The organism is Pseudomonas sp. GW456-12-1-14-TSB6, from assembly GCF_059424205.1.
Window position 1 is genome coordinate 1 of sequence record NZ_JBWKZE010000023.1, and the last position, 105,432, is coordinate 105,432.

At 60.4% G+C, this 105,432-nt stretch carries 90 protein-coding genes; 31 read left to right on the forward strand and 59 right to left on the reverse strand.

What is annotated here, in order from left to right:
* The first annotated feature begins 78 nt into the window (after positions 1 to 78).
* Both dusA and AC07Y2_RS20265 read left to right on the forward strand, forming a co-directional pair.
* Entirely contained in the window at positions 79 to 1,074 is a 996-nt protein-coding gene (gene dusA / locus AC07Y2_RS20260; RefSeq protein WP_103386755.1) for a tRNA dihydrouridine(20/20a) synthase DusA, read from the forward strand.
* Between the two features lie 84 nt (positions 1,075 to 1,158).
* The gene (locus AC07Y2_RS20265; RefSeq protein ID WP_103386754.1) at positions 1,159 to 1,530 is read left to right on the forward strand and encodes a DUF2388 domain-containing protein; all 372 of its coding nucleotides are present in this window, start codon (positions 1,159 to 1,161) and stop codon (positions 1,528 to 1,530) included.
* On the opposite strand, the gene AC07Y2_RS20270 is transcribed toward AC07Y2_RS20265, so the two are convergent.
* Complete coding sequence (locus tag AC07Y2_RS20270; protein WP_103386753.1) at positions 1,531 to 2,364, reverse strand: undecaprenyl-diphosphate phosphatase; 834 nt, start codon at positions 2,362 to 2,364, stop codon at positions 1,531 to 1,533.
* Positions 2,365 to 2,870: 506 nt separating this feature from the next.
* Between AC07Y2_RS20270 and AC07Y2_RS20275 the strand changes: the two genes are divergently transcribed.
* The 3 genes from AC07Y2_RS20275 to AC07Y2_RS20285 all read left to right on the forward strand — a co-directional run bounded on the left by AC07Y2_RS20275 (position 2,871) and on the right by AC07Y2_RS20285 (position 6,338).
* Positions 2,871 to 3,611: a winged helix-turn-helix domain-containing protein gene (locus AC07Y2_RS20275; protein ID WP_039772760.1), complete on the forward strand. Its 741-nt coding sequence runs from the start codon at positions 2,871 to 2,873 to the stop codon at positions 3,609 to 3,611.
* Positions 3,612 to 3,901: 290 nt separating this feature from the next.
* Positions 3,902 to 4,561 (forward strand): winged helix-turn-helix domain-containing protein, encoded by a 660-nt coding sequence (locus AC07Y2_RS20280; RefSeq protein ID WP_039772761.1) that lies wholly within the window; start codon positions 3,902 to 3,904, stop codon positions 4,559 to 4,561.
* Between the two features lie 382 nt (positions 4,562 to 4,943).
* Entirely contained in the window at positions 4,944 to 6,338 is a 1,395-nt protein-coding gene (locus tag AC07Y2_RS20285; protein WP_064598067.1) for an undecaprenyl-phosphate glucose phosphotransferase, read from the forward strand.
* Between the two features lie 373 nt (positions 6,339 to 6,711).
* Here the strand turns inward: AC07Y2_RS20285 and AC07Y2_RS20290 are convergent, their stop codons facing one another.
* From AC07Y2_RS20290 to galE, 6 genes are all read right to left on the reverse strand, one after another.
* Positions 6,712 to 8,790 carry a YjbH domain-containing protein gene (locus AC07Y2_RS20290; protein WP_103386752.1) on the reverse strand — a complete coding sequence of 693 codons (2,079 nt, stop codon included), beginning with the start codon at positions 8,788 to 8,790 and terminating at the stop codon, positions 6,712 to 6,714.
* Positions 8,787 to 9,551 (reverse strand): capsule biosynthesis GfcC family protein, encoded by a 765-nt coding sequence (locus tag AC07Y2_RS20295; protein WP_371855520.1) that lies wholly within the window; start codon positions 9,549 to 9,551, stop codon positions 8,787 to 8,789. Before AC07Y2_RS20295 ends, AC07Y2_RS20290 begins: the two co-directional genes overlap by 4 nt.
* Positions 9,548 to 10,213: a YjbF family lipoprotein gene (locus AC07Y2_RS20300; RefSeq protein WP_080770671.1), complete on the reverse strand. Its 666-nt coding sequence runs from the start codon at positions 10,211 to 10,213 to the stop codon at positions 9,548 to 9,550. The genes AC07Y2_RS20295 and AC07Y2_RS20300 overlap by 4 nt, the downstream gene beginning before the upstream one ends.
* Before the next feature lie 11 nt (positions 10,214 to 10,224).
* Positions 10,225 to 11,340, reverse strand: a complete 1,116-nt coding sequence (locus AC07Y2_RS20305; RefSeq protein WP_172829496.1) for a polysaccharide biosynthesis/export family protein — start codon at positions 11,338 to 11,340, stop codon at positions 10,225 to 10,227.
* Between the two features lie 90 nt (positions 11,341 to 11,430).
* Positions 11,431 to 11,667 carry a hypothetical protein gene (locus AC07Y2_RS20310; protein ID WP_003226528.1) on the reverse strand — a complete coding sequence of 79 codons (237 nt, stop codon included), beginning with the start codon at positions 11,665 to 11,667 and terminating at the stop codon, positions 11,431 to 11,433.
* A 227-nt stretch (positions 11,668 to 11,894) separates the two neighbouring features.
* Complete coding sequence (gene galE, locus AC07Y2_RS20315) at positions 11,895 to 12,911, reverse strand: UDP-glucose 4-epimerase GalE (protein ID WP_103386751.1); 1,017 nt, start codon at positions 12,909 to 12,911, stop codon at positions 11,895 to 11,897.
* Between the two features lie 379 nt (positions 12,912 to 13,290).
* Here galE and galU point away from each other — a divergent pair, with 379 nt between their 5' ends.
* Positions 13,291 to 14,124, forward strand: a complete 834-nt coding sequence (gene galU, locus AC07Y2_RS20320; RefSeq protein ID WP_007951629.1) for a UTP--glucose-1-phosphate uridylyltransferase GalU — start codon at positions 13,291 to 13,293, stop codon at positions 14,122 to 14,124.
* A 47-nt stretch (positions 14,125 to 14,171) separates the two neighbouring features.
* Entirely contained in the window at positions 14,172 to 14,579 is a 408-nt protein-coding gene (locus AC07Y2_RS20325; protein ID WP_039772767.1) for a phosphohexomutase domain-containing protein, read from the forward strand.
* 3 nt (positions 14,580 to 14,582) lie between these two features.
* On the opposite strand, the gene AC07Y2_RS20330 is transcribed toward AC07Y2_RS20325, so the two are convergent.
* The 8 genes from AC07Y2_RS20330 to AC07Y2_RS20365 are packed head-to-tail and all read right to left on the reverse strand — an operon-like array spanning position 14,583 to position 24,069.
* A complete protein-coding gene (locus AC07Y2_RS20330; protein ID WP_103386750.1) occupies positions 14,583 to 15,731 on the reverse strand; it encodes an SGNH/GDSL hydrolase family protein in 1,149 nt (382 codons plus the stop codon).
* A gap of 12 nt (positions 15,732 to 15,743) precedes the next feature.
* Positions 15,744 to 16,787, reverse strand: a complete 1,044-nt coding sequence (locus tag AC07Y2_RS20335; protein WP_103386749.1) for an acyltransferase family protein — start codon at positions 16,785 to 16,787, stop codon at positions 15,744 to 15,746.
* A gap of 12 nt (positions 16,788 to 16,799) precedes the next feature.
* Positions 16,800 to 17,903, reverse strand: coding sequence for a hypothetical protein (locus AC07Y2_RS20340; protein WP_039772770.1), 1,104 nt, complete (start codon positions 17,901 to 17,903; stop codon positions 16,800 to 16,802).
* Positions 17,894 to 19,126, reverse strand: a complete 1,233-nt coding sequence (locus AC07Y2_RS20345; protein ID WP_103386748.1) for an MATE family efflux transporter — start codon at positions 19,124 to 19,126, stop codon at positions 17,894 to 17,896. The genes AC07Y2_RS20340 and AC07Y2_RS20345 overlap by 10 nt, the downstream gene beginning before the upstream one ends.
* Complete coding sequence (locus AC07Y2_RS20350; protein ID WP_039772772.1) at positions 19,123 to 20,235, reverse strand: polysaccharide pyruvyl transferase family protein; 1,113 nt, start codon at positions 20,233 to 20,235, stop codon at positions 19,123 to 19,125. The genes AC07Y2_RS20345 and AC07Y2_RS20350 overlap by 4 nt, the downstream gene beginning before the upstream one ends.
* A gap of 14 nt (positions 20,236 to 20,249) precedes the next feature.
* Positions 20,250 to 21,326 (reverse strand): glycosyltransferase, encoded by a 1,077-nt coding sequence (locus tag AC07Y2_RS20355; RefSeq protein ID WP_103386747.1) that lies wholly within the window; start codon positions 21,324 to 21,326, stop codon positions 20,250 to 20,252.
* Positions 21,327 to 21,367: 41 nt separating this feature from the next.
* On the reverse strand, positions 21,368 to 23,590 hold the full coding sequence (locus AC07Y2_RS20360) for a polysaccharide biosynthesis tyrosine autokinase (protein ID WP_103386746.1): 2,223 nt from the start codon (positions 23,588 to 23,590) through the stop codon (positions 21,368 to 21,370).
* A gap of 38 nt (positions 23,591 to 23,628) precedes the next feature.
* The gene (locus tag AC07Y2_RS20365) at positions 23,629 to 24,069 is read right to left on the reverse strand and encodes a low molecular weight protein-tyrosine-phosphatase (RefSeq protein ID WP_039772775.1); all 441 of its coding nucleotides are present in this window, start codon (positions 24,067 to 24,069) and stop codon (positions 23,629 to 23,631) included.
* Between the two features lie 290 nt (positions 24,070 to 24,359).
* On the opposite strand from AC07Y2_RS20365, the gene AC07Y2_RS20370 reads away from it, so the two are divergent.
* Both AC07Y2_RS20370 and tal read left to right on the forward strand, forming a co-directional pair.
* A complete protein-coding gene (locus AC07Y2_RS20370) occupies positions 24,360 to 25,301 on the forward strand; it encodes a glycosyl hydrolase family 5 (protein ID WP_103386745.1) in 942 nt (313 codons plus the stop codon).
* A gap of 188 nt (positions 25,302 to 25,489) precedes the next feature.
* On the forward strand, positions 25,490 to 26,416 hold the full coding sequence (tal, locus tag AC07Y2_RS20375) for a transaldolase (RefSeq protein WP_039772777.1): 927 nt from the start codon (positions 25,490 to 25,492) through the stop codon (positions 26,414 to 26,416).
* A 73-nt stretch (positions 26,417 to 26,489) separates the two neighbouring features.
* Here the strand turns inward: tal and rssC are convergent, their stop codons facing one another.
* The 3 genes from rssC to AC07Y2_RS20390 all read right to left on the reverse strand — a co-directional run bounded on the left by rssC (position 26,490) and on the right by AC07Y2_RS20390 (position 29,165).
* Complete coding sequence (rssC, locus tag AC07Y2_RS20380; protein WP_003226553.1) at positions 26,490 to 26,972, reverse strand: anti-sigma factor antagonist RssC; 483 nt, start codon at positions 26,970 to 26,972, stop codon at positions 26,490 to 26,492.
* On the reverse strand, positions 26,972 to 28,153 hold the full coding sequence (gene rssB, locus AC07Y2_RS20385) for a two-component system response regulator RssB (RefSeq protein ID WP_041475374.1): 1,182 nt from the start codon (positions 28,151 to 28,153) through the stop codon (positions 26,972 to 26,974). Before rssB ends, rssC begins: the two co-directional genes overlap by 1 nt.
* Before the next feature lie 322 nt (positions 28,154 to 28,475).
* Complete coding sequence (locus AC07Y2_RS20390) at positions 28,476 to 29,165, reverse strand: MlaA family lipoprotein (protein ID WP_011335174.1); 690 nt, start codon at positions 29,163 to 29,165, stop codon at positions 28,476 to 28,478.
* A 185-nt stretch (positions 29,166 to 29,350) separates the two neighbouring features.
* Here AC07Y2_RS20390 and pcrP point away from each other — a divergent pair, with 185 nt between their 5' ends.
* Positions 29,351 to 29,971: an HAD superfamily inactivated hydrolase PcrP gene (gene pcrP / locus AC07Y2_RS20395; protein WP_103386744.1), complete on the forward strand. Its 621-nt coding sequence runs from the start codon at positions 29,351 to 29,353 to the stop codon at positions 29,969 to 29,971.
* Positions 29,972 to 30,079: 108 nt separating this feature from the next.
* A complete protein-coding gene (locus AC07Y2_RS20400; RefSeq protein WP_039772780.1) occupies positions 30,080 to 30,343 on the forward strand; it encodes a DUF4404 family protein in 264 nt (87 codons plus the stop codon).
* A 63-nt stretch (positions 30,344 to 30,406) separates the two neighbouring features.
* On the opposite strand, the gene queF is transcribed toward AC07Y2_RS20400, so the two are convergent.
* Together queF and copI are read right to left on the reverse strand one after the other, a co-directional pair.
* Entirely contained in the window at positions 30,407 to 31,237 is an 831-nt protein-coding gene (queF, locus tag AC07Y2_RS20405; protein ID WP_085608218.1) for an NADPH-dependent 7-cyano-7-deazaguanine reductase QueF, read from the reverse strand.
* A gap of 61 nt (positions 31,238 to 31,298) precedes the next feature.
* Positions 31,299 to 31,832, reverse strand: coding sequence for a copper-resistant cuproprotein CopI (copI, locus tag AC07Y2_RS20410; protein ID WP_103386743.1), 534 nt, complete (start codon positions 31,830 to 31,832; stop codon positions 31,299 to 31,301).
* Positions 31,833 to 31,986: 154 nt separating this feature from the next.
* On the opposite strand from copI, the gene AC07Y2_RS20415 reads away from it, so the two are divergent.
* Positions 31,987 to 32,667 (forward strand): heavy metal response regulator transcription factor, encoded by a 681-nt coding sequence (locus AC07Y2_RS20415; protein ID WP_007951608.1) that lies wholly within the window; start codon positions 31,987 to 31,989, stop codon positions 32,665 to 32,667.
* Complete coding sequence (locus AC07Y2_RS20420; protein ID WP_103386742.1) at positions 32,667 to 34,004, forward strand: heavy metal sensor histidine kinase; 1,338 nt, start codon at positions 32,667 to 32,669, stop codon at positions 34,002 to 34,004. Before AC07Y2_RS20415 ends, AC07Y2_RS20420 begins: the two co-directional genes overlap by 1 nt.
* A gap of 117 nt (positions 34,005 to 34,121) precedes the next feature.
* Here AC07Y2_RS20420 and AC07Y2_RS20425 read toward each other — a convergent pair whose 3' ends face one another.
* The 3 genes from AC07Y2_RS20425 to AC07Y2_RS20435 all read right to left on the reverse strand — a co-directional run bounded on the left by AC07Y2_RS20425 (position 34,122) and on the right by AC07Y2_RS20435 (position 37,371).
* Entirely contained in the window at positions 34,122 to 35,366 is a 1,245-nt protein-coding gene (locus tag AC07Y2_RS20425; protein WP_103386741.1) for a lipoprotein-releasing ABC transporter permease subunit, read from the reverse strand.
* Between the two features lie 63 nt (positions 35,367 to 35,429).
* Positions 35,430 to 36,113 (reverse strand): lipoprotein-releasing ABC transporter ATP-binding protein LolD, encoded by a 684-nt coding sequence (lolD, locus tag AC07Y2_RS20430; protein WP_162831788.1) that lies wholly within the window; start codon positions 36,111 to 36,113, stop codon positions 35,430 to 35,432.
* Positions 36,114 to 36,120: 7 nt separating this feature from the next.
* Positions 36,121 to 37,371 (reverse strand): lipoprotein-releasing ABC transporter permease subunit, encoded by a 1,251-nt coding sequence (locus AC07Y2_RS20435; RefSeq protein ID WP_039772786.1) that lies wholly within the window; start codon positions 37,369 to 37,371, stop codon positions 36,121 to 36,123.
* Between the two features lie 94 nt (positions 37,372 to 37,465).
* Here AC07Y2_RS20435 and AC07Y2_RS20440 point away from each other — a divergent pair, with 94 nt between their 5' ends.
* Positions 37,466 to 38,047, forward strand: a complete 582-nt coding sequence (locus AC07Y2_RS20440) for a PilZ domain-containing protein (RefSeq protein WP_039772787.1) — start codon at positions 37,466 to 37,468, stop codon at positions 38,045 to 38,047.
* Between the two features lie 14 nt (positions 38,048 to 38,061).
* Positions 38,062 to 38,784 (forward strand): glycerophosphodiester phosphodiesterase, encoded by a 723-nt coding sequence (locus AC07Y2_RS20445; protein ID WP_039772788.1) that lies wholly within the window; start codon positions 38,062 to 38,064, stop codon positions 38,782 to 38,784.
* A 42-nt stretch (positions 38,785 to 38,826) separates the two neighbouring features.
* Here the strand turns inward: AC07Y2_RS20445 and sthA are convergent, their stop codons facing one another.
* Together sthA and AC07Y2_RS20455 are read right to left on the reverse strand one after the other, a co-directional pair.
* Entirely contained in the window at positions 38,827 to 40,221 is a 1,395-nt protein-coding gene (sthA, locus tag AC07Y2_RS20450) for a Si-specific NAD(P)(+) transhydrogenase (protein WP_039772789.1), read from the reverse strand.
* A 197-nt stretch (positions 40,222 to 40,418) separates the two neighbouring features.
* Positions 40,419 to 41,468: an FAD:protein FMN transferase gene (locus AC07Y2_RS20455; protein WP_178082868.1), complete on the reverse strand. Its 1,050-nt coding sequence runs from the start codon at positions 41,466 to 41,468 to the stop codon at positions 40,419 to 40,421.
* Positions 41,469 to 41,521: 53 nt separating this feature from the next.
* On the opposite strand from AC07Y2_RS20455, the gene AC07Y2_RS20460 reads away from it, so the two are divergent.
* Positions 41,522 to 42,814: an MFS transporter gene (locus AC07Y2_RS20460; protein WP_085667453.1), complete on the forward strand. Its 1,293-nt coding sequence runs from the start codon at positions 41,522 to 41,524 to the stop codon at positions 42,812 to 42,814.
* Between the two features lie 65 nt (positions 42,815 to 42,879).
* On the opposite strand, the gene AC07Y2_RS20465 is transcribed toward AC07Y2_RS20460, so the two are convergent.
* On the reverse strand, positions 42,880 to 44,343 hold the full coding sequence (locus tag AC07Y2_RS20465) for a glyceraldehyde-3-phosphate dehydrogenase (RefSeq protein ID WP_039772791.1): 1,464 nt from the start codon (positions 44,341 to 44,343) through the stop codon (positions 42,880 to 42,882).
* A gap of 354 nt (positions 44,344 to 44,697) precedes the next feature.
* Here AC07Y2_RS20465 and mfd point away from each other — a divergent pair, with 354 nt between their 5' ends.
* From mfd to AC07Y2_RS20480, 3 genes are read left to right on the forward strand one after another with little or no spacing between them, the layout of a single operon-like run.
* On the forward strand, positions 44,698 to 48,147 hold the full coding sequence (gene mfd, locus AC07Y2_RS20470; RefSeq protein ID WP_074689241.1) for a transcription-repair coupling factor: 3,450 nt from the start codon (positions 44,698 to 44,700) through the stop codon (positions 48,145 to 48,147).
* A gap of 10 nt (positions 48,148 to 48,157) precedes the next feature.
* Entirely contained in the window at positions 48,158 to 48,724 is a 567-nt protein-coding gene (locus AC07Y2_RS20475; RefSeq protein WP_074689243.1) for a CsiV family protein, read from the forward strand.
* Between the two features lie 11 nt (positions 48,725 to 48,735).
* Positions 48,736 to 51,426 carry a DEAD/DEAH box helicase gene (locus AC07Y2_RS20480; RefSeq protein ID WP_103386740.1) on the forward strand — a complete coding sequence of 897 codons (2,691 nt, stop codon included), beginning with the start codon at positions 48,736 to 48,738 and terminating at the stop codon, positions 51,424 to 51,426.
* 114 nt (positions 51,427 to 51,540) lie between these two features.
* Here AC07Y2_RS20480 and AC07Y2_RS20485 read toward each other — a convergent pair whose 3' ends face one another.
* The 3 genes from AC07Y2_RS20485 to AC07Y2_RS20495 form a co-directional block, all read right to left on the reverse strand.
* Entirely contained in the window at positions 51,541 to 52,278 is a 738-nt protein-coding gene (locus tag AC07Y2_RS20485; RefSeq protein ID WP_007953033.1) for an S-methyl-5'-thioinosine phosphorylase, read from the reverse strand.
* Positions 52,279 to 52,291: 13 nt separating this feature from the next.
* Positions 52,292 to 53,302 (reverse strand): beta-N-acetylhexosaminidase, encoded by a 1,011-nt coding sequence (gene nagZ, locus AC07Y2_RS20490; protein ID WP_103386739.1) that lies wholly within the window; start codon positions 53,300 to 53,302, stop codon positions 52,292 to 52,294.
* 158 nt (positions 53,303 to 53,460) lie between these two features.
* The gene (locus tag AC07Y2_RS20495; protein ID WP_103386738.1) at positions 53,461 to 54,168 is read right to left on the reverse strand and encodes a TetR/AcrR family transcriptional regulator; all 708 of its coding nucleotides are present in this window, start codon (positions 54,166 to 54,168) and stop codon (positions 53,461 to 53,463) included.
* A 230-nt stretch (positions 54,169 to 54,398) separates the two neighbouring features.
* On the opposite strand from AC07Y2_RS20495, the gene lexA reads away from it, so the two are divergent.
* Positions 54,399 to 55,007, forward strand: coding sequence for a transcriptional repressor LexA (gene lexA, locus AC07Y2_RS20500; protein ID WP_007953044.1), 609 nt, complete (start codon positions 54,399 to 54,401; stop codon positions 55,005 to 55,007).
* A 10-nt stretch (positions 55,008 to 55,017) separates the two neighbouring features.
* Positions 55,018 to 55,491, forward strand: coding sequence for an SOS-induced cell division inhibitor SulA (sulA, locus tag AC07Y2_RS20505; RefSeq protein ID WP_039772796.1), 474 nt, complete (start codon positions 55,018 to 55,020; stop codon positions 55,489 to 55,491).
* A gap of 86 nt (positions 55,492 to 55,577) precedes the next feature.
* Here the strand turns inward: sulA and AC07Y2_RS20510 are convergent, their stop codons facing one another.
* The 7 genes from AC07Y2_RS20510 to AC07Y2_RS20540 all read right to left on the reverse strand — a co-directional run bounded on the left by AC07Y2_RS20510 (position 55,578) and on the right by AC07Y2_RS20540 (position 64,026).
* The gene (locus AC07Y2_RS20510) at positions 55,578 to 55,811 is read right to left on the reverse strand and encodes a hypothetical protein (RefSeq protein ID WP_007953047.1); all 234 of its coding nucleotides are present in this window, start codon (positions 55,809 to 55,811) and stop codon (positions 55,578 to 55,580) included.
* Positions 55,812 to 55,917: 106 nt separating this feature from the next.
* A complete protein-coding gene (locus AC07Y2_RS20515; protein WP_039772797.1) occupies positions 55,918 to 56,442 on the reverse strand; it encodes a DUF6586 family protein in 525 nt (174 codons plus the stop codon).
* 174 nt (positions 56,443 to 56,616) lie between these two features.
* Positions 56,617 to 59,247 carry a type I DNA topoisomerase gene (topA, locus tag AC07Y2_RS20520; RefSeq protein ID WP_074689247.1) on the reverse strand — a complete coding sequence of 877 codons (2,631 nt, stop codon included), beginning with the start codon at positions 59,245 to 59,247 and terminating at the stop codon, positions 56,617 to 56,619.
* A gap of 114 nt (positions 59,248 to 59,361) precedes the next feature.
* On the reverse strand, positions 59,362 to 59,598 hold the full coding sequence (locus tag AC07Y2_RS20525) for a DUF1653 domain-containing protein (RefSeq protein ID WP_007953059.1): 237 nt from the start codon (positions 59,596 to 59,598) through the stop codon (positions 59,362 to 59,364).
* Positions 59,599 to 59,696: 98 nt separating this feature from the next.
* Positions 59,697 to 60,872: an acetyl-CoA C-acyltransferase FadA gene (gene fadA, locus AC07Y2_RS20530; protein WP_007953060.1), complete on the reverse strand. Its 1,176-nt coding sequence runs from the start codon at positions 60,870 to 60,872 to the stop codon at positions 59,697 to 59,699.
* A gap of 29 nt (positions 60,873 to 60,901) precedes the next feature.
* Complete coding sequence (fadB, locus tag AC07Y2_RS20535; protein ID WP_074689251.1) at positions 60,902 to 63,049, reverse strand: fatty acid oxidation complex subunit alpha FadB; 2,148 nt, start codon at positions 63,047 to 63,049, stop codon at positions 60,902 to 60,904.
* Between the two features lie 539 nt (positions 63,050 to 63,588).
* Entirely contained in the window at positions 63,589 to 64,026 is a 438-nt protein-coding gene (locus AC07Y2_RS20540) for a hypothetical protein (protein ID WP_039772800.1), read from the reverse strand.
* Positions 64,027 to 64,129: 103 nt separating this feature from the next.
* Here AC07Y2_RS20540 and AC07Y2_RS20545 point away from each other — a divergent pair, with 103 nt between their 5' ends.
* Entirely contained in the window at positions 64,130 to 64,567 is a 438-nt protein-coding gene (locus AC07Y2_RS20545; RefSeq protein ID WP_011335197.1) for a universal stress protein, read from the forward strand.
* A gap of 75 nt (positions 64,568 to 64,642) precedes the next feature.
* Here the strand turns inward: AC07Y2_RS20545 and AC07Y2_RS20550 are convergent, their stop codons facing one another.
* Positions 64,643 to 66,565 carry an ATP-binding cassette domain-containing protein gene (locus AC07Y2_RS20550; RefSeq protein ID WP_103386737.1) on the reverse strand — a complete coding sequence of 641 codons (1,923 nt, stop codon included), beginning with the start codon at positions 66,563 to 66,565 and terminating at the stop codon, positions 64,643 to 64,645.
* Positions 66,566 to 66,779: 214 nt separating this feature from the next.
* Between AC07Y2_RS20550 and AC07Y2_RS20555 the strand changes: the two genes are divergently transcribed.
* Positions 66,780 to 68,708, forward strand: a complete 1,929-nt coding sequence (locus AC07Y2_RS20555; protein WP_103386736.1) for a transglycosylase SLT domain-containing protein — start codon at positions 66,780 to 66,782, stop codon at positions 68,706 to 68,708.
* Positions 68,709 to 68,801: 93 nt separating this feature from the next.
* On the opposite strand, the gene AC07Y2_RS20560 is transcribed toward AC07Y2_RS20555, so the two are convergent.
* On the reverse strand, positions 68,802 to 70,595 hold the full coding sequence (locus AC07Y2_RS20560; RefSeq protein ID WP_178082867.1) for an ABC transporter transmembrane domain-containing protein: 1,794 nt from the start codon (positions 70,593 to 70,595) through the stop codon (positions 68,802 to 68,804).
* A 259-nt stretch (positions 70,596 to 70,854) separates the two neighbouring features.
* Here AC07Y2_RS20560 and AC07Y2_RS20565 point away from each other — a divergent pair, with 259 nt between their 5' ends.
* Positions 70,855 to 71,034, forward strand: a complete 180-nt coding sequence (locus tag AC07Y2_RS20565; RefSeq protein WP_064598133.1) for a PA1571 family protein — start codon at positions 70,855 to 70,857, stop codon at positions 71,032 to 71,034.
* 57 nt (positions 71,035 to 71,091) lie between these two features.
* Here AC07Y2_RS20565 and pdxB read toward each other — a convergent pair whose 3' ends face one another.
* The gene (gene pdxB, locus AC07Y2_RS20570; RefSeq protein WP_103386735.1) at positions 71,092 to 72,234 is read right to left on the reverse strand and encodes a 4-phosphoerythronate dehydrogenase PdxB; all 1,143 of its coding nucleotides are present in this window, start codon (positions 72,232 to 72,234) and stop codon (positions 71,092 to 71,094) included.
* Positions 72,235 to 72,413: 179 nt separating this feature from the next.
* Here pdxB and AC07Y2_RS20575 point away from each other — a divergent pair, with 179 nt between their 5' ends.
* The gene (locus AC07Y2_RS20575) at positions 72,414 to 73,823 is read left to right on the forward strand and encodes an MATE family efflux transporter (RefSeq protein WP_041475594.1); all 1,410 of its coding nucleotides are present in this window, start codon (positions 72,414 to 72,416) and stop codon (positions 73,821 to 73,823) included.
* A gap of 49 nt (positions 73,824 to 73,872) precedes the next feature.
* Here AC07Y2_RS20575 and tusA read toward each other — a convergent pair whose 3' ends face one another.
* Both tusA and rlmM read right to left on the reverse strand, forming a co-directional pair.
* Positions 73,873 to 74,124, reverse strand: coding sequence for a sulfurtransferase TusA (gene tusA / locus AC07Y2_RS20580; protein WP_007953079.1), 252 nt, complete (start codon positions 74,122 to 74,124; stop codon positions 73,873 to 73,875).
* Positions 74,125 to 74,189: 65 nt separating this feature from the next.
* Complete coding sequence (rlmM, locus tag AC07Y2_RS20585; protein ID WP_103386734.1) at positions 74,190 to 75,263, reverse strand: 23S rRNA (cytidine(2498)-2'-O)-methyltransferase RlmM; 1,074 nt, start codon at positions 75,261 to 75,263, stop codon at positions 74,190 to 74,192.
* Between the two features lie 221 nt (positions 75,264 to 75,484).
* Here rlmM and acnA point away from each other — a divergent pair, with 221 nt between their 5' ends.
* Complete coding sequence (gene acnA / locus AC07Y2_RS20590; RefSeq protein WP_103386733.1) at positions 75,485 to 78,226, forward strand: aconitate hydratase AcnA; 2,742 nt, start codon at positions 75,485 to 75,487, stop codon at positions 78,224 to 78,226.
* Positions 78,227 to 78,516: 290 nt separating this feature from the next.
* On the opposite strand, the gene AC07Y2_RS20595 is transcribed toward acnA, so the two are convergent.
* Both AC07Y2_RS20595 and AC07Y2_RS20600 read right to left on the reverse strand, forming a co-directional pair.
* Positions 78,517 to 79,332, reverse strand: a complete 816-nt coding sequence (locus AC07Y2_RS20595) for an aminoglycoside phosphotransferase family protein (RefSeq protein ID WP_103386756.1) — start codon at positions 79,330 to 79,332, stop codon at positions 78,517 to 78,519.
* Positions 79,325 to 79,813 (reverse strand): SRPBCC family protein, encoded by a 489-nt coding sequence (locus tag AC07Y2_RS20600; RefSeq protein WP_039772808.1) that lies wholly within the window; start codon positions 79,811 to 79,813, stop codon positions 79,325 to 79,327. Before AC07Y2_RS20600 ends, AC07Y2_RS20595 begins: the two co-directional genes overlap by 8 nt.
* A 196-nt stretch (positions 79,814 to 80,009) precedes the next feature.
* On the opposite strand from AC07Y2_RS20600, the gene AC07Y2_RS20605 reads away from it, so the two are divergent.
* Both AC07Y2_RS20605 and AC07Y2_RS20610 read left to right on the forward strand, forming a co-directional pair.
* Entirely contained in the window at positions 80,010 to 80,930 is a 921-nt protein-coding gene (locus tag AC07Y2_RS20605; protein ID WP_103386732.1) for an ADP-ribosylglycohydrolase family protein, read from the forward strand.
* A 55-nt stretch (positions 80,931 to 80,985) separates the two neighbouring features.
* Positions 80,986 to 81,390 (forward strand): lysozyme inhibitor LprI family protein, encoded by a 405-nt coding sequence (locus tag AC07Y2_RS20610; RefSeq protein WP_103386731.1) that lies wholly within the window; start codon positions 80,986 to 80,988, stop codon positions 81,388 to 81,390.
* Positions 81,391 to 81,457: 67 nt separating this feature from the next.
* Here AC07Y2_RS20610 and peaD read toward each other — a convergent pair whose 3' ends face one another.
* From peaD to AC07Y2_RS20635, 5 genes are all read right to left on the reverse strand, one after another.
* On the reverse strand, positions 81,458 to 82,576 hold the full coding sequence (peaD, locus tag AC07Y2_RS20615) for a quinohemoprotein amine dehydrogenase subunit beta (protein ID WP_103386730.1): 1,119 nt from the start codon (positions 82,574 to 82,576) through the stop codon (positions 81,458 to 81,460).
* Positions 82,577 to 82,599: 23 nt separating this feature from the next.
* Complete coding sequence (qhpC, locus tag AC07Y2_RS20620) at positions 82,600 to 82,923, reverse strand: quinohemoprotein amine dehydrogenase subunit gamma (protein ID WP_008016081.1); 324 nt, start codon at positions 82,921 to 82,923, stop codon at positions 82,600 to 82,602.
* 1 nt (position 82,924) lies between these two features.
* Positions 82,925 to 84,355 (reverse strand): quinohemoprotein amine dehydrogenase maturation protein, encoded by a 1,431-nt coding sequence (gene peaB, locus AC07Y2_RS20625; RefSeq protein WP_039772812.1) that lies wholly within the window; start codon positions 84,353 to 84,355, stop codon positions 82,925 to 82,927.
* Between the two features lie 82 nt (positions 84,356 to 84,437).
* The gene (peaA, locus tag AC07Y2_RS20630) at positions 84,438 to 86,018 is read right to left on the reverse strand and encodes a quinohemoprotein amine dehydrogenase subunit alpha (RefSeq protein WP_039772813.1); all 1,581 of its coding nucleotides are present in this window, start codon (positions 86,016 to 86,018) and stop codon (positions 84,438 to 84,440) included.
* A gap of 604 nt (positions 86,019 to 86,622) precedes the next feature.
* On the reverse strand, positions 86,623 to 86,820 hold the full coding sequence (locus tag AC07Y2_RS20635; protein WP_007953098.1) for a hypothetical protein: 198 nt from the start codon (positions 86,818 to 86,820) through the stop codon (positions 86,623 to 86,625).
* Between the two features lie 356 nt (positions 86,821 to 87,176).
* Here AC07Y2_RS20635 and AC07Y2_RS20640 point away from each other — a divergent pair, with 356 nt between their 5' ends.
* Positions 87,177 to 88,667, forward strand: a complete 1,491-nt coding sequence (locus tag AC07Y2_RS20640; RefSeq protein ID WP_103386729.1) for an aldehyde dehydrogenase family protein — start codon at positions 87,177 to 87,179, stop codon at positions 88,665 to 88,667.
* A 16-nt stretch (positions 88,668 to 88,683) separates the two neighbouring features.
* On the opposite strand, the gene qhpG is transcribed toward AC07Y2_RS20640, so the two are convergent.
* The 7 genes from qhpG to AC07Y2_RS20675 form a co-directional block, all read right to left on the reverse strand.
* Positions 88,684 to 89,979: a flavin-dependent monooxygenase QhpG gene (gene qhpG / locus AC07Y2_RS20645; protein ID WP_103386728.1), complete on the reverse strand. Its 1,296-nt coding sequence runs from the start codon at positions 89,977 to 89,979 to the stop codon at positions 88,684 to 88,686.
* Complete coding sequence (gene qhpE / locus AC07Y2_RS20650; RefSeq protein WP_039772819.1) at positions 89,976 to 90,653, reverse strand: subtilisin-like serine protease QhpE; 678 nt, start codon at positions 90,651 to 90,653, stop codon at positions 89,976 to 89,978. The genes qhpG and qhpE overlap by 4 nt, the downstream gene beginning before the upstream one ends.
* On the reverse strand, positions 90,643 to 92,361 hold the full coding sequence (locus AC07Y2_RS20655) for an ABC transporter ATP-binding protein (protein ID WP_039772820.1): 1,719 nt from the start codon (positions 92,359 to 92,361) through the stop codon (positions 90,643 to 90,645). The genes qhpE and AC07Y2_RS20655 overlap by 11 nt, the downstream gene beginning before the upstream one ends.
* Positions 92,361 to 94,265 (reverse strand): sigma-54-dependent Fis family transcriptional regulator, encoded by a 1,905-nt coding sequence (locus AC07Y2_RS20660; RefSeq protein ID WP_103386727.1) that lies wholly within the window; start codon positions 94,263 to 94,265, stop codon positions 92,361 to 92,363. The genes AC07Y2_RS20655 and AC07Y2_RS20660 overlap by 1 nt, the downstream gene beginning before the upstream one ends.
* A 245-nt stretch (positions 94,266 to 94,510) precedes the next feature.
* Positions 94,511 to 95,536, reverse strand: a complete 1,026-nt coding sequence (locus AC07Y2_RS20665) for a histone deacetylase family protein (RefSeq protein WP_039772823.1) — start codon at positions 95,534 to 95,536, stop codon at positions 94,511 to 94,513.
* A gap of 3 nt (positions 95,537 to 95,539) precedes the next feature.
* Positions 95,540 to 96,778 (reverse strand): Zn-dependent hydrolase, encoded by a 1,239-nt coding sequence (locus AC07Y2_RS20670; RefSeq protein WP_039772825.1) that lies wholly within the window; start codon positions 96,776 to 96,778, stop codon positions 95,540 to 95,542.
* A gap of 22 nt (positions 96,779 to 96,800) precedes the next feature.
* Positions 96,801 to 98,111: an MFS transporter gene (locus AC07Y2_RS20675; RefSeq protein WP_039772827.1), complete on the reverse strand. Its 1,311-nt coding sequence runs from the start codon at positions 98,109 to 98,111 to the stop codon at positions 96,801 to 96,803.
* Positions 98,112 to 98,273: 162 nt separating this feature from the next.
* On the opposite strand from AC07Y2_RS20675, the gene AC07Y2_RS20680 reads away from it, so the two are divergent.
* Positions 98,274 to 99,209 (forward strand): LysR family transcriptional regulator, encoded by a 936-nt coding sequence (locus tag AC07Y2_RS20680; RefSeq protein ID WP_103386726.1) that lies wholly within the window; start codon positions 98,274 to 98,276, stop codon positions 99,207 to 99,209.
* Here the strand turns inward: AC07Y2_RS20680 and AC07Y2_RS20685 are convergent.
* The 3 genes from AC07Y2_RS20685 to AC07Y2_RS20695 are packed head-to-tail and all read right to left on the reverse strand — an operon-like array spanning position 99,203 to position 102,182.
* Positions 99,203 to 100,132, reverse strand: coding sequence for a 2-hydroxyacid dehydrogenase (locus AC07Y2_RS20685; RefSeq protein ID WP_103386725.1), 930 nt, complete (start codon positions 100,130 to 100,132; stop codon positions 99,203 to 99,205). The genes AC07Y2_RS20680 and AC07Y2_RS20685 overlap by 7 nt on opposite strands.
* Entirely contained in the window at positions 100,129 to 100,884 is a 756-nt protein-coding gene (locus AC07Y2_RS20690; RefSeq protein ID WP_039772830.1) for a class II aldolase/adducin family protein, read from the reverse strand. Before AC07Y2_RS20690 ends, AC07Y2_RS20685 begins: the two co-directional genes overlap by 4 nt.
* Positions 100,881 to 102,182, reverse strand: coding sequence for an MFS transporter (locus AC07Y2_RS20695; RefSeq protein WP_074689282.1), 1,302 nt, complete (start codon positions 102,180 to 102,182; stop codon positions 100,881 to 100,883). Before AC07Y2_RS20695 ends, AC07Y2_RS20690 begins: the two co-directional genes overlap by 4 nt.
* A gap of 144 nt (positions 102,183 to 102,326) precedes the next feature.
* Here AC07Y2_RS20695 and AC07Y2_RS20700 point away from each other — a divergent pair, with 144 nt between their 5' ends.
* Positions 102,327 to 103,286, forward strand: a complete 960-nt coding sequence (locus tag AC07Y2_RS20700; protein ID WP_064381145.1) for a LysR family transcriptional regulator — start codon at positions 102,327 to 102,329, stop codon at positions 103,284 to 103,286.
* Between the two features lie 12 nt (positions 103,287 to 103,298).
* Here AC07Y2_RS20700 and mrdA read toward each other — a convergent pair whose 3' ends face one another.
* Complete coding sequence (mrdA, locus tag AC07Y2_RS20705; RefSeq protein ID WP_103386724.1) at positions 103,299 to 105,191, reverse strand: penicillin-binding protein 2; 1,893 nt, start codon at positions 105,189 to 105,191, stop codon at positions 103,299 to 103,301.
* Positions 105,192 to 105,432: the final 241 nt, after the last annotated feature.

Consider the following 105,432-nt stretch of genomic DNA (forward strand, 5'->3'; position numbering starts at 1 on the left):
CCACTCAGATACCCCTTAAGCCCCTCCCATTCCTGATAAACTCCCCCACCTCCCAGCCACACCGATTCCGTACCCCCAATGCCCCCAATCACCGCTACACCCGCCACACTCTCCCGCCGTTTCTCCGTCGCGCCGATGATGGATTGGACTGACCGTCACTGCCGGTACTTCCTACGCATCCTGTCGAAAAACGCCCTGCTCTACACCGAAATGGTCACCACCGGCGCTCTGCTCAACGGCGATCACGAGCGTTTCCTCCGTCACAACGAAGCCGAGCATCCGCTGGCGTTGCAGTTGGGCGGTAGCGTTCCGTTGGACCTGGCCGCTTGCGCTCGTATGGCGCAGGAGCACGGTTACGACGAGGTGAATCTGAACGTTGGCTGCCCGAGTGATCGGGTGCAGAACAATATGATCGGTGCGTGCCTGATGGGGCATCCGCAGTTGGTGGCGGATTGTGTGAAGGCGATGCGTGATGCGGTGTCGATTCCGGTGACGGTGAAGCATCGGATCGGGATCAATGGGCGGGACAGTTATGAGCAGCTGTGCGATTTCGTTGGCACGGTGCGGGATGCCGGGTGCACCAGTTTTACGGTGCATGCGCGGATTGCGATTCTGGAGGGGTTGTCGCCGAAGGAGAACCGTGACATTCCGCCGTTGCGTTATGACGTGGCGGCGCGGTTGAAGGCGGATTTTCCGGAGCTGGAGTTCATTCTCAACGGCGGGATCAAGACGATGGAGGCCTGCCATGAGCATTTGCAGACCTTTGACGGCGTGATGCTGGGGCGCGAGGCATATCACAATCCTTATCTGCTGGCCGAAGTGGATCAGCAGTTGTTCGGCAGTGCCGCGCCGGTGATCAGCCGGGCCGAGGCGCTGGCGCAGTTGCGGCCTTATATAGCCGAGCATTTGCTGGCCGGCGGCGCGATGCATCACATCACCCGGCATGTGCTGGGCCTGGGCACCGGGTTCCCGGGGGCGCGCAAGTTTCGTCAGTTGTTGTCGGTGGATATCCACAAGGCCAAGGATCCGCTGGCGTTGCTGGATCAGGCGGCGGAGTTGCTGGCGGGTCGTTGATCGATGCGTTGAATGTGCGGGCAACGAATGACTGTTGCCCGCTGATGTAATTCTTTTGATGTACTGACAGGATGTCTTTTGTTTATGCCCGCGTTGAATTTCTCTGGTTTCAAGCGTTGCACCCTCCTTGCCTTGTTTTGCGCCACGTCTAATGCCCAGGCCCACTGCGACGGGCTTTGTCTGGGTAACACGGATACTCCATGGGAGGTGACCAAGTTGTCTGGTTTCTCGCTTGCTTCCCTGCTGCTCACGCCTTTTACGGCCTCGCAAGAAACCACCGACAGCCATAAACGCGTTTACTCCGCCGAGGAGCTGGAAGACGCGCGGCTTTATCTAGCCAGCGACGGCATGCTGAAGGCTGCGTATTTCACGTCAGCCTTGCAGCGGTTTCGTCATGAATCGCCCGATACCGAGTTAAGCGACCTCGCCGTCGCTGCGCTGCTCAGCAGTCAGTAATCAGCTTGCCGCCGCAGCCGTCCAGTTGACCCAGCCAAATTGCCAGGTGGCAAGGATCAGCAAGCCGAAGGCAATGCGGTACCAGGCGAAGGTGGCGTAGCTGTGGTTCGCAATGAACTTCAGCAGGCCGCGCACGGCGATCATCGCGAAGATGAACGCGACGACGAAGCCCAGGGCGAAGACCGGCAGGTCGCTGCTCTGGAACAGTTCGCGGTATTTGTAGCCGGAATACACCGCGGCACCGACCATGGTCGGCATCGCCAGGAAGAACGAGAACTCCGTGGCGGCCTTGCGTGACAGGCCGAACAGCAGACCGCCGATGATGGTGGAACCGGAGCGCGACGTGCCCGGAATCATCGCCAGGCACTGTACGCAACCGATCTTCAGGGCGTCGGCCCACTTCATGTCGTCCACATGGTCGACGCTCACTACATGATCGCGCTGCTCGGCCCACAACATCACGATGCCGCCCACCACCAATGCAACCGCTACGGTGATCGGGTTGAACAGGTATTCATGAATCGTGTCGGCGAATAACACGCCGAGAATGACTGCCGGGAAAAAGGCGATCAGCAGATTACGGGTAAAACGCTGGGCATTGCTTTGGGTCGGCAGGCCTTTGACGATCTCGAAGATCTTCGGGCGAAACTCCCAGACCACCGCCAGAATGGCGCCCAGTTGAATAATGATGTTGAACGCCATGGCGCGTTCACCGCCGAATTCCAGCAAGTCGGCAACAATAATCTGGTGGCCCGTACTGGAAATGGGCAGGAACTCGGTCAGGCCTTCTACCGCCCCAAGAATCAGCACCTTGAACAAGGTCAGTAAATCCATTAATCCTCCGTCAGAGCGCTCTTTGCGGGCGCCCTGTTAAATGCATTCAGGCATTGAGTATCTGAAGTAAAACAATTGGCAGATGTACACCCATTGCCCGACTCGGGGACGGAGAATATGTCTTATCAAAAGCCACACTCAAGGCATGTTAATAAACGTCCGTGTGTGAACTTGTCGACGTTATAGCCAAAACACAGGCCTCCCCATAAAATGTGACCCACCTCACAGTGCTCTGATACGTATGCAGTTGAGTGATGGCCAAGGGACATAAAAACAGCTCGCGATAATTACAAAATAGTGGCACCATTCCATATTGCCACCATCTAACGACCTCAATTCCGTTAGTTCACAGCCCCGAAAAAATCAACTAAAAGCTTGAATCGCTTAATTATTGTTAGAAAACTCGGGAGCCACGTCTAAAATTCGTCCAAATGTTACCAATTGTCAGTCACAGATGAGAACCGGTGCTTTAACATCCCGATGTCAGCACCTTTTCGAGTCAATGCATGATGCTCACAGGTAACTTAGCGACTAGAAGCCCGCGCCGCACAAGCGACGAACCAGGTGTTCTCACCCTGGGTCGTACCCGTGGCGTGGCTGAACACTTTAGCGCGCTAATCGCAAAGCATGTGCAGAGCGGTGTGGCTGTTGAAGCCGACGCCTACATTAGTTCATATCAGCACAACGAATATCACGGCCTGTATCGGGCGATCTTCATTATCATCGACAGCCCTCAGGCACTCGAAGATAACCTTGCGCTGGTGGAAAACCTGCGCAACGACAACTTGAAGCCGATTATTTGTGCAGTGATCACGGGTCGCGGCGCCCACAACAAGATCAAGTACTTTCTGGCCGGTGCCGACTTCTGTATCAAACTCAATACCTTGTCCGATGAAAGCGCGGAACTGCTGGGTGAGTTCTTCGACAGCGAAGAATGGCAGCGGGATATCAGCCTGGTGCTGGACCCCACCCGCATCTGCCTCTCGGACACCAGCAAGAAACTGGATATCTCCTTTGCCGAAATGAAGATCCTGCAAGCCTTTGCGCAGACCGGCAATCACATTCTCAGCCACGATGAAATCGCCAGCATCATGGGGCTGAACACCCAATTCTACGACCCTCGGGCGCTGGAAAAATCCATCAGCCGCTTGCGTGGGAAAATCAAGGACGTGTACGGTACGAACGCCATACAGAGCATTCGCGGGTATGGCTATCGTCTGATGAGGGGGTTGATCTCAACCCCCTGATTCAGGGAAACACTCTTTTGCAGCATACGAGGGAACGTCTGATGCAACGCTTCAAACATCCGCTTTCTCATAGTTTTAACCGCGTCACATATCTAATAAAAAGCTGTCAATTGCATGAGCGCTGCAACACTTAAACATAACAATAAACCATTACTCTAACGCAGACCGAGTGGAACTTATCGAGGCCATCTTTGGGCCCAGACCCTGCCTGATCGATTAATTCCGAGGAAAACATTGCTCGCCTGCCATTATTTTTTCGCCAAATTTGGTGTGTACTTTAGGAGAGAGACATGGAAACCAGCACGACCCTCCCAAGAAAATATTTTGTTGTCGTGACTAACAGCTCAGCGTCGCAACGCGAACTCGAGAGCATTCTCTCCAGTGAGCGTTTCAATTCGTTTGGCACGTCTCAGGCACAAATGTTTATTGAAGGTGTTGCTTCGCCCTCTTCCACTCCGATGCTGATGGAGTTCACTTACCCACGCGGCACAAGGAAGCACGTCGCACGTAGCATCGAACATGATACCCAGCGCATATTGGCCACCCTCGAATCGGAATGGCTGGCAGCACAATCGGCGCATTCATTCCACAATTCCACGGCCATGTCCGAAAACCCCGCTGATACTTCCCGAACGATCGAATCCGACGCGCCCTGCACCCAAGCCTGGCATCTGGACAATGATCAGGGTGCATTGACGAAAGAAGGCGTCGAGATCAGTCTCACCGGGCTTGAAACCGCACTGGTCCGCAAGATGCTGCACCATGAAGATCGTGTTGTCAGTCGCGACGATCTGATTCTCAGCATCGGCCGCGAGCCGGAGCAATACCGGGGACTGGAAATGTGCCTGAGCCGTCTTCAAGACAAATTCAAGAACGCCAGCAACGGTGAACGATTGTTTCGTGCCGTGCGCAATCGCGGTTATTGCCTGATCCAGGAAGTTGTTGCCTAAACAACATCCCCCACTACAAGACAAACAGATACAAGTGCGATTACAAAAATAAAAAAGCACTCTGTTTGGTTTCATCCCTCCCTGGTTATACCCGCCTCCTGACCCCACCTACGATAGCAAACACAATATTGATTATTCACCCCCTGCCTTTCGACCTTTTCTAACGTTTGCATATTGGAAATTTAAATAAGTTGGCACTGTGCCATCTTGTTAGAACTCGTCAGACAGCATCCCCGGCAATAACTTAGTCTATTGACTGACGACAGTTCCGCATTCCGGCGTTGTTACCTCAGGACACTGACTCAAACAACAATAACAAGTCTGCTTAACAACTCGGTTTTCTACTGTCGAAACCTGAACGGACGTCTTTTGGGGATATCGTATGGATCTTTCTCTTCGTATCAATCGAAACACCGGCCTCAAGGGACTGACCTTTTGGGGCCAATGGGCGCTGGCACAGAGTTTCATTGTTTCCCTGTTGTTCATACTGGCCGAACAGCACACGGGCACCGTCGAGTTCTACTATCGGATGTGCACGATTCTGGCCGTACTGGCCTCGGTGCCGGCTTATACCTTCAGCGGCGCGTATCGAAAGCGAGACAATTACCTGACCGGGCTGGGTCGACTGTTCATGGGCTGGTTCATGACCATGGCCGGGCTGGCGTTCATCGCTTTCATCTGCAAGGCCGATGCGCTGTTCTCACGCCAGGTCATCCTTGAGTGGGCGGTGTACGGTTTCCTCGGTCAGGCGCTGCTGTACGCACCGCTGCATGCGTTCTCGAAGTTCTACCAGCGGTCGCGCAAAAGCGAACACAAGACCCTGATCGTCGGCACCGGCGAACTGGCTCTGGGCCTGGCGAAGAAGCTGAGCCAGCATGAAAACCTGCCGCTGGTCGGCCTCGTCAGCAACGGCGATACCCCGTCGCTGGAAGCGGACGCCCCGCGCGTTGTCGGCGCTCAGGACGAACTGCTTGAGCTGATCCAGAACCACGACATCCGCCGCCTGTACATCACGCTGCCGCTGTCGGAAGCCGCCAAGATCGAGGCGATGTATGTGGACTTGCTGGATGCCAACGTTGACGTGGTCTGGGTGCCGGACCTGAACAGCCTGACGCTGCTCAATCACTCGGTGAAAGTCGTGGACGGTCTGCCGGCGATCTACCTCAACGAAAGCCCGCTGACCAGCCGCCCGACCGCTGCGCTGAGCAAGAGCCTGGTGGAGAAAGCCGTCGCCCTGCTGGCGATCATTCTGTTGAGCCCGGTGCTGCTGGCCGTGGCCCTGGCGGTGAAACTCAACTCGCCGGGCCCGGTGTTCTTCAAGCAGGATCGCCATGGCTGGAACGGCAAGGTGATCAAGGTCTGGAAATTCCGCTCGATGCGCGTTCACGATGACCGTGACGTCAAGCAGGCCAGCCGCAACGATTCGCGCATTACCGCGGTCGGTCGCTTTATCCGTCGCACTTCGCTGGATGAGCTGCCGCAACTGTTCAACGTGCTGCAAGGGCACATGGCACTGGTCGGTCCACGTCCGCACGCCGTGGCGCACAACAACTACTACTCGGGCAAGATCCTCGCCTACATGGCCCGCCACCGAATCAAACCGGGCATCACTGGCCTGGCGCAGATCAGCGGTTGCAGGGGTGAGACAGACACCCTCGACAAGATGGAAAAGCGTGTTGAGATCGACCTGAAGTACATCAACAACTGGTCGCTGTGGCTGGATCTGAAAATTCTGGTGAAGACGCCGTTCACCCTGTTGTCGAAGGATATTTACTGAGACGCAGCGCTTGAGAAGGCAACACCGCAAGGGGACGAAAGTCCCCTTTTTTGTGGGCGGGGTTTGGGGTTGGTCGGGGTTCTGAAACCGAGGAGTGACAGATGCTCTGATGTCGGCTGAGCGGACGCCTTCGCGGGCAAGCCCCGCTCCCACAGGTTTTTGGGTGATGCCGTAATCTTCAGCATTCCCCGATCCTTGTGGGAGTGGGCTTGCCCGCGAAAGCGCCGGATCATTCAACACCAGATTTGAACCTGCCAACCACCCGCAACACACCAGCTCCCACAGCAATCACGGCTGCATCAAGATCCCCCTTCACCACAAACAAAAACGGGAGCCATCAGGCTCCCGCTTTAATTCTCCGCTCCCCCCAAACTTACTCGGTAATCTTCCCGAAGTTGCGGTAGAACATGTCCCCTTCACGGCTGTCCGTCATCGAATGCAGCTGGAAGCTGCGGTTGAGCCGCGCGCCACCGTCACGGGTCAGCGGTGCCCACACCAGGTTGGCGCGGCGCATGGTCGACATGCTCATCATTTCGTCGAACGGGATCGACAGGTACAGCCCCTTGTCGAAACTACCCTCGCCATACTCGGCGCTGCCGGCGGTGGTGATGGTCGCCCAGGCGCCAAAGCGCACGCCGTTGAAGAACTCGCGGGAGATGTCCACCGTGCCGCCAAAGTCGCCCGCCAGGTAACGCCCGACGCTGACTGCGGCCAGCGTGTCGAACGGCAGGTCGGTGTAGCCGGTGATGTGGCCGGTCCAGACCGAGTAATCCTGCAGGCCGAAACCCTGGTCGAACTCACGCTGACGCACGTAGTTCAGGTCCGCACCAATCGACCAGCGCTTGCCGGTCGGACGAAACAGCACCTCACCCCCGACCCCGGCGAACATCGATTCCAGATAACCGCCGTAGACCATGCCGTACAAATCCTTGTCCAGTTGCTCGGCGTGGCTGACCTGAAACAGCGGCATGGTGGTGTCGGAAGTGGTCAGGTACTGACGCAAGTCGGTGCGCACACGCGGCAGGCCGCTGGGCGCGTCGTAGGTGAACTTGTCGAAGTTGTTGATCAGGTTCTGACTGAGCAGACCGTTCCACCAGGTGTTGCGGTTGAAGCGGTACTCGGCATCCAGATCCGCCGTGAACTGATAGAGCAAACCATCGGGGCCGCCGACGTTCTGTTTGAAGCCCAGGCCGACGCCGTAATTGAAGTGCTGCGGCGCTTCGGTGTAGAGGGTTTTCTCGTTGCGCGGCATTGCCGGATTGATCTCGGTGGTGCGGTGCAGCGATTCCAGCGGTTCTTCGTTGTTGATCACTTCGCGGAAGGTCTGCCGGGGCACGCTGGTTTCTTCCAGCGGCAGGTCGTAGCGCTTGTTGACCACGGTGAACCAGTCGATGTCGTCGTTGACGCTGTTGTCGAGAATCCGGCTCGCGCGGCCGACGGCCTTGGGCGAATGGAAATAGCGCTGCTGCTCGCCATACACGATCAGTTCGGAATCGCGCTGGGTGATGCGCTCGACCTTGTAGCCGGCGTTCTGTTGCAAACGGCGCGACACGTCGGCCCAGTTGACCTCTTCCATGGTCGCGGTTGGCGCCTTCGCCGGCAGCGGTTCGGCCGGTGGGTCGAAGGTCTTGGCCGGGGCCTTGCGACTGACGAAATTGGTGTGGAACGTGATGCCGAACATCGCCGTGTTGCCGCGCTCCCAGGCCGCACTCAGATCGACGGAATCGGTCACCTTGAACACCGCGCCGAGGTTGATCGGCGAGTCCTGCTTGATGATGTTGTCCTTGGGCTCGTGCTTGTAGTCGTTGCCTTCGTATTCGAGTTTCAGGCTGAGGCGGTCCCAGGGCGTCTGGTAACTCACGCCGCCGAAAAACGACGGCTTGCCGCGGAAGTACGAGCCGGCGTTGACGTCACCGGTGCCTTCCAGATCCGGGCGGGTGTTGAAGCGGTCACTGATCGAACCCAACGGGTTGTCGACATCGCCGCGATTACCGATGTAACCCCAGGCGATGCCGGCGCTGAAATCGAAATTGTCCCAGCGCTTGTTGGCCACGAAGAATTCACTGGCAAACAGACCGGTACCGCCGATGTCTCGAAAGCCCAGCGCCACTTCCGGCGCCCAGTGGCTTTCCTGCCACAGCCGGACCTTGGCGTCGACCGCCTTGTCCTTATAGCTCTGGCTGCCGCTCAGCGCTTCGGAACCGTACGGACGGTTGGTGATGGCGGTGTAGCGAAACGAACCTTCCAGCCAGTCGAGCGGCTGCAACGAAACGCTGTATCGGCTGTACGGTTCGGTGCGGTTGGCGTTGACGCTCAACTCACCGGCGGGCGACATGCGCGCGGTCGGGGTCTGCAACAGACCGACGCCGCCGAAGTCATTCTGGGTAATCCGTGGCTCGGCATGCACCAGGCCACACGGCAATAACAACACAGCTGCAAAACGCAAATTCAACGAACCACCTCAGCCAACTGCGTGGCAATCAATTCGGCCAACTGCTGATTCAGTTCAGGGACAGGCGGATCCAGATCATCGTTTTTCACCGGCACCAGAATCTTGCTGCCGGCCACGGGCATCTGCCCGCTCTCGCGGTTCCAGTGGGCGATGCCGACCCGCCGCGATTCGCCGTTGGGCTGGATCAGCCACAGGTAATCGGCATCGGCGTCCGCCGTCAGCAACGTGCAGCCCTGCAGGTATTCGCGGGCTTCCTGCAACGGCTGATAAGGCAAACGGCACGGCTCGGCGACCGCGCCCAGCACTTCGACCTCGTCGACCCGTTTCGGGTAGATCAGTTGATCACCATCGTCGAGGCGGATGTTGCGGGCGAAACCGACTTCCACCGCCACCGGATCGAGATCGGCGATCTGCCGCCCGGTCACCGGCATCTGCCGGACCTGCTCGGCCAGGCGCTGTGCCAGCGCCGCTCGACTCGGTTTGTCAAAGAGCATCGCCATGCGCTGCAGCACATCCAGATCGAACAGCACGCCGACCTTGAGCCGCGTCTGTTCTTCCAGCAATGACTGACGCAACAGGACGCCCGCCAGCCAGTAGCCTTCGGCATTCGGCACGGCCTCACCGATCACATCGCGCAAACGTCCGCCCGCCGGCAATTCGATCGGGCCGGGGTTGGCGACATCACCGCTGACGATGACTGCTGCCTCGCTGGCACCGGCAAGCAACATCAGGCACGCCGACAGCGCTCTGAGCCGCTTCACGGGACATGCCTGCGGTCAGGGGTCAGCTGCACGATCCTGACCCGCAACTGCGAGGTCAGTTGCTGTTCACTCTGCACAATGAAACCGTCCACCGGATCGACCCAGTAACGGTTGGTTGCGCGCAGGCCGATGGCCGGCGCGTCAATCTGCTCATCGACGCGCAGCACGGAGTATTCCTTGTCGAGAATGTCGAGGGTTTCCAGGGATTTTCGGGAGAAGCGGCTGTTGACGATGATCCCGACTTCCTGGCCCTTGTAGAGGTCGATCCAGCGGCGGCTGGTGTAGCCGTCGGTGATGCGATGCAGGCCCTGTTTGAACGGCGAGTCATCAGACAGGCGCGTGCCGTCCAGATCGCCCTCCACGCCCAGGCCCACAGTGCGCATGGCCAGGCCGTCGCGCATCAGCAGCACCTGCTTGCCGGAGGCGACCCAGAACTGCAGGTCCTCGCGCTCGCGCACCAGCGCCAGCACCCCGGAGCCGGACGGCGTGGTCAGTTTGAGTTGGGGATACTTGACCCCCGCGACCTGCTCCGCCGACACGTCCAGTTCATCCGGCCCGATGACGGCGGATTTGAGGTTGTTCAACGAAGCGCTCATCAGCGGATTGCAGCCACTGAGCAACACGGCCGCCATCAGGCACACGCCCACTTTCAACGTTTTCACAGTCGGCGGCCTTATTTGCTGTTGTTACTGTATTCGCTCCAGTTCTTCGCAGCGGAAGCCCCTGTCCCGACAATCGATGCCGACGGCACCAACTGGCTGATCAGGCGATTCCAGCGAGTCACGTTGGCAGGCCCGACATAGACCACGTCCTGGGGCCGCACTTCGAAGTGCGAAGCGAGCGCCATGGCGGTCGGCGACTCGGCTTCCAGCTGATAGATTTTCGCCGGCTCGACGTCGAGGTTTTCCACCCCGCGAATCACATACACGGCGTTGCCGTTGGAGGTGGTCTGGCTCAAGCCGCCGACCGATCCGAGCACGTCGGACAGGTTCATGGTGGCGGTCTTGAAGCTCAGCGCACGGGGCTGGTTGACCTCGCCCATCACGTAGATGCGCTTGTTGTCGTTGTACGGCAGATACAGCTGATCGCCTCCCTTGAGGTAGACGTTCTGCAATTCGGAATCCTGCTGATTGAGGGCATCGAGATTGAGCGGATAGACCCGCCCGTTGCGCGTCAGCATCAGCCCCGACAAGTCGGCATTGTTGGTATCGACACCGGCCGAACCGAGGGCCTCGACCACGCTCAGCGGGTTGGTCGAAATCGCCTGGGGGCCGGCCTTGGTGACGGCGCCCGAGACCACGACTTTCTGGCTGGCGAAACGCAGCACCGCGACATCCACTTGCGGCTCGGCAATGAACGCCGAGAGGCGTTGCTCGATGTCCGAACGCAGTTGCTGGATGGTTTTGCCGGCGGCCTGGACTTCTTTGATGTACGGGTAATACAACGTGCCGTCGGAACGCACCAGACGGCCGTTGGCGTCGATCTGCTGTTGCGCACCCGAAGGGGCGGTCAGCTCGGGGTGATCCCAGACCGTGATGTACAGCACATCGTTGCTGCCGATGCGGTATTCGGCCGGGGTCGCCAACAACTCCGCCGGCACCGACTCACGCTTGTACGTGGCGCGGTTCATGGCGATGAGTTTGGGGGTGATCGGAATGAGCTCGACCCGGCTGCTTTCGCTGGCGCCCTGGCGCGTGATGCTACTGGTGCTCAGGTACTGGCCGGGGGAGAACATGCAACCTTGCAAAGCGATACTTGCCAACAATAAAAGAGAAAAACGACGGGTCATAATGGCACTACGCTATTCAAGGGCGAATCCAAAAACAAAGTCACCCGACTTTCGTCGGGCGACCCTGTACTGCACCAACAGATACTTCAGTTAGTTGTGCGTGCCGGTTGTACCCGTGGTACCGGTGGTACCCGTTGTACCGCCGTTGGCACTTCCACCACTGTTGGACGCCGCTACAGCACTGGCGACCATGGCAGTACTGGCAGCAGGCGCTGTAGAAGCCGCAACACTGCCAGATACATTGGTCACTGCTGTAAGCGGCGCTTCAGCTGCGGAGGCCCAGTTGCTCAACATCGTCAACAGGGCGATCGCCATCACTTTCTTCATATCAACTCCTTTCTAACATCGCACCTGAACATCGGGTGTTGGTTAGAGGTGGTAGAGTTCAAGTCGCAAAAAGCGCGAACAAGATCCGTTGTTCTTTCACAGTCTTACGCAACTGATAAAAGTCGAACGGCAGGTTTATATCTACGGACTTGCAAAAGGCATTGCCAGTCTAATTTCCCGACGATATCTAACAACCTGACTGAAACTAACATTGCACTAAAACGCCATCATCCCTGATAACCCCGGGGATGATTCGATTGCCAGCGCCAGGTGTCGGTGACCATGTCCTGCAAGTTGCGTGTGGCTTTCCAGCCGAGTTCCTTCGCCGCCTTGGAGGCGTCGGCCCAGCTCTCGGCAATATCCCCGGAACGCCGTGGCATTACCCGGTAAGGCACCGGCTGCCCGCAGGCCTGCTCGAAGGCCCGCAGCACCTGCAACACGCTGTAGCCGTCGCCGGTGCCGAGGTTCCAGGTATGAATACCGGTACGGTCGGCGATGGTTTGCAGGGCTTTCAAGTGCCCGTCCGCCAGATCCACCACATGGATGTAGTCGCGCACGCCGGTGCCGTCGACCGTCGGGTAATCGTCGCCGAAGATCGACAATTCCTTGAGGCTGCCGACCGCCACCTGGCTGATGTAAGGCACCAGATTGTTGGGAATGCCGTTGGGATCTTCGCCCATCTGGCCGCTGTGATGCGCGCCGATCGGGTTGAAGTAGCGCAGCAGCGCGATGCTCCAGCGCGGTTCGGACTGGCACAGGTCGCGCAGCACGTTCTCGACGATCAGCTTGGACTGGCCGTAGGGATTGGTCGGAGTGCCGGTCGGGAAATCCTCGCGGATCGGCATCTGCGCCGGCTCGCCGTAGACCGTGGCGGACGAGCTGAACACCAGCCGGAACACCCCCGCCGCTGCCATCGCCTGGCACAGCGTGATGCTGCCGCTGACGTTGGTTTCGTAGTATTCGAGCGGCTTGCGCACGCTCTCGCCGACAGCCTTGAGCCCGGCGAAGTGCAGCACGGCATCGATGGTGTGCTGCTGGAAAATCCGGTCCAGCAGGGCCCGATCGCAGACATCTCCACGAATCATCAGCGCACTTTTGCCGCAAATGGCTTCTACCGCGTGCAAGGCGGCGTCGCTGCTGTTGCAAAGATTATCCAGAACTACAACTTCATAACCTGCTTCAAGTAGTGCAAGTGTGGTGTGCGAGCCGATATAGCCGGCGCCACCCGTTACCAGAATCTTCATAGCGCGGTCCATAAGTGGGAAAAGTGCCAACTCGCGTGTCAAGCGCTGTTTGTTTAATGTGTGTCTTGATTCACACAAACCGCGCGACAACAACCAGAAACAAAAACAGTTCAATCACTGGCTATAAATATTTTTACAAGCCAAACTGTATTGCCTGGTACTTATTAGCACTCCCGCGCATTCATCACTATCAACGGATGCCGACTAAAAATAACCAATAACTGTCAAACTGACATCTCATAACATTGTCGTGTTTTACACTCATTGCTATTTGCCACTCATCTCCCGAGTCAGGTATTAAAGTACAGCTTCAATAACTTGCAACCTTCGTTATTGCAATAAACGATGGCAGTGCGCCATGAATGACCAGGAAACTTTTATGATCCGTAAATGTTTGTTCCCCGCTGCCGGTTATGGCACGCGTTTCTTGCCGGCCACCAAAGCCATGCCCAAGGAAATGCTGCCGATCGTCAACAAGCCGTTGATCGAATACGCCGTTGAAGAAGCACGGGACGCCGGCCTGCAACACATGGCCATCGTCACCGGCCGGGGCAAGCGCGCACTGGAAGACCACTTCGACATCAGCTACGAACTCGAACACCAGATTCGCGGCACCGAGAAAGAGAAGTTTCTGGCCGGCACTCGCGAGCTGATCGACACCTGCACCTTCTCCTACACCCGCCAAGTGGAAATGAAAGGCCTGGGTCACGCGATTCTCAGCGGTCGCCCGTTGATCGGCGACGAGCCCTTCGCTGTGGTTCTCGCGGACGACCTGTGCCTGAACCTGGAAGGCGACGGCGTGCTCACGCAGATGATCGAGCTGTACAAAAAATTCCGCTGCTCGATCGTCGCCATCCAGGAAGTGCCGCGTGACCAGACCCACAAGTACGGCGTGATCGCCGGCGAAGCGATTTCCGAGGGCATCTACCGGGTCAACCACATGGTGGAAAAACCGGCCCCGCAAGACGCACCGTCGAACCTGGCGATCATTGGCCGCTACATCCTCACGCCGGACATCTTCGACCTGATCGCCGACACCGAGCCGGGCAAGGGCGGCGAAATCCAGATCACCGACGCCCTGATGAAGCAGGCGCAGAACGGTTGCGTGCTGGCCTACAAATTCAAGGGGCTGCGCTTCGACTGCGGCGACGCCGAGGGTTACCTGCAGGCGACCAACTTCTGCTACGACAACGTTTACCTGAAGGGCCGCTGAGCGGCCCCCACTGATTCATTGCAGCACGCACATCCAACGAGGCAACCATGAACATTGCACAACATTCCGCAGAGATTGAACGTGAGGTGGACAACCTCGGGGTGATGAGCTGGTTATCCCGCCATCAGCCATTGCCCAGCGCCAATGGCCCGTGGCTGGGCACCCTGCTGCTGGTCGACCGTCTCGGCGTGTTTCCCTCGTCCGGGGACATACGCCGACCGATGCGCGATCCCTATCCTCTGCTCGCCCACCTGAAACGGATTTACGGCGAGCAGGCGCTGGAGGTCGATGACCGCGACGGCCTGAAGATGATCTTCAGCGACTGGCGTTTCCGCGTGCGGATCTGCTGCAACGACCCGGCGATCATCGTCAATGTGGAAACCCGTTGCGTGACGCAGTTGATGCCGCAGAAAACCGCAGAGCTGCTGAGCCATCTGGATCTGTTCGACAACTGACGGCTACTTCGAAGTCTCGCCACAGCTATCCTGTGGCGAGACTTTTTGCTGTCCGCCCACGACCCAACGATAGAAGTAATCGGCAATCACCCGCCCGCCCGTGGCCGGCACCGGATGAATCTTGTCCGGCCCGATCATGGCCGCTGCGTAGCGTTTGACGTCGGTGCCGAACGCACATTGCAGATTTGCATAACCCAGACGCTGCTCACGGGCCCAGGGCTCGATGACCTGCGCATAAGCCGACATCGGATAGGCGCTGGAGCGGGTGGTGTCCTGACGCAGGATCAGGTTGATGCTAGCCGCCGGCTGAATCTCGCGGAGCATGCCGACCAGCCCCTGAACGTTATGCAGATACTGCTCGGGCTTCACGCCGAAACCCTGATCGTTGCCACCGAGCATGATCAGGTAAATGTCTGCGGGAATCTTCGATACAACGGCTTTCCACTGCGCCTGCCAGCGAGCATCGTCGTGATAGAAATCAGCGGACGCCGCGCCGGACGCCGCCAGTTTCGATACCCGAACCCCGTTCTGATCGTTGCTCAGCCACAGACCGAACAGGGTCGGCGCGCCTTTTACCACTTCAAGCCTGAAGGCCCAATCGGTCGCGGCCGACGTACCGGGCAGCGGGACTTCCTGTACGCCCTCGTCCGCGAGTTTCAACGGCTGCCAGTCGGCGGAGGGTGACCAGCGATAACGCAACTCACTGGACTCACCGTTGCCGAGGTAGAGCAGTTTCGCCTGAGTGACGGCGGTGTTGATGGCAGGCGTCGGGCTGGCCTCGACTTGCAGCCAGGCGCCGGGGTGGCCGGTCACCGTGCGGCTATCGGGGCTGGCCTGGCCGAGGCCGGAGACCTGCCAGTCGCCGCCGAAGTATTTTTCGCTGCTGCGGGTGTACTTGAAATGCGTGCCGCCCAGCGCTGCGCCGTGGTTGAACCCGACATACCCCGGCCCGGCAAACCCGACCTCTCCGGCCACGCGCTGCACCAGTTTGTTCAGGTAGAAATCCTGCCCGGCGCTGTAGCTGTCGCCGATCACCGAGATCGACAACACCTTGCCGGCCTTGCCTTCACGCCATTGGCCAAACCGCTCGCGAGCGTCGCCGACCTGCACCACCGACGCCGCTACCGGCGGCACATCATCAACAGCCAGCATGAATCGCTTCCTTCATCGGGTCTGCGCCACCGGTGCGATGGTCGCCGCCGGTTTCTTTTTGGTCGCGGCACGTTCGCCGAGGAACAGCACGGAGGTGAAGTTGAACCGACTGAAAATCATCGACAACACCACAGGCCCGAGCAAGCCACACGTCAAACCGCAGAACACCAACACGCTTTCGTCCTTCACACCCAGGCGGCCGAGGATCGAACGCGACGTAGCGGCGAACAATACGTGAAAGAGGAAAATCGCGTAGGAGTAACCGCCAAGCCAGGTCAGCGTCTTCGAGCGCATGTCACTCGACAGTAACGCGATGCAGGATACGCAGCCCACGGTCAGGCCGATCAGGCTGCGGCGGTCGACGATCAGCTCGCGGTCCACCGCCGCCACGTACAGCAGCGTCAGCGAGATCAGCACAAACACCAGCGGGCCAATCACCTTGAACGTCTGCTTCAGCTCGCTGACTTTCTCCTGGCCGATCATGCCCGCCACGAAGAACGGCAGCAGATAAATCGCCCCGTTGATGCCGAACGCATCCACGGGAAACGGCGGCAACAGGAACACCGCCGCCGCGAAGGCGAACAACAGGTACTGGCGCGTCGGTGTACGCAACAAACCGCGCCACTCCAGCAGGCCGACGAACATGAAAATGATGAACACCGCCTGCAGAAACCAGAAGTGGTTGATCGGAACGTAGAACGACAACAGCGCATCCATCACGCTGACGTCCTTGTTCACGCCCGGCCCCACCGCCTGCAACACCGAGAACGGCACACCGACGCAAAACAGCGGCACGATCAGGCGCCGCACCTTGCCGCTGAAGAACGCGGAAAAGTCATTACCGCGAATCTTGTAGAGGGAATAGATGTAGCCGGAGATGAAGGTGAACAGCGGCATCCGCACGTACACCATCGAATCGGCGATCACCCGGAACGGCGAGCCGATGTCGATTTTCAAACCACCGCCCAACGGCCCGATCACGTGATAGAGCACCAGCAACAGGCACGCCAGGCCACGCAGGGTTTCGATCTCCAGGGACTTTTTCTTGCTCGACATAAAGCACCCGCCTCAATTCAGAATTCTTGATTCAACCTTCGCCGGTTTGTTCGCCCGCAGCATCAACCCCAGGCCCACGAACAGCACCGGCACCACCATCGAAAAGTGCCGGGCGAACGAACCGAAGTCCGGCTCGAACAAGCCTTGAACCAGAAGGAACGCCAGCGGAATCGCGATCAGTTCCTTGGGTTTGGTCTGGATCGGTGCGCCCTTGTAATCGGTCGAGGTGATGACTTTGAACAGCAGCAGCGCGGTCATGATCATCAACGCCACGAAGATCACCTGGCCCGGCCCCGACAGCAGGATCAGCTCAACGGGAAACGACAAGCGGAAGAAAATGATCATCGAGTCCAGGGCCTGCGAGACGAAGTCGCTGCCGCTAAGCCAGGAGACGATCAGCGATTTGGAACCCTCCTCGCCCGCCGTGCGCAGTTCGTTGTTGCTGGCGCGAATCGACGACACCGGAAAGCCCAGCGCCAGCTGGATCGCCATTGCTACTGCGAGATAGAACAGGAACAGCATCAGGAAGAAGGTGGTGCGCGAGACGTATTTCTTCATCACGCAGACGCCGACCCAGGACAGCGAAAACAAAATCCAGTAGGGCCGGATCAGCACGCCGTAGATCACCGCCGAAAGGAAAAATCCGCCGCGATATTTGCGCGTCAGCGAGCTGAACAGAATGCTCAACACCGCCACCGACACGATGATTTCCTTGGTCAGGTTTTCCAGAAAAAACGAACGCACGATGCCCCACAGGCACAGGGTGCCGAAGATGGTCAGCGGCATGCGCCGGAACACCACCACGGGAATCGCCGTGAGGAAAAAGTTGCAGAACATCCCGTAGGCCCAGGCGTTGGTCAGGTTGATCCCGGTGGGCCGCAGCAGGAATGCCGAACACTCGTAGGACGAGCGATCCGGCGAGAACGGGTTCCAGAAATTACAGTTGTCGGCCCGGGCATAGGACGACCACAGGGTCATCGCGTCCGGGCCCGGATCGCGCGGCACCAAGAGCGGCATCGCCACCGACAGAAACAGCCCGGTGAACAGGATCAGGAACGACAGCGACGAATCGAGACGGCGCCCACGAAACTCGATGCACGGCAGTTTCAGGCCCATGACACGACAGCCTTTTTCGCCCGCGTGGCGCGAGTCAGCAGCGCAATCACGGCGAGCTGCACGATGATCGCGAAGACGTTGCCCCAGGCCGCGCCGTAGATCGAATAATGCTTGATCAGCAGGTAACTGACCGGCACTGAAACCAACAGACAAATGGCCGCACTGGCGAGGGACACCCGGCTGTTTTTCGAGGCGATCAACCCGCCCCAGACGATGTCACCAATGGCGCGCAGGGCGAAGGAGAAAATCAGCACGCCGAGGATGCCGTTGTCCGGACGCGGAACGCTGGTGGCGACGTAATCGAGCACCACGTTGAAGAACAGATAAATGCCCACCGCCACCGCCGCCGACACCGCCAGCGAACGCGCGACCCACTTGTTCACGAACAACTGCCGGACCGTGAACGGTTGCTGATCGGCCTGATAACGCTTGGCGAGCAGCGGAATGCCGACCACCGCCACCACCGCGTAAGACAAAGCCTGCAAGGTGTTGGCCGCCGACCACGCGTACACGTATTTACCGAGGCTGGCGTAAGGTTCGAGGTCGATGATCAGAAAGCGTTCGGCGTACTGACTCAGGGCGATCAGGCCAGTGCCGAGATAAAACGGCAACCCGGCTTTCCACACTGCGGCAGTGGCCAGCGTCCCCTCTTCCCGACCCCGATGAACATTCACCACGATCAGGTAACCGGCGACGATCACCAGCACGTTGGCGATGACCCACAGCCACAGCACGCTGGCGATTGCGGACACCCAGCCGAGTGCCATGCCGCCCACGGCCAGCAGCGCCCAGAGCCCGGTCTTGATGAAGAACAGCAGCGCACCCGCCGTGGCTTTCTGTGCAGAAAACACGAACGAGTTGATCTCGAACGACAGGTGTTCGGTGAGCAGCACCAGCGTCACGCAGGCGATCAGCGCAGCCGTCGCTTCCACCGACTGGAACAGCGAATAAATCACCACCGTCAGCACCGACAACGCCAGGCCCACGGCCAGGTACAGCAGCAGCACTTTGTCCACGACCCGGCGCGAACTGCCGCCCACGCTGATCAGCCGATTGATTTCGGAACTGAAACCGACGCTGTAGAACTTCGACGCGATCAACGACGCCGCGACCACCACGCCGTAAAAACCCAGCGCCTCGTAACCGAGGTAATGGGTGATGGCGAGCACCAGCAAGAACTTCGCGCCCAGTGCTCCGCCGCGCAGCAACAGCCGGAATATCATCGAATGACGCCCTTGATGATGTCGTCCATGGCCACGGTTTTCGCCTCGATCTCGCGGCAGGTGTCGGTCAGGCGTTTGCCGAAATTCGACAGCGCGTCAGGGGCGTAAACCGTGTCGATGATAGTGTCGACATTGATGTCGCCGCCGTTGATGACCCAGTCCTCGACGCCCATGTCCTGATAGGCGCCGAAGCCTTTGCGCTCGTAGCTGATGTGATACGCCGGCACACCCGAGAGCAGTGATTCGATCGCGCCGTGCAGGCGCACGGAAATCACCAGGTCCGGTTGGTATTTGGCCAGCGTTGCCTTCAACGGCAGCAAGTCTTCGGTGATGCCCAGTTCGCGATAGAACGCGCCGTCATCATTACCGCGCACCGCACTCTGTACGGCGCAGACCACTTTGCTTTTGTTCTTCAAACGCTGCAGCAGCACCTTCAGGTTGGCCACGTAGGCCAGCTTCTTTTCCTTGCTCCATGCCGGCGGTTTACGCAGCACCACGCACACCGTGGCCGGCGTCGAAGCGCAGCGGGTGAACTTGGGTTGCTGGAGGATCTTGCCGGCCAGAGCCTGCACCGCGAGGTCCGGCGCGCGGTAGACATTTTCACAGGCATCGAACAATGCCGAGGAGCGGTTATCGCGCACGAACACCGCGTCGGCGCTGGCGTAGTGGCCGACGATCTTGTCGCTGTCGCCGTGGAACGGCCCGATGCTTTGCGGCAGGTACACCGACGGCACTTTGCTGAGGATCGCGGTTTCCAGCTGCTTGGCGTGGCCGAGTTTCAGCTTGATGTGCTCGAAGGCACTTTTCGAGCGCATGTAGCCGCCGCCAACGCCGACGATCAGATCGGTTTTCTTCAACAGATCCGCCAGCCCCGCGTAGGACTGATTGAGGAACACCGCCTGCTTGACCCGGCCCAGGCCCTTGGCCGCCATCACCGGCGCGTCGAAGCGCGGGTGCGGCAGGTACTTGAAAGAGTCCGGATCGGAAGCCACCACACTGATCGCGGTGTCTTCGCCAAAGTTGCGCTGCACCAGCGCAATGGCCAGATCGACCAGCAGACCATCGCCGGAGTTGGAGGCACTGTAGCCATGCAAAATCGTTACGTTCATGAGCGGAGTTCTACTTAATAAGAGGGAGCGGAATACACGTCGTAGGTCTGGCGGATCATCAACGCGGCGCTGAAACGCTCGCGGACGATGCGCCGACCTTCGATGCCGAGGGCCGACAACGCAGGCTTCTGGATTTTCTTCAGCCGATCGGCCAGCGCCTGGTGATCACCGGCGGGGAACACGTAACCGGACACACCATGGGTGACCAGTTCGGGCAACGACGTGCAGTCGCTGGCGATCACCGGCAGGCCCAGCGCCATGCCTTCCAGCGGCACCATGGCAAAGCCTTCCCAGCGGCTCGGCACGATCAGCGCATCGGCTTTCTGATACAGCGCGTGAACCTCGGTTGGCGTCACCCAGGGCAGGTATTCCACCCCGTCCAGCGGCGGACACTCGACGACGTCCTCATTCACCGCACTGCCCACCACCGTCAGCTTCAGGTCGCTGCGTTTTGCTTCGGTGTAGGCCTTGAGCAACACGTCGAAGCCTTTCTGGTAGTCGAGGCGACCGACGAACAGCAGATGAATTGGTGCCGGATCGTGGGCCTTGCGTTCTTCATGCTTGTGATCGATGCCGTTGTAGATCAGCGTCATGCGCTTGCGCTCGATGCCAAACTTCGCGGCCTTGTCCAGCTCGAACTGGCTGACGCAGATGATCGTGTCCGTGACCTTCTGCAGCACCCGTTCGATCCCCGCATAGACTTTCTGCTTGATCGGCGAGCTTTCCATCAGGAACGAGAACGCATGGGGGCAGTAGACGATTTTCGGCTTGCGCCACGGCCGCAGGAGCACGCACACGCAACGGCCGATCACCCCGGAAAAGGTGCTGTGCAGATGCACCACATCGGGTTTTTCCTTGCGCAGGACTCGCGCCAGTTGCCAGGCAAAGCGCAGCAGCGACGGCACGTTCCGCCCGCTTCGGGCGAAGGTGCGGATCTGCTGTGGATCGATGCCGTGCAGCTCTTTTTTCTGGTCGAGCGGGACCAGATACACCAGCTCATAGCGCCCGTCTTCGGGAGCCGCCGAAATCGTGCGGATGACCGTCGCCACCCCACCTTTGATCGTTTCCGCCACGTGCAGTATTTTTTTCACAACTCACCCACTTTCATGCCTGTAAGGACCGTCGCTGAATTTCAGGACTGGTCGGACGCGTATTCGTAGTTGTAATAGCTGCCGTTGCCGTAATAGCTGGCCGCGCGCTTCTCGACGCCGTTGAACACCGCGCCTTTCAACTCGATACCGTTCTGGGCGAAACGCCGGATCGTCATTTCGATTTCCTTGGCCGGGTTCACCCCGAACCGCGCGACGATCAGACTGATGCCGGCCTCGCGACCGACAATCGCCGCATCGGTCACGGCCAGCAGCGGTGGCGTGTCGATGATCACCACGTCATAGCGCTCGCTGAGTTGCGCCAGCAGGTCGCGGAAATTGGCGTGCATCAACAGTTCGGAAGGGTTGGGCGGGACCTGCCCACGGCTGATGAAGTGCAGGTTGTCGACTTCGACCTTGTTGATCGCCTGTTCAAGGGTGCAGCGCTTGACCAGCAGATCGGACAAGCCGTTGGTGATCGGCGTGTTCAGCGTTTTGTGCAGATGCCCCTTGCGCATGTCGGCGTCGATCAGCACCACGCGCTGCCCGCTTTGCGCCATGACCGCTGCGAGGTTGGAAGAGACGAAGGTCTTGCCGACCTGCGGGCTCGGGCCGGAAATCATGATGCGGTTGTTGGTCGAATCCAGTGCGGCGAAGTGCAGGCAGGTGCGCAGGCTACGGATCGATTCGATGGACAGGTCCGTAGGGTTGCGCAGGGCCAGCAGGTACGCCGGCGTGTCCGCCGCGACTTTGGCCCGGACTTTTTTGCTGTCCTCTTCCTGTTGCAGAGCGCTGTAGGGAATCGACGCGTAGACCGGCAAGCCGAGCTGCTCGATGGCTTCCGGCCCTTCCAGGCCCTTGCTCAGGGATTTGCGCAACAGCACCAGCGCCACGCCGACGAAGGCGCCGAGGAAAGTGGCGATCAACACGATCAGGGCTTTTTTCGGTTTGACCGGGCTGGTCAGGTCGACGTCCGCCGTATCCACCAGACGCACGTTACCCACTGTACCGGCGCGGATGATGTCCAGCTCCTGGGATTTGTTCAGCAACTGGGTGTAGATCTGCGAGGCGACTTCGACATCGCGGGTCAGGTTGAGCAGTTCCTGCTGCGTGGCTGGCAGGTCCTGAACCTTGCCTTCCAGCGAGCGCTGTTGCTGGGTCAATTCGCCAATCTGGGTCATCAGCGCGCGGTAGGCCGGGTGCTGTTTGGTGAACTTGCGATCCATCTCCGCCTGTTGCAGTTTCAGCTCGGAAATCCGCGTTTCGAGCGCCACGGACTGGCCAAGCACCGATTGGGTTTCCAGCGAGATGTTCACGGTCTTGCCGTGGGTCTGATAGGCGTTGAGCGCATCGCTGGCCTTGGCCAGATCGCGTTTGACCTGCGGCAACTGGCTTTGCAGGAAGGCCAGGCTCTGCGCCGCTTCGGCCGAGGTGCGGCGCACGTTCTGATCGACGTACAGCGAAGCGATCTTGTTGAGGATCTTCACCGCTTCGGCGGCGTCGCTGCTGGCCAGGGCCAGACGGATGATGCCGGACTCCTTGCCTTGCTCGGAGATGTCCAGCGCGTCCTGATAACCCTGGATGGTCACGATTCGTGGGTTGCGCACCACTTCGAAACGGGTTCCGGGATTGGCCAACAGTTGCGCGACCTGCCCTTCTACGCCGTCCTGCGAGAAGGCTTCGCCCGCCACGCCTTCTACCAACAGGTTGTCGTTGTCGTCCAACAGCTGAAAGCGATGTTGTTCGCCGGCAATCAGGGTGAGTTTCTTGCCCAGCAGTTCCTTGGGCAGATTGAGATTGGCAAACTCCAGGCGCTCACCGCCCCAGGCGTAGCTGCTCAGGCCGAAACGCGGCGGCGCGACGCTGAGCTCGGTCTCACCGCGATAACGCCGAGAAAGAAAGCCACCGATCAGCGGAAAGGTGTTGGGGGTGACGTCGATGTCCAGGCGCAGATCGTCGACCGTTTTGCCGATTACCGCGCGGGACTTGATGATGCCGATTTCGGTCACCGACGGCGATTGCCCGCCGAGCATGCTGTTGAGGTCGGAAAAACCGAGCATGTCGTTCTTTTTCGGTTCGACCTGCACCAGGGCGTTGGCCAGATACACCGGCGTGGCCAAAATCGCATAGGCCACACCGGTCATCATGAACGCGCCGGTGAACGCACCGATCAACCATTTCTGATCGATCAGGCTGCCGAAGATGCCGAGAAGATCAATACTGTCTTGATCGTTGTCGCGGGTGCCGATTACTGACGGTAACTGCATAAGTCTTTCTTACCATTCACTGAACTGAAGAATATTCATCAACGCGCCAGGCGTTGCGCCCATGAGCTAACAGCATCTTCAATCAATGCATGGGCATGAATAAAAGCGGCCTGCCCCTGACGATACGGGTCCTGTATTTCTCGTTCGCTCTGCCACTTGCCCAGCAGAAACACTTTGCCCCTGGCGTGAGAGGCAATCTTCAGTACTTGATTAACATGTTGTTTTTCCATCACCAGAATCAGGTCTGATTCATTGACGATGTCTGCTGTCAGTTGCCGCGCCTTGAACCCTTCGGCACTGTGCCCGCGGTCTTCCAGCACCTGGCGCGCGGTCGACTCCATGCCTTCGCCGACCCGTGCAGACAGGCCTGCGGAGGTCACGCTGATCGCCGAGGGTGTCAGTGCATTGCGCAACAGAAGTTCCGCTGTCGGACTTCGGCAGATATTGCCTACGCAAACGACAAGAATCTTTTTGAACAAGGTTTACTTTCCCGTGTAATGTCAATCGGCCAACATGCCTTGCAAATTCGAATGAACCCGCAAGACCTTCCTTCACTCGGAAATAGATTCACCCTTAATACCGATGCATTAAGTACCACGGCCTCTAAAAGTCCCCCAACCAGAATTACCGGACTAAAAATAACTGTGATTTTCAGGCGAAAGTTTTCCGACAAAAAATAACATTCGTGCACTTAGCATCCTTATTGCCCTCGAAACCTGTGTAACGAGATACCCCTTCGCTAGATGTCATTCTCATCAGGAGAGCCGACATGAAATCAGCACATCTCAAACATCTTGGTGCCACCCTGTTGATGCTCAGTGCTACTGCACAGGTTCACGCCAGTACGCTGTTCCCGTCATTGCCCACCCGAACCATTGGCGTTCAGGTCAAGATCCAGAACTTCACCCCGGCGGACGCCGAGCAGATCAAAGCGGCCGGATTCAGCTTTGTGCGCTTCGGCGTCTGGAGCGACAGCCTCGGCGGTAAGGCCTACCAGAAACAGATCAGCGATGCGTTTGCGACGGCGCGGTCCGCCGGGTTGCCGGTCTTGATGACCGTTCGCGCCACCAAACCGTTGACCGGTGACCTGACCACCGCCGGTGAAGCCTTTGCCAACGCGGTGAGCGGGCTTGAGCAAGCCTGGAGCGCGCAACTGGTGGGAATCGAGATCTGGAATGAGCCGGACCTCGACACCTACTGGCCCACTGGAGACTTCAAAAACACCTTCGTGCCGTTCATGACGGCCATGTGCAAGACGCTGCAGGGCAAACCGCAATCGACGCCTTTGGTGGGCTTCGGTTTTGCCCGTCCACCGACGGCCGGCTCCGCCTCGACCGTGGCCCTCAACAGCATCCTCGGCACTTATCCTGAGTGCCTGGATGCCATTTCCTATCACCCTTACGGCATGACCGCGACCCAGATCAGTAACGCGCAGACCTTCATCCAGCAAAACTTCCGTCTGCCGGGCGTTATCAGTGAATGGGGCGTCTCGGCGCTCGCCTCCAACGGCGGGCCGGAAGGGCAAGCCAGTAAAATCTCTGCGTTTATCGCCGATGTTAAAAAACTCAACATTCCGCTGACGTCGATTTACGAATGGAAGAACAGCGAGTCGGGCAGTAACGACCGAGAGAAGAATTTTGGTCTGCTGACCTCCGACGGCCAGCCGAAACCGGCACAGACGGCGGTCTCGACGCATTTGAACGCCGATTAAGCCGTACAGCGGGTCAGTTGCTTTGAACCTGTGGTTCTTTTTGGCATCGTATTGATCGATAACGCGCCCCGCCTTTCAAACAGCCGTTTTCAGGTTGTTGCCGCCGGGGCGCTCGATACGCCGACATGCCCTTGAGTGGCTGTCGACGCTCGGGTAATGTCACCAGACCCATAGGACAGAGCACGCTCATGACTTCCAAGCTGGAACAACTCAAACAGTTCACCACCGTCGTGGCCGACACCGGCGACTTCGAAGCGATTGCCCGGGTCAAACCGGTCGACGCCACCACCAACCCTTCCCTGCTGCTCAAGGCAGCGGCCATCCCGGCCTACGCCGAACTGCTGAACGCCAGCGTCGGCGACTGCAAGGGCGATGTCGGCCTGGCCAGCGACCGTTTCGGCGTCGCGGTCGGTCAGGAAATCCTCAAGGTCATTCCGGGCCGTATTTCCACTGAAGTGGATGCACGCCTGTCGTTCGACAAGGACGCAGTGCTCAAACGGGCCCACCGCTTGATCGAGCTGTACGACAAGGCCGGCGTTGGCCGTGACCGCGTACTGATCAAGATCGCCTCGACCTGGGAAGGCATCCGCGCTGCCGAGATCCTCGAGAAGGAAGGCATCCAGACCAACCTGACCCTGCTGTTCTCCTTCGCTCAGGCCGCTGCCTGCGCCGATGCCGGTGTGTTCCTGATCTCGCCGTTCGTGGGCCGCATCTACGACTGGTACAAGAAGGCCAACGGCAACGACTACACCGGTGCCGACGATCCGGGCGTGCAGTCCGTGACGCGCATCTACAACTACTACAAGGCCAATGACTACAAGACCGTGGTCATGGGCGCGAGCTTCCGCAATCTGAGTCAGATCGAGCAACTGGCCGGCTGCGACCGCCTGACCATCAGTCCGGACCTGATCGAGAAACTGGCGGCCGACACCGGCAAGCTGGAACGCAAACTCGCTCCGGGCCACGCTGGCGAGGCGCGTCTGAGCCTCAACGAAGCGCAATTCCGCTGGCTGTCCAACGAAGACGCGATGGCCACCGAAAAACTGGCCGAAGGCATCCGTCAGTTTGCCCGCGACCAGGAAAAACTCGAGGCGCTGCTGCAAGCCAAGCTGTAATCGGCCAAGCGCAAACGCAAAAAGGGCGAACCCTCACAGGTTCGCCCTTTTTTGTGCCTCGCGGCCTGGCTGATCAGTGCCGTTCGAGGGCATTCACCAGGTCATGGAAGGCTTCGCGGTTGGAGTCGTTCAGGCCCATGAGGATCTTGTGCGCTTCGAGCACCTTGATCCGCACCACCTCTTCCGACTGGTCCTGATCCGGCAGGTCATCAAGGCATTCCGGGCACGGCACGGGATGGTTGACGATATTGAACACCTGCTCGAAACCCATCGACTGCAGCAGACGGGTGATGTCCTCGTGGGTGGTGACCACGGTCGGCAGCAGGCCGACCTTCTGCCGCGACAGGATCGACAGTTTGGCCAGCAGGCCCAACGTGGTGCTGTCGATGCTGCGGGTTTCGGTCAAATCGATCACGATCGCGTTGAAATTCAGCGCGGTGAAGATTTTTTCAATAGTCGCATCCAACGCCGAACACAGGGTCAGGCGAACTTCACCGACGAACTTCAGGACGAAGGTGCCGTCCTGCTCGGCGAACTGGATTCTACCGGTACTCATCAAAGATTCCTGCTCAACACCAACAGGGCGATATCATCCGGCATCTCCCCTAGCGTGGCCAATCCAAAAACCTGCCGCAGACCATCCAGGCTGCCGCCCGCCGACTTCACCTTTTGCGGTAAAGCGGCTTCTTTCTCTTTGAGTGTGGGCTCTGGCAAAAGATCCAGAATGCCATCAGACATCAGCGTCAGGCTGAACGTCGGTGGCAGCTCGAGCACGTGGTCTTCGTAGGTGGCCTCATTGAAAAGCCCCACCGGCAGACCGCGCCCCTCGAGATAGCGAACACTGTCAGGCGTGTACAACACAGGCAACGGCAGATGGCCGCCGATGCTATAGGTCAACAAACCGGTCTCCTCGTCGATGACTCCACCGACCATTGTGACGTGTTTACCCAGCTTACAACTGATCAGCCCCCGGTTGATATGACCGAGGACTTCCGAAGGCTTGAATTCCGGCAGCGTGCCGTTGCGCTTGGATTCGAACAGCAGGCGCGTGGTCATGAACTTCAACAGCACGGTGACGAACGCCGAAGAGGCGCCATGACCGGACACGTCCGCCAGATAGAACGCCACCCGGCGCTCGTCGACCCGGAAGTAATCGACAAAATCACCCGACAGGTACAGCGACGGGATGATCTGGTGCGCGAACCTGAATTCGTCGATGGCCCACGGACTTTCCGGCAGCATGTTCATCTGCACCTGGCGACCGGCGTTCTGGTCTTCCTGGAGCAGGTTCAGGCTGGCTTCGAGTTCGCGGTTGGCCTTTTCCAGTTTTTCGCGGTAGCGCTGGTTTTCCAGCAGCAGACGCGCACGATCCAGGGCCCGGCGCACGGAGTGCTCAAGCACGGCCAGATCTTCGAGAGGCTTGATCAGATAATCCGCCGCGCCCAGGCGCAGGGCCTCGACCGCGTCGTTCATCACGCCGGCGCCCGAGACCACGATTACCGGTGTCTGCGGTGACCGCTCAGTGACCTGACGGATGAGTTCGAGACCGCCCATCTGCGGCATGCGCAGATCGCAGATGACCAAGTCGGGCGTGTCTTGCTCGAATACCTGAAGACCCTGCTGGCCGTTACTGGCCTGCAAGACGCTGAAACCACTGTCTTCCAAATAGGCCGCGAGGCTCGCGCGCACTACTTCGTCATCATCGATTATCAGCAGCGTGGCACTGGTTTTTGGCATGTGGGCAAACGGCGCCAGAATTAGGTTGGCGTAGCAGGCGGGGCAACGGCCCGGCGCAGACTACTGGATTCGCTTTCTAGCCTCTCTGCTGCACCGCTTCGGAGCGTTTGCCCCGCACACGGTTGCACCAGAGGTGCCCTTCTAAGGCGCAGACGGTACTCCCATCCTTCGAGCGTTTCAAGCATGCGCCGATGGTCGCTTGGAGACTTTGTTTGTCAAATCACTCGCAGTTATAAGAACGGCTTCAACCGTAACCCAATCATTGGACGCACCCACAAAAAAGGCGACCTCGCGGTCGCCCTTTCATACCGATCAATCGAGATCAGAAATCGTCTTCAACCTGCCCGTCCTTGACCTTGAACTCGCGGTTCTGCAGGTAGGCGTTGCGGATGAAGGTGTACTTGTCGCCGCTGATCAGCTTCTCGCTGGACAACAGGCTGGCGCGGGTGTCGACGATGTTCAGGCCGAAAATCGAGTTACGCACCGGCACGTCGTTGATGTAGCGATACGGGCCGGTGAAGCTGTCGACGTACTTGGACGGCGCGTCACGCAGGGTGCTCGGGCCCATCAGCGGCAGCATCACGTAAGGACCGCTGCCGACGCCCCAGTAGCCGAGGGTCTGGCCGAAGTCTTCGTCGCTGCGGTTCAGGCCCATTTTGGTGCCGACGTCGAAGAATCCGAGCAGGCCGAACGTGGTGTTGAAGATCAGGCGCGCGGTGTCGACGCCAGCGGCGGCCGGTTTGGCCTGAAGAATGTTGTTCGCCAGGTTGGTGACATCACCGACGTTGCGGAACATGTTGTGGATGCCGTCTTCCAGGAATTGCGGAGTAACAAATTCGTAACCCTGCGCCAGCGGCTTCAGCGCATAGGTATCAACGAAATCGTTGAACTGGAAAATCGGACGGTTGACGCTTTCCCAAGGATCTTCTTCCGTTGCGGCCTGAGCGGCGAACGGCACCAGCATTACGCTGGCACATACACAAAGCTGAGCAAGAGGATGGCTCCAGCGCATAGAAAACTCCTTGGATAGTACGGACGCAGCACCTGGGCCGCGGCGATTAGTGCGTCAGTATAAGACGGAAACGGCGCTTTAGGCAGTTCCCCGGTGAAACCCTCTGTAGGACGCTTCGTCATTCACCTGTCACGTAACTGTCACCGCTGACGCTTAGCCTGATCGCTATTTCAGGGACGTTTTCCATGCCTCAAGCCGAAGCCTTGCCCCTCGCGGCACCGACGCTGACCGCCGTGCTGTTCGGACTCAGCGGCTGTCTGGTGGACTTCGGCGCCCGCGCCCGTCATCAAACCAGCGTCGGCCCGGAACACGCCGACGTCACACCCGGCGCCCTCGACAGCCTGCGCAGCCTGCAGCGCCAGCAAATTCCCTGCGCCTGGCTCGATGAGTTGTCCATCGTGAGCACTCAGGTGCTGGCATCGGCGCTGCCAGACTGGATCAAACCATCGCAATATTCGGCAACAATCAATCCTTGGCCGGCGCCCAACGCCTGCTGGCAAGCGTTGATGGGCTTGAATGTCGATCGCCTCGACGGTTGCGTACTGGTCAGCGGCGAACCGCGCCTGCTGCAATCGGGCCTCAATGCCGGGTTGTGGACCATTGGCCTGGCGTCCTGCGGTTCACTGTGCGGCCTGGCGCCGAGCGAATGGCAGGCCCTGAGCCAGAAGGAACGCGAACAACTGCGCGGCAAGGCGACCGTGCAACTGTTCAGCCTCGGCGTGCACTCGGTGATCGATCATCTGGGCGACCTCGACACTTGCCTCGCGGACATCAACCTGCGTCGCCTCAAAGGCGAAAAGCCCTGACCGGGATCATGCAGGTTGGCCAAGAGTGGATTAGTCTTAAGGAGAGCCATAGACCTTTGGCGCACAGCTGCGGTCTATGCCAGTGCCTCTCGATAAAAGGAAACAACCATGCCCGCTCAAGAACTGCAGAAACAGCTCAATGCCCTGCGCGAGCAACTGGATCAAAATCCTCCGCTGACCGAAGCCGAGCGCGCTGATCTACATGCACTGATGGAACAGATCGAACTGGAACTTGAACTGGAAACCAAAACCAAGGACTCCAACATTGCCGATGGCGTGAACCTGGCCGTTGAGCGTTTTGAAGTTGATCACCCCACCATCGCCGGCACACTGCGCAACATCATGAATTCTCTGGTCAGCATGGGCATCTGAAACCCGCGAATGCAAAAAAGCCCTGCCATCACTGGCAGGGCTTTTTCATGTCCGCGAGGCGGGTTACTGACGAACCAGACGATGGTTCGGCAGTTGCACGCTTTCAGTGCTGCGGTACGGATTGATGTCCAGCCCGCCCCGGCGCACATAACGCGCAAACACCGTGAGTTTTTCCGGTTTCAGCAGGCGCTGCAGGTCAAGGAAGATCCGCTCCACACATTGCTCGTGGAAGTCCGAGTGCTGACGGAAGCTGACGATGTATTCCAGCAGGCTGGCGTGATCCAGCGCCGCGCCACGGTATTCCACCACCACGCTGCCCCAGTCCGGCTGGCTGGTCACCGGGCAGTTGGATTTGAGCAGATGACTGTGCACGCTCTCCTCCACCACGCGCGAATCGTCGCAGCGCAGCAGTTCAGGACGCGGGTGTTCGTAGTTGCTGACGCTGATATCCAGATCGTCGATGCACACGCCCGGCAGCGCGACGACGCCTTCGGCTTCGACGTCTTTCAGGCTGCGAACCCGCACGCCCACCGGTTTGCCGGCAGCAGCGGACAGATCCTTGACCAGCGTTGCTTCGAGACTCGCGATATCAGCGAACGGCGTCTGGTTCAGCGAGTTCAGGTACAGCTTGAACGACTTGGATTCAATGATGTTCGGCGAATCCGCCGGAATGCTGAACTCACCGATCGCCACCACCGGTTTGCCCGACGGCAGCAGCCACGACAGCTCGAAGCAGTTCCAGAAATCCACGCCTTTATACGGCAGGGTTTCGGCGGTCAGGCCCAGCTCGGCCCATTTCGCGGTGCGCGGAATCGGGAACAGCAGGGACGGTGTGTACGTGGCGATGTATTCGCTGGATTTGCCCAGCGGCGAATGTTCGGCTGCGGGATGCATGGCGGAAACCTGACTGAAGAATCAGCGGATTCTACCAGCCTTTGCTCCCGCCTTTGAGTGCTTACTGACTGACAGTCAGTTTGCCGACCATTCCGGCCTGGTAATGCCCGGGAATGTTGCAGGCAAATTCCAGGTTCACCGCTTTGCTGAAGGTCCAGGTCAGCTCGGCGGTCTTGCCCGGCTCCACCAGCACGCTGTTGGGGTCGTCGTGCTTCATGCCATGCCCCATCGAGCCGTGATCCATGCCCGCCATGTCGTGGGACATTTCCTTCATGCCAGTCGGCGTAAGCATGCCGCTTTGCTGCATCTGCAACATTTCCTGCTGATGTTTTGCATGCATCGTCGCGTCGCCGAGGTTGAATTCATGCAGCAACTGGCCTTTATTCACCAGCACAAAACGAACGGTCTCACCGGCCTTGATCTCGATCGCCTTCGGATCGAAGCTCATGTCGCCCATCACCACTTCGATGCTGCGGGTGGCCTTGGCCGCCGGGGCCGGTTGGCCGAAGTCATAAGTGTGCGCCGGCGATGCCCACAGCGGCGAACTCAGCGCCAGCAGACACGCGGCAAGGGCCAGACGATTGCGCAAAAACATAGTCGTACTCCAACAAATCAAGGTTCAGCCTGTGGGAAACTCTAGCCCGCCTGCGCTGGCAGCGACCTGACAGGCAGATTACAACTTTGTCAGGTTGGCGCTCACCGCGTTTGCCCACGGTATAACGTCCTCGTTCCCGCTACCCGAGTCGCCCATGAAACTGCTGATCGTCGAAGACCAACCCAAAACCGGCCAGTACCTGCGCCAGGGCCTGACCGAGGCCGGTTTCAACACCGAACTGGTGGCCGACGGCACCACCGGCCAGCAATTGGCGTTGAGTGGCGATTATGCGCTGCTGATCCTCGACGTGATGCTGCCCGGACGCAATGGCTGGCAAATCCTGCAAGCGGTGCGCAGCGCCGGTCTGGAAACGCCGATCCTGTTTTTGACCGCCAAGGACACCGTGGAAGACCGGGTTCACGGCCTCGAACTGGGCGCCGACGATTATCTGGTCAAACCGTTCGCCTTCTCCGAATTACTGGCCCGGGTGCGCAGCCTATTGCGCCGCGGCAGTTCCACACCTCAGGAAACCAGCCTGCGCCTGGCCGATTTGAGCCTGGACCTGATCCGCCGCCGGGTCGAACGCAGCGGTCAACGCATCGACCTTACGGCCAAAGAGTTCGCTCTGCTGGAGATGCTCCTGCGCCGCCAGGGCGAAGTGCTGCCCAAGTCGCTGATCGCCTCGCAGGTCTGGGACATGAACTTCGACAGCGACACCAATGTGATCGAAGTGGCGATTCGTCGACTGCGCCTGAAGATCGATGACGACTTCCCCCACAAGCTGATTCACACGGTGCGCGGCATGGGTTACGTCCTTGAAGAGCGTGCCGACTGATGCGCCGACTGTCCTTGAGCGGTCGGCTGGCGCTGCTGTTCGCCGGCTGCACCGCCGTGGTTTCGCTGGTCGCCGGGGTCGTTTTCAATCGGGCCAGCGAAGGCCACTTCATCGAGCTCGACCAGCAACTGCTCGAAGGAAAACTGCTCAGCGTACGTCAGACGCTGCTGAGTGGCAGCGACGCCGCGCACATCACCGATGAGTTGAGCCAACAGGGCGATATCACGTTGCGCGTCAGCGGCCCTGAGGGCCAGCGCTGGTTTGGGCGCTCGTTGCACGCCCCGGCAAACCTGCCGCAGCAACCCGGTCTGGCCACCATCAACGACAACGGCACGGACTATCGCCTGCTCAAAGCCGCGCTTGAACCGGGAAAACCCGATTCACCGCAGTTGACCTTGCTGCTGGACATCACCCACCACCAGCACTTCCTGCAACGCATGCAGCATCTGATCTGGCTGACCGTCGGCCTCTCGGCGCTGGCCACCGCGCTGCTCGGCGCCTGGGCCGCCCGCAGCGGTCTTCGCCCGTTACGGCGCATGAGTGCCGTGGCCCGTGGGATTTCGGCGCAATCGCTGAATGCCCGATTGCCGGAAGCGCGGATGCCTGCAGAACTCGCGGAATTGGCCCACAGCTTCAACGCCATGCTCGGACGCCTCGACGATTCTTTTCAGCGGCTGTCAGCGTTCTCTGCCGACATCGCCCATGAGCTACGCACACCACTTTCCAATCTGCTGACCCACACCCAGGTCACCCTGACCCGCCCTCGCCCCCTCGAAGACTATCGCGAGGCATTGCACAGCAACCTTGAAGAGCTGCAATGGATGGCGCAACTGGTCAACGACATGCTTTATCTGGCCAAGGCTGACCACGGTTTGCTGGTGCCCAAGCGTGAACCGCTGGAGCTGGCGGAAGAAGCCGATGCGTTGCTGGAGTTTTTTGCGCCGCTGGCCGAAGACGCTCAGGTCAGCCTCAGCCGTGACGGTGCGGGGCGGTTCGAGGGTGATCGCGCGATGTTGCGCCGGGCGCTGTCGAATCTGCTGGATAACGCGTTGCGATTTACCCCTGCTAACGGCGAGGTACGCGTTCGGGTGACCGAGCAGGCGAAATCCTTGAGGGTAACCGTGGAGAACAGTGGCGAAGGGATTTCTGCGGACTTGTTGCCGCGTTTGTTTGACCGTTTCTACCGGGCGGACCCGGCGCGCCAGGAAGGCAGCAGCGAGCATGCGGGATTGGGGCTGGCGATTACTCAGTCGATCATCCGCGCTCATGGCGGGCAGATTCATTGCGAATCGGCTCAGGGCTGGACGCGGTTTGTGATTGAGTTGCCTCGAAGCTGATCGTTCCCACGCTCTGCGTGGGAATGCAGCCCGGGGCGCTCTGCGCCCTAAAGAGCCGAACGCGGAGCGTCCGTTGATGCATTCCCACGCGGAGCGTGGGAACGAGCATCAGGATGCTTAGGAATAACGCAACGCGTGCGCCGGTTCGATCTTCGCCGCTCGCCACGCCGGGTAAACGGTGGCCAGGAAGCTGAGGATGAAGCCCGCCGAACAGATCAGCAGCACGTCGCCGCCCTGCAATTCCGATGGCAGGTTGCTGACGAAATACACGTCCGAACTGAAGATGTGCTGCCCGGTCACCCGCTCGACCCAGCTCACCATCTCACTGACGTTCAGCGCCGCAATCACACCCAGCACGCCACCAATGATGGTGCCGACGATGCCGATCACCGTGCCCTGCACCATGAATATCGCCATGATCTGCCGGGGTGTGGCGCCGATGGTGCGCAGGATCGCGATGTCCGCGCCTTTGTCGTTCACCACCATGATCAGGGTCGCGATGATGTTGAACGCCGCCACCGCGACGATCATCAGCAGCAACAGGCCGATCATGGTTTTTTCCATCTTCATCGCGCTGAACAGGCTGCCCTGGGTGTGGGTCCAGTCGTCAGCCTTGAAATCGGCGCCGAGGCCGCTGGCAATGTCCGAGGAAACCTTCGGCGCGGCGTACAGATCCTTCACCGCCAGACGCACGCTCTGCACCTGATTCGGCTCCCAGTGCTGCATGGTCGCGGCGTCGGAGACGTGGATCAGGCCCATGGAACCGTCGAGTTCGGCACCGACCTTGAACACGCCGACCACGTTCAAGCGCTGCATGCGCGGAGTGATGCCGCCCGGTGCGGTGCTGACTTCCGGCACGATCAGAGTGATCTTGTCGCCGACGTTGAGGCGAAAACGCCGAGCGGTGATTTCGCCCAGCACTACGCCGAATTCACCCGGTTTCAAGGCATCGAGACGGCCCTGAACAATGTGCTGGGCAACGATCGACACCTTGCCTTCCTGGGCCGGATCGACGCCGCTGATCTGGATCGGCTGCATCATGCCTTTGTAGGACAGCATGCCTTCCATCTCGGTGAACGGCACGGCGGCGGTCACTTGCGGGTTCTTCATCGCGGCGGCGGCCACTGGCTGCCAGTCGTCGATCGGCTTGACGCCGACGATGGTCGCGTGGGGCACCATGCCGAGGATGCGCGAGCTCATTTCGCGCTGGAAGCCGTTCATCACCGACAGCACCACGATCATCGCCAGCACGCCGAGGGCGAGGCCGATCATCGAGGTCATCGAAATGAACGAAACAAAGCGATTGCGGCGCTTGGCGCGGGTATAGCGCGTGCCGATAAAGATCGATAACGGTCTGAACATTCGCTGGGGCACCGTATAAAAATAAAAGACCCGATGCCTTTTCAGGCACCGGGTTTCAAGCCGTCAGATGGGGGTCAGGCAACCTTCCTGCAGTTGCAGGACGCGGTCCATCTGGCGAGCCAGGTTCATGTCGTGAGTCACCACCAGAAACGCCGTGCGCATCGAAGTGCTGAGTTCCAGCATCAGATCCTGAATGCCTTCGGCGGTGTGGGAGTCGAGGTTGCCGGTCGGCTCGTCGAGCATCACCAGCCCTGGATTGTTCACCAGCGCACGGGCGATGGCCACGCGCTGGCGTTCGCCACCGGACAGCTCCGCCGGTTTGTGTTCCAGGCGATGACCCAGGCCGACCCGTTCCAGCAACGCCGTGGCACGCTGACGTGCTTCCGGGATCGCGGTCTTGCCGATCAGCAGCGGCATGCAGACGTTTTCCAGCGCGGTGAATTCCGGCAGCAGGTGGTGGAACTGGTACACGAACCCGAGGGCGCGGTTACGCAGCAGGCCACGCTTCTTCTCGCTCAGCGCCGACAGTTCTTCACCGTCGAGCCAGACACCGCCCTTGGTCGGCGTGTCGAGACCGCCCAGCAGGTTGAGCAAGGTACTTTTGCCCGAACCGGATTTGCCGACGATCGCCACCCGCTCACCCGGATGCAGTTCCAGTTGCAGGTTGGCCAGCACTTCCACCGACTCCGGGCCTTCCTCGTAGGATTTGCCCAGGTTGCGGCAGCTCAAGATTGCTTTTTCACTCATGCCCGACTCACTCATAACGTAGCGCCTCCGCCGGCTGGGTGCGCGCGGCACGCCAGGCTGGATACAGGGTGGCGAGGAAACTCAGGACCAACGCAGCGGCGCAGACCATGACCACGTCCTGGCTCTGCACCTGCGACGGCAGGTAATCGATGAAATACACGTCGGCGTTGAGGAATTTGTGTCCGATCACGCCTTCGAGGGCCGAAATCGCAGCGCTGACGTTGAGCGCGGCGAAGATCCCGACCACGGCGCCGATGGCCGTGCCGACCACGCCGATCACCGTGCCCTGCACCATGAACGTGCGCATGATCGTGCCCGGTGTGGCGCCCAGTGTGCGCAGAATGGCGATATCGCCCTTCTTGTCATTGACCACCATCACCAGCGTGGAAATGATGTTGAACGCGGCCACGGCGACGATCAGCAGCAACAGCAGGCCGATCATGGCTTTTTCCATGCGGATCGCCTGATACAGGTTGCCGTGGGTACGGGTCCAGTCGCGGGCGTAGTAACGGTCTTCGCCGAGGCGCTGGGCGATGTTCCACGCCTCACGCGGGGCCTGGAACAGATCGTCGAACTTCAGGCGCAGGCCCTGCACCTGATCAGGCTTCCAGCGGTGCATCTTCGCCAGATCCTGCAGGTTGGTCACGCCCAGATAGCCGTCCAGTTCACCGGCGCCGACATGGAAGATGCCGACCACGGTGAAGCGCTTCATGCGCGGGAACATCCCGGCCGGGGTCACGCTGACCTCCGGTGCGACGAAGGTGATCTTGTCACCGAGGCCCACGCCGAGCTTGGTCGCGGCCTTGTCGCCGATCACGATGCCGAAGCTGCCCGGCGTCAGATCGTCGAGTTTGCCCTGCTTCATGAAGTTGTCGATGATCGAGACGTTGCGCTCCAGCGCCGGGTCGATGGCATTGAGCAACACCTTGGACACCTGGCCGTTGTTGGTCAGCAACCCCTGCATCTGGGTGAACGGCGCAACGGCCGCCACCTGCGGGTTCTGCTTGACCTTGGCGGCCAGGCTCGGCCAGTCATTGATGGCTTCACCGGACTCGATGGTCGCGTGGGGCACCATGCCCAGCACGCGAGTGCGCATCTCATGATCGAAGCCGTTCATCACCGACAACACCACGATCATCACGACCACGCCAAGGGCGAGCCCGATCATCGAAGTCAGGGAAATGAATGACACAAAATGATTGCGACGCTTTGCACGGGTATAACGCGTGCCGATAAATACGAAGAGAGGTCTGAACATGTCGGGGCTTGTTCGGAGGGAAAAGGAACGTCCTTGTGGCGGGGGTCGATAACCAGCTTTACACTCAGACCACCGCCGCTACCATGGGTTCGCCATGTCGACATTAGATGAAGAAGATCGCCGCGAATACTACCGTATCGAGGACACGATCGCACTGGAAATTCGGCCCCTGTCCGCTCCCGAAGCCGCAGGCCAGGAAGTGTTGCAGGATGCTTCTCCACTGTTCAACCTGCTCAGCGAACTGCACCTGAGCGAATTCGAGTCGCAGCACCTGCTGCGCCAGATCAGTGAACGCGACCGCGCCATCGCGGCGTTCCTGAAATCCCAGAACAAACGCATCGACCTGCTCAGCCAGGTGGTCGCCCTGACCGTGCTTGGCCATATCGGCGAGCCGCAACCGGTGATCATCTCCGAGGGCGGCATCGACTTTCAGCACCCTACCCCGATCGCCACCGGCGCGCACCTGTCGGTGAAACTGGTGCTGATGCCCCAGGCCCTCGGCCTGTTGCTGCGCGCCCGCGTGACCCATTGCGACCGCAAGGGCGACGGCTACGACGTCGGTACCGAGTTCGAACACCTGACCGACGCCCAGCGCCAGTTGCTCGCCCGCTATATTTTGCAGAAGCAGGCCCAGGAACGACGTCTGGCCCGCGAACAGAACGAATCAGGCATCTAAATTAAGGAAGAACCGTGACCCTTATCTACGGCCACCGCGGCGCCAAGGGCGAAGCACCGGAAAACACCCTGAGCAGTTTTCAGGAATGTCTCAAGCACGGCGTTCGCCGTTGCGAGCTGGACCTGCACCTGTCCAAGGACGGCGAGCTGATGGTCATCCACGACCCGACCCTCAAGCGCACCACCGACCGGCGCGGCAAGGTGGTCGAGCACACCGCCGCCGAGCTGGTGACCTACGACGCGCGCAAGGGCGGTCCGGGCTGGATCAAGCCATGCCCGATTCCAACGCTGGAAGAACTGTTCGAAAAGTGTGATTTCGAGCACTGGCAGCTGGAAGTCAAAAGCGCTTCTCGCACCCGCGCCGCGACCACCGTGCTGGCGATCCGTGAAATGGCAGTCAGACACGGGCTGCTCGACAAGGTGACAATCACCTCGAGTTCGCGGGAAGTCTTGAAGGCTGCACTGGATCTGGTGCCCGACGTATCGCGCGGCCTGGTGGCCGAATACGCCTGGCTCGACCCGCTGAAGGTCGCACAAAGTTACGGTTGCGAGATTCTGGCGTTGAACTGGACGCTGTGTACGCCGGAACGCCTGCAGAAGGCGCAGCGTCAAGGGCTGCATGTGTCGGTGTGGACCGTCAACGAGCCTGCGCTGATGCGCAGACTCGCTGACTTCGGCGTTGACAGCCTGATTACAGACTTTCCCGGTTTGGCCACTGCCACCCTCGGGAATTGCTGAAATCGGTCTCCCCGGCCGGCTCAGGCCACCGGCCGGAGCCCGTCAAAAAAGCCGGTTGAGGCCGTCGTACGCCGCTACCCGATAGGCTTCGGCCATGGTCGGGTAGTTGAACGTCGTGTTGACGAAGTACTTCAGGGTATTCAGTTCGCCCGGCTGGTTCATGATCGCCTGACCGATGTGCACGATCTCCGACGCCTGATAACCGAAGCAGTGAACGCCCAGCACTTCGAGGGTTTCACGGTGGAACAGGATCTTCAGCATGCCTTGCGGCTCGCCGGCGATCTGTGCACGCGCCATGCTCTTGAAGAACGCCTTGCCCACTTCGTACGGCACCTTGGCCTGGGTCAGTTCCTGCTCGTTCTTTCCGATCGAGCTGATCTCCGGAATGGTGTAGATACCGGTCGGCACGTCATTCACGAAACGCCAGCTGCCATTGTCGACGATGCTGCCAGCGGCCGAGCGGCCCTGGTCGTGGGCGGCACTGGCCAGGCTCGGCCAGCCGATCACGTCACCGGCGCCATAGATGTTCTGCACGCAGGTGCGGTAGTTCTCGTCGACTTCGATCTGGCCACGGCTGTTGACCTTGACCCCGATGTTTTCCAGACCCAACTGGTCGGTGTTGCCGGTACGACCGTTGCACCAGAGCAAGGCGTCGGCCTTGATCTTCTTGCCGGACTTCAGGTGCAGGACCACGCCGTTGTCCACGCCTTCGACGCGGTCATATTCTTCGTTGTGACGCACGGTGATGTTGTTGTTGCTGAAGTGGTAGCTCAACGCCTGGGAGATTTCCGAGTCGAGGAAGCTCAGCAACTGACCGCGGTTGTCCACCAGTTCGACCAGCACGCCCAGACCGCTGAAGATCGAAGCGTATTCGCAACCGATCACGCCGGCGCCGTAAACGATCAGTTTGCGCGGGGTGTGGCCGAGGCTGAGGATGGTGTCGCTATCGTAGATACGCGGGTGGTGGAAATCGATGTCCGCCGGGCGATAAGGACGCGAACCGGTGGCGATGATGATGTGCTTGGCCACCAGTTTCTCGACCACGCCGTTGGCGCAGACCACTTCGATGGTTTGCTCGTCGGCGAAGCTGCCGGTGCCGAAAAACACGTCGACGCGGTTACGGGCGTAGTAGCCGGTACGCGAAGCGACTTGTTTGGAAATGACTTTCTCGGCGCTTTTCAACACATCCGGGAAGGAGAACCAGCGCGGCTCGCCGATCGCACGGAACATCGGATTGGTGTTGAACTGCATGATCTGCCGCACCGAGTGACGCAGGGCCTTGGACGGGATGGTGCCCAGGTGGGTGCAGTTGCCGCCGACCTGACGACGGCTGTCGACCATCGCCACCTTGCGCCCTGCTTTGGCGGCGTTCATTGCCGCGCCTTCTCCCGCCGGGCCGGAACCCAGCACCACCACGTCGTAGTTGTAGACAGCCATGCGTACTCCTCAGAACAGGCCGCGGTGCCAGCAGCACCGGCGGCTAAATCACGCCGAACGACGGCGCGAAGGAACAATTGGGGGCCAGTAGAAAACCCGGACACAGTCTATAGAAGCGTCAACGCCGCGCACATTAACCCTTGGTCGCGTCGTAGGCTACTTTTGCCTGCACTACAACGCCAGCTTTCGTACTGTTCTCAGTCAACTTTTGCGCCATTGAGCCGTTCGAACGCGTGACTGGTGCGTGTGACGAAACCTGTATCGGCACGAATCACAAAGAATGCACCAATGTCGTGTTTTTCGGCATAGTCCCAAGCCCTTTCAGGCCCGAGAATCAGCAACAGCGTCGATAGTCCATCGGCCATCAGCGCTGAAGGATGAATCACCGTGACCGACGCCAAGTCATGTAGGACCGGCGCACCGGTCCGGGCATCGAAGGTGTGGGAATAACGCCGGCCATCCTGTTGAAAATAGTTGCGGTAGTCGCCCGAAGTGGAGAGACCGAAGCCATCGACATTGATGACGCGCTCTGCAACCTGCTGATCGTCGCGCGGCTCTTCCAGTGCGATACGCCATGGCGAACCGTCGGGCTTCCTGCCGGACGCCTTGAGTTCGCCAGTGGCTTCGGCAAGGTAATCATGTATGCCCAGAGCCTGGAGCCGCGCAGCAATGGTGTCGACCGCGTAACCGGCTGCGATGCTGTTGAAATCCACCTCGACCGCCGCGTCCTTGCACAACTGGTCACCGTCGATGCGCAGGTGCTGATGACCGACCCGCTGTCGCACCTCGGCCAGCGCTGCCGTATCCGGGACTTTTTCTTCACGTCCCTGCGGGCCGAACCCCCACAGATTCATCAGCGGTTCGACGGTGAGGTCGTAGGAGCCTTCGCTTTGTCGCGACAGCTGCTCGCCCACGCGGACCAATTCAAGGATCGGCGCGGGCATGACCTGACAGCGATCAGCCGGCAATGCATTGAAGCGCGAGATGTCGGAGTCTGCGCGGTAAGTCGACATCTGCCGGTCGACGCCCGCGAGGATTTTTTCCACTTCGACACGCACCTCCTGCGGCGCAGGCAGATCGGCGTGGCGCACATACTTGATCGAATAGGTGCTGCCCATCGTCGGGCCACCGAAAGTCTCCAGGGAATCACCGTTGCCGCAGCCGGACAAAAAACCGGTCAGCAGCACGAGAACCACCCAGCGTCCAGTTAACAATTCTTCATCTCCCCGCAAAACCGCGCCGGCCATTATGGGCTACGAGCGCAACGCTTTCTTACAAGATTTAGAGCGAGTACCTACCCATGTCTTCCACGACCGGCAAAGGCAAGGCGATTTTTCGCGTTGTCAGCGGCAACTTTCTCGAGATGTTCGACTTTATGGTCTACGGCTTCTATGCCACGGCCATTGCCAAGACCTTCTTTCCCACCGACAGCGCCTTCGCGTCCCTGATGCTTTCCTTGGCCACGTTTGGCGCCGGCTTCCTGATGCGCCCGCTGGGGGCGATTTTTCTCGGCGCCTACATCGACCGACATGGCCGGCGCCAGGGCCTGATCATCACGCTGGCCATGATGGCGGCCGGCACCGTGCTGATTGCCTGCGTGCCGGGCTACGCCACCCTTGGGGTTGCCGCGCCGCTGATCGTGCTGTTCGGCCGATTGCTGCAAGGTTTCTCGGCCGGCGTGGAACTGGGCGGGGTGTCGGTGTATCTGGCGGAAATCGCCACGCCGGGCCGCAAGGGCTTTTTCGTCAGCTGGCAGTCCGCCAGCCAGCAAGCGGCGGTGGTATTCGCCGGCCTGCTCGGTGTCGGTCTCAACCATTGGCTGAGCCCGGAACAGATGGGCGACTGGGGCTGGCGCGTGCCGTTCCTGATCGGCTGCATGATCGTCCCGGTGATTTTTGTCATCCGCCGCTCGCTGGAGGAAACCCCGGAGTTCCAGGCGCGCAAACATCGCCCTACTCTGCAGGAAATCATCCGTTCGATCGGTCAGAACTTTGGCATCGTCATCGCTGGCATGGCGCTGGTGGTCATGACAACGGTGTCGTTCTACCTGATCACTGCCTACACACCGACCTTCGGCAAGGCGGAATTGCACCTATCGGACTTCGATGCGTTGCTGGTGACCGTGTGCATCGGCCTGTCGAACTTCTTCTGGTTGCCGGTGATGGGCGCGGTGTCTGACAAGGTAGGTCGTAAACCCCTACTGCTGGCGGCGACGATTCTGGCGATCCTGACCGCTTACCCGGCACTGTCCTGGCTGGTGGCGAACCCGAGCTTCAGCCATTTGCTGATCGTCGAGTTGTGGCTGTCGTTCCTGTACGGCTCGTACAACGGGGCAATGGTAGTGGCACTCACCGAAATCATGCCGGTAGAAGTTCGTACCACCGGTTTCTCGTTGGCCTACAGCTTGGCGACCGCAACCTTCGGCGGATTTACGCCGGCGGCCTGCACTTATCTGATCCATATACTGGACAACAAGGCGGCGCCGGGGATCTGGCTCAGCGGCGCAGCCGTATTGGGCCTGATCGCCACGCTGGTGCTGTTCCGTGGCAACAGGCACGAACTGCGCACGGCCCAAGCCGCCATCCCCCGCTGAAGCAAATCGCGCGCAAACAAAAACGCCCCGACCAGAGTCGGGGCGTTTTCATTTGCAGCTAAGGCTTAGCGCGGGAACGCTGGCGGGTTTACACCGGCCATGTCTTCCATCACGCGAACCACCTGGCAGCTGTAGCCGAACTCGTTGTCGTACCAGACGTACAGAACAACGCGGTTGTCCTGAACGATGGTCGCTTCAGCATCGACCACACCGGCGTGACGCGAGCCCACGAAGTCGGTCGAAACCACTTCCTGCGAGTTGACGAAGTCGATTTGCTTGTGCAGATCGGAGTGCAGCGCCATGTAGCGCAGGTACTCGTTCATCTCTTCACGGGAGGCGGCTTTCTCAAGGTTCAGGTTGAGAATGGCCATGGACACGTTCGGCGTCGGAACGCGGATCGCGTTACCGGTCAGCTTGCCGGCCAGCTCAGGCAGGGCCTTGGCAGCAGCGGTGGCGGCACCGGTCTCGGTGATGACCATGTTCAGCGCGGCGCTACGGCCACGGCGATCGCCCTTGTGGAAGTTGTCGATCAGGTTCTGGTCGTTGGTGTACGAGTGAACGGTTTCGACGTGACCGTTGATGATGCCGAACTTGTCATTCACGGCTTTCAGCACCGGCACGATGGCGTTGGTGGTGCAGGAAGCGGCGGACACGATCTTGTCGTCAGCCGTGATTTCGTTGTGGTTGATACCGTGAACGATGTTCTTCAGCTTGCCCTTGCCAGGCGCGGTCAGAACAACGCGGTCGATACCCGGGCACGCCAGGTGCTGACCCAGACCATCGGCGTCACGCCATACACCGGTGTTGTCCACCAGCAGCGCATCTTTGATGCCGTACTGGGTGTAATCCACTTCGGTAGGATTCTTCGCGTAGATAACCTGGATCAGGTTGCCGTTGGCGGTGATGGTGTTGTTTTCTTCGTCGATGGTGATGGTGCCGTTGAACGAACCGTGTACCGAATCGCGACGCAGCAGGCTGGCGCGTTTGGTCAGGTCGTTTTCGGCGCCCTTGCGCACCACGATGGCACGCAGACGCAGGCCGTCGCCGCCACCGGTTTTCTCGATCAGGATACGCGCCAGCAGACGGCCGATACGACCGAAGCCGTACAGCACAACGTCGGTGCCTTTGCGGGCCGAAGCGTTTTGCTGGCCAACCACGTCAGCCATTTCTTCACGCACGAACTGCTCGGCGGTGCGGCCGTTGCCTTCGTTGCGGAATTTGTACGCCAGCTTGCCCAGATCTACCGAGGCCGCGCCGAGCTTGAGCTCGCTCATGGCCTTGAGCAGTGGGAATGTTTCGTGGACGGAGAGTTCGCTGTCGTCGGCAGAACGGTGGCGAGCAAAGCGGTGAGCTTTGAGAATCGCGATGACAGACTGGTTGATCAGGCTGCGGCCATAGATCGAGCTCACCACGTTGTTGTTGCGGTAGAGCTGACCGATAAGCGGAATCATCGCTTCTGCGAGTGCTTCACGGTCGATCCATTCACCAAGACACTGGTCGGGCTTCTGAGTCACGGTAACCTTCCACATGTAGGGGCAGAAAAAAGGGGCTACATTATGCCGCCGAGAACCTCTTGTAGCAATGCGCGCCTGTCGCGCAATCGGTAACAAAAATCCGTTCAAAAAAATAACGCCCTCCGCCAGCCCAGTAAATACGGGGCTTCCAGCGCAGTCAGTTTTTCGACGACTGTTAGACGATGTCTGTAACCCTCCGTAACACCACCGACTTTTGGCACTACATAACCGTAAAAAAAGCGCTGGTTTTTATGGTTACCACTACATTTTTCCCAAACGGTGCAGATAGACGCATCCTGCAACTGACAGGCGGCACCGGACGCCGCTACAATTACCGACTTTGTCGCAACGCCTGGAGCTCAACCTTCCGTGCCTGTTCTGCGTCTACCGCTTCTCCCTGCCGCGGCAGGTAAACAGCACTGGGGCAACCTCCCCGGTGCCGCCCTGAGCCTGGCGATTGCCGAGGCTGCCAGCGCTGCCAAGCGCTTCACGCTGCTTTTGACCGCCGACAGCCAGAGTGCCGAACGGCTGGAGCAGGAGCTGAGTTTCTTCGCCCCGGATTTGCCGGTGCTGCATTTCCCCGACTGGGAAACCCTGCCCTACGATCTGTTTTCGCCGCACCAGGACATCATTTCCCAGCGTATTGCCAGCCTTTATAGGCTGCCGGAGCTGGAACATGGCGTGCTGGTGGTGCCGATCACCACCGCCCTGCACCGTCTGGCGCCGACCAAATTCCTGCTCGGCAGCAGCCTGGTGCTGGATGTCGGGCAGAAACTCGATGTCGAGCAGATGCGCTCACGGCTCGAAGCCAGTGGCTATCGCTACGTCGACACGGTCTACGAGCACGGCGAGTTCACCGTACGTGGGGCACTGATCGACCTGTTCCCGATGGGCAGCAAACTGCCTTATCGCATCGACTTGTTCGACGACGAAATCGAAACCCTGCGCACCTTCGATCCGGAAAATCAGCGCTCCATCGACAAAGTCGATTCGGTCAAGCTGCTGCCGGCCAAGGAATTCCCGCTGCAGAAAGACGCGGTCACCCGCTTCAAGGCGCGCTTTCGCGAGCGCTTCGACGTCGACTTCCGCCGCTGCCCGATCTTCCAGGACCTGAGCAGCGGCATCACACCGGCCGGCATCGAGTACTACCTGCCGCTCTTCTTTGAAGAAACCTCGACCCTGTTCGATTACCTGCCGCAGGACACTCAAGTGTTCTCGCTGCCGGGCATCGAGCAGGCGGCGGAAAACTTCTGGAACGATGTGCGCAACCGTTATGAAGAGCGTCGCGTCGACCCATCCCGTCCTTTATTGCCGCCGGCCGAACTGTTCCTGCCGGTGGAAGACTGCTTCGCCCGCCTGAAGAACTGGCCGCGCGTGGTTGCCAGCCAGCAGGACGTGGAAACTGGCGTCGGGCGCGAGCGCTTCCCGGCGCAGGCATTGCCGAATCTGGCGATCGAAGCCAAGGCTACCCAGCCGTTAGCCGCACTTTCGGCATTCCTCGACGAGTTCCCGGGACGCGTGCTGTTCACTGCCGAATCCGCAGGTCGTCGCGAAGTGCTGCTGGAGTTGCTGGATCGCCTGAAGCTGCGACCGAAAACCGTCGACAGCTGGCCGGACTTCGTCGCGAGCAAGGATCGCCTGGCGATCACCATTGCCCCGCTCGACGAAGGCCTGATGCTGGACGACCCGGCGCTGGCGCTGGTCGCGGAAAGTCCGCTGTTCGGCCAGCGCGTGATGCAGCGCCGCCGTCGCGAAAAACGCGCCGACGCCAACAACGATGCGGTGATCAAGAACCTCACCGAGCTGCGCGAAGGCGCGCCGGTGGTGCACATCGACCACGGCGTCGGTCGTTATCTCGGCCTGACGATTCTGGAAATCGACAATCAGGCCGCCGAATTCCTGACCCTCGAATACGCCGAGAACGCCAAGCTCTACGTGCCGGTGGCCAACCTGCATTTGATCGCCCGTTACACCGGCAGCGACGACGCACTGGCCCCGCTGCACCGCCTCGGCTCCGAGACCTGGCAGAAAGCCAAGCGCAAGGCCGCCGAGCAAGTGCGCGACGTGGCTGCCGAACTGCTCGACATCTACGCCCGCCGCGCCGCCCGCGAAGGTTATGCGTTCGCCGACCCGAAGGCCGATTACGCGACCTTCAGCGCCGGTTTCCCGTTCGAAGAAACCCCGGATCAGCAATCCACCATCGAGGCCGTGCGCGAGGACATGCTTTCGCCGAAACCGATGGATCGACTGGTCTGCGGCGATGTGGGTTTCGGCAAGACCGAAGTCGCCATGCGCGCCGCGTTCATCGCCGTGCACGGCGGCAAGCAAGTGGCGATCCTGGTGCCGACCACCCTGCTCGCCCAGCAGCATTACAACAGCTTCCGCGACCGCTTCGCCGACTGGCCGGTGACCGTGGAAGTGATGAGCCGCTTCAAGTCGGCCAAGGAAGTCAACGCTGCGGTGGCCGAACTGGCCGAGGGCAACATCGACATCGTCATCGGCACCCACAAGTTGCTGCAGGACGACGTCAAAATCAAAAATCTCGGGCTGGTGATCATCGACGAAGAGCACCGTTTCGGTGTCCGTCAGAAGGAACAGCTCAAGGCTCTGCGCAGCGAAGTCGACATTCTTACGCTGACCGCCACGCCGATTCCGCGCACGCTGAACATGGCGGTGTCGGGCATGCGCGACCTGTCGATCATCGCCACGCCGCCGGCGCGACGCCTGTCGGTGCGCACCTTCGTCATGGAGCAGAACAAGAGCACGGTCAAAGAGGCCTTGCTGCGTGAGCTGCTGCGCGGTGGACAGGTTTACTACCTGCACAACGACGTGAAGACCATCGAGAAGTGCGCCGCCGAACTGGCCGAACTGGTGCCGGAAGCGCGGATCGGCATCGGCCACGGGCAGATGCGCGAACGCGAACTCGAACAGGTGATGAGCGACTTCTATCACAAGCGCTTCAACGTGCTGATCGCCTCGACCATCATCGAGACCGGCATCGACGTGCCGAGCGCCAACACCATCATCATCGAGCGTGCCGACAAGTTCGGTCTGGCGCAGTTGCACCAGTTGCGCGGCCGCGTTGGTCGTAGTCACCACCAGGCTTACGCCTACCTGCTGACCCCGCCGCGCCAGCAAATCACTGGCGATGCGGAAAAACGCCTGGAGGCGATTGCCAATACTCAGGATCTGGGTGCGGGTTTCGTGCTGGCCACCAACGACTTGGAAATCCGTGGCGCCGGCGAACTGCTGGGCGACGGTCAGAGCGGGCAGATTCAGGCTGTCGGCTTCACGCTGTACATGGAAATGCTCGAGCGCGCGGTGAAGTCGATCCGCAAGGGCGAACAGCCGAACCTCGACCAACCGCTCGGCGGTGGCCCGGAAGTCAACCTGCGGGTGCCGGCGCTGATTCCGGAAGATTATCTGCCGGATGTACACGCACGCCTGATCCTGTACAAGCGCATCGCTTCGGCCACCGACGAGGAAGGCCTGAAGGATCTGCAAGTCGAGATGATCGACCGTTTTGGTCTGCTGCCAGAGCCGACCAAGAATCTGGTACGCATCACGGCGCTGAAATTGCAGGCCGAACAGTTAGGCATCAAGAAAGTCGATGGCGGCCCGCAAGGTGGGCGCATCGAGTTCGCGGCACAGACGCCGGTCGATCCGATGACCCTGATCAAACTGATCCAGAGTCAGCCAAAACGCTACAAATTCGAAGGCGCCACGATGTTCAAGTTCCAGGTGCCGATGGAGCGCCCGGAAGAGCGCTTTAATACTGTGGAGGCGCTGTTCGAGCGCCTCATCCCGAAAACTGCTTGAAGGACGCCGCATGCGCCTGTTTCGCTCATTGACCTTGCTACTGACTCTGGTAGCACCGACGGCGTTTGCCGATGACCTGTATCAGGTCGAAATGATTCTGGTGCGCCAGAACGCCGTCCCGGCGATTGTCAGCCGCGCGGCACCGGAAGACTGGGCGGCGGGCGCCCAGCGGCTGGGCGATGACAGTAAACGCACGCCGGCGCTGAACGACGTTGTGACCAAACTCACCGCCAGCGGCGAGTACAGCGTGCTGATGCACAAAGCCTGGCAGCAGACGCTGGGCGAAACGCCTGCCAAAGTGGCGGTCAGCGAAGGTCAGGAGCAGTTCGGCCAGTTCCCGATCGAAGGCACGATTGAAATGAAGCTCGGGCGCTTCACCGATGTGAACGCCGATTTCTGGGTCAACCAGATCGACGCCAACGGCATGGTCACCGCCAGCGAGCGTCTGAAACAGGACAGCCATACCAAAAATGGCCAACTCAACTACCTCGATAACGGCCACCTGGCCCTGCTGATCAAGATCACTTCACTGACGGCGCCCGCGCCTCGGGAAGCGCCTGAAGCCATTCCGGACTGACTGAAGTCCTTATGTCCCCGCCTCTGAGTAAACCGCTGGCCTCCTCCTGGGTCAGTCGGTTCAAGGAACAAAGCCTGGAGCGTGGCCGCCGCTATGCCCTGGAAAACCGGGTGCGATTCGTGCAGGTCGGCGACGCGACCATTACCGCCAGCTGCGAAGGTTCTGGCGGTAATGTGTACCGTCAGACGATTCATCTGCGCGAGTCGGCCAAAGGCACGCTGCTGATGGTCGACGCCACCTGCACCTGCCCGGTACACAGCAACTGCAAACATTGCGCGGCGGTGTTGCTGCAAGTGCAGGAAACCCTCGAATACCCCGCCGCCGCCAAAGACGCCGAACTGCTGGAAAAACTCCAGGCCGTACTGGAAAACCGCAGCCCGAAAGCGCCGCCGCAAGTGCTGGTGGACAACGTGCAACCGGTGCCGCGTCTGTGGCTGGCCAGCGTCGAGTTCAGCGCATTCGAACCGCGTAACGGCAAAATGCAGCGTTATATCCAGCATCGCGCGGCGCTGTCCTTCAGTTACCTCGACGAATACGTCAGCGGCCAGAAGAACAGCGACATTCTGATTCGCCAGGAAGCGCAGACCCTGCGGGTCAAGCGCCATCCGGACGTCGAGCAAAGCTACCGCGAGCAGTTGCGAATTCTCGGTTTCCGCATCGCCACCCGGCAGAGCAAAGCCCTGCCGGAAAGCGCCGGAGAACTCTACGAGATGGTCAACGACAGCGCCTGGCTGACGTTCACCCTCAACGATCTGCCGAAGCTGCGCACTCAGGGCTGGGAGCTGCTGGTCGATGATGAGTTCGGTTTCGACCTGACTGCCGTGGACGACTGGTACGCCACCGTCGAGCAGACGCCGGAACGCGACTGGTTCGATCTGGAGCTGGGGATCATCGTCAACGGTGAGCGCCTGAGCCTGCTGCCGATCCTGCTCAACCTGATGCGTTCGCACACGGAAATCCTCAACCCGGAACGTCTCGCCCGCCGTCGCGATGATGAACTGATTCTGGTGAACATCCCGCAACGCAACAGCGAGCACGGGCCATTGCAAGTCGCCCTGCCCCTCGGCCGGCTGAAGCCGGTGCTGGCGACCCTTGGCGAGTTTTATATGCAGGAGCCGGGCGAAACCACCCTGCGCCTGAGCAAGGCCGACGCCACGCGCCTGAATTCACTGGAAGGCATTCCCCTGCTCTGGGAGGGTGGCGAGCAGATTCGCAGCTTCGCCCAGCGCTTGCGCGACATCCGCGATTACAGCGCCAAAGCACCGAAGGGGCTGAATGCGACGCTGCGTCCTTATCAGCTCGAAGGCTTGAGCTGGATGCAGTCGCTGCGGCAACTTGAGGTCGGCGGGATTCTCGCGGACGACATGGGCTTGGGCAAAACCCTACAGACATTGGCGCACATTCTCAGCGAGAAGAACGCCGGACGCCTGGATCGCCCGAGCATGGTGGTAATGCCTACCAGCCTGATTCCCAACTGGCTCGACGAAGCGGCGCACTTCACGCCACAGCTCAAGGTTGTCGCGCTGTACGGCGCCAGTCGTAAAAAGCACTTCGAGCATCTGGCCGATTACGATCTGATCCTCACCACTTATGCGCTGCTGCCCAAGGATGTCGAACGTCTGGCCCAGCAGCCGCTGCACGTGCTGGTGCTGGATGAGGCGCAGTACATCAAGAACCCGAACAGCAAAGCCGCCCAGGCTGCCCGTGAACTCAATGCGCGTCAGCGCCTATGTCTGAGCGGGACGCCGCTGGAAAACCATCTGGGTGAACTGTGGTCACTGTTTCACTTCTTGCTGCCCGGCTGGCTCGGCGACGTCAAAAGCTTCAACGCCGATTACCGCGTGCCGATTGAAAAACGCGCCAGCGAAGTCAGACTTCAGCACCTCAACGGTCGGATCAAACCGTTCCTGCTGCGCCGCACCAAGGAGCAGGTTGCGACCGAGCTGCCGCCGAAAACCGAAATCATTCATTGGGTCGAGCTCAACGAAGCGCAGCGCGACGTGTACGAAACCATGCGCCTGGCCATGGATAAAAAGGTTCGCGACGAAATCACCCGTAAAGGCGTGGCGCGCAGTCAGATCATCATTCTCGAGGCGCTGCTCAAGCTGCGTCAGGTCTGTTGCGATTTGCGCCTGGTCAATGACGCCACCCTGCCCGCTCGCGGCAGCACATCAGGCAAGCTCGACAGCCTGATGGAAATGCTCGAGGAGTTGTTTGAGGAAGGCCGGCGGATTCTGCTGTTCTCGCAGTTCACTTCGATGCTGTCACTGATCGAGGATGAACTGAAAAAACGCAACGTCGCCTATGCGCTGTTGACGGGACAGACCCGTGATCGGCGCACACCGGTGAAGGAATTCCAGAGCGGCAAGCGTCAGATCTTTCTCATCAGCCTGAAGGCCGGCGGTGTGGGCCTGAACCTGACGGAAGCGGACACGGTGATTCACTACGATCCGTGGTGGAACCCGGCGACCGAGAATCAGGCAACCCACCGCGCGTATCGCATTGGCCAGGAGAAGCCGGTATTCGTCTACAAGATGATTGCCCGGGGCACGGTCGAGGAGAAGATTCAGCACTTGCAGCGGGAAAAATCCGACCTGGCGGCCGGCGTGCTGGATGGGCGCAAGGCCGGGGACTGGAAATTGCAGAGTGATGATATCGAGGCGCTGTTTGCGCCGCTGCCGGACAAATTCGACAAGCGCTGAAGTCTTTGTCGTCTACCAGATCGATTCGCGGGCAAGCCCGCTCCCACAGAGATAGCGCTTAACCTGTGGGAGCGGGCTTGCCCGCGAATGGCTCGACTCGGTTTCGAGCCAGACTCAGCCCTTCAGCACCCGCGCCAACGTCGACTTCACTTTGCCCATGCCGTCGTGCAACGCCTGCTCGATCTCGGCCATGGTGATCACTTCCGTGGTCTTGCCCGCAGCCGGGTTCACCACCAGCGACAGACACGCGTAATCCAGATCCAGCTCGCGAGCCAGCGCCGCTTCCGGCATGCCGGTCATGCCGACGATGTCGCAGCCGTCACGCTCCAGTCGCACGATCTCGGCCACGGTTTCCAGACGCGGGCCCTGGGTGCAGGCATAAACGCCTTGATCGCTGTACTCGCACCCTTCCGCAGCCAACGCAGCAATCAATTGCTGACGCAGCGGTTCGCTGTAGGGAAAGCTGAAGTCGATGTGTGTGACATGTTCCAGATCATCGGCGAAATAGGTGTGCTCGCGACCGCTGGTGTAGTCCACGATCTGATGCGGCACGCAGAAATGTCCGGTGCCCATTGCAGGATGAATCCCGCCCACGGCGTTGACCGCGATGATCGCTTCGGCCCCGGCCTGCTTCAACGCCCACAGGTTGGCGCGATAGTTGACCTTGTGCGGCGGGAAGCGATGCGGGTGACCGTGACGAGCGAGGAACAGCACTTCCTTGCCGGCGTATTCGCCAATCTGGACTTCGGCCGATGGCGCCCCGTAAGGCGTATCCACCGCCAGCGACTGGCGAATGCTCAGGCCCTCCAGCTGGGTCAGACCGGTGCCGCCGATGATTGCGTAAACCGTCATAGCGAAAAAATCCTTAATCGATCAGTTGAGCGTCTTTGAGCGCGCCGACAGCGGTCAGCCAGCGCGGATCCTGACGGTATTCGGTATTGGCGAATGCCTGACCGCGCATGCGTGCGATGCGCGGCGACGGCTTGACCTTCATGCGCTGCGCGGCACTCAGGGCCAGCTCGGCAGCTGCGCGGTCGTTGCACACCAGGCCCATGTCGCAACCGGCACTCAGTGCCGCTTCGATACGGCTGGCGGCGTCGCCGACCACGTGGGCGCCGGCCATCGACAGGTCATCGCTGAAGATCACGCCGTCGAACTGCAACTCGCCACGCAGAATGTCCTGCAGCCAGCGCCGGGAGAAACCGGCAGGTTGTGTGTCGACTTGCGGATAAATCACGTGAGCCGGCATGACCGCGGCCAGTTGCTTGCTGAGTCTGGCGAACGGCACCAGGTCGTTGGCGCGGATCTCTTCGAGGCTGCGCTCGTCGTTGGGGATCGCGACGTGGGAGTCGGCTTCCACCCAGCCATGGCCGGGGAAATGCTTGCCGGTGGCGGCCATGCCCGCGCTGCTCATGCCTTTGATGAAAGCGCCTGCGAGCAGTGCGGCGCGCTCCGGATTGCCTTCGAAAGAACGGGTGCCGACCACGGCGCTGCGCTGGTAATCCAGATCCAGCACCGGCGCGAAGCTCAGGTCGAGTCCGACCGCCAGCACTTCGGTGGCCATAATCCAGCCGCACTGCTCGGCCAGATACTCGGCGTTCGGGTTATCAGCGATGGCGCGCATGGCTGGCAAACGGACGAAGCCCTGACGCAGACGCTGGACGCGACCGCCCTCCTGGTCCACCGCCAGCAGCAAGTCCGGACGAATGGCACGGATCGCCGCGCTCAGCTCGCGCACCTGGCGCGGATGCTCGATGTTGCGGGCGAAGATGATCAGGCCGCCCACTTCGGGCTGGCGCAACAATTGGCGATCTTCGGCCGTCAGCCAGGTACCGGCGACGTCCACCATCAACGAGCCTTGCAGGCCAGCAGTCATAGAAATTCCTTGAAAACGAAAAACCCGTCGCCCACGAAATCACCGCCTGGGGCATTGCCCGGCGGGTCGGTGATTTCTATGAGAAACGGGTTCAGAACGAGAGTCGACATGGGCGGCTAGCTTAGCGGATGTCAGCTGCCGCGCCCACCCATGGAGGGTTAAACCTTGGCAGGTGCCGGCGCGGATTTGCTCCGTGGCCGCAACTGCGCGGTGGCCATTGCCGTGTCGGTGACGCCGGTTTCGGCACGCATGCCGGCTGCCAGGAACGGCACCATCAGACGCATCACCTGCTCGATGGAGGTGTTGACGCCGAAATCGGTCTCGGCAATCGCACGCAAGGCCTTGATCCCGGACATGCTGAACGCCGCAGCGCCGAGCATGAAGTGCACGCGCCAGAACAGTTCGATCGGAGGAATACGCGGGGCAGCTTCGTTAACCAAGAGCATGTAGCGGCGGAATACCTTGCCGTACATGTCTTCCAGATAACGGCGCAAGTGGCCCTGGCTCTGACTGAAGGCCAGACCGAGCAAACGCATGAAGATCGACAGATCGTTGCCGCTGCGTGGCTGTACCACCAGCGCTTGCTCGACGAGGATTTCCAGCAACTCTTCGAGCGAAGGCTTGTTCTCTGGTTTGGCCTGACGGCGTTCCAGCTCTCTGTCGAGGCTGATGCAGAACGGACCGAGAAAGCGCGAGAAAACCGCCTGGATCAGCGCCTTCTTCGAGCCGAAGTGATAGTTCACCGCAGCGAGGTTGACCCCTGCCTTGCTGGTGATCAGACGCAATGAGGTTTCAGCAAAACCTTTTTCCGCGAACAGCTGTTCTGCAGCATCAAGAATGCGTTCAACGGTTTCCGACTGGGCCATGGCTACTCCGCCTGACAAACACTTGTTTGAAACATACGTTTCAGTCTGTGCCTTGTCAAGCCTGCCGGTTCGTTTTGGGAATGGTCAGTCAGATATTTAACCACAACAAGGACGCCACATTAATCTGGGTCGTCACTGACCGTCCGGCGGCATGGCAAAAAACGATCATTGCCAAGACCGCTTCACTGTATATAATCCCAGTCACTGTATAAAAAGACAGAGCGATCAATATGCTTAAGCTGACGCCACGCCAAGCCGAGATTCTGGCCTTTATCAAACGCTGCCTCGAAGACAACGGCTACCCGCCGACCCGTGCGGAAATCGCTCAGGAACTGGGTTTCAAGTCGCCCAACGCGGCCGAAGAGCACCTCAAGGCGCTCGCTCGCAAAGGCGCAATCGAAATGACTCCGGGCGCCTCTCGCGGCATTCGAATTCCAGGTTTCGAAGCCAAGGTCGACGAGTCCACGCTGCCGATCATCGGTCGAGTGGCTGCCGGCGCGCCGATTCTCGCCCAGCAGCACATCGAAGAGTCCTGCAACATCAACCCGGCCTTCTTTCATCCGCGCGCCGATTATCTGTTGCGCGTTCATGGCATGAGCATGAAGGACATCGGCATTTTCGACGGTGACCTGCTGGCGGTTCACACCACCCGCGAGGCACGCAACGGTCAGATCGTGGTTGCGCGGATCGGCGATGAAGTCACCGTCAAACGCTTCAAGCGTGACGGCAGTAAAGTCTGGCTGATTGCCGAAAACCCCGAGTTCGCCCCTATCGAAGTCAACCTGAAAGACCAGGAGCTGGTTATCGAAGGCTTGAGTGTCGGCGTCATCCGCCGCTAAAGGAGGCTTTATGCAGTTCCCACACGCACCTCAGCAAACACAACTGCCGTTGTTCGAAGCGTTTCTGGCGCAACCGCTCGCCCCCATCCTCAAGGATGTCGTCGAGCGTCCGTGGAATAACGAACCCGAAGCGTTCAGTGAGCTGTCACTGCGCGGTGCGGCCGGGAACTGTCTGAACCTGCTGGCACCGATTCTTCGCGAATTGAGCGAGGATCAGGACGCACGCTGGCTGACCCTGATTGCACCGCCTGCCAGCCTGACCCAGACCTGGTTGCGGGACGCTGGATTGAATCGCGAACGGATCCTGCTGTTACAACCGCGCGGCGCCCAAAGCGCTCAGCAATTGGCCTGCGAAGCATTACGCCTGGGCCGCAGCCACACGGTCGTCACGTGGCTGAATCCACTGAGCGCAGGGTCACGGCAACAGCTGATCAGCGCCGCCCGCACCGGGGACGCTCAAAGCCTGAACATTCGTTTGGGATGATTCAGCAACAATGCGCGCCACGTAAAGCGCAGGGCTTCTCCAGGGATAGAGAAGCCGATCTGGAGCAGTAACTGGGAGACAGCGGATCAATGAAGAACCCGCGGCCCCTCATCCTTATCGAATTCTCCCTCAACCATACGCCCCGCCATTTGCACGCCGACACTCAACATCGCTTTGGCAATTTCAACGTGCTGGCCCTGCAGAAACGCCTTGGCATCCTCGGAGAAATCCAGAGTCACCAGAGAACCCTCGTCCTCGGCCCTGCGCAGTTCGATTCGGCCGTCTGGTAGCTCGACAATTTCTAGAAAGGACGTTGGCATATAGGTCTGATCTCCACGAAAGGCAGGGATTATATAGACATCATTCAGGCTTCGCTCGGGATCTTGACCAGCAGCACGCCTCTCGTCGCCGCCAGTACACAGCTCCTCAGCACTCGTTCAAGCCTTCACGGAAACGGATAGCCAGCCCCTTGAGGTTCTGCCGCCAGCTCTCGAGCTCTTCACGGCTCAACTCTTCAACCACCTCTTCTTCATCCAGATTCACTGCCTGAATCAATGGCTGCGTCACATCGCCCTTCGGCTTATGTGGAACGCGTGGCGGCTGAAACAGCGCCGAGTGCGCGGCCAGCAATTTAGCCAGCCAGGTCTCCGGATTGCCCGCCAGCTCAATCATCTCCGCCAGCTCAGGAATGGCAATCGATTCCAGCACTTCGCGGGTCAGCAAGGTTTCCGCTTGCGACGCATTGGCTTGCGGCAGACGATAGAAGCCGGCGATTTCATGACACAGCCCCAACAACGCACCGTAGAGATGAAACAGTGCGGATTCGCGCCCGGCCTGAATCAGCGCCAGCGAGTTCATCGCCCGCCCCTCTTCGGCCCTGGCCAGCGCTTCCAGCGACAAACCCGCGAAATAGATCTTCTGATTGGTACGGGTATAGAGTTCGTGGGCCATGTCGGCACTCTCCACAACGAAATAATTGCTTCACACAGGCCGGACAGTGTCATGGATCAGCCGATGCGATCGCAAGCTTTAAACAAAAAGGCCACATGAAAACCCGAAGGTTGTCATGCGGCCTTTTGTCGTGTTGGGCCGATAACATCAGCCCATCGCAAGGTCGGAGTCAGCTCAAGCCTTGGCTTTCGCCGGACGCTTGTCCTCGACCGTCCACTTGCCACCGTCGAAGAACGCTTTCCAGCCAGTCGGTTTGCCGTCGACTTCGGTCTGAACGTATTGCTCCTTGGTCTTGCGGCTGTAGCGGATCACGGCTGGCAAGCCATCCGGATCCTTCTGCGGCGCTTCGCACAGGAAATGATACTTCGGATCGATTTCGTCCTTGTGCGGCAGAATCTCGATCACCAGCGGAGCACGGGTCTCGCGGTTTTTCGGGAACTGACTGGCCGCCAGAAACAGGCCGGACGCACCGTCACGCAGGATGTAGGTGTCGTTGACCTTTTCGCATTTCAGCTCCGGCATCTTCACCGGATCCATCTTCGGCGGCGCCGCATCGCCGCTCTTCAGCAGCTTGCGGGTGTTCTTGCACGTCGGGTTGGTGCAACCGAAGAATTTGCCGAAACGGCCGGTCTTGAGCTGCATCTCGCTGCCGCACTTGTCGCATTCCAGGCTCGGACCTTCGTAGCCCTTGATGCGATAGCTGCCTTCTTCGATTTCGTAGCCGGCGCAATCCGGATTGTTACCGCAGATGTGCAGCTTGCGCTTCTCGTCGAGCAGGTAGGCGTCCATCGCCGTGCTGCAGATCGGGCAGCGATGCTTGCCGCGCAGTACCAGGGATTCCGACTCGCCCTCGTCGTCCGCCGCGATTTCATCGCCCGGCACCAGGTTGACGGTGGCCTTGCAGCGTTCTTTCGGCGGCAGGCTGTAGCCCGAGCAGCCGAGGAACACGCCAGTCGAGGCAGTACGAATCTGCATTGGACGGCCGCAGGTGGTGCAAGGAATATCGGTCATTACCGGCTGGTTGGCACGCATGCCGGCTTCCGGATTCTCCGCCACTTCGAGTTTTTTCTTGAAGTCGCCGTAGAACTCGTCCAGCACGTTTTTCCAGTCGCGTTCGCCCTGGGCCACGTCATCGAGGTTCTCTTCCATGCCGGCGGTGAAGCCGTAGTCCATGAGGTTCGAGAAGCTTTCCGACAGACGTTCGGTAACGATGTCGCCCATCTTTTCCGAATAGAAACGACGGTTGTGCAGGGTCACGTAGCCGCGATCCTGAATGGTCGAGATGATCGCCGCATAGGTCGAAGGACGGCCGATGCCGCGCTTTTCCATTTCCTTCACCAGGCTGGCTTCCGAATAACGGGCCGGTGGCTTGGTGAAGTGCTGGGACGGATCAAGCTTGATCAGCTTCATCGCGTCGCCCTGCGCCATGTCCGGCAGAACGTCGTCATCGCCAGGCTTGGTGATTTGCGGCAGCACGCGGGTGTAACCGTCGAACTTCAGGATGCGGCCCTTGGCGCGCAGCTCGAAGTCACCGGCAGCGACGCTGACGGTGGTCGACAGGTATTGCGCCGGCAGCATCTGGCAAGCCAGGAACTGGCGCCAGATCAGCTCGTAGAGGCGCTCAGCGTCACGCTCCATGCCGGCCAGCTTGCTTGGCGTGGTGTTGGCGTCGGAAGGACGAATCGCTTCGTGAGCCTCTTGTGCGCCTTCCTTGCTGCTGTAGACGTTTGGCGACTCCGGCAGGTACTTCTTGCCGAATTCGGTTTCGATGTAATCGCGCGCCATCGCCACGGCATCCGCCGAGAGGTTGGTCGAGTCGGTACGCATATAAGTGATGTAGCCGGCTTCGTACAGACGCTGGGCCATCATCATGGTTTTCTTCACACCGAAGCCCAGGCGGTTGCTCGCGGCCTGTTGCAGTGTGGAGGTGATGAACGGTGCCGACGGCTTGCTACTGGTCGGCTTGTCTTCACGTTTGACGATGCTGTAGCTGGAGGATTTGAGTTTCTCCAGCGCGGCCTTCGCCTGCGCTTCGTTCAGCGGCTTGAAGGCCTCGCCTTTTTCGCGAGCGACTTCGAAACGCACGGTCGAGCCTTTGGCGGTGCCGAGATCGGCGTGCACTTCCCAGTACTCTTCCGGGTTGAACGCACGAATCTCACGCTCACGCTCTACCACCAGTTTCACGGCAACCGATTGCACGCGACCGGCGGACAAGCCACGGGCGATCTTCGCCCACAACAGCGGCGAGACCATATAGCCGACGACGCGGTCGAGGAAGCGACGGGCCTGCTGCGCGTTCACTCGATCGATGTCGAGCTCGCCCGGCTCCGAGAAGGCTTCCTGAATCGCCTTCTTGGTGATTTCGTTGAACACCACGCGCTTGTAGCGGCTGTCGTCACCACCGATGGCTTCGCGCAGGTGCCAGGCAATGGCTTCCCCCTCGCGGTCCAAGTCGGTTGCGAGATAGATGGTGTCAGCATCCTTGGCGAGCCGGCGCAGCTCTTCGATGACCTTTTCCTTGCCCGGGAGGATCTCGTACTTGGCTTTCCAGCCGTGTTCAGGATCGACTCCCATCCGCGAGACCAGCTGCTTGCGCGCCTTCTCTTTCGGCGACAGCGCTGGCGCTTCGCCCGCAGCAGCCTTGCCGCGCTTGGCGGCAGGCTCCTTGCTGGCGCTAGCCGAACCGCTGGTGGGCAGGTCTCGGATATGGCCGATACTCGACTTCACCACGTATTGGTTGCCCAGATACTTGTTGATGGTCTTGGCCTTAGCCGGGGATTCCACAATGACCAGCGATTTGCCCATGGATCAGAAAATTCCTGAATTCTAGAAGTGAAAGGCGGTTGGCGCCTGACGCGGCACCGCTATATATAGTGGCTACAAGGTGAGGTCAAGCGCAGGGTTTTGCGCGCACTCGCCTTACGGCTTCGAAAAAAGGCTCGGTTCGGCTTGCACCAAAGCAAAGCGTGGGACCTGCTCGCCGTCAACCTCGACGGACTCCAGGAACATGCTCAAGGGACGTACCCAAAAGCCGTAATCGCCATACAGGGCTTGGTAAAAGACCACTTCTTCTTCGGTCTCGGAATGCCGCGCGACACTGAATACGCGGTACTGGGGACCTTTGTAATGTTGGTAGAGCCCAGGTTGTATCGGCATGCTTCGGCCCTCACTCAAATTTTTTCAAAATAAAAACAAAATAAATCCGCAAAAACAAAAACCGGGGCACTTGGCCCCGGCTTCCATCGACGAGACGCTTAAACGCGTTCGAAGACGGTGGAGATGCCTTGGCCGAGGCCAATGCACATGGTGGCCACCCCGAAGGTGCCGCCATTCTGCTTCATCACGTTCAGCAAGGTGCCGGAAATACGGGCACCGGAGCAACCGAACGGGTGACCCAGGGCGATCGCGCCGCCGTGCAGGTTAACCTTCTCATTCATCTTGTCGAGCACTTTCAGGTCTTTCAGCACTGGCAGGGCCTGTGCGGCGAACGCTTCGTTGAGCTCGAAGAAGTCGATATCGTTGATACCCAGGCCGGCACGCTTCAGTGCTTTCTGAGTAGCCGGTACCGGACCATAGCCCATGATGGCCGGGTCCACACCCGCTACCGCCATCGAGCGAATCACGGCCAGAGGCTGGATGCCCAGGTCCTGTGCACGCTGCGCCGACATCACGATCATGCACGAAGCACCATCGGTGATCTGCGACGAAGTACCGGCCGTCACGGTGCCGCCCTTTGGATTGAACGCCGGCTTCAAAGCCGCCAGACTTTCCAGGGTGGTTTCCGGACGAATGGTTTCGTCGTAGTCGAAGGTTTTCAGGAAACCGTTCTCGTCGTAACCCTGCATCGGGATGATTTCGTCCTTGAACTTGCCTTCCACAGTCGCCTTGTGGGCCAACTGGTGGGAACGCACGCCAAAGGCGTCCTGCTGTTCGCGAGTGATGCCGTGCATTTTGCCCAGCATTTCAGCGGTCAGGCCCATCATGCCCGAGGCTTTCGCCGCGTACAGGGACATGTGCGGGTTCGGATCGACACCGTGCATCATGCTTACGTGACCCATATGCTCGACGCCACCAACCACGAACACGTCACCGTTGCCGGTCATGATCGCTTGCGCAGCGGTGTGCAGCGCGCTCATCGACGAGCCGCACAGACGGCTGACAGTCTGGCCGGCCGAAGTGTGCGGGATCTGGGTCATCAGCGACGCCATACGCGCGATGTTCCAGCCTTGTTCCAGGGTCTGGTTCACACAGCCCCAGATCACGTCCTCGACTTCGGCAGGATCGACCTTGGTGTTGCGTTCCAGCAGTTTGCTGATCAGGTGCGCCGACATGTCTTCGGCGCGGGTGTTGCGGTGCATGCCGCCCTTGGAGCGGCCCATCGGAGTACGACCGAAGTCGACAATCACGACGTCTCTAGGATTCAAGCTCATAAGTTCACTCTCACTCTAGTTGGGGGCGCTTAACCGAAGAAGCTCTGGCCGTTCTTGGCCATTTCGCGCAGCTTCGCGGTCGGGTGGTACAGCGCGCCCAAATCAGCGTACTGGTCGGCCAGGGCAACGAACTCGGCAACACCGATCGAATCGATGTAGCGCAGCGCACCGCCACGGAATGGAGGGAAACCAATACCGTAGACCAGACCCATGTCGGCTTCGGCGGCGGTTTCGACGATGCCGTCTTCCAGGCAACGCACGGTTTCCAGGCACAGCGGGATCATCATCCAATTGATGATGTCTTCGTCAGTGACTTCGCGCTGCTCGTAGACGATCGGCTTGAGCACTTCCAGTACCGACGGATCGGCGACTTTCTTCTGCTTGCCTTTCTTGTCGGCTTCGTAGGCATAGAAGCCCTTACCGTTCTTTTGACCGAGACGCTTGGCTTCGTAAAGCACGTCGATGGCCGAACGACGATCGTCCTTCATGCGGTCAGGGAAGCCTTCAGCCATTACGTCACGACCGTGGTGACCGGTGTCGATACCGACCACGTCCATCAGGTACGCCGGGCCCATCGGCCAGCCGAATTTTTCCATGATCTTGTCGATACGGACGAAGTCCACGCCGGCGCTGACCAGCTTGGCGAAACCGCCGAAGTACGGGAACAGGACGCGGTTGACCAGGAAGCCCGGGCAGTCATTGACGACGATCGGGTTCTTGCCCATTTTCTTGGCGTAGGCAACGGTGGTGGCGATGGCCTGCTCGCTGGATTTCTCGCCACGGATTACTTCCACCAGCGGCATCATGTGCACCGGGTTGAAGAAGTGCATGCCGACGAAGTTTTCCGGACGCTTGAGGGCCTTGGCCAGCAGGCTGATGGAAATGGTCGAGGTGTTGGACGCGAGGATGGTGTCCTCTTTGACCTTGTCTTCGACTTCCGCCAGAACGGCTTGCTTGACCTTCGGGTTCTCGACCACGGCTTCAACGACCAGGTCGACGTGACCGAAATCACCGTACGACAGCGTAGGACGAATGCCGTTGAGCACTTCAGCCATTTTCGCGGCGGTCATGCGGCCTTTATCAACGCGGCCAACCAGCAGCTTGGCGGCTTCAGCCAGACCTTGCTCGATACCGTGCTCGTTGATGTCCTTCATCAGGATCGGCGTACCCTTGGAAGCCGACTGGTAGGCGATACCGCCACCCATGATGCCGGCGCCCAGTACGGCAGCCTGCTTCACGTCCTTGGCGATTTCGTCGTAGGCCTTGGCCTTTTTCTTCAGTTCCTGATCGTTCAGGAACAGACCGATCAAGCTCTGCGCGGCAGAGGTCTTGGCCAGTTTCACGAAACCTGCAGCTTCGACTTCCAGCGCCTTGTCGCGACCGAAGTTCGCGGCTTTCTGGATGGTCTTGATCGCTTCGACCGGGGCCGGGTAGTTCGGACCGGCCTGGCCAGCCACGAAACCTTTGGCGGTTTCGAAAGCCATCATTTGTTCAATGGCGTTCAGCTTGAGCTTTTCCAGCTTCGGCTGGCGCTTGGCCTTGTAGTCGAACTCGCCGGAAATGGCGCGCTTGATCAGTTCAAGGGCAGCATCCTGCAGTTTTTCCGGGGCAACCACGGCATCGACGGCGCCGACTTTCAGCGCGTCTTCAGGACGGTTTTCCTTGCCGGCGGCAATCCACTCGATGGCGTTGTCGGCACCGATCAGGCGCGGCAGACGCACGGTACCGCCGAAGCCTGGGTAGATGCCCAGCTTGACTTCCGGCAGACCGATCTTGGCCTTGGTCGACATGACGCGGTAGTCCGCTGCCAGGCACATTTCCAGACCGCCACCCAGAGCAATGCCATTGATTGCGGCGACGGTCGGAACGTTGAGGTCTTCGAAATCGCTGAAGATCTTGTTGGCTTCGAGATTGCCAGCAACCAGCTCGGCATCCGGCAGCTTGAAGTTGTCGACAAATTCGGTGATGTCGGCGCCGACGATGAACACGTCCTTGCCACTGCTGACGATCACGCCCTTGATCGAAGCATCTGCCTTGATGGTGTCTACGGCCTGACGCAGTTCGTTCAGGGTAAGACGGTTGAACTTGTTGACGGACTCACCCTTGAGGTCGAATTTCAATTCGACGATGCCACTTTCAAGAGCTTTAACCGTGATGGCTTTACCTTCGTAAATCATCAACTGATCTCCACGATATGGAAGCTGAACAGTACACGTCGGACGCAGGCAAATGGCTCGGCAGGACGTTTTTTCGTCGATGCTGACACCCATCCACCCGGCACACCCGCCAACGCGATAGTCGGGATTCTGTAGGAGCAGTCTGCAATACAAACGCTCAATTCATACGCCCGTTTGATTTGGGTACGCCACCTTCACGGAATTTCCGACAATTGTCAATCGCCCAAAATACGGGTTGAAATGCGACTTTGCGGTCATTTCTGTAGGACGCAGCCCGGCCACACACGCTTGCATGTGAGGGCATTCATAAGATTAATAGTTAGAAAAGTCGCCCTAATTCACGGCACGCCTTGTTTAACAGGCTACGCTGGCTGGACTACGAAGGAAAACAGGCGCACGTTTGTTGACCGGATCACCTGATTCAACGCCAAAAAGACTTTCCGGCCTGCCTGGCCAACCCCGCCCGATGAATCATGTCGGGCTTTTTATTGCTCGTCTGCCGGACATTTCGCGCCGTTGCAGCGCGAAAATTCCGCGAGTCATGCCAGCGCCTTCAGCGTGGCATCAATGTCCAGCAAAACCGATGATTCACCCTTCTCGCCCCAATAGAGGGCGATCATCTGCTTGTCCGCCTCGACCTTGAAAACGTTGCCCGGCAATTTTTCGAAATGATTCAGCAGCAGTGGATCCTCACAGACTTCCTGCCACTGGTTGACCCAGATCCCCGGGGATTTCTGCCAGTACGTCCAGCACGCCGGCTGTTTGCCACGGCGTGGCCGATGGTATTGCGCACACGGGCTAGGCGGCTCCTGAGACATCCAGTGCGGCCACTCCTGAGGCGCAAGCTGCATGGCCAGCCCGATGCGCCGGGCCTCCGCGCGCAGGGCTATCCGGCCAGTCTGGGCACGGGACGGACGCAACCATGCCAGCGGACTCAACACCACCAGCAGGATTGACACCACCAGCCAGACCGTCATATCTCTACTCCCGAATCCTGATGAGCCCATTGCGTCACTTTGGAACCAATGCGCTTGAAACCAGCCATACTTACCAATATTGATCCCTCACGAGGAGCACCTCATGCCCTACCACCATATCCTGGTCGCCGTAGATCTGACCGAAGAGTGCGACCCTGTGATCCACCGCGCCCGAGAGCTGTCGGTAAGCAATGGCGCCAAGCTGTCGCTGGTGCATATCGTTGAACCGATGGCCATGGCCTTCGGCGGTGACGTGCCAATGGATCTGTCACAACTGCAACAACAGCAGTTCGATCAGGCCAAGGAACGTCTCGAACGCCTGAAGCACAAGTACACCGAGCTCGAAGGCGCCAACTGCCACTTGACCTACGGCCAGCCACGTCAGGAAATCCACCATTTTGCCAAGGAACAGCAGTGCGACCTGATCGTGGTCGGCAGCCATGGCCGGCATGGTCTGGCGTTGTTGCTGGGCTCGACCGCCAATGACGTGCTGCACGGCGCACCGTGCGATGTGCTGGCGGTGCACCTGGTCAAACGCTGATACCAGTCACTTATGAAAAGCTGAAAAGCCCGGCGCCCATAACTGGACACCGGGCTTTTTCATGCCTGGAATCAATCAGGCGTCCAGCTCGGCCCAACGCTCAACCAAGGCATCCAGCTCCGCCTGCAATTGCTCCAGAGAAGCAATGACCTTGGCCGTCTCGGCCGGTGGACGCTGATAGAAACCGGTCTCGGCCATTTCAGCCTCGACAGCAGCAATCTGCTGCTCTTTGGCGTCGATATCGCCCGGCAGGGCTTCCAGCTCGCGTTGAAGCTTGTAGCTCAGTTTCTTCTTCGCAGCCGGGGCCGCAGCAACAGGCGCGGCGACCGGAGCCGGCTCAGCAGTGACCACCGCCGAGTTCAGGTCAGCCTTGCCGGATTTGCTTTCCGTCACGCCCAGCAGACGCGGCGAGCCGCCCTGGCGGATCCAGTCCTGATAGCCGCCGACGTATTCGCGAACCTTGCCTTCACCTTCGAAGACCAGGGTGCTGGTGACCACGTTGTCGAGGAATGCCCGGTCGTGGCTGACCATCAGCACAGTGCCGTTGAAGGTCAGCAGCACTTCCTCGAGCAGCTCAAGGGTTTCCACGTCGAGGTCGTTGGTCGGCTCGTCGAGTACCAGCAAGTTCGCCGGCTTGCTGAACAGTTTGGCCAGCAGCAGACGCGCACGCTCGCCGCCGGACAACGCCTTTACCGGCGTGCGGGCACGCTGCGGGCTGAACAGGAAGTCGCCGAGATAGCTCAGCACGTGGCGGCTCTGGCCGTCGATATCGATGAAGTCGCGACCTTCGGCGACGTTATCGATCACGGTTTTTTCCAGATCCAGCTGATGACGCAACTGGTCGAAGTAGGCCACGTCGATCTTGGTGCCCTCTTCCACTTTGCCGCTGGTCGGTTGCAGACCGCTGAGCATCAGTTTCAGCAGGGTAGTCTTGCCGGTACCGTTGGCGCCGAGCAGGCCGATCCGGTCGCCGCGTTGCAGCACCATGGAGAAATCGCGTATCAGGAACGGACCGCCCGGATGCGCGAAGCTCACGTTATCCAGCACCATCACCTGCTTGCCGGACTTCTCCGCTGTTTCCAGCTGGATGTTGGCCTTGCCGGTGCGCTCGCGACGCTCGCTGCGCTCCACGCGCAATGCCTTCAGCGCACGTACGCGGCCTTCGTTACGGGTGCGACGGGCCTTGATGCCCTGGCGAATCCACACTTCTTCCTGGGCCAGACGCTTGTCGAACAGCGCGTTGGCGGTTTCTTCGGCGGCCAGTGCGGCTTCTTTATGGACGAGGAAACTGGCGTAGTCGCCGTTCCAGTCGATCAGGCCGCCGCGATCCAGTTCGAGGATGCGGGTGGCAAGGTTTTGCAGGAAGGAACGGTCGTGCGTGATGAACAGCACAGCGCCCTGGAAATCCTTCAGCGCTTCTTCAAGCCAGGCAATCGCACCGATGTCCAGGTGGTTGGTCGGTTCGTCGAGCAGCAGCAGATCCGGTTCGGACACCAGCGCCTGCGCCAGCAACACACGACGACGCCAGCCGCCGGACAGTTCGGCGAGGGTCTTGTCGGCCGGCAGTTGCAGGCGGCTCAGGGTGCTGTCGACCAGGGTCTGCAAGCGCCAGCCATCGCGGGCTTCGAGGTCGTGCTGAACGTGCATCAGCTTGTCCAGATCGGCGTCGGTGACGATGTTCTGGCTCAGGTGATGGTATTCGGCGAGCAAGGCGCCAACGCCATCGAGGCCTTCGGCAACCACGTCGAATACAGTCCGCTCGTCGGCCACCGGCAATTCCTGCGGCAATTCACCGATTTTCAGACCGGGGGCACGCCACACCGAGCCGTCATCAGGCTTCTGGTCGCCCTTGACCAGTTTCATCATGCTGGATTTGCCAGTGCCGTTGCGGCCGATGATGCACACCCGCTCACCACGGGCGATCTGCCAGGACACCTTGTCCAACAACGGCATCGCGCCGAATGCAAGGGACACATCGCTGAATTTGAGCAGGGTCATGAGCTTCTCCAAAAACCGGGCGCGCATTCTACCTGAATCGAGACCCGAACAGGCCGGCAATTTCGCCGCTGACGCACTCTGCACAACAATTGTTGCGAACTTGTGCTGCAAGGTCGGCAAAGCTTTCGCCCCTTGCTGGCAAAAGGCTAAGCTACAGGCAATTCAGTGCCGGTTTGAGCCGGCACTTGTCATGATTTCTCTGCCCGGATGTCTCATGCGCAGTCGCCTCTTCAGTGTTTTGTCATGTTTGCTGCTTTCCGCCGCTGCCGTTCAATCCGCCCAGGCGGTGGACCTGTCCACCCAACGCCAGTATTACGATGAAGCCAAGCGCGCCCTGGCCAAAGGCGACAGCGGCCCGTATTTCCGTTACAGCCAGGCACTCGCCGATTATCCGCTGGAGCCGTACCTCGCCTACGACGAGCTGACCGCCCGGCTGAAAACCGCCAGCAACGCGGAGATCGAAAAATTCCTCGCCGAACACGGTGACCTGCCCCAGGCCAACTGGATGAAACTGCGCTGGCTGCGCTGGCTGGCCGATCGCGGCGACTGGGCGACGTTCGTCAAGTATTACGACCCCAAACTGAATTTCACCGAACTGGACTGCCTCAACGCGCAGTACCAGATCAGCCACAACAAGAAGGCCGAGGGCTACGCCAACGCCGAGAAACTCTGGCTGACCGGCAAATCCCAGCCCGCCGCCTGTGATGCGCTGTTCGGCATGTGGGCCGCCGAAGGTCAGTTGACCGAACAGAAACGCTGGGAACGCGCCAAACTCGCCGCCCAGCACCGCAACTACCCACTGGCCAACAGCCTGGTCAATGGCCTGACCACCCTCGCCCCGCGCGGCCGCCTGCTGGTGGACGTGGCGCAGAAACCGGAATTGCTCAACCAGCCGTCGCGCTTCACGCCGGCCGATGAACCGATGTCGGACGTGGTCGGCCTCGGCCTGCGCCGCCTCGCGCGTCAGGACCCGGACAAGGCCATGGCCCTGCTCGACGGTTATGCCAGCAGCATGCATTTCTCCCGGGATGAAAAAGTCGCGATCGCCCGGGAAATCGGCCTGACGCTGGCCCGCCGCTTCGACAGCCGCGCGCTGGACGTGATGACCAAATACGATCCGGAACTGCGCGACAACACTGTATCCGAATGGCGCCTGCGTCTGTTGTTGCGTCTGGCGCGCTGGGATGACGCCTACCAACTGACCCGCCGTTTGCCACAGGACCTGGCCACCACCAACCGCTGGCGCTACTGGCAGGCCCGCAGTCTGGAACTGGCGCAACCGCAGAACCCGGAAGCACAGACGCTGTACAAGAACCTGTCGCGGGAACGTGATTTCTACGGCTTCCTCGCCGCTGACCGCTCGCAATCGCCGTACTCGCTGAACAACAAGCCGCTGGTGCTCAGTCAGGCGCTGATCAACAAGGTGCGCAACACCCCTGGCGTGCGTCGTGCGCTGGAGTTCCACGCCCGTGGGCAGATCGTCGACGGTCGCCGCGAGTGGTATCACGTCAGCCGGCATTTCAGCCGCGACGAAATGGTCGCCCAGGCGAAACTGGCCTACGACTTGAAATGGTATTTCCCGGCGATCCGCACCATCAGCCAGGCGCAGTACTGGGATGATCTGGACATCCGCTTCCCGATGGCCCACCGCGACACCCTGGTGCGCGAAGCCAAGGTGCGCGGCCTGCATTCGAGCTGGGTGTTCGCCATCACCCGTCAGGAAAGTGCGTTCATGGACGACGCCCGCTCCAGCGTCGGCGCCAGCGGCCTGATGCAACTGATGCCCGGCACCGCCAAGGAAACCGCGCGCAAGTTCAGCATTCCGCTGGCCTCGCCGCAGCAAGTGTTGGATCCGGATAAAAACATCCAGCTCGGCGCCGCCTATCTGAGCCAGGTGCACAGCCAGTTCAACGGCAACCGCGTACTCGCCTCCGCCGCCTATAACGCCGGCCCCGGCCGCGTGCGCCAATGGCTGCGCGGCGCCGACCACCTGAGCTTCGACGTGTGGGTGGAAAGCATCCCGTTCGACGAAACCCGCCAGTACGTACAGAACGTGTTGTCCTATTCGGTGATCTACGGCCAGAAACTCAACTCGCCACAGCCGCTGGTGGACTGGCATGAGCGGTATTTCGACGATCAGTGATCGGGGCGCGTATCGCCGATAGATCGACGTAAACAAAAATGCCCGCATCGAGAGATGCGGGCATTTTTTATGGCGTTCTACTGGGTCGGTTACTTAGTCGGTTACAGGGTCGGTCGAAGCTTGATGACCATCACTGAACTGCAACGCCGCCAACCGCGCATACAGCGGATTGCTCGCGATCAACTCCTGATGTGTGCCGATCGCCACCAGTTTGCCCTGATCCATCACCGCGATCCGGTCGGCGTTTTTCACCGTGGCCAACCGGTGGGCGATGACCAGTGTGGTGCGGTTTTGCATCAGGCTCGGCAGCGCTTGCTGGATCAGGTGTTCGCTCTGGGCATCGAGGGCGCTGGTGGCTTCGTCGAGCAGCAGGATCGGCGCGTCGACCAGCAGCGCCCGGGCGATTGCCAGGCGCTGGCGTTGTCCGCCTGACAGACCGAGGCCACCGTCGCCCAGATGGGTCTGGTAGCCGTCGGGCATCTGTTCGATGAAGTCGTGGGCGTGGGCGATTCTGGCCGCCTCCCGCACCTGCTCCAGCGTGGCGGTCGGGCAGCCGTAGCGAATGTTTTCTTCGACGCTGCCGAAGAACAGCGCCGGGGTTTGCGAGACCAGCGCGAAGCAGCGGCGCAAATCCAACGGGTCTAGGCTCGTCAGCGGCACGCCATCGATCAGGATCCGCCCTCCCCGGGGATCGTAGAAACGCAGCAGCAAGTCATACACCGTGGACTTGCCCGCGCCGGACGGTCCTACAAGCGCGAGGGTTTCTCCGGCGTTGATCGTCAGACTCAAGCCATCGACGGCAAGACTTTCGGGACGCGAAGGGTAGGAAAAACGCACATCCTGTAATTCCAGCTCGCCTTTGACCCGCCCCGGCAACGTCACCAACCCTGTGGTCGGTGGCTGAATAATGTTCTCCGAACGCAGCAGTTCCGCAATTCGCTCCGCGGCGCCGGCCGCTCGCTGCAACTCGCCAATCACTTCGCTCAACGTGCCAAACGCACTGCCAACAATCAGGCTGTAAAACACGAACGCCGCCAGTTCACCCGCCGAAATCCGTCCCGCGATCACGTCCATGCCGCCGACCCACAACATCACCGCGACGGCGCCGAGCACCAGCACGATCACCAGCGTGATCAGCCAGGCCCGCTGGAAAATCCGTTTGCGCGCGGTCTCGAACGCCTGCTCGACGGTGCTGGCGAAACGCTGTTCGTCCTGCACCTGATGGTTGTAGGCCTGTACGGTTTTGATCTGGCCGAGGGTTTCCGAGACGTAGCTGCCAATGTCAGCGATCCGGTCCTGACTCAGCCGGGAGAGGTTGCGCACGCGACGGCCGAAAATCAGGATCGGCGCAATCACCAGCGGCAGTGCGATCACCACGATGCTGGTGAGTTTGGGGTTGGTGATGAACAGCAGCACCACACCGCCAATGACCATCAGCAGATTACGCAGGAACAGCGACAGCGACGAGCCGATCACCGATTGCAGCAATGTGGTGTCAGCGGTCAATCGTGACTGGATTTCCGAGCTGCGATTGTCTTCGTAGAATCCGGGGTGCAGGTACACCAGATGGTTGAACACCTGCCGGCGAATGTCTGCCACCACGCGCTCACCGATCCACGACACCAGATAAAACCGCGCAAAGGTGCCGACCGCCAGGCCGAACACCAACAGCATGAACAGGCCGATGGATTGGTTGAGCAAGTGCGGCGACTGGGTCATGAAGCCTTGATCGACCAGCAACTTGATGCCCTGCCCCATCGACAGGGTGATGCCGGCCGTGACGATCAGTGCCAGCAGCGCGCCAAAGGCCGGCCAGCGATAAGGGGCAAGGAAAGAACTGGTCAGGCGCAAGGCCCGGCGGTGGCGCGAGGAAAGCATCGGGATCATTCAGGTTCACGTCGTGTGCTGATGGATAGGGCCAGCCTACAGAGTCAAATGGGGTGGAACTCTGCAAATCACAATGAGTCAGGTTAATTATGACCGGCAAGACTACCCCCTAGACGCTATTGGTCTAAGGTCCGGGTTGAGACAGACGGTCATTTCTGTTTGAGTGGAGATGCCGTTCCGGACCGACCGCAGGGAGTTGTCACAGCCTGGTCACCTGACGGTTTTAATCTAGGCACACAACCTGATGAGGAGACAGGCCATGTCCTTGCAACACAGCAGCGATGACAAAATTGAAGTGATCCGCACCAAGCCCGGCCAACCTCTGGGTTGCTCGATCATCGATAAGGATGGGCGCGAAGTGCCAATCACTGAAGACATGATCCAGGACGCCTGCCGCGAACTGGAGAAGCGATTGGTCAAGCCTGCCGAACAAAAGTGATATCGCCACCGTCTTCCTGACCCGGCCCCTGCAGGCCGGGTTTTTTCTGCCCGCTGTTTATACCGCCACAGCCCCCAGCGCGGTCACGATCTGGCGCAAGACGGGCGAATCCCCCTCGATCCGCACCTTCAAGCCTTCGATTTCGCGTCGCGACGGATACTGTTTGCGCAGCAGATCAAACGCGGCACGTTGCTCACCGACACTGCCCAGCAATGTGCGACGGAAATCCGCGTCGTCCCGGCGCGGGTCGTACACACCGCGGCACAACATCGCCAGCGCCCAGGCCGGATCGCTGTCGGCGTGCAGGGAAACTTCCGACAACCATGGTGCCGGCAACAGATCGCCGAGCTGAATGCTGGCGGGCTCACCGATAAAGTCGCAGTACGCCTGATAGATCTGCGCCGTACCGCGCTGTTTGCCATCAAGGCTGTAACCGGCGATATGCGGCGTCGCCAGCACGCAGAGTTCGGCCAGCGCCACATCGACTTGCGGCTCGGCTTCCCAGACATCGAGCACCGCTTGCAGGTCTTCTCGCTCCAGCAGCACCTCGCGCAACGCGGTGTTATCCACTACCGGACCGCGCGCCGCGTTGATCAGCCAGGCGCCGGGCTTGAGCTGCTGCAAACGCTGCTCGTCGAACAAATGCCAGGTCGCGCCGTCGCCGCTGCGGGTCAGCGGGGTATGCAGGCTGATCACATCGCACTGCGCGATGATCTGCTCCAGGCTGACATAGTCGCCGCCCTCGGCCGCCTGACGTGGCGGGTCGCAGACTTTCACGTTCCAGCCCAAGCCTTTCAGTACCTTGATCAGGCGGCCGCCGACTTCACCGGCACCGATCACGCCATAAGTGCGTTCACTCAACTCGACGCCTTCGATTTCGGCCAGGGTCATCAGACTGCCAAGCACGTAATCGACCACGCCCCGGGCATTGCAGCCGGGGGCGCTGGACCAGGTAATGCCGGCCTCGTTGAAGTAATCGAGATCCAGATGATCGGTGCCGATGGTGCAGGTGCCGACAAAACGCACCTTGCTGCCTTCCAGCAGTGCGCGGTTGACGTTGGTCACCGAGCGCACCAGCAGCACGTCGGCCTGTTCGACCGTGGCCCGGTCGATGGAACGGCCCGAAACCCGGCGGATCTCGCCGAAACCGGCAAAAAAGGCATCGAGCAGCGGGATATTTTCGTCGGCAACAATCAGCATGGCGGGGCTCCTTGGGCGGATCGGCAGTGTAGGCGCTGGGACTGCGATGAGCCAGCAGGCTGTGATTTCTTGATGAGGCGCCTCGATTACAAATACGCAACAGAGGATTTTTCCTGACCGTTACGTCAGCGGCGTAGAATGCCCGGCCTTGCGCATCAACCCCTGTGGACGCTTTGCCTGTGAATTCCGTGACTGACCGCCCTGCCGCCGTTTCCCTCAACCGCCCTGCCCGGGTTCGCCTGGAGCTGAAAAATCTGCTCGGCCTGGCCCTGCCGATCATGATCGCGCAGCTGGCAACCACCGCCATGGGTTTTGTCGATGCGGTGATGGCCGGACGCGTCGGACCCAAGGATCTGGCGGCCGTGGCGCTGGGCAACTCGATCTGGGTGCCGGTGTTCCTGCTGATGACCGGCACCCTGCTGGCCACCACGCCTAAAGTCGCCCAGCGCTTCGGCGCCGGCACCCACAGCGAAATCGGCCCGATCGTGCGCCAGGCCTTGTGGCTGGCACTGGTGGTGGGCCTGATGGCGACTACGATGCTGTTCAGCGCCGAACCGATCCTGCACCTGATGAAAGTCGATCCGGAGCTGATCGGCCCGTGCATGCAGTACCTGCACGGCATCGCCAGCGGTCTGCCAGCCGTTGCCTTCTACCATGTGCTGCGCTGCACCAGTGATGGCCTCGGCCGCACGCGGCCGGCGATGGTGCTGGGCCTGTGTGGGCTGGCGCTGAACATTCCACTGAACTACGTGTTCATTTATGGCCACTTCGGCGTGCCGGCCATGGGCGGCGTCGGTTGCGGCTGGGCCACGGCGATCGTGATGTGGGTGATGGCGCTGGGTCTGGCCGGTTATGAGCGCTGGGCGCCGGCCTACAAGTCGAGCGAACTGTTCAGCCGTTTCGACTGGCCGCAATGGGCGGTGATCAAGCGCTTGCTGGCCATCGGTCTGCCAATTGGCGTCGCGGTGTTTGCCGAGTCGAGCATCTTCGCGGTGATCGCGCTGCTGATCGGCAGCCTCGGCGCCACCGTGGTGGCCGGGCATCAGATCGCGCTGAACGTCAGCTCGCTGGTGTTCATGATTCCGTACTCGCTGGGCATGGCCGTGACCGTGCGGGTCGGCCAGGCTCTGGGCCGTGAAGAACCTCGCGAAGCACGTTTCGCCGCGGGTGTCGGCATGGGCACCGCGCTGGCTTACGCCTGCCTGTCGGCGAGCATGATGCTGCTGATGCGCGAACACATTGCGGCGATCTATACCTCTGACCCGATGGTGATTCACATCGCGGCGATGCTGATCGTGTACTCGGCGCTGTTCCAGTTTTCCGACGCGATTCAGGTTACCGCCGCCGGCGCCCTGCGCGGGTATCAGGACACCCGGGTGACGATGATCCTGACCCTGTTCGCCTATTGGGGCATCGGTCTGCCGGTGGGTTACGCCCTCGGCCTGACCGACTGGCTCGGCGAGCCACGCGGCCCGAGCGGCTTGTGGGAAGGTTTGATCGTCGGCCTCAGCTGCGCGGCGCTGATGCTGTCGATCCGCCTGACGCGCAGTGCACGCAAACGCATTCGCATCAGCCGCTCGATGGGCTGACCGGCCATAAAAAAAGACCTGCATTTGCAGGTCTTTTTTTGCCTTGCGATCAACCGGACTTCTTGCGGATCCAGTACAGATAGGTCCCGGCTTCTTCGTGCTGCCCCACCAGTTCATGGTCGAGAAACACGCAAAACTTGGGGATGTCGCGGCGGGTCGACGGGTCGGTGGCGATCACCTTGAGCAGGCCACCGGGCACCAGGTCGCGGATGTGCTGGTGCAGCATCATCACCGGCTCCGGGCAGTTGAGGCCCGTGGCGTCGAGGGTGCCGTCGACCGGCGTATCGATCATTTCACTCATGATTCACTCCTGAAACTGGCCGGCATTGTCGCCCAATGCCGGGTGTTCGGTCACCTGTCGCGCGCTCAGCGGGCTTTGGCTTTCTTCACGTCATGGCGGCGCAGATGGCAGGTCACTTCCTCGCGGTCGTGGTACAGCTGCTTGCAACCGATGTCGACCTTGATCCCACGGGCCTTGAAACCGTCGGCGATGCGTTCGAGCAGGCGCTTCACTTCGGCGTAACGCTGCTTCATCGGCAACTTCAGGTTGACCACCGCTTCCCGGCAATGACCCTCGCCGATCCACTCTTCGAGCATCGCGGCGTTGCGCGCCGGTTTCTCGACGATGTCGCAGACCATCCAGTCCACCGGTTGCTTGGGTTTGAAGGTGAAACCGTCAGCCATCAAGTGCTGCACCAGACCGGTGTCCATCAGGCTTTCGGCCATCGGGCCGTTGTCGATGGCGGTCACCAGCATGCCGCGATTGACCAGTTGCCAGGTCCAGCCGCCCGGCGCCGCGCCGAGGTCGACGCCGGTCATGTCGCTGTGCAGGCGATCTTCCCACTGGTCGCGGGGGATGAAGTGGTGCCACGCCTCTTCCAGCTTCAGGGTCGAACGACTCGGCGCCTCGCGTGGGAACTTCAGGCGCGGAATGCCCATCGGCCACATTGCCGAGTTACCGGCGTCGGCCAGACCGAGAAACACCTCACGGCCGCTCTTGAAGGTCAGCAGCAGACGCGGCTTGCTGGCGTCCTCCACCAGTTTGCCGGCGCCGGTCAGGGCCTTGCGCAGCGGGCCTTCGAACTTCTTGCAGAAGTTCGACAGCTCCTTGCCATCGTTGGTGTCGACGACTTCCAGCCACAGGCTGCCACAGACCGGGAATTGGGCCATGTGCGCGAGGATCACGCTGATACGATCGTTTTCCGGCAGATCGATGAAGAAACCGCGCGCCCACTGGCGCGGGAAGATCAGCTCGGCGAAACGCTGACCGCGCATCAGGCGTTCGGCGCCGTCTTCTTCGGTGCAGACAAACTCGGCGCAGGCGGTGGCTGGTTTGGCCTTGGCGTAGCCGGCCACGTTCAGTCGGGCGGCGAGGTCGGAAATCTCCGAGCAGACTTCGCCTTCGAAGCCTGGCCGGCAATGCATGAATAGGGTGTTCATTCTTACTCCTGGGCAGAGGGCGATCATTCATCCCCTGCGCGATGCCCAGACCTGCGTTGAAGCAAAGCCTGTCACGAAAACCGGCGCATGATAGCCCATGTCGGAACCTTGGACTTGCCCATAGAGTCCAGTTATTAGCCAGCTACTGAAAACAGGGCTACGTTGATAGCTCTGCCCGTCCCCTCAGTCCGTAGCCGTGCGGACTCAAAGGAGTGATCGTAATGCCGTCCCTTGATAGCCTGAACACCCTTAAAACCCTGAAGATAGACGACAAGACTTACCACTATTTCAGCCTGCCGGATGCCGCCAAGAACTTGGGCGATCTCGACAGGTTGCCGATGTCGCTGAAAGTCCTGCTGGAAAACCTGCTGCGCTGGGAGGATGAAAAAACCGTCACCGGCGCCGACCTCAAGGCGCTTGCCGCATGGCTCAAGGAGCGCCGCTCCGACCGGGAAATCCAGTACCGCCCTGCCCGCGTGCTGATGCAGGACTTCACCGGCGTACCCGCCGTGGTCGATCTGGCCGCCATGCGCGCCGCCATGGCCAAGGCCGGTGGTGATCCGCAGCGAATCAACCCGTTGTCGCCGGTGGATCTGGTGATCGACCACTCGGTGATGGTCGATAAATTCGGCAGTGCCAGCGCCTTCGAACAGAACGTCGACATCGAAATGCAGCGCAATGGTGAACGCTACGCCTTCCTGCGCTGGGGCCAGAGCGCCTTCGATAACTTCAGCGTGGTGCCGCCGGGCACCGGGATCTGCCACCAGGTCAACCTCGAATACCTCGGTCGCACGGTGTGGACCAAGGACGAAGACGGCCGTACCTATGCCTTCCCCGACACACTGGTCGGCACCGACTCCCACACCACCATGATCAACGGCCTCGGCGTACTCGGCTGGGGCGTCGGCGGTATCGAGGCGGAAGCGGCGATGCTCGGGCAACCGGTGTCGATGCTGATTCCGGAAGTGATCGGCTTCAAACTCACCGGCAAACTAAAGGAAGGCATCACCGCCACCGACCTGGTGCTGACCGTCACCCAGATGCTGCGCAAGAAAGGCGTGGTCGGCAAATTCGTCGAGTTCTATGGCGACGGTCTCGCCGACCTGCCGCTGGCCGACCGCGCAACCATCGCCAACATGGCCCCGGAATATGGCGCGACCTGCGGCTTCTTCCCGGTGGATGACGTGACCCTCGACTACCTGCGCCTGTCCGGCCGTCCGCCCGAAGTGGTGAAACTGGTCGAGGCCTACACCAAGGCTCAGGGCCTGTGGCGTCTGCCCGGTCAGGAACCGGTGTTCACCGACAGCCTGGCGCTGGACATGGGCAGCGTCGAAGCCAGCCTCGCCGGGCCGAAACGCCCGCAGGACCGGGTTTCCCTGCCGAATGTCGGCCAGGCCTTTAGTGACTTCCTAGACCTGCAATTCACACCTACCAGCAAAGAAGAAGGACGTCTGGAAAGCGAAGGCGGTGGCGGTGTCGCAGTGGGCAACGCCGATCAGGACGGAGAAACCGATTATGAGTACGACGGCCACACCTATCGCCTGAAAAACGGCGCCGTAGTGATTGCCGCGATCACCTCCTGCACCAACACCTCCAACCCCAGCGTGATGATGGCCGCCGGCCTGCTGGCGAAAAAAGCCGTGGAAAAGGGCCTGACCCGCAAGCCGTGGGTGAAAAGCTCATTGGCACCGGGGTCGAAAGTGGTCACCGATTACTACAAGGCCGCCGGGCTGACGCAGTACCTCGACCAGCTCGGGTTTTCACTGGTGGGTTACGGCTGCACCACTTGTATCGGCAACTCCGGACCGCTGCCGGAACCGATCGAAAAAGCCATCCAGAAAGCCGACCTGACCGTGGCTTCGGTGCTGTCCGGCAACCGCAACTTTGAAGGCCGGGTGCATCCGCTGGTGAAAACCAACTGGCTGGCGTCACCGCCACTGGTGGTCGCCTACGCCCTGGCCGGCACTGTGCGCACCGATATCAGCAGCGAACCGCTGGGTAACGACCAGCAAGGTAACCCGGTGTACCTGCGTGACATCTGGCCGAGCAGCAAGGAAATCGCCGACGCGGTAAATCAGGTCAACACGGCGATGTTCCACAAGGAATACGCCGAGGTGTTTGCCGGTGATGAACAGTGGCAAGCCATCGAAGTGCCGCAAGCCGCGACCTACGTCTGGCAGGCGGATTCGACTTACATCCAGCATCCGCCGTTCTTCGATGACATTGCCGGGCCATTGCCGGTGATCGCCGATGTGAAAGGTGCGCGAGTGCTGGCGCTATTGGGCGATTCGGTGACCACCGACCACATCTCCCCCGCCGGCAACATCAAGGTCGACAGCCCGGCCGGACGTTACCTGCGCGAGCAAGGCGTCGAGCCACGGGACTTCAACTCCTACGGCTCGCGCCGGGGCAACCACGAAGTGATGATGCGCGGCACGTTTGCCAACATCCGTATCCGCAACGAAATGCTCGGCGGCGAAGAAGGCGGCAACACCCTCTACATTCCCACCGGCGAAAAACTGGCGATCTACGACGCGGCCATGCGCTATCAGGCCTCGGGCACGCCGCTGGTGGTGATTGCCGGGCAAGAATACGGCACCGGCTCCAGCCGCGACTGGGCCGCCAAGGGCACCAACCTGCTGGGCGTCAAAGCGGTGATCGCCGAAAGCTTCGAGCGCATCCACCGCTCCAACCTGGTGGGGATGGGCGTGCTGCCGTTGCAGTTCAAATTGGATCAGAACCGCAAGAGCCTGAACCTGACCGGCAAGGAAACCCTGGATATTCAGGGCCTGAGCGGTGTCGAGCTGACGCCACGGATGAACCTGACCCTGGTCATCACCCGTGAAGACGGACGGCAGGAGAAAATCGAAGTGCTGTGCCGCATCGACACCTTGAACGAGGTGGAGTACTTCAAGTCCGGCGGGATTCTGCATTACGTGTTGCGCCAGTTGATCGCCTCGTAAGACCTGCAGATGCAGAAACACCGCCAGATCGGCGGTGTTTCCGTTTGGGCACGGCACTTTTCTGCGGGCGAAAAAAAACCCGCCGAAGCGGGTTTTTCCCAAGACCATTATCGACTCCCTGTCGGCAGCGATCCTTGCTAATGGTCGATCATCCGTGATCCTGAAACACTCCCTGTGCTTCAGTTGATGAGGCTAGATTACGCTCTGGATCCAATCGGCAATAGTCGAAAAAGCTACCAGCGCGTGTAAGACATTCGCCATAGCGCGCCTTCCGAAAACCCTTAGGCGTGTCAGGCATTGAGCGCGGAAGCCGCCAGTTGGGCGACTTTCAGCTGCCCGGCGGCGGCTTTTTGCTCGTCATCCTCCATGAACCATGCGGCAGACAGTCCGGCAAAGGCCAATACCCATTGCAGCAAGCGGCTTCGCTCGATGCCCGCTGTTGCGCAGATCACCTCGACTTGCCGCTGAAAGCGCTCCGGATCGGTGGCCGTCAGCAGTTCCGGGTTGCAGATCAGGTTGGCGTAGTCATAACCACGCTCGCCCCGCACCCGCTTGGGGTCGATGGCCAGCCAGCCCCGTGGGCCGAAATCGAGGACGTTGTCGTGGTGCATGTCGCCGTGCAGCACCACCACGTCGTGCGGTTCGGCGAGCAAGGTATCGGCGATTTGCAGGCATTCGGCGTATTGGCCGCCGTATCGGGCCGCGGCCATTGTTAATGATGCAAACCATGGCGCCAGCTCCACCAACGGCGGTGGCTGCGTCGGTCGCGGTGCGTGCAGGTGCGCCAGCGCTCGACACATGATCCGTGTGGCTTCGTCGTCTTCGCCGTTGAGCGCCATGTGCATCAGCGAACGCTGGCCCATCGCCCGCTCCAGCAACAGGCTCTCGTCGTGATGGGCGAGCACCCGGGCGGCACCGTCGCCGCCCCACCAGGTCATCAGCAGGTTGCCGTACTTTTCCTCCTCGTCCACCGCGACTTTCAGCATCGCCGGAGTATTGCCCTGACGCACAGGTAACAGGCGGCTGCCCGGGGTGATGATTGGCTCACCGTCTGGCGTCAGCGCCCAGCGTTCCAGCCACGGCGTAAACAGGTCGGGATCAGCCACCTTCACGCTCACGGGCCCGGTCGCTCTCCGCGAGGAAGTGCTCAAGCCGACTCAACTGTTCCTCCCAGCCCCGGCTGTCCATGTAATACGCCTCTTTCTGGCGAACGTCGGGAATGTGCGCGAAACCGGACTCGGAGACTTTCAGCAACGTGCCGTTCTCGTAGTCCTGCAGTTCGAATCTGACCAGGGTGGTCGGTTCCTGCGAGTAGTCGATTTTCGGATTTACCGCATAGGGATGCCAGCGGAAGGAGAACAACTGCTGCGGCTCGACCCGCTCCACCAGCACGTTCCAGAGCACATGTTCATAACCGGGGTACGTCACCTGCCCCTGCGTCCATTCGCCCGCGATAAACCGCCGGCCCTCCAGCGCAACGCCGAACCACTGGCCGAACGCCTCGGCATCGACCAGGGCGCGCCAGACATGGGAGCGCGGCGACCTGAGCATGATCTTGCGTTCAAAGCTGTTGGGTACTGGTTTCATACGTCACCTCCTGTTTTGAACAGTAGGCTTGTATGACCACATGTCCAATCCGAAGTTGTATCAATCCAGTGCAACGGTCGGGTCTGATTGAAATATCCGGCAGTATTTTGGATCACCGGTTCGTCAGAATGCGCACGGATCGGCGCGGCGAAACTGCTAACGTTCGCAGCGAATTGAACGACACAAGGACGTCATCATGCAGCCCTCCCTCCCCGAACGTTACCGTGGCGCCCTGCTCGGCCTGGCCTGCGGCGATGCCGTGGGAACCACCGTCGAATTCCAGCCTCGCGGCAGCTTCCAGCCCCTGACCGACATGGTCGGTGGCGGGCCTTTTCACTTGAAGCCCGGACAATGGACCGACGACACCTCGATGGCGTTGTGCCTGGCGGAAAGCCTGCTGAACAAAAACGGCTTCGATGCCGCAGACCAGATGGGCCGCTATCTGAACTGGTGGCAATGGGGTTATCTGAGTTCGACCGGCGAATGCTTCGATATCGGCATGACCGTGAGTCAGGCTCTGGATCGCTATCAACAAACCGGAGAGCCGTTTGCCGGCTCTACTGACCCGCACAGTGCCGGCAATGGCTCGTTGATGCGACTGGTGCCTGTGGTTCTGTTCTATTTCCCCGATGCCCGGCAAATCAGGCGATTCGCCGCTGACAGTTCACGCACCACCCACGCGGCGCCCGAGGCCATCGAATGTTGCCAACTGTTTGCCGAACTGCTCTGCAAGGCCCTGGAAGGCGCATCGAAAGCGCAACTGCGCACTCTGCCCCAAACATCCTTCCACCAGCCCAAGGTGGCGGCGATTGCCCGGGGTAACTACCTGCACAAGACCGAGCGCGAAATCCGCGGCAGCGGCTACTGCGTCGAATCCCTGGAAGCGGCGTTATGGTGCTTCCAGCACACCAACAGCTTTGCCGCCGCCGTCCTGCAAGCGGCCAACTTGGGCGATGACGCAGACACCACGGCCGCCATTGTCGGTCAGTTGGCCGGAGCCCATTACGGCGTGCAGGGAATCCCGTTCGGATGGCTGGAAAAACTGCATGACGGAGAGGAAATTGCGGCGACTGCCGAACGGTTGCTCAACGCATCCAGACATCGCACACCTTGTTAGCGCCACGAAGTCGCTAAACTGCCCGGCACGTTCATTCATCAAAGCGAGATGACTCATGTCCCCACGCCTGCTTCTGGCCCTGACACCCTTTCTTTTCACTTCCGTCGTCCACGCCGCCGTGGACTGCGCCAATGCCAGCGATCAGGCGACGATGAATCAGTGCGCCGCGCAGGAAAACAAGGCGGCGGACAAGGAGTTGAACTCGGTTTATCAGCAGATTACCGCCCGGTTGAAGGACAACCCTGATGGCAAAAAACTGCTGGTGAGCGCGCAGCGGGCCTGGATCGGGTTTCGCGATGCCGAGTGCAAGTTTTCGGCATCCGGGGTGGCAGGCGGGAGTGTTTATCCGTTGATCTACAACAATTGCATCGCCTCGGTGACAAAGACGCGAACCGAGGCGCTCAAGCAATATTTGAAGTGTGAGGAAGGTGACATGAGCTGCCCGGTGCCCGGGGCCTGATTTTCCAGAGTTTTTGAAGGCCTCTTCGCGGGCTTGCCCGCGAAGGCATCATCCCTGACGCCGCTAATTACCGAACAAAAATCTGCGCCGTAGTAATCGCCATATCCCCACCCGGCAACTTGATGCTGCCAGTCTGTTTCATGGTCTCGGCATCAAAGATCGCCACGTCGTTGAACGTCCCGGCCAGATAGATCCTGCTCCCGTCCTTGTTGAACGAAATGCAGTAGTAGGAATGATCCAGTGTCGCCGCCTGAATCAGCTTTTTCTGCTTGATGTCGTACTTGGCCAGACGATTGAGCACGCCGAACATCAGGTTCGGATCCTTCGGCGAGCGCATGCCGCTGAAGTAGATCTCGGTCAGCGGGCCGAAATCGGTGGTCTCGGTCTTGCCGGTTTTCAGATCGACGCTGAACAAGCCGTACAAATATTCAGCGGTGGCCGGATCCTGTTTCTTGTCCTTAAACTTGGCGGCGGTGTACAGCAGCGAAAAGTCGTGGCGGTAAGTCTGCTGATTCCACACGTAAAGCACGTCCGGCGGGCTGTAGTTCGGACGTTTCCAGTGGCGACTGGGGATCAGCACGTCGAACTTGCCGCTCTTCACATCGACCTTGTAAACATCAGCGCCAGCCACATAGAGCGTGCCGTCATCGCCGCTCTGCATGATCGTCAACTGCCGTGGCGCCGGGAAGCTGCGCACCGGTTTGGCGTCCATCCCGGCGTCGGTGGCGTAGACGTCCAGACGCGGTTGTTTGACCTCGTAGCGGTCGTTGAGCATCTGGGTCGGGTTGGCGATGGTGTACAGCTCCTTGCCGTCATGGCTGACGGTGAAGGCGAACATCGACCGCGCTTTCTCCCCCGGCTGCTGGGTAATGCTGGCGTGGAACACCTGCTTGCAACTGTCCAGTTCAACACCGTAGACATCGGCGTAATGGTTGTTCAGCACGTACGCGGTCTTGCGATCCGGCGAAAGCTGCACAGTGCCGGGGCCAAAGGCATCGGGCATCTTGCAGGTCTTGTACAGGCTGTCGGTCGCCAGGTCGATGACGTGCAGGTTGTTCGGGTAGTTGGTGGTCAACATGTACTCGTGACCGTCTTGCAGCGCGGTGTTTTCATCGGCCAGAACCGGGAGCGAACAGGCGCTCAGAACCGCGAGTGCGGCAAGGCCGCAGGCTTTGATGTTGTGCATGCTGGAATCCTTCTTCTTATGGATCACTTGTCTTTCGGGAAGACAGTGCCGAGGTTGCGCCAGTTGTCGTTGGACGCCTGGGCATCCTTGTTCCAGTCCGGGTAGGTGCTCATCATGTCCGGCACCTGGGCCGGCCACCAGCACGGATCGGAGCAGCCATACAGGTCAGCTTCCATCGGCTGGCACAGCGACGACACCCCGCCGAACGCATCGATTTCCCAACCCGGGTCGGTGGTCGAGGCACAGCCCGCGACGGAGCTCATCGCCACCACTTCTTCGATGCGGTTCTCGTCCGCGGCCTGATCCAGCTTCAATGCTTTGTTATTGATTGCCTTGAGATGTTTCATATCAGTGAGCCTTGCGCGGAGTGATGTAGCTGCTGATGAACGCAGGGTTGTTGGCCATGATCCGGGTGTAGACCTCGATGCCGAAGTCGACCCAGTCACGCATCAGTTCGCAGTAGTGATAAGTCGGGTGGGCCGGATCGCCGTAGCGGGCATAGCTCTCGTGGTAGCAGCCGCCGGAACACAGGTTGCGGATCTGACAGTCATGGCAACCGGTGTTGGTGCGATCCAGGCGCTGGGACAGAAAGTCGTTCAGTTCAACCTGTTTAACGCCACTGTGGACGTTGCCGAAGGTCGGCAGCGACGAGCCGGTGAAGCGATGGCACAGGTTCAGTTCGCCCTTGTGATCGACCGCCAGCATCTTCAATCCGGCACCGCACGGCAGGGCTTTTTTGTGGCCTTCGTGGATGTCGGTGATCAACTGATGCAGGTTGGAGAAACCGATATTGCGGTGCTCCAGCGCAGCCTCCAGATAACGCCGGCCGAGGCGTTTCATGCTGGCGAACACTTCGATCAATTCGTCAGTGGTCAGGTTGAAGCTGCTGATATCACCGGACGTCACCGGAGCAAATCCGACCTCGGCAAACCCCAACTCGTTGAACAGGTGATCCCAAATGGTTTCAACGTCGGTGACGCCGGTAGTCAGGGTCACCCGTGCGCCGACCGGACGGCTGTTGTAACGCGACAGCAACATTTCGGCCTTGCGCCGCACCACGTCATAGGTGCCCTGCCCGCCCACTGTGATGCGATTGCGGTCGTGCACGGTTTTCGGTCCGTCGATGCTCACTGACAAGCCGAAGCGGTGGGCATTCAGGTAGTCCACGGTGTCTTCGGTGAGCAGCGTGGCATTGGTGGTCATCACGAATTCGACGAACTTGCCGGCCTCGGCAAAACGCTTCTCACAGTAATCGACCATGTACTCGATCAGCTTGCGGTTGCTCAGCGGCTCACCGCCGAAAAACACCACGGTGAAACGTTCTTCGTTGGGGGACTCACGCAGCAGCATTTCCACTGACGCGATGGCGGTTTCGACGTCCATCTTCTTGCCGGCGGACGGCTTGTCGAGGTCTTCCTTGTAGCAGTAGGTGCAGCTCAGGTTGCAGCCGGTGTTGACGTTGAGCACCACGGTGTTGATCGCGGTGCGCTCGACGCGTTTGACCGCGATGTCCGGCGTCAGCGGCGAGCCGTCGCTGACCAGTTCCAGCGAAATCAGCTCGCGCAGGGTCTCGTTGATTTCCTCGCCGTTGAACCGCGCGCCGAGGCGCTGGATCAGGTCTTCCGAGGAGCAGCCGGGGCCGCGCAATGCATCGATGATGGTGCCGGTCAGTTCATCGCTGGCAAACAGCGAACTGCTGGGGATGTGGAACAGCATGCGGTCGGCGTCGACGTGCACTTCGTGCAGATTACGTTCGACCAGATTCAAGATAGCGCCCATTGCAAACCTCCTGTGCAAGCCCCGCCTGGCGGGACTTGCGGTCATTCCGAAAAGTGTCTGAATCGCGGTGGCCCAGGACAACTCAAGGAATGGGTGGATTGTTCCAGCGTTGCACGGTGACGATCAGGTGGCCTTCGCCGGTCAGGGATTTCCCCGCGTCGTCGACGGCGGCGATCACCTTGAGGTTGCCGGCATTGTTGGTGGACATCTTGCGTGCCGGATTCGGCCCGGCATCGCCCGGGGTGAAAACGCCCGCGTCAGCCTGCATGGTGCCGGCGAATTTGACGTCCTCGTCCTCTTTGGCGCGCTCGTCGAAGGCTTCGACTTTCCATTGCGCCGGGAACACGCCGATACGATACGGCTTGCCGTCGGCACCCTTGCCCCAGGCTTCGGCGTCGAAACGGCCCTGGACTTTCGGCGTCGAACCGCCGCCCTCGCCGATCCGTGCCACCGAGAACTCCGGCACCACTTTGACCGAGGCAATCTTGCTGTACACAGACAGGCTCGGACCTTTCAGGCTGCCGACGCTGACCGCGCGCAGACCCGGCTGGGCATTGACTGCCGCTTTGACTTTGACCTTGATTCGGTCGGCGTTCTGCTCGACCACTTCGACCACGTCCACGCCTTTGCCGAAGTTCGGCTTGCCGCTCAGACCGCTGCCGATCAGGGTCACTTCGGTTTCGCCGCCGGCCTTCACATAACCTGGCTGCACCGCCAGCAAGCGCTGCGAACCCTGTTTGGCGGCGACAAAGTCCAGACCGCGCTCATCGTGCTCGGCCTCGAACATCCGGCCCTGCATGGCGTTGCCTTGTGCGGCGAACACCTGACGCATGGTCACGCCATCGACGGTCACGTTGCCGCGCCATTCGTAGCCGCTGTAGAGGATCGCGCTGCCGTCGCCGTTGAACGGGCTGCCGTCGGCGTACTGACCTTTGACGACGACCTTGAAGGTGTCACTGCCATCGGCGGTGACGCTCATGGTGCCGGCCAGTTCACCCTTGCCTGGCAAGTGACCGCTGAAACTCCAGTCGCCGACCAAAGCTTCGGCTTTCGGTGCGGTTTTGATCCAGGACTGCCACGCCGGGTTATCCAGCGGATAACGCTTGGCCAGCAGCGGGACCATTTCCTTGCGGGCAATATCGAACCAGTCACGATCGCGGGACATGGCCTGATATTCCAGCGACGGCCATTGACCGAGGTGGAAATTCACCAGACGTTCCCATTCCTGAGCCGGACGCCGTTGCAGGGCGATCCGCGCACCGGAGTGGCAGCGTCCGCACATCTGCGCGGTTTTCTCGTCGAACTGCTCGACGGTGTTCAACCGCCGCTCCAGCGCGTAACGCACGCCATCGGTTTCGCTGGGCGCCAGGCCCTGGGTGTCGGCGAGGTATTTGACCAGCGTGCGACGGTCGTCATCGCTGATCTGCAAACCGTGCATGGTCTGCATCCGGGCGATGCTCATCAACCAGCCTTCCGGGGTCTTGCGCTGGTGGCTGATGCGGCTCAACTGGTCGCCGGCTTCAGGGGTGTGACAGCCCTGGCAGGTTTCCTTGAGGATGGTCTGGGCATCGCGGGCTGCCAGGCTGTACGGCGAATGCAGGGCCACGCAAGCGGCCACGGCCAGCAGGCTGGCGCTCATGCCTGATCGGAGTTTTCTCTTCATCAACGTCGAACCTCGCACGGTGCTTTCTTATTGTTGTGGCTTATCGTTTTTATGGTTTCTGCCGTTCGTGGCGATGCACGAACGGAGGCAAGCGAAACGTCTGCTGTGAGCAATACACGGAGCGTGCCAGCTTGCCGATAAGCTTTTCAATCAAGCAGTTATGTGAAGATCAAGGCGAAGTGGCGGTGCCGGCGGTGCTTGCCGGCGTCCAATTTCGCGACAGCTGTTGCAGTCTGAGACAAGCATAGTTGTTGCGGCGTCAGCGACATTGCGTCGCGCGACAGATGACCCGGAGCTGACAGCATCCCCCATGAAAAACCTCCAGGAGAGTGACGCCTGCCGAACCCACACGAAAACAAGCCCCGCCAATGACGGGGCTCTTGTACTGGCTTGATTACCCGCGCCTAGCGAACGGAATTGTCCGGGTGAACCTTGTAACGCCCACAATGGTTGCAAACCATCGAGCATTCACAGTGGACGCCGGCCTTGGCTGCCAATGCCGCGGAATCACGCTGGGCCGCTTGAATTCGACGATCCCGGTGATACGCATACATGAGCAGCATACTGACGCCCATACACCACAGCCCCACAATTAAAGCCGCCATCATTTCCCCTCCATCATGGCAACACCGAATGAGGTAACGATTACGAAAAAACTGGTTGAAGCCATCCACGCACCTGCCCGAATCGTATCGACATCGGTCAAGTCGCCAATCAACAGCGCCGCAATCCCTGTCACCAGAAATCCAGTCCCCACGCCCATCGTAAAATTGGTTAGCCATCGAATGGTTAAGTTGTTCATCGACATCCCTGTGAAGACACTGACCCGCCAAATCCATGGCAGGAAAACCCTATACACCAGGCAACTTAGCTCGTACTTCATGCCTCCACCAGTCGGTAAAAACTGTCAGACGCGCGGCTTTTCCTACACCTGAAACGGCCCGATTTTGCTCAAGCCCCGTCACAGCGGCGTTGGCTTTGTAGGACGCGTATCCTGCATCTCAACGGGTGTCGCGTTTTGAGACAAATTCACCCTCATTGCCACTCAAACTCTTCCTCCTTCCGCCCGTGCAACCGGGCTGTGCGCCACCTTCGAGCATTTGGCACAACCATTGCGAAAGCCCCTCTCGATCCCATCGAACAACAAGAGGTTTCGCCATGCCCCTGCCCTATCTGCTCCCTGCCACTTCGGCCTTCATCCAGCGCCCGCCACGCATGCTGATCGGCGGCGACTGGGTCGAAGCCACCGACGGCCAGACCATGCCGCTGCACAACCCGGCCACCGGTGAGGTGCTGTGCGTGGTACCGCGCGCCACGCCGGAAGATGTCGATCGCGCGGTGCTCGCCGCCCGGCAAGCCTTCGATGGTTCGGCCTGGAGCCGCACCCGTCCGCGCGAACGGCAGAACCTGCTGTGGAAACTCGCTGACCTGATGCAGCGCGACGCCGAGCTGCTGGCGCAACTGGAATGCCTGAACAACGGCAAGAGCGCGGCGGTGGCGCAGGTGATGGACGTGCAACTGGCCATCGACTTCCTGCGCTACATGGCCGGCTGGGCGACCAAGATCGAAGGTTCCAGCGTCGACGTTTCGTTGCCGCTGATGCCCGGCGATCAGTTCCATAGTTTCATTCGCCGCGAAGCGGTAGGCGTGGTCGGCGCCATCGTCGCCTGGAACTTCCCGTTGCTGCTGGCCTGCTGGAAGCTCGGCCCGGCGCTGGCCACCGGTTGCACCGTGGTGCTCAAACCGGCCGACGAAACCCCGCTGACCGCGCTGAAACTGGCGGAGCTGGTGCTGGAGGCGGGTTACCCGGAAGGCGTGTTCAACGTCGTCACCGGCACCGGCATCACCGCCGGATCCGCCCTGACTCACAACCCGCTGGTCGACAAACTGACCTTCACCGGCTCCACCGCCGTGGGCAAGCAAATCGGCAAGGTCGCCATGGACTCAATGACCCGGGTCACCCTGGAGCTGGGCGGCAAATCACCGACCATCGTCATGGCCGACGCCGATTTGAAAACCGCTGCGGCGGGAGCTGCCAGTGCGATTTTCTTCAACCAGGGCCAGGTCTGCTGTGCCGGTTCGCGGCTGTATGTGCAGCGCAAGCATTTCGACAATGTGGTGGCCGACATCAGCGACATCGCCAATGCGATGAAACTCGGCAACGGTCTCGACCCGAGCATCGATATGGGCCCGCTGATTTCCGCGCGTCAGCAGGAGCGGGTCTACAACTACATCGAAATGGGCCGGGAAAGCGGCGCGACCATCGCCTGCGGTGGCGAGCAGTTCGGGCCGGGGTTCTTCGTCAAGCCGACGGTGATTGTCGATGTCGATCAGCGGCATTCACTGGTTCAGGAAGAGATCTTCGGGCCGGTGCTGGTGGCGATTCCGTTCGATGACGAGGCCGATGCGCTGCGCATGGCCAATGACAGCCCTTACGGGTTGGGCGCCAGCATCTGGTCGAACGATCTGGCAGCGGTGCACCGGATGATTCCACGGATCAAGTCAGGGTCGGTGTGGGTCAACTGTCACAGCGCGCTGGACCCGGCATTGCCGTTTGGCGGCTACAAGATGTCCGGGGTCGGGCGCGAGATGGGGTATGCGGCGATTGAGCATTACACCGAGCTGAAGTCGGTGTTGATCAAGTTGTAATGACTGCGCTTGCGGCTCAGGGTTTGAAACCCTGAGCCAACAGCCACCCGCGAACGGCTCGCCCCTGCTCAAGCGTCAATCCCGCCAACACCTGATCCGCCGGCTCATCGCGCAGCCGCCGCACCAGCGGAGCCAGCTCGACACCTTGCACATGCCAGATCCCCAGCGGCTGATCCGCCGTGATCACCACCTCGGCTTCATCGACAAACCCGTCACGCAACACCGGCATCCGCTCGATCCGCAACGCGGCAAAATCCGCCGCCGCATGGGCCACTTCAGCATCGGGCCAATGCCGCCGCGCCTGCCAGAACGGCCGATCGAGCCAGCGCTGTTCATCGGCATAGAAGTCCCGACCGATCCGCGCAAAACGCAGGAACAACTGCTCCACACGCTGCCGGTGAAAACGTTGCGCCAACGCCGCCCGCTCAGGTTTACGCAAGAAAGTGTTGATCACCACCGGCGCCTGCAACGCCGAGGACAGCGACTGAAAAATCCCGTTGCCGGACAGCGGGTCCACCGCCATCGCCGCATCGCCGACGCGAATCCAGTTATCACCGCAGACCTGTGGCGCAAGAATCGCGGTGCTGCTGCGAGCATGCAGTTGCAACTCCAATTCCTGCCCGCCGGCAAAGAAGGCTTGAGCAAATTCCGAGGCCTGACGCCGCGCGCGGCAGTAATCGAGCAACTGCGCCTTGCCCGGCAATTGGGAGCTGGCCACATCCACCGTCCATTGCCAATAACATTGGCCATCGTCCCGTCGGGCCATCCACGCCCAACCGTCTTCAAGGCTTTCCACGGCGCTGGCGGTCACACCCGGCGCGCCTTGCCAGCGATTGAGCAGGCTGACCGTCTCCGGCCCGCGCAGACCTTTGCCGGACGCCGGTGCCTGTCGCCCCCGGGCCTCGACCAAAAAATCCGCCGTCAGCGTCTGACCGCCATCGAGTTCAACCCGATGCCCCTCAGCCGAAGAATGAACATTCAGGACTCGCCCTTCAATCACCTCGACCCCGGCCACCCGCAAGTCTTCACGCAAGCCGCGATCAAAGGTCGGACGATCCAGCAGAAACTCGATGTTCTGCGCATGCTGCTGACCGTTCCATGCAACCTGTCGCTGGGACGGCAACGTGGCGTTCGCCACCCCGTGATTCAACCCGGCCCCACGCAACGCCTCCAGCACCCGTTGCGATACGCCTTCGAGCGCCGCAAACCGCCGCCATTCGCTAACCAGCGTCACGGCGTAACCCAGTCGTCGCAGCCCCAGTGCGACCGCCGCACCGGCCGGTCCGGCACCGAGAATCAGGATCGAAGTCATGGGCCGAAACGCCGTTCAGGGCCGCGATAACGAGCGTGCTGTTTCAGCCAGTCGATAACTTCGGCATTGCTCGCCTGCGGATGCTCCAGCAGATAGCCGGCGATATGCCCGCTCAACGCTGCACACCCCAGACTGGCCCCGGACTGCCCCGGATAAGTGCCCCGCACACACGCGGCAAAATCCGCCTGCGCACTGTCGAGCCATGACCATTGCTCATCGGTGCAACGGGCATCGCCGGTCACCCGCAGTACCTGCGGATAACTCGCCGGAAACACCGCGGCGCCCTGCGCCGGGCTCGATGCACACAGCAACACTCCTTGGGCCACCGCAGCCGCGCAGGCCTCGCGCAACAGGCTGCGATCCTGGCGCAGGCCGAGGCTCAGATTGATCAGCCGCACGTCCTGCGCCACCAGCCAGTCGATGGCTGAGGCGATCTGCAAGGCGCTGGTAACGCCGCGCTGATCGAACACTTGGGCCACGCAAATCTGTGCGGCCGGTGCCCGACGACTGATCGCTTCGATCACCGCGCTGCCATGCCCGAGGGGATCGTCGCGCAAATCGGATTCAGCCAGACCATCCTCCAGCAACGAGAATCGCCGCCCGGTAATCACCTGCACCCGTTGCGCCGCCGAGTGCCCACTGTCGACCACACCAATCCGCAACTCAGACTTCATGCAGCACCGTTTTAGAAATAAGCACACCGTCGAGCAATTCGAAGCGCAGATCGGCATCGGCCAGGGTCGACGGACGATGGCTGATCAGAATCCGCGTGCGTCCGGCAAACAACCGGTCGATGGCTTCGATCACCTCGCGCTCGGTGGTTTCGTCCACTGCCGACGTGGCCTCGTCGAGCACCAGAATCAGAGGGTCCTGCAACAGCGCCCGGGCGATCGCGATCCGCTGTTTCTGCCCGCCGGACAATTGCTGACCGCGCTCGCCCAACGGGCTGTCGAGGCCTTCGGGCAACGACGCGATCAGACTGTCGAGTTGCGCCAGCCGTGCGACTTCGGCGATGGCTTCGCGGCTGGCGTCTGGCACCGCGTAAGCCAGGTTGTCGGCGAGGCTGCCGCGAAACAGCACGATGTCCTGACTGACCACGGCGATGCGTCGGCGCAGTTCGAACAACTCCAGTTCACGCAGATCCACTTCGCCGAGCAGCACCCGCCCGGCCTGCGGATCGTGATGCCGTTGCAGCAGATCGATCAGCGTCGATTTGCCGACACCGGAGCCGCCGCTCAAGGCGACTTTCAAACCGTAGGGAATCGTCGCCTCAATACCGTTCAACGTACTCGGACGACCCGGATGACTGAAGTGCACCGCGTCGAAACGCAGCTCGCCCGAAGACGGAAACGGCTTCGGCGCGGCTGGTGAAAACACCGTGGGTTCTTCGCCGCGCAACTCCATGACCCGACCGAGGCTGACGGTCATGCGCTGGATCGCCACGTACAACCCCAACAAACTTTGCACCGGCCCGACCGCCATCCCCAGATAAGTGGAAAACGCGATCAGCGCACCGAGTTGCCAGGTGCCCTGCACCACCCAATAACCGCCAATTAAAAAAGCGCAGGCACGGGACAGCGAGGTCAACGTACCGGGCATGGCCTGAGTGAAAAACTCGGTGACTTGCAGGCGCAGCAACTGGTTCATGTAGCCCTGCCCGAGGCTTTCCAGACGCTGCGCTTCACGCTGCTGCTGGCCGGCGGACTGGATGAATTTCATCACCGGCAGGGTCTCGACCATGAACGACGACATGTCCGCCGAACGCTCGCGCAACTGCCGCACATCGCGCTCGACCTTGCGCCGCATCCAGCGTAGCCACAGCACGTCGAGCGGGATCAGCACCAGCGCCAGCAATGACAGTTTCCAGGACAACGTGAACAGCATCGCGATCGCCACCACCAGGCCGATCACACTCGACACCGCCGAGAACAACGAGTCCACGGCAAATCGCTGAATCTCGGCCACATCGCCGTCGAGCCGCGACATCAGATCGCCGATCCGCCGCTGGCCGTAGAAGCTCGGCGACAGTTTCTGCAAATGCCGGTAAAGGTCATCACGCAGGGCAAACAGAATCCGCCCGGACAGGCGCGTGTGCAGATAGCGATTGATCCCCGACAACGCGGTGCCGAGCAGTCCCGCGATGATCATCAACACCGCGATCAGTACCAGCATCGGAAAGTTGCGCGCCAGCAGCCCGTCGTCGATCAGCAGCTTGACCAGCCACGGCTGCACCAGCACCAGCGACGATGCGCACACCGACAGACCAAGCAGGCCGGCAATCGCCAGCCGCTGCGGCCGCACGAAACCGTACAGCCAGCGCAACGCCGCTTGCAGTGCGGCGGGGTTCTGGCTGTCGATCAGCCGCACGAACAGGCGCTGCATCACGAGCGCAACTGTTTGAGTTTGCGGTACAGGGTCGCGCGGCTGATGCCGAGGGCGTCGGCCGCGGCCGAGACGTTGCCCTGATGGGTGTCGAGGGACTGGCGGATCATCTCCAGTTCGTTCTCGCGAATGCTGCCGGTCTGGGGTTTCTCGGTAGCGGAGAGTTCGTCGAGCATGCTGTCGGGCAGGTGATCGAGGGTCAGCACGGTTTCCCCCGGCTCGCGCATCGCCAGCGCGGTGCGCAGCACCATTTCCAGTTGGCGGATGTTGCCCGGCCAGTGATAAGCGCCGAGCAGGCGATTGAGGTCGTCGTGCAGCACGGCGTTCGGTGCGTCGAGTTTGCCCAGCAGCCGAGCGACCAGTGCATTGAAGTCATCGCGCTCGCGCAGGGCCGGGAGCATCACGCTGATGCCGTTGACCCGATAGAACAGATCCTCGCGAAATTGCTTGTCTTCGACCTGACGCTTGAGGTCGCGGTGGGTGGCGCAGATCAGTGCGACGTCGATGTCCTGTTCTTCCCCGGCACCCAGCGGCGCGACTTTGCGGTCCTGCAAAACCCGCAGTAAACGCGCCTGCAAGGCCAGCGGCATGTCGCCGATTTCATCGAGGAACAGTGTGCCGCCGTGGGCCTGTTGCAGGCGCCCGATCATGCCGCCACGGCGCGATCCGGTGAAGGCGCCTTCGCGGTAGCCGAACAGTTCCGACTCGATCAGGCCTTCGGGAATCGCCGCGCAGTTCACAGCCACAAAAGGTTTGTCGCTGCGGCTACCGGCCAGGTGCAACGCGCGGGCGATCACTTCTTTACCGGTGCCGGTTTCGCCGAGCAACAGCACCGGCAACTCATTGGCGAGACCTTGGCGAGCCATGCGCAAGGCGCGGGCGTAGCGGGTGTTGTTGCCGGCCAGTGCTTCCAGATCCGGTTGCGCCGTGGCGGTTTTCGCCACGCTGCGCGGTGGGCCGCCCAGGTTGACCGAGCGCGCCGGGGCCCGCAGGGTCTTGTAGAAAAATTCGCCCTTGGCGGTTTGCACACTACCGACGCCGCCTTGTTGCAGGCGGGTCAGCAATTGCACGCCATCGACCCCGAGAAACTCTTCGCAACGCCGCCCGACCAGCGCCGAACGCTCGGCCCGCAGCAACTGGCAGGCCTGGGCGCTGACCGCCAGAATCTGTCCGCCGAGACTCACCGCCAGCAGCCCTTGCCACGGCGATTCAAGATACTGCCGGCGACTGTGGAAGGCGAGGACGATCTGATCGGGAAAACTGTTGTTGAACACCCGGCTCTCGATCTGGCTGACCGCCATGCTCAGCAGCGCGGTGCTGTCGTGAACGCGGCCGAGGGGACCTTCGCGGGTCAGGTCGAGGACACCAAGAATCTCGCCCTGAGGGCAATGGATCGGCACCGAGGTGCAGGAAAAATCGGTGAGGCGGTCGAGGTAATGTTCGCCGCAATCGATCAGGGTGGGCCGCGCTTCGACCAGTGCCGTGCCGAGGGCGTTGGTGCCACGGGCGGCTTCGCTCCAGCAGGCGCCGAGGGTGATGTCCTGCAGGCCGCTGCCCTTGAGCCGGTCGGCACGTCCCTCGACCGCAAGAATGGTGGCGTCGGAATTGGCGAGGATGATCAGGCCTTCCTTGCCTTGGCGCTCGGCGAGGTAATCGATGGCCGGTATCGCCGCATCGATCAGCAGGCGATTGCTCGCCAGCAGCACATCGAGGCTCGCGCCCGATTCCAGCGCCAGCTCATGCTTGCCATTGAAATGCACGCCGTGGCTCAGGCTGCGCCGCCACGAAGCATCGATCTCCGCACGCAACACGCCATCCGGGACTTGCCCTTCGAGATGGAGTTTTTCCCGGGCCAGCCGGGCTTCGTGGTGAGACTTGGGATCGGTTGTTTTTATAAGAGTCATCAAGCGCTCCGGAGCGGTCCGCTTTGCGCTTTTTTACATCAGCGCCCTGACGCCAATGTTTACGTTAACGTCAGGGCGATGGCAAGCACCGTAGGGCGCTTGTGTTCCAGCAGGTGGATTGCGTTATCGTTCATCGCTGGCAAGCCAGCTCCCACAGGGTTTGGCGTGGCCGCAAATTCCGCAGTCAACCACAGTACTGTGGGAGCTGGCTTGCCAGCGATGGCGGCCGTCGGATCACATCAATTTCAGATCTGCCACACCTCTGCATTCACGAAAAACGCTCGGGCATTGTCTTCGAGACTTTCCAGGTGATAACCGCCCTCCTGCACGATCAGGCATGGCAGGCCCAGGCTGCGAATCCGTTCGCCCAATGCTGCAAAACCTTCACGGGTCACGGCGACTTTGCTTTGCGGGTCCAGCTCATAGATATCGAAGCCCAGCGACAGCACCAGCACCTCGGCGCCGAACTCGCGTACCGCGTTCAATGCGACTTCCAGTTGCCCGAGGAAATCCGCTTCGCTTGATCCATGAGCCATCGGCAGGTTGAGGTTGAAGCCCTCCCCCGCGCCGCTGCCACGTTCGTCGGCGAACCCGGCGACGCCCGGATAGAAGTTGGTCGGATCGCCATGCACCGAGACGTAAAGCACATCATCACGGTCGTAGAAAATCTCCTGGATGCCTTGACCGTGGTGCATGTCGGTGTCGAGCACGGCGACTTTTTCAAACTTGTCCCGCAGCACCTGCGCCGCCACCGCCGCGTTGTTGACGTAGCAGAAACCGCCCGCCGCTTCGGCCCGGGCGTGATGCCCCGGCGGACGGCACAGCGCGTACGCCGCCGGCTCGCCATCGATCAAGGCCTGAGCCCCAGCCACTGCGCTTTGGGCCGACCAGTAGGCCGAGCGCCAGGTCTGCTCGCCCACCGGGCAACTGCCGTCCGCCAGATACCGTGCCGCCTGGGCGAGGATGCCGCGCAAGGCGTTGGGTTCGCGGACGAAGATGTTCGACATCACCTCGTCGCCCCAGTCTTCGGGGATTTCTTTCCAGCGTGCGTGCGCTTCCTGAAGGAACGTGAGATACGGTGCGCCATGCACCGCCAGCAGCGGCGCGAGACCGGCATCGGCGGGTTGCTCGACACTGAAGCCCAAACCGTGGGCGGCCTGCACCAGACGCTGCGCACGCTCGGGGACTTCCTGCGGCGTACGCATCTGCCCGCGCGAGTAATAGCTGCGTGGATGGTGGAGCAATTGTTCGGCATGGAAAAAACTGCGCATGATTCAGACTCCCTGTTCGATTAGACCGGCGCGGGCCAGCACGGCGTTGAGCAATACGTCGGTGCCCTGCTTCACATCTTCGGGCAACACGTCCTCGGCTTCGTTGTGACTCAAGCCGCCGACGCACGGGATGAACACCATCGCCGTCGGGCAGTAGCGTGCGAGATGAATCGCGTCATGCCCGGCGCCGCTGACAATCGACTGCTGAGCGTAGCCCAGCGCATCCACCGCTTCTTGCACGGCTGCCACGCATTCGGCGTCGAACGGCGTGGCCGGGCTGATCCAGTGCGGGGTGATCGTCAGGTTCAAGCCCCGGCCATCGGCAATCGCCTGCAACCGGGCGCGGACTTGTTGTTCCATCGCGGCAATCGCTTCGTCACGGTGATGACGCAGATCGACGGTGAAATTCACCAGCCCCGGAATGGTATTGCGCGAGGACTTGTTGATACTCAACTCGCCGACCGTGGTCAGGCCTTCGGGGGCAAAATCCGTGGCCAAGCCTTCAATCGCCTGAATCATCCGCGCCACGCCGTACAGCGCATCTTTGCGCAGCGGCATCGGCGTGGTGCCGGCGTGAGCGGCCATGCCTTCGACACGCACATCGAGCCAGCGGATCGCCTGACCACCCGTGACCACGCCGATGCTTTTGGCGTTGTCTTCAAGGATCGGGCCTTGCTCGATGTGCGCCTCAAAATACGCATCCACCGCGCCGCCCAACGGACGTTCACCGGCGTAACCGCTACGCTGCAACGCTTCGGCAACGCTGATGCCATCGACATCACGTACCGCCAGCGCAGCGTCCAAATCCATGATCCCGGTGAACACCGCCGAGCCGAACATGGCCGGGGTGAAGCGCGCACCTTCTTCGTTGGTCCACACCGCCACTTCCAGCGGTTTGCGGGTCTGGATGTTCTGGTCGTTGAGGCAACGTACCACTTCCAGACCGGCGAGTACGCCGTAGACGCCGTCGAAACGCCCGCCTTCGGGCTGGGTGTCGAGGTGGCTGCCCATCATCACCGGCGCGGCGTCCGGATCGGTGCCGGCGCGACGGGCGAACAGGTTGCCGATGGCATCCACGCTCAGGGTCATGCCGGCTTCGCGGCACCAGCGGGCGAACAGTTCGCGACCGGCCTTGTCTTCGTCGCTCAATGCCAGACGGCAGCTGCCGCCGCGGGCTGTCGCACCGATTTCGGCCATGGCCATCAGGCTCGCCCACAGGCGTTCGCCATTGATTTTCAACATGAGGTTCTCCTGAAATTCCGGGTCAGGCACGGGCCAGTTCCGCGCGACGGGCGCTGGCGTGACGCCGGGCGAGGGACAGCACACAGATCAGCGAAATGCCGGCGATCAGGCTGTAGAACACCGCCATCGGCCACCACTGCCCGGTGAACTTGTGCGCGAGCATCGTGCCGATCAGTGGCGTCAACCCACCGGCCACCGCGCCGCAAATCTGATAGGCCAGCGAGATCGCGGTGTAGCGCACGCGAGTCTCGAACATGCCGCTGACGTACCCGGCGATCACTGCGTAGAACGACGCCATGCACACCACCGCCAGCGCGATGCCGAGGATGATCAGCGGCGCCTGGGCCGAACTGACCAGCACGAACATCGGGTACGGCGAGACCATCGCCAGCAGCGACACCAGACACAGGAAACGTGTCGCGCCGATCTTCTCCGCCGTCCACGCGGCCAGCGGCTGGATGCAGAACTGGATGATCGCAACGAAAAACAGGCATTCGAGAATCAGCGAACGTGGCAGCGCCAGTTGCTGAGTGGTGTAGGCGATCATGAAGGTGTTGGTGAAATACACCCCGGCGATGCCCAGCGTGTTGGCGCCGATGCACAGCAACAGTGGGCGCCACGCGGTGCGCAGGACTTCCATCACCGGCGCCTGCTCTTTCTTGATTTGCTTGCTGGCCTGCTCGCGGCTGGCGAGGAATTCCGGTGACTCATTCACGCCCAGACGAATCGCCAGGCCCACCAACAGCAACAGCGCACTGGCGAGGAACGGCAGACGCCAGCCCCAGCTCATCAGGTCTTCTTCCGGCAAACGGGTCACCGCGCTGAACGCCAGCAGCGACAGGATCAAACCCGCCGGGCTTCCCAGTTGCGCGAACGAAGCGAAGAAATTGCGCCGACCCTTCGGCGCATGCTCGCCGGCCATCAACACCGCCCCGCCCCACTCGCCACCAACGGCAATGCCCTGGACGATGCGCAACAGAATCAGCAGCACCGGCGCGGTTGCGCCGATCTGCGCGTAGGTCGGCAACAGACCGATGCACACCGTGACCACACCCATCATGAGCAGCGTGATGATCAGGGATTTCTTGCGGCCGATGCGGTCGCCGATATGACCGAAGATGATCCCGCCCAACGGCCGGGCAAAGAAGCCCACGGCGAAGGTGCCGAACGCAGCCATGGTGCTGAACAGCGGATCGTCGGAGGGAAAGAACAGCGCGCCGAACACCAGTGCGGCGGCGGTGGCGTAGATGTAAAAGTCGTACCACTCGATCATGGTGCCGATGAAGGCTGCGGCCGCCGCACGGCGCGGCTGGTTCGAAGCGTGGGGCTTCATGGGGTCGGGCTCCTTTGATTGTTTTTTTGGCAGGAGGAAAACGTAAATCCAAGGCGCTCTGGCGGCGCCTGTCGTGGGGTGATTTATCGTCCCGGGGCTATGATTAGTCAATTTTCTATTTATTATTCCGACTATTACTTCACCTTATAATCGAGAGCCGCCATGGCCGAACGCGACGTGCAACGCCTGCTCAACGACCGCCTCGACTGGAACCTGCTCCGCACCTTCAGGGTGATCGGCCAGGAGCTGAGCATCAGCCGCGCCGCCGCGCGTCTGCACCTGACCCAACCGGCGGTGAGCCAGGCACTCAAGCGTCTGGAGGAGCAACTGGGTCGCCAGTTGATCGCCCGGCGCGGCCCACGCTTTGCCCTCACCGAAGTCGGCGAGCAGATCTTCGAACTGGCCGGCGAGATCTACGGGCAGATGTCCCAGGTCAGCAGCCTGCTGGAGCAACCGGCCGACGAAGTGATCGGCAAAGTGCGACTGCTGATCATCAGCCGGATCTTTTCCGAGCGCTTCGATGACTTCCTCGCTGACTTTCATCGGCAGTATCCACGGGTGGATCTGGAGGTCGATGTGATGCGCAGTTCGGACATCGTCAGCGCGCTTCAGGAGAAAACCGCGACCCTTGGTCTGAGCCTCAATCGCCGCCCGCAACCGCGTCTGGAACAGCGTCTGTTTCTGCGTCAACGCTATGCGTTTTTCTGTGGCAAACACCACGCGCTGTTTGGCCGACAGGACATCGGCGAAGGCGATTTGCAGCGGGAAAACTTCGTCAGTTTCACCAGCGACCAGATTGGCGGGATGCTTTCGCCGCTGACGATTTTTCGTGATCAGCAAGGCTTCAGCGGACGCATCGTCGCCTCATCGCCAAGCCTTGAGGAAGTGCGGCGACTGGTGATCGCCGGGTTCGGTATCGGTTGTTTGCCGGAGCACGTGGTGGCGGCGGACGTCGAGGCCGGATTGCTCTGGCACCTGCCGCCCCACGAGGGGATTGCCGATGTCGACATTCATCTGCTGTGGAACCGCGACCAGCGCATGAGTCGCGCCGAAACGCTGTTCATCGAACGCTTGCAGGCCTGCCTGGCGGATCAGTAACCGAGCAGGCGATCCGCGCTGTTGAGCAGCGGTTCGCCGACGTTCAAACGGCGAAAGTTCTCGGCGATCTGTTCGGCGATGCAGTCGTGCGAAGCTGCCGAAGCCATGTGCGGGGTGACGGTTACACCCGGAGTTTTCCACAGCGAATGCTCGACGGGCAGCGGTTCCTGCTCGAAGACATCCAGCAGTGCACCGCGCAGTTTTCCACGGGCCAGTGCCTGTTGCAGATCGTCGATGTTCAGGTGCCCGCCGCGCCCGACGTTGACCAGCGCCGCGCCGTTGGCCAGCCGTTCTAACGTCTCGCGATTGAGGATGCCGCGCGTCTCGTGGGTGAGCGGCAACAGATTGATCAGCAACTCCACGCCGTCGAGGAACGGGTTGAAGCCATCGCTGCCGGCGAAGGTCTGCACGCCCGGCAAATCCTTGCTGCTGCGCGCCCAGCCACGCACCTCGTAACCGGCGCTCGCCAGGTCTTGGGCGATCGCGCTGCCGAGCGAGCCGAGACCCATCACACCGATCCGAAACTCATGGGCCGGGCGTTGCAGCGGTCGCTCCCAATGCTGTTGGCGCTGTTGCTCCAGCACTTGATCGAAGCCGCGATGAAAATGAATCACCGCCCAGCGCACATACTCGGTCATGCCTTGGCGATGGCCGGGATCAACCACCCTGCACACCGGCAGATCCGGGCACGACGGATCGTGCTCCAGGTGATCGATGCCGGCGGCGACCGAGTGAATCACTTGCAGATTGGGCAACGCGGCGAGGCTGTCCGGCAGCGGAAACCAGCACGCCGCGATCTGCGCATTCGCCGCCCGGGGATCGTCGGCCAGCACCGCTGAAAGCTGCGGCGCACGGCGGGCAAAGGCCTCCTGCAATTGTTTGAGCAACAGCGTATCGCGGGACATCAGTGCAACGGTATTCATGACAGATAGGACTCGCGCTGGGATTCGATCAGGGTCAGTGCGGCCTCCCAGGCCAAGTCGATGATGTTGTCCTGATCATCGCGGTCGAACTGTTCGGCGGTGTGGGCGCAGACTTCCGGCGACGGGAAATGCAGCTCGCAACCGCCGGCCAGCGCCTGCACTTGTGCCTGGCAGGCACGCTCCAGAAAGTGGATTTCCTGGAATGCCTGGGCCACGCCGGAACCACCGACCAGCAGGCCGTGGTTGCGCAGGATCATCGCTCGGTGCGGGCCGAGATCGGCGATCAAACGCTCACGTTCATCCAGCGACAGCGCGATGCCTTCGTAGGTGTGGTAAGCAAGTTTTCCGTAGAACTTCAGTGCGTGCTGACTGATCGGCAGCAGGCCTTGTTTCTGCGCGGCGACGGCCATGCCGGCGGCCGTGTGGGTGTGGATCACGCAGTTCAGATCCGGCCGCGCCATGTGGATCGCCGAATGGATCACGAAGCCGGCGGCGTTGACCCGATGCCCGGCGTATTCAGGATCGACGATGCGCCCGTCCTGATCGATGCGCACCAGATCGGAGGCACGCATGCGGTCGAAAATCACCCCGTAGCGGTTGATCAGGAAATGATGCTCAGGCCCCGGAATCCGCAGGGTGATGTGGGTGTCGATAAGGTCGGTCATGCGAAAGTGCGCGATCAATCGGTACAACGCCGCGAGCTCGCAGCGGGCTTGCCATTCGATCGGGTCAATATGGGCGGGCTTACTCACGAATACACCTCTTTGCTGTTATGAAGGACGACCGGGTTGGCCCGCAAGCGCGCGAGGCCGCAGACACCGATCAGGGACAGGGCCGACAGCAGCGTGAAGAACACCGCCAATGGCAGCCACTGTCCGGAGAACTTGCTGGCCAGCAGCGTGCCGATCAGCGGCGTGGTGCCGCCGGCTACTGCGCAGCTCAATTGGTAAGCGATGGAAATGCCCGAGTAACGCAGGTGCACCGGGAAGGCCTGGGTCATGTACCCGGCGATCACCGCGTACAAAGCCGAGAGAATCACCACCGCGACGGCGATACCGAGGGTCATCAACAGGATGTTCTGGGTGCCGACCAGCAGGAACATCGGGTACGGCGTGACCATGCACAGCAGCGCCACCAACATCAGAAATCGGCCTTCGCCGATGCGCTCGGCGAGCAGTGCCGACAACGGTTGCGAGAGCAGTTGAATGACCGTCACCAGGAACAGGCAGTCGAGAATGGTTGCGCGCGGGATGCCCTGATATTGGGTGACGTAGGTGATCATGAAGGTGTTGGTGAAGAAGAACCCGGCCGAGCCGATGGTGACGGCGGCGGCAGCAAAAAGGATCTGCCGCCAGCATTGACGGATTACGTCTTTCACTGGGTATTTCGCGGTTTCGTTGTTGTCCTTGGCCTTGGCGAATTCCGGCGACTCATGCACCCCGGAGCGGATCATCAGGCCGACCATCATCAACACGCCGCTGGCGAGAAACGGCAGACGCCAGCCCCAGGCGAGGAAGTCTTCCGGTGACAGCGACGTCACCAGTCGAAACGCGATCAACGCCAGCAGCAAACCCGCCGGGCTGCCGAGTTGTGCAAAGGAGGCATAGAAGGTTTTACGCTTGGCCGGGGCGTGCTCACTGGCCATCAACACTGCCCCGCCCCACTCGCCGCCGACGGAAATGCCCTGAATCAGGCGCAACACGATCAGTCCGATGGGCGCCCAGATGCCGACGCTGGCGTAGCTCGGCAACAGACCGATACCCGCCGTGGCCAAGCCCATCAGTGCCATGGTCACCAGCAACATATTCTTGCGGCCGAGGCGATCACCCAAATGGCCGAACACCATGCCGGCCATCGGACGGGCGATGAAGCCTACGGCGAAACTGCCGAACGCGGCGAGGGTGCTAGTCACCGGGTCGCTGCTGGGAAAGAACACTTGCCCGAGCACCAGTGCGGCGGCGGTGGCGTAGATGTAGAAATCGTAGAACTCGATGGTCGTGCCAATGAAGGCAGCGGCCGCGGCGCGACGCGGCTGAGCGGTGGTGTGCATGCAAGAACCCTGTGTATTTATAGTTTTGGGCAGGTGTCGAAGCGGCTGACGGTCGCGCTCTGTGGCGCTTGTGGGCTTTATCGCTTCCGTGAAAGGATTAGTCAATTTTCAAAAACTTATCTTTACTATTAGCGTGGCTACTACATGACTTCCTCCGCAAATCCCTGGATTGGCAGGCGTTTTCTCAATGACCGGCTGGATTGGAACCTGCTTCGCACGTATCTGGTGATCGGGCAGGAAGGCAGCATGAGTCGCGCCGCAGCGCGATTGCACATCACCCAGTCGGCGGTCAGTCAGGCGTTGAAACGTCTAGAAGAACAATTGGATTGTGTGTTGATTGCGCGCAGTGGACGGCGCTTTGATCTGACGGAAACCGGGGAAGAAGTCCTGCGGATTGCGGCGGATATCTACGGCGATATTTCCCGTTTGGGCACGGTGGTCGAGAACCGCCATGACGACGTTGTCGGCAAGATCCGCATCCTGACTGTCAGTGGCGTGCAGGCGCGGCATTACGATGAGTTTCTTGCGGATTTCCACGAAACTCACCCGAAAATCGAGTTGGAAGTCGAGGTGATGGGCAGCTCGAACATCATCAGTTCATTGCTGCAAAAGACCGCTACGGTCGGAGTCGGACTGTGTCGTCTACCACAGCCTCGGCTGGAGCAGCGGGTACTGTTCCGAGAGCGCTACGCCTACTTTTGCGGGCAACGGCATCGACTGTTCGGACAACAGAATCTGACGCTGGAGCAACTGGCGGCGGAGAACTTCGTCAGCTTCACCAGCGATCAGCTCGGCGGCAATCTTTCGCCATTGACGCTGTTTCGTGACCAGCAGGGGTTTACCGGCAAGATCGTTGCTTCCTCCACCAGTTTCGAAGAGATTTATCGCCTGATCTGTGCAGGGTTCGGGATTGGTTGCTTGCCGATTCACCTGGTGCGACGGGATGTCGAACAGGGTTTGCTGTGGCGCTTGCCGCCGGAGGATGGGGTGGTGGATTTCGATATTCAGCTGCTGTGGAACCGCGAGCAGAAGATGACTCAGGCGGAAACGGTATTCCTCGACAGCTTCCAGCACATGCTCAGCTTGCGTGAGCCTGTGCTGTGAAGCTTTAGCGGGTTACACGTGAGGATCGCCCGGCGCTTTGGTCGGCGCCGCGTATTGCGGCTTGAGGTGACCGTCCTGGTCGAGTAGCCAGGCGTCCATGATCTGCCGCACCACCGGACCTGCGACTCGGCCACCAGCCTCGCCGTTTTCGATCATCACCGAAATCGCGATCTTCGGATGCTCGGCCGGGGCAAACCCGACAAACAGGGCGTTGTCACGATGTCGCTCGAGGGTTTTCTCGCGGTTGTAACGCTCACCCTGTTTGATCGCCACCACCTGCGCCGTACCACTCTTGCCGGCGATGCGGTATTGCGCACCGGCCGCTGCCGCACGAGCAATGCCGCGGGCATCGTGCATCACCATCTGCATGCCGTGGTTGACCTGCTCCCAGTCACGCGGATCCTTGAGCAGGATGTTTGGCATCGGGTGCTCGTCAACCGGGGCCACACCGTCGACGGTCTTGGCCAGGTGCGGACGGTTCCAGACGCCCTTGTTGGCGATCAGTGCGGTGGCTTGAGCGAGTTGCAGCGGCGTGACCTGCATGTAGCCCTGTCCGATACCGAGGATCACGGTTTCGCCGGGGAACCAGGCCTGACGCCGGGTGGCGCGCTTCCACGCCTGGGACGGCATCAAGCCCGGTGACTCCTCGAACATGTCGAGCGAGACTTTCTCGCCAAGGCCGAACATCGCCATGTAGTCGTGAAGGCGATCGATGCCGAGCTTGTGCGCCAGGTCGTAGAAGTAGGTGTCGTTGGAGCGCATGATCGCCGCGTCCATGTCCACCCAGCCATCGCCGCTGTGGTTCCAGTTGCGGTATTTGTGGTCGAAGTCCGGGAGTTGGTAGTAGCCAGGATCGAAGACGCGGGTCTGAGGCGTGACCACGCCGGCATCGAGACCGGCAATTGCCACCTCTGGCTTGATCGTCGAACCGGGCGCATACAGACCGCGCAAAACGCGGTTGAACAGCGGGCGGTCGATGGAATCGCGCAGCGCGGAATATTCCTTGGAGCTGATGCCGGTCACGAACAGATTGGGGTCGAAGCTCGGGTTGCTGACCATGGCCAGCACTTCGCCGGTCGAGGGGTCCAGCGCAACCACTGAGCCGCGACGGTCGCCCAGTGCGGCTTCGGCGGCTTCCTGGAGTTTGACGTCGAGACTCAGGACGATGTTTTTGCCTGGTATCGGATCGGTGTGTTTCAGCACGCGCAGTACGCGGCCCTGAGCGTTGGTCTCTACTTCCTCGTAACCGACGTGGCCGTGCAGTTGTGGCTCGTAAAAGCGTTCGATCCCGGTCTTGCCGATGGATTGGGTACCACGGTATTCGACGGAATCGAGGGTTTTGGATTCTTTTTCGTTTATACGGCCGACGTAGCCGATCGAGTGTGCAAAGTGCGCACCCAAAGGGTAGTTACGGACGAATTGTGGCTCGACATCCAGGCCTGGCAGACGGAATTCGTTAACTGCCAGCACGGCGATCTGTTCTTCGGTCAGCTCATAGAACAGCGTTACGGGTGTAAACGGGTGACGCGACTGCTTCATGGCCTTATCGAAGACTGTGCGGTCTTCGGCGGGCAGGTGCAGGAGGTTGATGACTTCATCCAGCTCCTGGTTGACGTCAGTCGCGCGCTCTCTTGTGATCGTCAGGTTGTAGCTGGGACGGTTGTCGGCCAGCAACACACCATTGCGATCGTAGATCAGGCCGCGTGTCGGCGGGATCGGCAGGACATGGACGCGATTGTTTTCGGAGATGGTCGAGTGGTAGTCGAACTCGACGACTTGCAGGATGTACAGGCGCACCACCAGGGCGCAACTAATGGCGAACACAAACAAGGCACAGGCGATCAGGCGTTTGTTGACCAGCCGCGTCTCTTTTTCGTGATCTTTGATTGGGATGGGTTCGGGCATTTCTGCAGCCACTCTTTGACAAAAAAATGAGCGCCGATCCTTGGGCGTGACATCAGTCCGTTAAAAAACGAGCTGCACCATACCAAAAACCGGGCGGTCATTTCAGAGGGATTTCCCCAATGGTTGTGATCGTGACGGTTGGAGCTTCAGCTTCCTCCAGGCACTTTCCTGCAGGCAAAACAAAACCCCAACTGCTTTCGCAATTGGGGTTTCGGAATTTAATCTTGACGATGACCTACTC

What these genes read in the sequence shown, in the direction of transcription:
- dusA (WP_103386755.1), top strand. Translation starts at nt 79, where the DNA reads ATGCCCCCAATCACCGCTACACCCGCCACACTCTCCCGCCGTTTCTCC.
- AC07Y2_RS20265 (WP_103386754.1), top strand. Translation starts at nt 1,159, where the DNA reads ATGCCCGCGTTGAATTTCTCTGGTTTCAAGCGTTGCACCCTCCTTGCC.
- AC07Y2_RS20270 (WP_103386753.1), bottom strand. Translation starts at nt 2,364, where the DNA reads ATGGATTTACTGACCTTGTTCAAGGTGCTGATTCTTGGGGCGGTAGAA.
- AC07Y2_RS20275 (WP_039772760.1), top strand. Translation starts at nt 2,871, where the DNA reads ATGATGCTCACAGGTAACTTAGCGACTAGAAGCCCGCGCCGCACAAGC.
- AC07Y2_RS20280 (WP_039772761.1), top strand. Translation starts at nt 3,902, where the DNA reads ATGGAAACCAGCACGACCCTCCCAAGAAAATATTTTGTTGTCGTGACT.
- AC07Y2_RS20285 (WP_064598067.1), top strand. Translation starts at nt 4,944, where the DNA reads ATGGATCTTTCTCTTCGTATCAATCGAAACACCGGCCTCAAGGGACTG.
- AC07Y2_RS20305 (WP_172829496.1), bottom strand. Translation starts at nt 11,340, where the DNA reads ATGACCCGTCGTTTTTCTCTTTTATTGTTGGCAAGTATCGCTTTGCAA.
- AC07Y2_RS20310 (WP_003226528.1), bottom strand. Translation starts at nt 11,667, where the DNA reads ATGAAGAAAGTGATGGCGATCGCCCTGTTGACGATGTTGAGCAACTGG.
- galE (WP_103386751.1), bottom strand. Translation starts at nt 12,911, where the DNA reads ATGAAGATTCTGGTAACGGGTGGCGCCGGCTATATCGGCTCGCACACC.
- galU (WP_007951629.1), top strand. Translation starts at nt 13,291, where the DNA reads ATGATCCGTAAATGTTTGTTCCCCGCTGCCGGTTATGGCACGCGTTTC.
- AC07Y2_RS20325 (WP_039772767.1), top strand. Translation starts at nt 14,172, where the DNA reads ATGAACATTGCACAACATTCCGCAGAGATTGAACGTGAGGTGGACAAC.
- AC07Y2_RS20330 (WP_103386750.1), bottom strand. Translation starts at nt 15,731, where the DNA reads ATGCTGGCTGTTGATGATGTGCCGCCGGTAGCGGCGTCGGTGGTGCAG.
- AC07Y2_RS20335 (WP_103386749.1), bottom strand. Translation starts at nt 16,787, where the DNA reads ATGTCGAGCAAGAAAAAGTCCCTGGAGATCGAAACCCTGCGTGGCCTG.
- AC07Y2_RS20340 (WP_039772770.1), bottom strand. Translation starts at nt 17,903, where the DNA reads ATGGGCCTGAAACTGCCGTGCATCGAGTTTCGTGGGCGCCGTCTCGAT.
- AC07Y2_RS20345 (WP_103386748.1), bottom strand. Translation starts at nt 19,126, where the DNA reads ATGATATTCCGGCTGTTGCTGCGCGGCGGAGCACTGGGCGCGAAGTTC.
- AC07Y2_RS20350 (WP_039772772.1), bottom strand. Translation starts at nt 20,235, where the DNA reads ATGAACGTAACGATTTTGCATGGCTACAGTGCCTCCAACTCCGGCGAT.
- AC07Y2_RS20360 (WP_103386746.1), bottom strand. Translation starts at nt 23,590, where the DNA reads ATGCAGTTACCGTCAGTAATCGGCACCCGCGACAACGATCAAGACAGT.
- AC07Y2_RS20370 (WP_103386745.1), top strand. Translation starts at nt 24,360, where the DNA reads ATGAAATCAGCACATCTCAAACATCTTGGTGCCACCCTGTTGATGCTC.
- tal (WP_039772777.1), top strand. Translation starts at nt 25,490, where the DNA reads ATGACTTCCAAGCTGGAACAACTCAAACAGTTCACCACCGTCGTGGCC.
- rssC (WP_003226553.1), bottom strand. Translation starts at nt 26,972, where the DNA reads ATGAGTACCGGTAGAATCCAGTTCGCCGAGCAGGACGGCACCTTCGTC.
- rssB (WP_041475374.1), bottom strand. Translation starts at nt 28,153, where the DNA reads ATGCCAAAAACCAGTGCCACGCTGCTGATAATCGATGATGACGAAGTA.
- AC07Y2_RS20390 (WP_011335174.1), bottom strand. Translation starts at nt 29,165, where the DNA reads ATGCGCTGGAGCCATCCTCTTGCTCAGCTTTGTGTATGTGCCAGCGTA.
- pcrP (WP_103386744.1), top strand. Translation starts at nt 29,351, where the DNA reads ATGCCTCAAGCCGAAGCCTTGCCCCTCGCGGCACCGACGCTGACCGCC.
- AC07Y2_RS20400 (WP_039772780.1), top strand. Translation starts at nt 30,080, where the DNA reads ATGCCCGCTCAAGAACTGCAGAAACAGCTCAATGCCCTGCGCGAGCAA.
- queF (WP_085608218.1), bottom strand. Translation starts at nt 31,237, where the DNA reads ATGCATCCCGCAGCCGAACATTCGCCGCTGGGCAAATCCAGCGAATAC.
- copI (WP_103386743.1), bottom strand. Translation starts at nt 31,832, where the DNA reads ATGTTTTTGCGCAATCGTCTGGCCCTTGCCGCGTGTCTGCTGGCGCTG.
- AC07Y2_RS20415 (WP_007951608.1), top strand. Translation starts at nt 31,987, where the DNA reads ATGAAACTGCTGATCGTCGAAGACCAACCCAAAACCGGCCAGTACCTG.
- AC07Y2_RS20420 (WP_103386742.1), top strand. Translation starts at nt 32,667, where the DNA reads ATGCGCCGACTGTCCTTGAGCGGTCGGCTGGCGCTGCTGTTCGCCGGC.
- AC07Y2_RS20425 (WP_103386741.1), bottom strand. Translation starts at nt 35,366, where the DNA reads ATGTTCAGACCGTTATCGATCTTTATCGGCACGCGCTATACCCGCGCC.
- lolD (WP_162831788.1), bottom strand. Translation starts at nt 36,113, where the DNA reads ATGAGTGAAAAAGCAATCTTGAGCTGCCGCAACCTGGGCAAATCCTAC.
- AC07Y2_RS20435 (WP_039772786.1), bottom strand. Translation starts at nt 37,371, where the DNA reads ATGTTCAGACCTCTCTTCGTATTTATCGGCACGCGTTATACCCGTGCA.
- AC07Y2_RS20440 (WP_039772787.1), top strand. Translation starts at nt 37,466, where the DNA reads ATGTCGACATTAGATGAAGAAGATCGCCGCGAATACTACCGTATCGAG.
- sthA (WP_039772789.1), bottom strand. Translation starts at nt 40,221, where the DNA reads ATGGCTGTCTACAACTACGACGTGGTGGTGCTGGGTTCCGGCCCGGCG.
- AC07Y2_RS20455 (WP_178082868.1), bottom strand. Translation starts at nt 41,468, where the DNA reads ATGGCCGGCGCGGTTTTGCGGGGAGATGAAGAATTGTTAACTGGACGC.
- AC07Y2_RS20460 (WP_085667453.1), top strand. Translation starts at nt 41,522, where the DNA reads ATGTCTTCCACGACCGGCAAAGGCAAGGCGATTTTTCGCGTTGTCAGC.
- AC07Y2_RS20465 (WP_039772791.1), bottom strand. Translation starts at nt 44,343, where the DNA reads ATGTGGAAGGTTACCGTGACTCAGAAGCCCGACCAGTGTCTTGGTGAA.
- AC07Y2_RS20475 (WP_074689243.1), top strand. Translation starts at nt 48,158, where the DNA reads ATGCGCCTGTTTCGCTCATTGACCTTGCTACTGACTCTGGTAGCACCG.
- AC07Y2_RS20480 (WP_103386740.1), top strand. Translation starts at nt 48,736, where the DNA reads ATGTCCCCGCCTCTGAGTAAACCGCTGGCCTCCTCCTGGGTCAGTCGG.
- AC07Y2_RS20485 (WP_007953033.1), bottom strand. Translation starts at nt 52,278, where the DNA reads ATGACGGTTTACGCAATCATCGGCGGCACCGGTCTGACCCAGCTGGAG.
- nagZ (WP_103386739.1), bottom strand. Translation starts at nt 53,302, where the DNA reads ATGACTGCTGGCCTGCAAGGCTCGTTGATGGTGGACGTCGCCGGTACC.
- AC07Y2_RS20495 (WP_103386738.1), bottom strand. Translation starts at nt 54,168, where the DNA reads ATGGCCCAGTCGGAAACCGTTGAACGCATTCTTGATGCTGCAGAACAG.
- lexA (WP_007953044.1), top strand. Translation starts at nt 54,399, where the DNA reads ATGCTTAAGCTGACGCCACGCCAAGCCGAGATTCTGGCCTTTATCAAA.
- sulA (WP_039772796.1), top strand. Translation starts at nt 55,018, where the DNA reads ATGCAGTTCCCACACGCACCTCAGCAAACACAACTGCCGTTGTTCGAA.
- AC07Y2_RS20510 (WP_007953047.1), bottom strand. Translation starts at nt 55,811, where the DNA reads ATGCCAACGTCCTTTCTAGAAATTGTCGAGCTACCAGACGGCCGAATC.
- AC07Y2_RS20515 (WP_039772797.1), bottom strand. Translation starts at nt 56,442, where the DNA reads ATGGCCCACGAACTCTATACCCGTACCAATCAGAAGATCTATTTCGCG.
- topA (WP_074689247.1), bottom strand. Translation starts at nt 59,247, where the DNA reads ATGGGCAAATCGCTGGTCATTGTGGAATCCCCGGCTAAGGCCAAGACC.
- AC07Y2_RS20525 (WP_007953059.1), bottom strand. Translation starts at nt 59,598, where the DNA reads ATGCCGATACAACCTGGGCTCTACCAACATTACAAAGGTCCCCAGTAC.
- fadA (WP_007953060.1), bottom strand. Translation starts at nt 60,872, where the DNA reads ATGAGCTTGAATCCTAGAGACGTCGTGATTGTCGACTTCGGTCGTACT.
- fadB (WP_074689251.1), bottom strand. Translation starts at nt 63,049, where the DNA reads ATGATTTACGAAGGTAAAGCCATCACGGTTAAAGCTCTTGAAAGTGGC.
- AC07Y2_RS20540 (WP_039772800.1), bottom strand. Translation starts at nt 64,026, where the DNA reads ATGACGGTCTGGCTGGTGGTGTCAATCCTGCTGGTGGTGTTGAGTCCG.
- AC07Y2_RS20545 (WP_011335197.1), top strand. Translation starts at nt 64,130, where the DNA reads ATGCCCTACCACCATATCCTGGTCGCCGTAGATCTGACCGAAGAGTGC.
- AC07Y2_RS20550 (WP_103386737.1), bottom strand. Translation starts at nt 66,565, where the DNA reads ATGACCCTGCTCAAATTCAGCGATGTGTCCCTTGCATTCGGCGCGATG.
- AC07Y2_RS20555 (WP_103386736.1), top strand. Translation starts at nt 66,780, where the DNA reads ATGCGCAGTCGCCTCTTCAGTGTTTTGTCATGTTTGCTGCTTTCCGCC.
- AC07Y2_RS20560 (WP_178082867.1), bottom strand. Translation starts at nt 70,595, where the DNA reads ATGATCCCGATGCTTTCCTCGCGCCACCGCCGGGCCTTGCGCCTGACC.
- AC07Y2_RS20565 (WP_064598133.1), top strand. Translation starts at nt 70,855, where the DNA reads ATGTCCTTGCAACACAGCAGCGATGACAAAATTGAAGTGATCCGCACC.
- pdxB (WP_103386735.1), bottom strand. Translation starts at nt 72,234, where the DNA reads ATGCTGATTGTTGCCGACGAAAATATCCCGCTGCTCGATGCCTTTTTT.
- tusA (WP_007953079.1), bottom strand. Translation starts at nt 74,124, where the DNA reads ATGAGTGAAATGATCGATACGCCGGTCGACGGCACCCTCGACGCCACG.
- rlmM (WP_103386734.1), bottom strand. Translation starts at nt 75,263, where the DNA reads ATGAACACCCTATTCATGCATTGCCGGCCAGGCTTCGAAGGCGAAGTC.
- acnA (WP_103386733.1), top strand. Translation starts at nt 75,485, where the DNA reads ATGCCGTCCCTTGATAGCCTGAACACCCTTAAAACCCTGAAGATAGAC.
- AC07Y2_RS20600 (WP_039772808.1), bottom strand. Translation starts at nt 79,813, where the DNA reads ATGAAACCAGTACCCAACAGCTTTGAACGCAAGATCATGCTCAGGTCG.
- AC07Y2_RS20605 (WP_103386732.1), top strand. Translation starts at nt 80,010, where the DNA reads ATGCAGCCCTCCCTCCCCGAACGTTACCGTGGCGCCCTGCTCGGCCTG.
- AC07Y2_RS20610 (WP_103386731.1), top strand. Translation starts at nt 80,986, where the DNA reads ATGTCCCCACGCCTGCTTCTGGCCCTGACACCCTTTCTTTTCACTTCC.
- peaD (WP_103386730.1), bottom strand. Translation starts at nt 82,576, where the DNA reads ATGCACAACATCAAAGCCTGCGGCCTTGCCGCACTCGCGGTTCTGAGC.
- qhpC (WP_008016081.1), bottom strand. Translation starts at nt 82,923, where the DNA reads ATGAAACATCTCAAGGCAATCAATAACAAAGCATTGAAGCTGGATCAG.
- peaB (WP_039772812.1), bottom strand. Translation starts at nt 84,355, where the DNA reads ATGGGCGCTATCTTGAATCTGGTCGAACGTAATCTGCACGAAGTGCAC.
- peaA (WP_039772813.1), bottom strand. Translation starts at nt 86,018, where the DNA reads ATGAAGAGAAAACTCCGATCAGGCATGAGCGCCAGCCTGCTGGCCGTG.
- AC07Y2_RS20635 (WP_007953098.1), bottom strand. Translation starts at nt 86,820, where the DNA reads ATGAACAACTTAACCATTCGATGGCTAACCAATTTTACGATGGGCGTG.
- AC07Y2_RS20640 (WP_103386729.1), top strand. Translation starts at nt 87,177, where the DNA reads ATGCCCCTGCCCTATCTGCTCCCTGCCACTTCGGCCTTCATCCAGCGC.
- qhpG (WP_103386728.1), bottom strand. Translation starts at nt 89,979, where the DNA reads ATGACTTCGATCCTGATTCTCGGTGCCGGACCGGCCGGTGCGGCGGTC.
- qhpE (WP_039772819.1), bottom strand. Translation starts at nt 90,653, where the DNA reads ATGAAGTCTGAGTTGCGGATTGGTGTGGTCGACAGTGGGCACTCGGCG.
- AC07Y2_RS20655 (WP_039772820.1), bottom strand. Translation starts at nt 92,361, where the DNA reads ATGCAGCGCCTGTTCGTGCGGCTGATCGACAGCCAGAACCCCGCCGCA.
- AC07Y2_RS20660 (WP_103386727.1), bottom strand. Translation starts at nt 94,265, where the DNA reads ATGACTCTTATAAAAACAACCGATCCCAAGTCTCACCACGAAGCCCGG.
- AC07Y2_RS20665 (WP_039772823.1), bottom strand. Translation starts at nt 95,536, where the DNA reads ATGCGCAGTTTTTTCCATGCCGAACAATTGCTCCACCATCCACGCAGC.
- AC07Y2_RS20670 (WP_039772825.1), bottom strand. Translation starts at nt 96,778, where the DNA reads ATGTTGAAAATCAATGGCGAACGCCTGTGGGCGAGCCTGATGGCCATG.
- AC07Y2_RS20675 (WP_039772827.1), bottom strand. Translation starts at nt 98,111, where the DNA reads ATGAAGCCCCACGCTTCGAACCAGCCGCGCCGTGCGGCGGCCGCAGCC.
- AC07Y2_RS20680 (WP_103386726.1), top strand. Translation starts at nt 98,274, where the DNA reads ATGGCCGAACGCGACGTGCAACGCCTGCTCAACGACCGCCTCGACTGG.
- AC07Y2_RS20685 (WP_103386725.1), bottom strand. Translation starts at nt 100,132, where the DNA reads ATGAATACCGTTGCACTGATGTCCCGCGATACGCTGTTGCTCAAACAA.
- AC07Y2_RS20695 (WP_074689282.1), bottom strand. Translation starts at nt 102,182, where the DNA reads ATGCACACCACCGCTCAGCCGCGTCGCGCCGCGGCCGCTGCCTTCATT.
- AC07Y2_RS20700 (WP_064381145.1), top strand. Translation starts at nt 102,327, where the DNA reads ATGACTTCCTCCGCAAATCCCTGGATTGGCAGGCGTTTTCTCAATGAC.
- mrdA (WP_103386724.1), bottom strand. Translation starts at nt 105,191, where the DNA reads ATGCCCGAACCCATCCCAATCAAAGATCACGAAAAAGAGACGCGGCTG.